Raw genomic sequence first — 111,105 nt, 5'->3', positions numbered from 1 at the left:
AACCAATCAACCGAATAAAACATCCGGTATCAACAAACATGGCACACTATTGAGTTCTCAAACAACAGACCAGCAACCAGGCACCACACCCGGAAACCGTGTTGGAATTTTCGGTGCCCTCCGCGTCGGAACTTCGTTCCCGCCTCAGGCAGCTCGACCATCCTACGCAGTCCGTTCTCGGCGTGTCAACTTGCGTTGTTCCGGGTTCGGACCGACCTGAACGGTCGCTCCCGCATGAACTAGGCAGCACCTCTCGGTCCTGCTGCTCTTTGCGGTGTCGTCGCCCGCCGGCCTCTCGGCCCTGCCTGACGACTCGATGAACACTACACCCCCGCCCAGGGGCCTGCAAGCTCGGCTCCCGGACGGGGGTGGTGGGCGGATCGGGCCCGGATCAGGCCTCCACGGTGACGGCGGCGAGATGCTTCTTGCCGCGGCGCAGCAGCGCCCACCGGCCGTGCAGGAGCTGGTCGGGCCCGAGCTCGGCGTCCTCGCCGACGACCTTCTCGTTGTTGACGTACGCCCCGCCCTCCTTGAGGGTCCGGCGCGCGGCGGACTTCGACTCGGACAGCCCGGTGGCCACGAGGAGGTCGGCGACCTGCAGCGCTCCGGAGGACACGCTCGCACCGGGCAGCTCCCGGGCGACCGAGTCCAGGGTCTCGGCGTCGAGCTCCGTGAGCTCGCCCCGCCCGAAGACGGCGGCCGAGGCCGCGATCGCCTTCTCGGTCGCCTCCTCCCCGTGCACCAGCGAGTTGACCTCCCAGGCGAGGACCTTCTGGGCCTGCCGCTTGTAGGGCTCCTCCTCCACGGAACGTGCCAGCTCCTCGATCTCGGCCCGGGTTTTGAAGGTGAAGACCTTGAGCCGGTCGACCACGTCCGCGTCGGCCGTGTTGAGCCAGAACTGGTAGAAGGCGTAGGGCGAGGTGAGCTCAGGGTCCAGCCACACCGCGTTGCCCTCGGACTTGCCGAACTTCGTGCCGTCCGAGTTGGTGATCAGCGGGGTGCCGACGGCGTGCACGGACACGCCCTCGACCTTGCGGATCAGGTCGGTTCCGGAGGTCAGGTTCCCCCACTGGTCGGAGCCCCCGGTCTGCAGGGTGCACCCGTGGTCGCGGTAGAGGTTCAGGTAGTCCAGTCCCTGCAGGATCTGGTAGCTGAACTCGGTGTAGGAGATCCCCTCCTCCGAGTGCAGCCGCTTGGCCACGATGTCCTTCTTGATCATCGTGCCGACACGGAAGTGCTTGCCGATGTCGCGGAGGAAGTCGATGGCGGAGAGCTGGGAGGTCCAGTCCAGGTTGTTGACCATCACGGCCCGGTTCTCGCCCTCGAAGGAGAGGAAGCGCTCGACCTGGGCGCGCAGCAGGTCCACCCACTGCGCGACGGTCTCCCGGGAGTTCAGGACCCGCTCGGAGCTCTGCCGCGGGTCCCCGATCAGACCGGTGGACCCGCCCACGAGCCCGATCGGGTGGTGGCCGGCGAGCTGGAGCCGGCGCATCAGCAGCAGCTGCACCAGGTGCCCGAGGTGCAGGGACGCCGCGGTGGGGTCGAAGCCGCAGTAGTAGGTGACCTTCTCCTCCGCGAGCGACCGCTCGAGGGCCGCCTCGTCGGTCGACACGTGCACGAGGCCGCGCCACTGCAGCTCCTGCCACACGTTGGCGAAGGACGGATCGTTGTGCTGGAGGTCCAGGTCTATTGCGTTCGACACGGCTTCCAAGGTACCAGGACGCGGAGGGGGTTCCCCTCCGCGTCCCGGTGCCTCCGGCGGCCCGGGGTCAGAACCGGTCGAGGCCGGCCGGCAGCGGCCGGGCGGCGACGACGCGCAGCCGCTGGGTGGGCCGGGTCATGGCCACGTACAGGTTGCCGACCCCGCCGCCGACCTCCTCGACGAGCGCCTGCGGCTCGACGACCACCACCGAGTCGAACTCCAGTCCCTTGGCGTCCCACGCGGAGAGCACCACGACCTGCCGGTCCAGCCGGCGGACCCCGGCACCCACGAGCCCCGGCAGGGCCCCGGCGAGCGCCGTGCCGATCTCCTGCACGCGGTCCTCGGGCACGACCACGGCCACGAGCCCGCCGCTGACCAGGTCGAGCTCGGTGCGCACCTGCTCGAGGACGCCCTCGACCACGTCCGCGGCGCCGACCCGCTGCACGATCGGCGGCTCGCCCTCGCGGACGGCCCGCGGGGCGGAGATGTCCAGGCCGGCGGCCCGGGCGACGTCGACCGCGGCCTCGGCGATCTCGGCGGGGGTGCGGTAGTTGACCGTGAGCTCGTCGAGGACGAACCGCTCCCCCACGAAGGGCTCGAGGGCGTCCTGCCAGCTGCGGGCGGCGGTGGCCGAGCCCGCCTGGGCGATGTCGCCGACCACGGTGAACGACTTCATGGGGCACCGGCGCATGAGCACGCGCCACTGCATCGGCGAGAGCTCCTGGGCCTCGTCGACCACGACGTGCCCGTAGGCCCACGTGCGGTCCGCGGTCGCGGCCTCGGCGGCGGTCATCCGGTGCTGGGTGACCGCGTTGAAGTCCGTGAGCTGGGCCGCGGTCACGATGCCGTCCGCGCCGACGTCCTCGAGGCTCTGGTGCATGTTCGCCAGCGCGTGCTCGGCGTTGTCCGTGGCCTTGCGGTGCTCCCGGTCCGCCTCGGCCCGCCGGCGCACCCCGGCCTCGTCGAGGTCGCCCAGCAGCTCGGCGGCCTCGTCCAGCAGCGGCACGTCGGCCACGGTGAAGGGGGCGTCGGCCGGGCGCAGCAGGGCCTCGACCTGGGCGGCGCTCAGGTGCGGGGCTGCGGACTCGAGGTAGTGCCGCTTGCTGAACAGCTGCGCGACGAGGGTCTGGGGCGACAGCGGCATCCACGCGAGGTTGAGCGCGATCCGCACGTCCCGGGACTGCCGGATGTCCTCCGCGAGGTAGGAGCGGTCCATGACATTGCCGCTGGTGGTGTTGAGGTGCTCGCCGAGCTGCTCGGTGAGCTCGCGCAGGGCGATCTTCACGAACGTGTTGCGCGCCTCATTGTGCGGCTTCCCCGTGGCACGGGCCTTGTCCCGGGCACGCTTGACGATGCGCGGGGTCAGCGTCACGCGGTGGGAGTCGACGCGCAGGACCTGGTCCGCCGCCGGGACCTTCTGCCGGTCCCGCACGGCGCGGGCCACGACCTCGGCCATGTCGAGGCCGGACTTGAGCCGGGCGGTCTGGGGGTCGCGCTCGGGAACGGCCGCCACGCCGGGGAACAGCTCGGACAGGGAGGACATCACGACGCCGGTCTCCCCGAGCGCCGGCAGCACCCGTTCGATGTACCACATGAACGACGACGACGGGCCGACGATCAGCACTCCCGCCTTGCGCAGCCGCTCCCGGTGCTCGTAGAGCAGGTACGCCGCCCGGTGCAGCGCCACGGCGGTCTTGCCGGTGCCGGGCCCGCCCTGCACCACGCGGACGCCGGGCAGCGGGGCGCGGATGATCTTGTCCTGCTCGGCCTGGATGGTCGCGACGATGTCCGACATCCGTCCGGTGCGCTTCTGGTTCAGCGCCGCGAGCAGGGCGCCCTCGCCGTGGAGCACGCCCTCGTCCTCGAGCATGTCCGGGTCGAGGACGTCGTCCTCGAGGGCGGCGACGTCGCGGCCCTCCAGGATGAGGTGGCGGCGGCGCCGGATGCCCATGGGGTTCTGCGCGGTGGCCTGGTAGAAGGCGGCAGCCTCGCGGGCGCGCCAGTCCACCATGAGCCGCTGGTGGTCCGCAGTGGCCAGGCCGATGCGCCCGACGTAGCGGCGGTCGCCGTCCTGGCCGTCCAGGCGGCCGAAGACGAGCCGGTGGTCCACGGCCTCGAGCTGGGCGAGCCGGTCCTCGTAGTGGGAGGCGAACGCGTCACGCTCCGCGCGGTTCTGGTGGTTGCCGAAGGACTCGCTGCGGCGCACGGCCGCGAGCTCGGCGGTCTTCTCGGCCCGCAGCTCGTCGAGCCGGTCGTAGAGCATCGCGACGTACGCGCGTTCGACAGCAAGTTGCTCGGCCGCCATCGTGGCGACGGTCTCTGCCATGGGTGGACACCTCGTTCCGGATCGAACAGACCATCGATTCTACCGGTCCGCGGGCGTTCCGACGGCGATCCGGCGGCGCGGTGCGTCACAGTGCTTCGCCGGGGTGCTCCGCCCCTGGTCAGACCCGGTACAGTGCCCGCACCCGGTGGCCGCCGAGCTGGCTGCGGCCCCGCAGGTCGGTCAGCTCCATGATCAGCCCGAACCCGGCGACGTGCAGCCCGGCCCGGTGCAGCAGCTGCGCCGTGGCCCCGAGGGTGCCGCCGGTCGCGAGGATGTCGTCGAGCACGAGCACGCGGGCCCCGCGCGGGACGTCGTCGGTATGGATCTCCAGCACCGCCGAGCCGTACTCCAGCACGTACTCCTCGCGGAAGGTCTCCCGGGGCAGCTTCCCGGCCTTGCGCACCGGGATGAGGCCCACGCCCGTCGCGTAGGCCACGGCCCCCGCCATGAGGAAGCCCCGGGCCTCGACGCCGGCCACGTGGTCGAACTGGCCGCGGAAGGCGTCGGCCAGGGCGTCGACGGTACGCCGGAAGCCGGGACCGTCCGCGAACAGGGGCGTCAGGTCGCGGAAGAGGACCCCCGGCTCCGGGTAGTCGGGGATCTTCACGCACAGGCGCTCGATCATCTGCTCAACGGATTCAGTCACACCGCTCATGCTATCCGCCCGGGTCCCGCGGACTCAGCGGCGCCGGCGCGGGACCGCGGCGCGGTACGGGGAGACGGAAGCCTCGCCGGGCAACCACCAGCGCCAGGGGAACTCGGGGGTGCCGCCGGGCCCGGACACCCCCGTGCGCGGCCCGCGGCCGGCGGCGGGGGCGTCCCCCGGGCCGGGCAGCCGCAGGAAGAAGCCCGGCGCCGCGGCGTCCCCCGCGGTGAGCGGGGCGCCGTCGTGGGCCAGGTCGATGCCCAGGGCCTTGGCGAGGTTGCCCGGGCCGCGGGCCAGCGCGGCGTCGGGCACCGGGCCGGAGCGTCCGGCGGCCCGGCGGGCGCGGGCCAGCGGCACGCCCTCCACGACCTCGCCCGCGCGGAGCAGGCATCCGCCTGCGGTGCCCTCGGGACGGCAGACCAGGTTCACGGCGTGGTGCATGCCGTAGGTGAAGTACACGTAGACGTGGCCCGGCGGACCGAACATCGAGGCGTTGCGCGCCGTCCGCCCGCGCCACGTGTGCGCCCCCGGGTCCGGCAGGTCGGAGCCGTCCGGCCCGCCGTAGGCCTCGACCTCCGTGATCCGCAGGACCACGGAGCCCTCGGCGGTCCGGTGGCCGAACAGGCTCCCGAGCAGCCGGGGGGCCACCTCGGGAGCCGGCCGGGACAGCAGCTCGAGCAGCGCCGGCCCGGCGGCGGGCCCGTTCACGCTCATCCCGCGACGATCGGCGCCCGCCGCGAGAACTCCGCGGCCTCGGCCACCTGGCGCTCGAGCTCGCCGATCTGCGCGGCCACGGCCGACGGCGCCGTGCCGCCCTGGGCGCTGCGCGAGGCCAGCGAACCCGCCACGGTGAGCACCTCGCGCACGCCGGGGGTGAGCCGGTCGGAGATCGCGGCGAAGTCCTCGTCGGAGAGGTCCCACAGCTCGATCCCGCGCTGCTCGCAGACGCGCACCGCGTCCCCGGCGACCTCGTGCGCGTCCCGGAAGGGCACGCCCTGGCGCACGAGCCACTCGGCCACGTCCGTGGCGAGGGCGAAGCCCTGCGGGGCGAGCTCGGCCATCCGCCCGGTGTTGAAGTCGAGGGTGGCGATCATCCCCGCGACCGCGGGCAGCAGCACCTCGAGCTGGTCGATCGCGTCGAAGACGGGCTCCTTGTCCTCCTGGAGGTCCCGGTTGTAGGCCAGCGGCAGGCCCTTGAGCGTGGCCAGCAGCCCGGTGAGGTCGCCGATCAGCCGGCCGGCCTTGCCGCGGGCGAGCTCGGCGATGTCCGGGTTCTTCTTCTGCGGCATGATCGAGGACCCGGTGGAGAAGGCGTCGTCGAGGGTGACGAAGGAGAACTCCTTGGTGGCCCACGTGGTGATCTCCTCGGAGATCCGGGACATGTCCACGGCGATCATCGCGGTGATCCAGGAGAACTCGGCGTAGACGTCCCGGGCCGCGGTGCCGTCGATGGAGTTGTGCACGGCGGAGTCGAAGCCCAGCTCGGCGGCGACGGCCCCCGGGTCCAGTCCGAGCGAGGACCCGGCGAGCGCCCCCGAGCCGTACGGGGAGACCGCGGCGCGGGCGTCCCAGTCCACGAGGCGCTGCACGTCCCGCAGCATCGCCCACGCGTGGGCGAGCAGGTGGTGGGACAGCAGCACCGGCTGGGCGTGCTGGAGGTGGGTGCGCCCGGGCATCGGGGCCTCCGGGTGGGCCTTCGCCTGGTCCAGGAGAGCCTGCACGACGTCGAGCACGTTGCGGGCGATGATCGCGGCGTGGTCGCGCAGGTACATCCGCCCGAGGGTCGCGATCTGGTCGTTGCGGGACCGGCCGGCGCGCAGCTTGCCGCCGAGCTCGGGCCCGGCCCGCTCGATGAGGCCCCTCTCGAGGGAGCCGTGGACGTCCTCGTCGGAGGGGGCCGGCGCGTAGGCCCCGGAGCGGACGTCGGCCTCGAGCCGGTCGAGGGCGTCGAGCATGCCCCCGAGCTCGTCGTCGGTCAGCAGCCCCGCGGTGCGCAGGACCCGGGCGTGGGCCCGGGAGCCCGCGATGTCGTAGGGGGCCAGGCGCCAGTCGAAGTGCGTCGACCGGCTCAGCGCCGCGAGGGCGTCGGCCGGTCCCCCGGCGAAGCGCCCGCCCCAGAGCGCGCCCTCGTTGGTGCCGTGCTTGTCCTGCTGCGCCATGTCTCTCCTCGTGGGTTCCGCCGGGGCCGGGGCCGCCGGGGTCGGGTCGGCCGGGCGTGGGCGGAGGGCCCCACCGCCGGGATGGGGCCCTCCGTCGTCGTGCCCGTTCCTGCTGGGGACGAGCCTACGTGCTCGGGGGCTACTTGCCCTCGGCCGCGATCCGCTGCTCGCGGGACGCCGCGACCTTCGAGGACATGCCGAACAGCTCGATGAACCCGCGGGCCTGGGACTGGTCGAACGCGTCGCCCTCGTCGTAGGTGGCGAGGTTGAAGTCGTACAGGGAGGTGTTCGAGCGGCGGCCGGTGACCGTGGCCTGGCCGGCGTGCAGGGTCATCCGGATGTCGCCGTCCACGTACTTCTGGGTGTCCTGGATGAACGCGTCGAGGGACTGCTTGAGCGGGGAGAACCACTGGCCGTCGTAGACGAGCTCGGTCCAGCGCTGGGTGGCCATCCGCTTGAAGCGGGCCTGCTCGCGCTCGACCGTCACGTTCTCCAGCTCCCGGTGCGCGGCGATCAGGGCCATGGCGCCGGGGGCCTCGTAGACCTCGCGGGACTTGATGCCCACGAGCCGGTCCTCGACGATGTCGATCCGGCCCACGCCCTGGGCGCCGGCGCGGCGGTTCATCTCCTGGATCGCCTGCAGCGGGCTGACGGGCTGGCCGTCGAGGGCCACGGGGATGCCGCCCTTGAAGCTGATCACGACCTCGTCGGCCGGCGGCGGGAACGTGGGGTCGTCCGTGTAGTCGTAGACGTCCTTGGTGGGGGCGTTCCAGATGTCCTCGAGGAACCCGGTCTCCACGGCCCGGCCCCAGACGTTCTGGTCGATCGAGAAGGGGTTCTTCTTGGTCGTGGCGATCGGCAGGTGGTGCTTCTCGGCGTAGTTGATGGCCTTGTCGCGGGTGAGGGCCAGGTCGCGGACCGGGGCGATGCACTTGAGCTCGGGGCCCAGCGTCTGGATGCCCACCTCGAAGCGGACCTGGTCGTTGCCCTTGCCCGTGCAGCCGTGGGCCACGGTGGAGGCGCCGAAGCGCTTGGCGGCGGCCACGAGGTGCTTGACGATGACCGGGCGGGACAGCGCGGAGACCACGGGGTAGGCGTCCATGTAGAGGGCGTTCGCCTGCAGCGCCGGCATGCAGTACTCCGCGGCGAACTCGTCGCGGGCGTCGGCCACGTAGGCCTCGACGGCCCCGCAGTCGAGGGCGCGCCGGCGGATGGTCTCGAGGTCCTCGCCGCCCTGCCCCACGTCGACGGCGACGGCGATGACCTCGGCCCCCGTCGCCTCGCCGATCCAGCCGATGGCCACGGAGGTGTCGAGACCCCCGGAGTAGGCCAGCACAACACGCTCGGTCACGGTGTTCTCCTTCGTCGGTGGTCCGGGCGCCACGGCGTGGCCCCGCCTTCTGTGCATGACTATACACGTCGGCTTGTATTTATGCATACTCTGCGGACCGCCCCGCGCGCTCTCCCGCCGGGCCGCGCCCGCCCTCCGACCTGCAGAGGTGCCGTGCGCCACTCCGCAATTATGAATAGCTAGCAATAGCCCGGCCCTTCCGACATACTGGGGACCGGGTGTGATCCAGACCGACCGACCGCACCCCACCACGGCGGGGGCCACGCGCCCCGGCCGTCCCGCACACCCGGTCCCTACCCCGAGAGGAACCCCATGACGAACGTTCCCGAGCAGACCCTCACCACGCGTCAGGGCCACCCGGTCCACGACAACCAGAACACCCGCACCATCGGCTCGCGCGGGCCCGCGACCCTCGAGAACTACGCGTTCCTCGAGAAGATGAGCCACTTCGACCGCGAGCGCATCCCCGAGCGCGTGGTGCACGCCCGCGGCACCACGGCCTTCGGCTACTTCGAGGCCTACGGCGCCTACGGCGACGAGCCCATCGCGAAGTTCACCCGCGCCAAGGTCTTCGCCGAGGCCGGCAAGCGCACCGACGTGGCCGTGCGGTTCTCGACCGTGGCCGGCGGCCGGGACTCCTCCGAGGTGGCCCGCGACCCGCGCGGCTTCGCCGTGAAGATGTACACGGAGGAGGGCAACTGGGACCTCGTCGGCAACAACCTGGGCGTGTTCTTCATCCGGGACGCCATCAAGTTCCCCGACTTCATCCACTCCCAGAAGCCGGACCCCGTGAACTTCGAGGCCGGCGTGGCCAACCGCGCCTTCGACTTCTTCAGCCAGTCGCCCGAGGCGATGCACATGATCACGATCCTGTTCTCCCCGCGCGGGATCCCGGCGGACTACCGCCACCAGCAGGGCTTCGGCGTGAACACCTACAAGTGGGTCAACGCCGCCGGCGAGTCCCTCCTGGTGAAGTACCACTGGATCCCGAAGCAGGGCGTGAAGTCCCTCACCTCGGCCGACGCCGCGAACATCCAGGCCCAGACCCTCGGCTCGCACACCAAGGACCTCTACGACGCGATCGAGGCCGGCGACTACCCCGAGTGGGAGCTGCAGGTCCAGGTCATGGAGGACCACGACCACCCCGAGCTGGACTTCGACCCGCTGGACGACACCAAGGTGTGGCCGGAGGAGCTGTTCCCGCCGAAGCCGGTCGGCCGCATGGTCCTGAACCGCAACCCGCAGAACTTCTTCGCGGAGAACGAGCAGATCGCCTTCGGCACCGGCGTGCTGGTGGACGGCCTGGAGTTCTCCGACGACAAGATGCTCGTGGGCCGCACCTTCTCCTACTCGGACACCCAGCGCTACCGCGTGGGCCCGAACTACCTGCAGCTGCCGGTCAACGCGCCGAAGGCGCCGGTGGCCACCAACCAGCGCGACGGCCAGATGGCCTACGCCGTGGACCACGCCCCGGGCCAGAACCCGCACGTGAACTACGAGCCGTCCATCATCGGAGGCGTGCAGGAGACTCCGAAGCCCGAGGGGTACCAGCCCGAGGTCGGCCCGGAGATCAGCGCGCGCCTGACCCGCGCCCGGATCGAGCGGACCAACGACTACAAGCAGGCCGGCGAGCGCTTCCAGCTCCAGGAGGAGTGGGAGAAGGAGGAGCTCATCGACAACCTGGTCGGCGCGCTCTCCCAGTGCGACCGCCCGATCCAGGAGCGCATGGTCTGGCACTTCTACATGGTCGAGGACGAGATGGGCCGCCGCGTGGGCGACGGCATCGGCGTCTCCCTCGAGGACGTCAAGGACCTGGGCCCCCTGGCCACCCAGCGTCTCTCCGAGGAGGAGCTGCAGCGCGTGGCCAACCTCGGCAACAACGGCCCGCGCAGCGTGGCGGGTCTCACCATGACCCACTGCGTGCCCAACGAGCACGTCACCGTGGAGCGCGAGCCCCAGCAGGCGAGCCCCGCGATGATGTCCAGCTGACCCGTCCGGGAGGCGCCCCGCCCGGGGCGCCTCCCCCGGTGTCCCGTCGGACCCACCGTGCAGGAGGGGCCGGCCGCGTCCAGCGGCCGGCCCCTTCCGTGTGCGGGCTCAGCCGCGGTGCCCGGCGCCCGCGAGGTCGAGGGAGCGCTTGAGGATCTTGCCTGTCGGGCCCTTCGGCAGCTCGTCGACCACCTTGTAGTAGCGCGGGTGCTTGTACTTGGCCACGCGCTCGCGGACGAAGGCGTCCAGCTCGTCGACCTTCGCGTCCCGCTCCGCCTCGGGCACGTCGCGGAAGGCGACGACGGCGGCGACCTCCTCGCCCATCGCCTCGTCCGGCACCCCGACCACCGCGGCCTCGGCGATGCCGGGGAACTGGTAGATCACTTCCTCGACCTCGCGGGGGTAGACGTTGTAGCCGCCGCGCAGGACCATGTCCTTCTTGCGGTCCACGATGTAGTAGAAGCCGTCCTCGTCCACCCGGGCGAGGTCCCCCGTGGCGAACCAGCCGTCACGGATCGCGGCCTCGGTCGCCTCGGGGTTGCGCCAGTAGCCGGCCATCACGTACTCCCCGGCCACCACGAGCTCGCCGATCTCCCCGACGGGGACCTCCGCGCCGAGGTCGTCCACGACCTTCAGCTGCGCGCCCTGCACCACCGTGCCGATCGAGCCCGGGCGGCGTCCCCGGTCCTTCTGGTTGAAGCACACCACCGGGGAGGTCTCGGACAGGCCGTAGCCCTCGTAGATGGGGGCGCCGAAGACCTTCTCGAAGCGCTCCAAAACCTCGACCGGCAGCGGGGACCCGCCCGAGACCCCGGCCCGCAGGTGCGGCAGCTCGACCGTCCCGCCGTCCGCGGCGGCGAGCAGCGCCACGTACATGCTCGGCACCCCGGCGAAGACCGTGACCTCGTCCCGGGCCAGGATCTCCAGCGCCTTGGCCGGGTCGAAGCGCGGCAGCAGCGTGACGGTCGCCCCCGCGTGGACGACGCCGTTGAGCGCCACGGTCTGGCCGAAGACGTGGAAGAACGGCAGGGCCCCGAACATGACGTCCCCGGGCGCCAGGTCGAAGAGGCCCGCGGACAGCGCCGCGTTGGCCCGGAGGTTGTGGTGCGTCAGGACGGCGCCCTTGGGCCGGCCCGTGGTCCCGGAGGTGTAGAGCAGGACGGCGGGCTCGTCGTCGTCGCGCTCGGCGACCCCGGGCCGCGGCGGGACGTCCGCGAGCGCCTGCAGCGTGCCGGCGGCCGAGACCTCGACCACTCGGACGTCCCGGTCCAGGTCCGCGACCGCGGCGCGGGTCGCCTCGGCCATCGCCTCCCAGACGAGCACCAGGGACACCTCGGCGTTGTCGAAGTGGTACGCCAGCTCCCGGGGGCTGAGGAGGGGGTTGAGGGGCACGACCACTCCGCCCGCGCGCAGGATCCCGTAGTAGGCGATCGGCATGTGGGGGACGTTGGGCAGGATCAGGGCCACCCGGTCGCCCTGTCCGACGCCGGCCGCGACGAGCATCGACGCGACCCGCGCGGACAGGTCGTCGAGGGCCCCGTAGGTCAGGACCTTGTCGTCGAGGACCACCGCCCGGGACTCCGGGGAGGCCGCGGCCGTGTCGGTGAGCAGGGTGGCGAGATTCGTCATGGGGGAACTCCGGATCCCCGGTGCACGGGCACCGGCGCGAGGAACGGGCACGAGGTGAGCTGTGTCACACGAGCGTGCCAGTCGGTTACTGCAACGTCAAGACCCGGGTACTTGGGGGTGGTGCGTGTCGCGGTCCCCGCCCCCGATAAACTGGCCGGCAGGAGCAGCATCCGACCGACCGCGAAGGACCACCCGTGACCGAGAACCCCCAGCCGACCGACCAGCCGCAGGACCCCGCGGCCCCCCAGCTGACCGAGGAGGAGATGGCCTACGTGCTCTCCCTGTTCGAGATGGCCCGGACGGGGGACACGGAGAACCTCCTGCCGGCCGTGCGCGCCGGCGTCCCCGTGAACCTCACCAACGGCAAGGGCGACACCCTGCTGGTCCTCGCGGCCTACCACCAGCGCGAGGAGACCGTCGCGGCGCTGCTCGAGGCCGGGGCGGACCCGGACCGGGTCAACGACAACGGTCAGACGGCGCTGATGAGCGCGGTCTTCCGGGGCAACGAGACGATCGTGCGGACCCTGCTCGAGGCCGGGGCCTCGCAGACGGCCGGCGCCCACTCCGCCCTGGACTTCGCCCGGGTCTTCGAGCGCACGGAGCTCGTCCCCGTCCTGGAGGAGTACGCGGCCCGCTGAGCGCGCGGCGCACGGCCGGCACGGGGCGGCGCCGGGACCTCTACTCGGCGAGCTCCAGGAAGCGGCGGGCCACGGCGTGGCCGCCGTCGGCCGCCCGGCACACCACCATGATGGTGTCGTCGCCGGCGATGGTGCCGAGGACGGCGGGGAGCACGGACGTGTCGATGGCGGAGGCGAAGTACTGGGCGGCCCCCGGCGGGGTCCGCAGGACCACGAGGTTCGCGCTCGCCTCGGCGGTGACCAGCAGCTCGCGGCACAGGCTGGCCAGGCGCGCGTCGAGCACCTCCTGGGTGATCCCGGAGGCGGGCGAGCGGTCGGCCCCGGCCTGCGGGACGGCGTAGACGAGGGCGCCGGAGCCCTCGCGCACCCGGACGGCCCCGAGCTCCACGAGGTCGCGGGAGAGCGTGGCCTGGGTGACCTGCACGCCGTCCTCGGCCAGCCGGGCGGCCAGCTCGGCCTGCGAGTGGATCGCCCCTCCGGTCACGAGGGCCACGATCCGGGCCTGCCGGGCGGTCTTGGTGGCGGGGATGCTCATGCGGGGACGGCGGAGGCGTCGGCAGCGCCCAGGTCGTAGCGCCCGGAGCGCGCCATGAGCCAGACGAGCAGGGCCTTCTGGGCGTGCAGCCGGTTCTCCGCCTCGTCCCACACCACGGACTGCGGGCCGTCGATGACCTCGGCCGCGACCTCGGAGCCGCGGAAGGCGGGCAGGCAGTGCAGGAACAGCGCCCCGGGCGCGGCCTGGGCCATCGCCGCGGCGTCCACGGAGTACGCCCGGAAGACCTCCGTCCGCGCCTCGGTCTCCGCCTCCTGGCCCATGGACACCCAGGTGTCGGTGCAGACCACGTCCGCCCCGGCGAGCGCCTCGGCCGGGTCGGTGGTCACGCGCACGGATCCTCCGGTCTGCTCCGCGCGCTCCTCGGCGGCCCGCACCACCGCCGGGTCGGGGAGGTGGCTCGCCGGGCCGGCGACGCGCACGTGCATGCCGGCGGTGGCCCCGCCCAGCAGGTAGGAGTGGGCCATGTTGTTGGCGGCATCCCCCAGGTAGGCGAAGCTGAGCCCGGCGAGACCGCCCCGGTGCTCCCGGACGGTCAGCAGGTCCGCGAGGATCTGGCAGGGGTGGTAGTCGTCGGAGAGCCCGTTGACGACGGGCACGGTGGCGGCCGCGGCCATCTCCTCCAGCCCGGACTGGGCGTAGGTGCGCCACACGATGGTCGAGGCCATGCGGGAGAAGACGCGCGCGGTGTCCGCCACGCTCTCCTTGCCCAGCTGCGACTCGCCCGGGTTGATCATCAGCGGGTTGCCGCCGAGATCGGCGATCCCGGCGGAGAAGGAGACCCGGGTGCGGGTCGACGTCTTGTCGAAGATCACGGCCACGGTCTGGGGCCCCGCGTAGGGCCGGTGGGCCCAGCGGTCGGCCTTGAGGCGGGCGGCGAGCTCGAGCACCTCGGTCTGCTCCTGCTGGGAGAGGTCGGTGTCGACGAGGAAGTGGCGGGGGGTCATGGACGGGTTCATGCTTCTTTCGGCGGGGAGTCGGGCGAGGTCGCGGCGGGGGCCGTGACCGCGGCGGCGGCGGTGCGCAGGATCTCGGGGAGCGCGTCGAGGAAGGTGCGCGCCTGCTCGGGGGTCAGGATCAGGGGCGGGGCCAGGCGCAGGGTCCCGGGTCCGGTCGCGTTGACGATGAACCCGGCGTCCCGGGCGGCCTCGACCACGGCGGGGCCGAACGGGGCGGTGGCCCCCTCGGGGACCTCGAGGTCGGCGCCGATCAGCAGTCCGTGCTGGCGCACGTCGCCGATCCCGGGGACCGCGCGCAGCCCCTCGCCGAGCACGGCGCCCACGGTGCGCGCGTGCGCGAGCAGGCCGTCCTCCTCGATGACGGTGACGGTGGCGAGGCCCGCGGCGGTGGCCGGCGGGTTGCCGCCGAACGTGGTGCCGTGCTGGCCGGCCCCGAGCAGCGCGGAGACCTCAGGGCCGACGGTCAGCATCGCGCCGATCGGGAAGCCGCCGCCGAGGCCCTTGGCCAGGGTGATCGCGTCCGGCAGGTCGTCGCCGGTGAGCTCGGCGGAGGAGGCGAACCAGCGGCCGGTGCGGCCCATCCCGGTCTGCACCTCGTCCACGACGAGCAGCGCGCCGTGCCGGCGGGTCAGCTCCCGGGCGGCCCGGAGGTAGCCCTCGGGCAGCTCGCGCACGCCGGCCTCGCCCTGGACGGGTTCCACGATGAGCGCCGCGACCGTCCCGTCGAGGTGCTCCTCGAGGGCCTCGACGGTCGCGGGGATGTGCCGGACCCCGCCCGGGAGGGGCTCGAAGGGCGCCCGGTAGGCCTCCTTGGCGGTCAGGGCGAGCGCGCCCATGGTGCGGCCGTGGAAGGCGGACTCGAGGGCGAGGACGGTGCCGCGGGGCCGGCCGTCCGGGCCGGGGTGCTCGTGGCCGTGGCGGCGGGCGAGCTTGAAGGCGGCTTCGTTGGCCTCGGTGCCGGAGTTCGCGAAGAAGACGTGGGAGCCCGCGGGCGCGCCGGCCAGGGACAGCAGCTTCCCGGCGAGGGCGATCTGCTGGGGGGAGGTGAAGAAGTTGGAGACGTGCCCGAGGGTGGCGAGCTGGCGGGAGACGATCTCCACCCAGCGCGGGTGGGCGTGGCCGAGGGCGTTGACGGCGATGCCCGCGAGCAGGTCGAGGTAGTCCCGGCCGTCGGCGTCGGTGACCACGGCGCCCTTGCCGTGGGTGAGCACGAGGGACGGGCTGCCGAAGACGCCGAGCAGCGAGTCGGCGTACTCGCCGAGCAGGGCGGTCTGGGCCGAGTAGCGGGAGGCGGTGTGCTGGGCGGTCATGACGATGCTCCGTGGTCGGGGACGAGCTGGGTACCGATGCCGGTGTCGGTGAAGATCTCGAGCAGGCACGTGTGCGGGCTTCGCCCGTCGACGATGGACGCCCGGCGCGCCCCGCCCTCCACGGCCCGCAGGGCCGCCTCCATCTTGGGGATCATCCCGGCCTGCAGGCTCGGGAGCATCGCGCGCAGCTCCGAGGCGGACAGGGACGCGATGAGGGAGTCCTTGTCCGGCCAGTTCGCGTAGAGCCCCTCGACGTCGGTGAGGGCCACGAACTTCTCGGCGCGCAGGGCCACCGCCACGGCGGCGGCGGCGGTGTCCGCGTTGACGTTGAGGATCTCCCCCGTGGGGCGGCCGTGCGCGTCGACCTCCGGCGCCACGGAGGAGATGACGGGGATCCGCCCGGCCTCGAGGAGCTGGGTGACGGGCTCGGGGTTGACGCCGACGACCTCGCCCACGTGGCCGAGGTCCACCTCCTCGCCGTCCACGACGGTGCCCCGGCGGACCGCGCGGAACAGCTCGGCGTCCTCCCCCGAGAGCCCGACGGCGTACGGGCCGGTGGCGTTGAGCAGGGAGACGAGCTCCCGCTGGACCTGCCCGGTCAGCACCATGCGGATGGCGTCCACGGCCTCCTTGGAGGTGACGCGCAGCCCGCCGCGGAACTCGGACTCGATGCCCAGCCGCTCCAGCATGCGATTGATCTGGGGGCCGCCGCCGTGCACCACGACCGGCTTGATCCCGACGTGGCGCAGGAACACCATGTCCTCCGCGAAGGCCTGCCGCAGCGGCTCGGAGACCATGGCGTTGCCGCCGTACTTGAAGACCATCACGGACCCGGCGTAGCGCTGGATCCAGGGCAGGGCCTCCATCAGGGTGCCCGCCTTCAGCTGGGCGGTCTCGTAGCGGGTCGGGTCGCTCGGGTCGGTCATGGTTCTCCTGCGCCGTGGGTCGGTGCTGTGCTGGTGGGCGGGCGGGTCAGCTGGAGTAGGCGCTGTTCTCCTCGACGTAGTCGTGGGTCAGGTCGTTGGTCCAGACGGTGGCGTCGGCGTCCCCGGCCTTGAGGTCGACCAGGACGGTGACCCTGCGGTCGGCGGCCAGGTCCACGCCCTCGCGCGGGTCCCCGATCATGCCGTTGCGGCAGACCACGACGCCGTTGATGGCGACGTCGAGCCGGTCGGGATCGAACACGGCGCCGGTGGTGCCGACCGCGGACAGGACGCGGCCCCAGTTGGGGTCGTTGCCGTAGATCGCGGCCTTGAAGAGGTTGGAGCGGGCCACGGAGCGGCTCACGTCCTCCGCCTGCCGCTCGGTCGCGGCGTTGACGGTGGTGATCTCGATGTCGTGGGACGCGCCCTCGGCGTCCGTGATGAGCTGCTGGGCCAGCGAGTGGCACACCGCGGTCACGGCCTGGCTGAACTCGAACTCGTCCGGCGTGATCCCGGAGGCGCCCGAGCCGAGCAGCACCACGGTGTCGTTGGTCGACATGCAGCCGTCGGAGTCGGTGCGGTTGAACGTGACCTTCACCGCGTCCTCGAGCGCCCACTGCAGGGCGTCGGAGGAGAGCTCCGCGTCGGTCGTGAGGACCACGAGCATCGTGGCCAGCCCCGGGGCGAGCATGCCCGCACCCTTGGCCATGCCGCCGACCGTCCACCCGTCGCGGACGTAGGCGGCCTGCTTGGAGACGGAGTCGGTGGTCATGATGGCCCGGGCCGCGGCGGCCCCGGCGGCGTCGTCGTCCCCGAGGGCCTCGACGACCCCGGGGAGGCCGCGCTCCATGACGTCCATGGGCAGCTGGATGCCGATCAGCCCGGTGGAGCACACCACCACGTCCCCGGCCCCGACCCCGAGCGCCTCGCCGACGAGCTCGGCGGTCCGGTGGGAGGCCTGGAAGCCCTGCGGTCCGGTGCAGGCGTTGGCGCCGCCGGAGTTGAGGACCACGGCGGCGGCCCGGCCGTCCGCGGTCGCGGCCTTGGACCACTGGACGGGCGCGGCGGTGATCCGGTTGGTCGTGTACACGGCCCCCACGTGGTGCTGGGGCCCGTCGTTGACGACGAGGGCGAGGTCCGGTCCGCCGGAGTCCTTGAAGCCGGCCTCGGTGCCGGCGGCACGGAAGCCCTGAGCGGCGGCCACGCCGCGGGCGGTGTCGACCTGCAGGGTGCCGGCGGGCTGCTGGGAGGGGTACGTTCTCACGGTGCGACTCCTTGGAGTGTCAGGCCGGTGTCCTCCGGCAGGCCGAGGGCGAGGTTCATGGACTGGACGGCACCGCCGGCGGTGCCCTTGACGAGGTTGTCGATCACGCACGTGACGATGACCCGCCCCGCCCGGGCGTCGTGGGCGAGCTGGAGCTGGGCGTGGTTGGAGCCGGCCACCGACTTCGTCGAGGGCCACCGTCCCTCGGGCAGGACGGTGACGAACGGCTCGGCCGCGTAGGCGGTCTGCCAGGCCTCCCGCAGCTGCCCGGCGGTCACGCCCTCGGGGACCCGCGCGGTGGCGGTGGTGAGGATGCCCCGCGGCATGGGGGCGAGCGTCGGGGTGAAGGAGATCCGCACGCGGCGCCCGGCGGCCTTCGAGAGGCCCTGCTCGATCTCGGGGGTGTGCCGGTGGGCGCCGCCCACCCCGTACGGGCTCATCGAGCCCATGACCTCCGAGCCGAGCAGGTGCGCCTTGACGGCCTTGCCGGCCCCGGAGGTGCCCGAGGCCGCGACGATCACGACGTCCTCCGGCTCCAGGAGACCGGCCGCGAAGCCGGGGCCCAGGGCGAGCAGGGCACTGGTCGGGTAGCAGCCCGGCACCGCGATGCGGGTGGCGCCGCGGAGCTGCTCGCGCTGGCGGGTGCCCTCGGCGTCCACGACGAGCTCCGGCAGCCCGTACGGCCAGGTCCCGGCGTGCGGGGATCCGTAGAACTGGTCCCACTCCTCGGCGGAGTCGAGCCGGTGGTCGGCGCCGGCGTCGATCACCACGGTCTCCGCCGGCAGCTGCGCGGCGATCGCGGCCGAGGCGCCGTGCGGCAGGGCGAGGAAGACGACGTCGTGGCCGGCGAGGTTCTCCACCGTGGTGTCGACGAGCACCCGGTCGGCGAGGGAGTGCAGGTGCGGCTGCAGCTCCCCCAGCCGCTGGCCCGCGTTGGAATGGGCCCCCACGGCCCCGATCTCGATCTGCGGGTGACCGGCGAGGATCCTCAGGACCTCGCCACCGGCGTAGCCGGATGCCCCCGACACTGCTGCGCTGAACGTCATAGAACCCACTCTAGCTCAAAGTTATGCATGGTCTTCAATATTTATGCACGCTACGGGGGAAGGGCCGGCGGAGCGGGGCGCGGAGCGCCTCGTCGGAGCACGTCAGGATCCCCCCGCTCGAATCGACCACGGCCGCTCTCGCGCTCCCCCCGGAACGGCTCTGCCCCCGAATCTACGCTTCCCGTCTGCAAATCTCGATGATTACGGGGGCTTTCCCGTGCCCCCTCTTGTGCACACGCTACCCCTGGGCGGCCACTGCGGGGAGGGCGCGGCGGGACTCCGTGCCTACCATGGCAGGGTTCCCGTCCGCGATGTCCAGGAGGTACCCGTCATGGTCCGTTGCGTCATGGTCGAGCGAGCCGGAGGCCCCGAGGTCCTGACCCTCGGCGAGCGTCCGGACCTCGAACCCGGTCCGCGCCAGCTGCTCGTCGAGACCCGCGCGGCGGGGGTGAACTTCATCGAGGTGTACCAGCGCGAGGGCGTCTACCCCGTGGAGCACCCCTTCACCCCGGGCTCCGAGGGCATGGGCGTGGTGACGGGCGTGGGCTCCGAGGTGCGCCACTTCGCCCTGGGCGACCGGATCACCACCTCGCAGGCGTCCCGGACCTACGCCGACGCCTTCCTCGTGGACGCCGACAAGGCCCTGCGCGTGCCCTCCGGCGTGTCCGACGAGGTCGCCGCGGCCGTCCCGCTGCAGGGTCTCACCGCGCACTACCTGGTCCGCTCGACGTACCCGGTCCAGGAGGGCGACGTCGCCGTCGTCACCGCGGGCGCGGGCGGGGTCGGAGGTCTCGCCGTGCAGCTGCTGAAGTCGCTCGGGGCCACGGTGGTCGCCCTGGTGGGCACGCAGGCCAAGGCGGAGACCGCGCGATCCCTGGGGGCCGACTTCGCCCTGGTGGGCTACGAGGGCTTCGCCGAGCACGTCCGGGAGGTCACCGGCGGCCGCGGCGCCGACGTCGTCTACGACTCGGTGGGCAAGGACACCTTCGACGAGTCGCTCCGGGCGCTGCGCCGGCGCGGGATGCTGGTGCTCTTCGGCGGCTCCTCCGGCCAGGTGCCCCCGCTCGACCCGCAGCGGCTCGCCCAGCACGGCTCCCTGTTCCTCACCCGCCCCACGCTCAACGACTACCTGCTCGACGAGAAGGAGCGGAACTGGCGCGCGGGCGAGCTGTTCGACGCGGTGCTCGACGGGTCGCTGACCCTCCGCGTCGCCGAGACGTTCCCGCTCGACCGGGCACGGCAGGCCCACGAGCTGCTCCAGTCCCGCGCCGCCCAGGGCAAGCTGCTGCTGGTCCCGTGAGCGCCGCACCGATGATGCACCGCTTCCTCGGCGCCGACGGCGCACGGGACCCCTACACCCCGTTCGTGGGGTGCTGCGCGGCCACCGTGGAGCACTACGACCTGGACCTCGACTACGACGTCGAGGACAACGGCCTCGAGGCGCGCGCCACCCTGTCCTGCCGCGCGCTGCACGACACGGACCGGATCGAGCTGGACCTCACCGAGCTCGCCGTGACCGACGTCAGGTTCGGCACCGGCGGACTCGGCGGTCTGCTCGGCGGCCGCCGCGTCCGCGCCGACCACCGCGGGAGCCGCCTCGTGCTGACCCTGCCGCGCGTCGTCGCCGCCGGGGAGGCGTTCACGCTCACCGTGGCCTACGAGGGGTACCCCGAGTCCCTGGACGGGCCCTGGGGCGAGATCGGCTGGGCCGAGCTCGACGACGGCGTGCTCGTCGCCGGGCAGCCCACCGGTTCGTCCACCTGGTTCCCGTGCGTGGACCACCCCTCCCACAAGGCCACCTACCGGGTCGCCGTACACGCGGACGCCGACTACGAGGTGGTGGTCCACGGCGAGCTGGAGTCCGTGGTGGAGCGCGACGGCGAGCGCCACTGGGTGTACACGTCCCGGGTGCCGCTGCCGCCCTACCTGGCCACCGTGCAGATCGGCCCGTACGAGCGGCACGAGCTCTCGGGCTCGCGCGTCCCCCAGTACCTGGTGTGCTCCAGGAAGCGGCGCAAGAAGGCGGAGAAGACCTTCGCGGAGCAGGGCCGGATGATCGAGGTGTTCAACGACTGGTTCGGCCCCTACCCCTTCCCGAGCTACACCGTGGTGGTCGTCGACGAGTCGCTGGAGGACCCGTTCGAGTGCTACGCGTGCTCCGTGTTCGGCAAGAACCAGCTGGGCACGGACTGGGAGGAGCAGCGGCTCGTGGCGCACGAGCTGGCCCACCAGTGGTTCGGCAACAGCCTGGTCCTCTCCGCGTGGCAGGACATCTGGCTCAACGAGGGGTTCGCGTCCTACGCGGAGTGGATTTGGTCCGAGGCCTCCGGCGACAGGTCTGCCCGCTGGCACGCGGAGAAGGCGCACCGGACCCTGTCCAAGATGCGCCAGGACCTCGTCATCGGCGACCCCGGACAGGTGCGGCTCTTCGACGACGTGGTGTACGTCCGGGGCGCCCTCACCGTCCACGCGATCCGGGAGACCGTGGGCGAGGACGCCTTCCGCACGCTGCTGCGCGGCTGGGCCACCGCCAACCGGGACGGGTGGGTGAGCACGGAGGGCTTCCGGGAGCACCTGCGGGGCTTCGTGCCCCGGGACCGGTGGGCGGAGGTCGACGGTCTGCTCGACGCGTGGCTGCTCCGCCGGGAGCTGCCCGCCCTGCCCTGACCCGCCCCGGGCACCGACGGGAACGGGCCCCCGCCGGACGCTGTGCGTCCGGCGGGGGCCCGTTGCGCCGCACGAGCGGCCGGCCGGCCGGTCAGTGCTCCCGGCGGTAGAGCCGGCGGGCGAACCAGACCCCGCCCCCGGCCGCGGCGAGACCGGCGAGCAGCAGCAGGGCCGCCTGGATGCGCTGCCACGCGATGGTGCCCGCGGTGACGCCGTCCCCGAACTCGCCCGCCTCGGCGGTCTCGACCACCTGGAGGGTGCCGTCCTCGACGGCGAGCAGCGCGTCGGCCTCCTGGTGGAAGTCGTCCTCGCCGGAGCCCGTCTGCGTGCCGCGGAAGACGATCTCCTCCCCCGCCTCCGGGACGCGCGGGTCGGCGAGGCCCGAGTCGAAGGGCTGCTCGGTGACCGTCTCGTCCGCGGGCAGCACCCCGCGGTAGATGGGGTTCCAGGTCTTGGTCTGCAGGTCGTTGGTGAGGTCCTGGTACTGCCCGGAGATCACCCACGACCGGTCCGCGTAGCCGGCCAGCCTGCGGGAGTCGTCCCAGGCGAGGGCCGCGCTCACCGCGAGGACCAGGCCCAGGAGCAGCCCCAGCAGGCCCACGGCCGTCGGCTTCCAGGCGATCGACCGGCGGGCGCGCCCGTCCTGCTCGTCCTGCTCGTCGTCGAAGGCGAAGAACGGCTCCTGGCGGTCGGTGGTCTCCTCGGTCATGCTGCGCTCCTGGAACGGGGTCGGGGAAGGGGGGTCGGTCGCGAACGCCGGGGTCGCGGCCGGGGACCCGGTGCCACAGTACCGAAGTCGACGGCGCACTCCCCGGCGTTCGCGAGTGTTACCGCCCGGGCGGGGCGGGGACGACGGACGGCCCGCCCCCGGAGGGGCGGGCCGTCCGGGCGGGACCGCTCAGCCGCGGAGCACGGCGCCGTGGCGCTCGGCGGCGACGGAGACGGCCGCCTCGCGGGCGGCGGAGGCCTCGTCCGCGGTCAGCGTGCGGTCGGGGGCCCGGAAGCGCAGCGCGAAGGCGACCGACTTCCGGCCGTCCTCGATGCCGGGGCCCTGGTAGACGTCGAAGACGCGGACGTCCTCGAGCAGCTCCCCGGCGCCCTCCTCGAGCGCGGCCCGCAGCTCGGCGGCCGGCACGGAGGCGTCCACCACGAGCGCGACGTCCTGCGTGGCCGCCGGGTAGCCGGAGATCGGGCGCGCCTGGACGACCCCGGACTCGGCCGCGGTGAGCGAGCTGAGGTTCAGCTCCATCGCCACGGTCCGCTCGGGGAGGTCCTGCGCGGCGACGAGCTGCGGGTGCAGCTCGCCCGCGTAGCCCAGCGGGGTGCCGTCGGCGGTGGCGAGCACCGCGGTGCGGCCCGGGTGGAACGCCTGGTGGGTGCCCTGGCGGACGGTCAGCTCGACCCCCAGCACCTCGGCGGCCAGCCGGGCGATGTCGAGGGCGTCCTGCCAGTCGAACGCGCGCGGCGCGGTCCACGGCCCCTCGGCCGCGTCCTTGCCGGCGAGGACCGCGGCGAGGTGGCGCGGCTGGGCGGGCAGGCCGGCCTCGAGCTCCTCGAGCACCGCCGGGTCCGGGCGCGCCCCCAGCGGCGGGATGCTCGCGCTGCCGAGCTGCTCGCCGGGGCGGAAGACGCGCCCGACCTCGTAGAGCGCCAGGTCGCGGAAGCCGCGGGAGGTGTTGCGCCGCAGCACCTCGAGCAGGCCCGGGAGCAGGGACACGCGCAGCATCCCCTGGGCCTCGCTGATCGGGTTGGCCAGCTTCACCGACGGCACGGGGACCCCGGGCTCGGGGGCGCCCCACAGCTCGTTGTCCGCCTGCGCGACGAACGGGTAGGCGAGCACCTCGGTCAGCCCGGCGGCCGCGAGCGCGTCGGCCACCCGCTTGCGGGCCTGCTGCTCGGCGGTCAGGCCGCGCCCGGGGGGCGCCACGGGCAGCCGCGAGGGGATCGCGTCGTAGCCCACGAGGCGGGCGATCTCCTCGACCAGGTCCTCCTTCTCGACCAGGTCGGGCCGCCACGACGGGGGCACGACGCGCCAGCCGTCGTCGGTGGCCTCCACCTGCGCGCCGAGCTCGGTGAGGGTCGCGACGACCTGCTCCGCCGTGTACTCCACGCCCGTGCGGCGGCTCGGGTGGTCCCAGGGCAGCTCGATGGGCGCGGGGGCGGTGGTGGCGTCCACGTCGGTGACCCCGGGCCCGGCCGTGCCGCCGGCCAGCTCCACCAGCAGCTCCACGGCGCGCTGGGCGGCCACCGGGGCGATCTGCGGGTCCACGCCGCGCTCGAAGCGCTTGGACGCCTCGGAGGGCAGCCGGTGCCGGCGGGTGGTGCGGGCGATCGAGACCTCGTCGAAGCGGGCCGCCTCCACGAGGACGTCGACGGTGGCGTCCGAGACCTCGGTGGCCGCCCCGCCCATGACCCCGGCCAGGCCGATGGGCCCGGACCCGTCGGTGATCAGCAGGTCCTCGGGGTCCAGGGTGCGCCGCTTGCCGTCCAGGGTGGTCAGGGTCTCGCCCGGCGCCGCCCGGCGGACCCCGATGCCGCCGGTCAGCGCCCCGAGGTCGTAGAAGTGCAGCGGCTGGCCGAGCTCGAGCATCACGTAGTTGGAGACGTCCACCGGCAGGGAGATCGAGCGGATCCCCGCCAGGCGCAGCCGCGCCGACATCCACGGGGGTGTGGGGGCGCTCGCGTCGATGCCGGTCACCGTGCGGGCGACGAAGCGGGTGCACCCGGGGTTGCCGTGGATCGGGGCGTCGTCCTCGACGGCCACGGGGAAGCCGTCCGCGGTGGGGGCGGGCACCCGGGGCGCCACGGTCCCGGCCGGGTCGGTGAAGGGCTCGTGCACGGCGTGGCAGTACTCGCGGGCCACGCCGCGGATCGAGAACGCGTAGCCGCGGTCCGGGGTCACGTTGATCTCGGCGGCCTCGTCGTGGAGGCCGAGCAGCTCGAGGGCGTCCGTGCCGAGCTCCGGGTCCAGGCCGAGGGTCGAGAGCACCAGGATGCCGTCGTGGTCCTCGCCGATGCCGAGCTCCCGGACGGAGGCGATCATCCCGGCGGAGGTGTGGCCGTAGGTCCTGCGCGCCGAGATCCTGAAGTCCCCGGGCAGGACGGCGCCGGGGAGGGTCACGACGACCTTGTCCCCGACCTCGAAGTTGTGGGCCCCGCAGATCACGCCCTGCACGCCGGAGGGGTCGATGCCCTCGCCGGTCAGGGTCTGCTCCTGGCCCTCGGGGACCACGCGGACGGTGCACCAGTTGACGGTCTTGCCGTTGGAGTGGGTCTCCGGCTCCTTGGACAGCACCTGGCCGACCACGACCGGGCCCTTCAGGTGGTCCGCGGGACGGTGCACGTCCTCCTCCTCGAGGCCCACCGTCACCAGGGCGGCCAGGACGTCCTCGGCGGTCGCGTCCGCCGGGACGGGGGCGTGCTCGCGCAGCCATGACAAAGGAACTCGCATGTCTTAGATCTCCATCCCGAAGTGCTCGCTGAAGCGGACGTCGCCCTCGACCATGTCGCGCATGTCGGGGACGTTGTTGCGGAACATCAGGGTCCGCTCGATGCCCATGCCGAACGCGAAGCCCGAGTACACCTCGGGGTCGATGCCGGCCGCGCGCAGCACGTTCGGGTGGACCATGCCGCAGCCGCCCCACTCGATCCACTGCGGCCCGCCCTTGGCGTTCGGGTGCCACACGTCCAGCTCGGCGGACGGCTCGGTGAAGGGGAAGTAGTTGGGCCGCAGCCGGATCTTCGCCTCCGGGCCGAACATCTGCCGGGCGAAGTGCTCGAGCGTGCCCTTGAGGTCGGCCATGGACAGCCCCTTGTCCACGGCCAGACCCTCGACCTGGTGGAAGACCGGGGTGTGCGTGGCGTCGAGCTCGTCGGTGCGGTAGGTGCGCCCCGGGACGACGACGTAGACCGGCAGCTCGCGGCTGAGCAGCGTGCGCATCTGCACCGGCGAGGTGTGCGTGCGCAGCACGAGGTGCGCCCCGGGCGGGTCCACGAAGAACGTGTCCTGCAGCTCCCGGGCGGGGTGGTCCGGCTTGAAGTTGAGGGAGTCGAAGTTGTACCACTCGGACTCGACCTCGGGGCCGTCGGCGACCTCCCAGCCCATGGCCACGAACGTCTCGCCGACGCGCTCCATGAGGTTGGTCAGCGGGTGCCGCCCGCCCAGGCGCCGACGCCGGCCGGCGGCGGTGACGTCCACGGCCTCCTCGACGAGGATCCGGGCGTCCCGCTCCTCCTCCAGCACCGTGGTGCGGGCGGCGACCGCCTGGTTGACGCGGCCGCGGGCCTGGCCGACCAGCTTGCCGGCCGCGGACTTCTGCGACTTGTCCAGGGAGCCGATCTGCCGGTTGGCCAGCGCCAGCGGGGACCGGTCCCCCGCGTGGGCGAGCCGGACCTCCTTGAGCTCGTCGAGGTCCTGGGCGTTTCCGACGGCGGCCAGGGCCGCCTCCACGGCCGCGGCGACCGCGGCCTCGTCGGTCGGGTCGACCGCGCCGCTCGGGGCGGTCTCGGGTGGCAGTTCAGACATCAGCTGGCGACTTCTTCGGCTCGGGGACGGGGTCGTCCGCGCACGCCGTCCCACGGTCCGTGGGACATGGAGCACGGGAAAGCCCGGATCGGCACGGATCGCGGGCGTGTTCCAGTCTATGGCACGGTCCGCAGGGTCCGCCCACCGCTTCTCCGGCACGTCGACGACCCGGTGGTACCGGAGCGCGGCGCGGTCCGGCACGGAGGAGTGCCGGCGCTGCCCCGCTGCTTCCGTGCCCGGGTGATCGCAGGCGTGGCGATCGTCGGCCCGGACGGGGTGCGCCGAGCGGATCTAGGCTGGTGCCATGACACCCGAACCGAGCCGGGCGGCGCGCCTGCGGCAGGTGTGGAACATGGCGAACCTGTCCACCCCGCTGGGGCTGCTGGTCGCCGCGGCCTCCCGGACCAAGGTGGTCCACGGCCCGGAGGGGCTGATCCTGGGCTTCGGCTACCGGCCCCGGCTGCCCCGGGCCGGGGCGTTCACCGTGGGCAACGTGGTCCTGTTCCGCGCCGGGATCGACGACGTCGCGGCCCGCCCCCGGCTCGTGGCCCACGAGTCCCGCCACGCGACCCAGTGGGCGCAGTGGCTGGGCCTGCCCTTCCTGCCGGCCTACCTCCTGGCCGCGGGGTGGTCGGTGCTGCGCTGCGGGCACCCGGCGCACCGCAACCCCTTCGAGATCGGGGCCGGTCTCGCCGACGGCGGCTACGCCCCCGCCCCCCCGGCACCACGGCTGACCCGCGCGCCGCCACCTGACCCACCCCGGCCGGCACGGACCGGGTCAGCCCCGCAGGTGGTCCAGCAGGCCGTGCACGATCGGCAGGTCGGCCGGGATCCAGGCGAGCTCGAGCGCGGCGGCGGGGTCGTCGAGCGGGAGCCACCGCACGGCCAGGTGGTCCTCCCCCACCACGGGCCGGGGGTCGCCGCCGGCGGCCACGGCCGTCCAGACTCGCATCGCCGCGGTGTCCTTGAGCGGCCAGCCCTGGGCGTGCGGTCCGCGCACCTCCGCGAGCAGCCGGACGTCCACGCCGAGCTCCTCGGCGCACTCCCGCACCAGGGCCTGCTCGCAGCTCTCGTCCGCCTCCTGCTTGCCGCCGGGGAACTCCCACAGGCCCCGCAGGGCCTCGGGGTAGGCCCGCTGCGCGGCGAGGAAGGCCGTGGGGCGGTCCGCGTCGTCGAGGAGGGCGGCGCCGACCACCTGGGTGCGGTAGGCGGCGGGCAGCGGTGCGGTCACGGGCTCAGTGCCCGTCCCCGGCGCCGGGGCGCCGCTGGGCCCGGGCCGAGGCGTAGAGGCACACGGTGGCGGCGGTGCCCACGTTGAGGGACTCCGCCCGGCCGTGCACCGGCACGGCGACGCGGTGGTCGGCCAGCGCCTTCTCCTCCTCGGACAGTCCCCGGGCCTCGTTGCCGAAGAGCCACACGGTGGGGCGGGCCAGGTCGTAGGGGGTGTCGACCCCGTCCGCGCCGGCGGCCCGGGCGGCGGAGGCGTCCTGGAGGCGGTCGAGGTCGACGTCCCCGTGGCCGTCGGCGGCCAGCACGCCGCACCCGGCGGCGCGGGCGGCCCCGAGCAGCGCGGGCAGGTCGGCGCCCACGACGACGGGCAGGTGGAAGAGGGAACCGGCGGTCGAGCGCACGGTCTTGGGGTTGTAGACGTCCACGCTGCCGGCGGTGAGCACCACCGCGTCCGCGCCGGCGGCGTCCGCCGCGCGCAGCACGGTGCCGGCGTTGCCGGGGTCCTGGACCCGGGCCAGCACGGCCACGAGCCGCGGCCGGGCGGCGAGCACGGCCCCGAGGTCCGCGTCGAGGGGGCGGCACACGACGACGACGCCCTGCGGCGTCACCGCGTCGCTCATCGCGGCGAGGACCTCCCGCGTCACGAGGCGCACGAACACGGAGCGGTCCTCGGCCACGTGCTCGAGGAGCGCGGCGATGTCCGGGTGGCGGCCCAGGGCGTCCTCGGTGACGTAGACGGCGTCCACGCACGGGGACTCCGGGTGCCGGGCGAGGGCCTCGCGGGCGTTCTGCGGGCCCTCGGCGAGGAACAGCCCGCGCTTGGAACGCGCGGAGCGCCCGGCCAGTCCCGCGACGTCCCTGACCCGATCGGCTCGGGGGTTGGACATCGGCTGGGCGGCCAGGCGCTCCGTGAGGTTCACTGCTCCGACTGTGCTCAGGCGGCGGCTTCGCGCGGCGCGGAGGTGTCCTCCGGCAGGGCGTTCTTCGCGATCTCGACCAGACCGGCGAACGCCTGCTGGTCGTTCACGGCCAGCTCGGCGAGCATCCGGCGGTCGACCTCCACCTCGGCGGCCTTGAGGCCCTGGATGAAGCGGTTGTAGGTCAGGCCGTTGGCGCGGGCCGCGGCGTTGATGCGCTGGATCCACAGCCGGCGGAAGTCGCCCTTGCGCTTCCGGCGGTCGTTGTAGCTGTAGACGAACGAGTGGGTGACCTGCTCCTTCGCCTTGCGGTACAGGCGCGAGCGCTGGCCGCGGTAGCCGGAGGCCTGCTCGAGGATTTCCCGGCGCTTCTTGTGGGCGTTGACCGCCCGCTTCACACGTGCCACGTGTGTACTCCTTCACTTCGGTCCCGGCCGCTCGGCCGGGAGGTCAAATCTGTGCGGGGCGGGGAGTCGGACTCCCCGGGGGATGCGGTGGGGACTACTTGCCCAGCATCTTCTTGATGACCTTGGCGTCGCCGGGGGCCACGATCTGGTCGGAGGCCAGGCGGCGGGTCAGCCGCGAGGACTTGTGCTCCAGGTAGTGGCGGCGGTTGGCCTGCTGGCGCTTCACCTTGCCGGTACCGGTGAGCTTGAAGCGCTTCTTCGCCCCGCTGTGGGTCTTCATCTTCGGCATGTGGCCGCTCTCCTTGCGTTTCTTCCGGTGGTGGCCACCGGAGGGCACGGCGACGTCCGCCGCACCTCCACGGTGCCCCTGGGCGCAACCGGGACCGGCTGCGCGCCGCGGGGCGCTGTCAGTTCTGCTCCGCTCGCGCGGAAGGTCGTGCGCCGCTCAGGCCTGGGGCCCGGGCTTGGCGCCCGGCTTGGGGCCGGGCCGGGGGGCTTTCGGCGCCGCGGCCGGGGCCTTGGGCGCCGGGGCCGGCGGCTTCGGGGCGGCCTTCGGCGCCGGGGCCTCGACGACCTCGGGCGCCTCCGCGACCTCGGGCTCCGGGGTCTCGACGGCCTCGGGCTCGGGGGCGGCGGCCTGCGCCGTCTCCGGGACCTCGGGGGCCGGTGTCGGCTCCTGGACCTCGGGCTCCGGGGCCGGCTGCTGCACCGGCTCCTCGGCCTGCCCGGCCCGTTCGCGCAGCTCGGCCGGGAACGCGTCCCCGATCGACTGGGTCACGGGCGCCGCGGAGGACGTGTCGATCTTGTCCTTCGCCTTGCGCTCGTTCTCGGCCTTCGCCTCGTCGCGCTGCTTCTGGCGGCGCGCCTCGGCCTTGGCCTCGGCCTTGTTCTTCAGCGGGCCCACGACCATCACCATGTTGCGGCCGTCGACCCGGGGGCTCGACTCGACCGCGCCGACCTCCGCGACGTCGTTCGCGAAGCGCTCGAGCAGGCGGACGCCCATCTCGGGGCGCTGCTGCTCGCGGCCGCGGAACTGGATCATGGCCTTGACCTTGTCGCCGGCCCCGAGGAACCGCTTGGCGTGGCCGACCTTGGTCTCGTAGTCGTGGGTGTCGATCTTGAGCCGGAACCGGACCTCCTTGAGGACCGTGTTCGTCTGGTTCTTGCGCGACTCCCGGGCCTTGACCGCGGCCTCGTACTTGTACTTGCCGAAGTCCATGAGCTTGGCCACCGGCGGCTTGGCGTTGGGCGCCACCTCGACCAGATCGAGATCCGATTCGCGGGCCAGCCTCAGTGCGTCCTCGACGCGGACGATGCCGACCTGCTCGCCTGCGGGTCCGACGAGACGGACTTCGGGGACTCGGATTCTGTCATTGATACGTGGATCGCTAATGCCGTGCTCCTGATGTTCTGCGTGGTCGCCCGGAGGTTTCCGGGGACCTCATGGTTCGGTCCGGTCCGCAACGACAAAAGCCCCCGCTGCGGTCGGCAAGCGGAGGCTCATCGGTGCGCCACCCGGGGGTGGCGCGCTGCGTGACGGAGCGGACGCGGGAACTCCCGGCCGTGCCGTCGTGCGGACGATGTCGTCGCGGACCCGGCGGCCATGATCAGGTCGTCCGAGCGGATCGGGGACCGTGGCCGGCGCGGGTGGGAGTCTCCTCCACTTGCACACTGCCGATGAGTCTAGCCCATGGGCCGACGGTTCGGGAAACGGCGGGCGTGCGCGCTGTCACTCGTCCTCAGTGCTGTGCAGGGCCCGGCGGGCCGAGAGCAGCTCCGTCTCCGGCCGGGCGGCGACGAAGCGCTCGACGTCGTCGAGGACCTCGACGAGGCGGGCGGCGTCGGCCGCGACCACGGCGGTGCCCACCAGGGCCCGGCGGTGGAGCTCCAGGTGGCCGACCTCGGCCGCGGTCACGGGGAACCTGCGGCGCAGCTCCGCGACGAGGGGCCGCACCACGGAGCGCTTGCCCTTCAGGGAGTGCACGTCCCCCAGGAGCACGTCGAACTCGATCCACCCGATCCACACGGCGTCCCCGCCTCCTCCCGGCCGTCCCCCGGCCTCCCCAGCAGGATAGTGCCGGCGGGGCCGAGACGGTCCGGGCGGCGGACAGCGGTGTGGCAGAGTTGGGACATGACTTCCGAGAACACCTTCCGCTTCGACGACGACGCCGCACGGTCCGGCCAGGAGATCCCGCAGGAGACGGTCAGCGCCGTCGACGAGCAGATGCGCGACATCGCGGAGGTCCCCGCCATCGAGGTCATCACGACCGCGGCCGTGCACCTCATGAGCGCCGCCGCCGTGAAGTGCGGTCTCGCCGCCGGCGAGGACGCGGAGGAGCTCAAGGACCTCGACGAGGCGCGCAAGCTCATCACCGCGCTGGCCGGCTTCGTCACCGCCGCGGCCCCGGAGATCGGATCGCAGCACGCCGCTCCGCTGCGCGACGGCCTGCGCACCCTGCAGCTCGCGTTCCGGGAGGCCTCGCGCTACCCGGACGCCCCCGGCCAGGGACCCGGCGAGCGGTTCACGGGTCCCGTCAACTGAGGACCATCACCACGAGTGCCGCGGGCTGATCCGGGTTCCCCGGGTCAGCCCGCCGTCGTGAGACGCAGCTGCATCGAGTCCACGTCCTCCGCGAGGGCCGGCTCGACGCTCAGCCGGGCCTGGAAGCGGGCGACGACGTCGTCCAGCTGCGCCCGGTCGAGCCCGGCGCGCAGGGACAGCACCACGGCCAGCTCGGGGCCCGCCCCACCGCCCCGGACGACCGCCCCGTCCGCGGCGCGCACGGCCACCCCGTCGCCGGGGGCCGTCCCCACGCCGAGCACCCCGGGCAGGTCCTCGGCGCAGCGCCGCACGGCCGCCCCGACCGCCGGGCTGCGGTAGGAGGGCGTCCAGGTCCTGCCCTGAGCCAGCGCCCAGAGGGCCGGGCGGCGCACGACGAACGGGAGCTCCGTGCCCGGGTCGAGCACGAGCAGCTGGGTGCCGTCCTTGACCGCGGCCACGGCCGCCCGGCGCACGTCCGTGGCCACCGGACGCGCCCGGGCGTGCCAGTGCGCGAGCGCCGCGGTGGACGTGAAGACCGGCAGCACCTGCCGGCCGTCCGCGGCCCGCAGGGACACGAGCGCCATGTCCGCCTCCTTGTCGGCCACCAGACCGGCCTCGGTCACGGTCGAGGCCGAGACCTCGGCCACGACGGGCACGAACACTCGGGTCCCGGCCAGCGCGGCGACCACCGCGGACTCGTCCCCCCTCCCCGCGCGCAGGTCCTCGAGGGCCTGCAGCACGGCCGGGGCGGCGGCGCCGTCGTCGTCGGGGAAGCGGTGGGTGTGGCTGGTGCCCTCTCCCAGGTCGCGCCCGGCCCAGGCCTGGCCGCCGGTGTCCTCCGTGCCGCCCGCGCCCGCGAGCTGGGCGGCGATGTGCGCCGGCAGGGGCCGCTCGGTCACCGCGCTCCCGGCCGGCCCGCCACGTCGAGGGCCTCCTCGAGGGTGAAGCGGCCCGCGTAGAGGGCCTTGCCCACGATCGCGCCCTCGACGCCGGAGGGCACCAGGGTGCGCAGGGCGGCGAGGTCCTCGAGGCAGGAGATCCCCCCGGAGGCGACCACGGGCTTGTCGGTGCGGGTCGCGACCTCCTGCAGCAGCTCCAGGTTGGGGCCCTTGAGGGTGCCGTCCTTGGTGACGTCGGTGACCACGTAGCGGGCGCAGCCGTGCTCCTCGAGGCGGTCCAGGACCTCCCAGAGGTCCCCGCCCTCCTCGGTCCAGCCGCGGGCGGCGAGCACGGTGCCCCGCACGTCGAGGCCCACCGCGATGACGTCGCCGTGCTCGGCGATGACCTTCTGCGTCCACTCGGGGTTCTCCAGGGCCGCGGTGCCCAGGTTGATCCGCGCGGGGTCCAGGGACAGCGCCCGCTCCAGCGAGTCGTCGTCGCGGATGCCGCCGGACATCTCGACCTTCAGCTCCAGCTCGGCGGCCACGCGGCGGAGGACGTCGATGTTGTCGCCGCGGCCGAAGGCGGCGTCGAGGTCCACGAGGTGGATCCACTCGGCGCCGGCCTCCTGCCACGCGAGGGCGGCCTCGAGCGGGTCGCCGTAGCCGGTCTCGGAGCCGGCCTCGCCCTGGACCAGGCGCACGGCCTGGCCGTCCGCGACGTCGACGGCGGGCAGCAGCTGGAGGCGGGGGGTCACGCTCAGGGACATGGGTTCTCTTCTCTCTCGGTGCTCGGGTGCGGGTGTGCGGGCGTTCGGGGCGGTCCCGGGGCTCAGCGGCCCTGGAACCAGGCGTACCAGCCGTAGCCGACGAGGGCCGCCGCGACGGCGGCCAGGAGGACCACCGTCCACAGCGGCTTGCGCTGCTGGTGGAACGAGATGGCGCCGCCGGCGACGAACGCCCCGAGCACCATGACGACGACGGCCGCGCTCACGCGGCGCCGTCCTGGCTCTCCAGGGTCGGCCGGCCGGCCAGGGTGTCCCCGCCGAGGGGGTCGCCGGCCTTGAGGTGGTCGAGGCGTCCCGTGCGCGGCAGGGTGCCGAGCCAGTTGCGCAGCAGCTGGATGCCGGCCTCGGAGGACTTCTCGGGGTGGAACTGCGTGGCGCACAGGGCCCCGTTCTCCACGGCGGCGATGAAGCGCCCGCCGTGGTCGGACCAGGTGACCTGCGGCGGCCGCATCTTCTGGATGCTCTGCGGGAAGTCCCACTCCTGCACCCCGTAGGAGTGCACGAAGTAGAAGCGCTGGTCCTCGATGCCCCGGAACAGGACGCTGCCCTCGGGCGGGTCGACCGTATTCCAGCCCATGTGCGGGACGACGTCGGCCTTCAGCCGTTCGACGACGCCGGGCCACTCGCCCATGCCCTCGGTCTCCTGGCCGTGCTCCACCCCGGAGTCGAAGAGGACCTGCAGGCCCACGCAGATGCCCAGCACGGGCCGTCCTCCGGCGAGGCGGCGGCCGATCAGGCGCAGCCCGTCCACGGAGCGCAGACCGTCCATGACGGCGGCGAACGCGCCGACGCCGGGGACCACGAGGCCGTCGGCGTCGAGCACCGCCTCGGGGTCGGCGCTGAGCACCACGTCCGCGCCGGCGGCCTCGAGGGCGCGCACGGCCGAGCGCACGTTGCCGGCGCCGTAGTCGAGGACCGTGACGGTGGGCCGGGCGGCGCCGTCGGTCGCGGTGGTGCCGTCGGTGCTCACAGGGCCCCCTTCGTGGACGGGATGCCGCGGACCCGGGGATCGGGCTCCACGGCCTGGCGCAGCGCGCGGGCCAGGGCCTTGAACTGGGCCTCGGCGATGTGGTGCGGGTCCCGGCCGGCCAGCAGCGTGACGTGCAGGCAGATCCCGGCGTGGTGGGCCAGGGACTCGAAGACGTGCTGGACCATGGAGCCGGTGAAGTGCCCGCCGATGAGGTGGTACTGCTGGCCCTCCGGCTCGCCGGTGTGCACCGCGTAGGGCCGGCCGGAGATGTCGACCACGGCGTTGGCCAGGGCCTCGTCCAGCGGGACGGTGGCCTCGCCGAAGCGGCGGATCCCGGCCTTCTCGCCCAGCGCCTGGCGCAGGGCGTCCCCGAGGACGATCGCGGTGTCCTCGACGGTGTGGTGGACGTCGATGTGGGTGTCCCCGGTCGCCCGGATCCGCATGTCGATCAGGGAGTGCTTCGACAGCGCGGTGAGCATGTGGTCGTAGAAGGGCACCGAGGTGTCGATGTCGTTCTCGCCGGTGCCGTCGAGGTCGATCTCGACGGACACCGTGGACTCGCTCGTGCGCCGCTCCAGGGCGGCGCGGCGGGGCGCACGGGTGCCGGTGGTGGTCTGGTCGCTCATTCGGTGGGAACTCCTCGCGGGCGCGGCACGGCCGTCGGTGGGCCGCGGGTGGTCCGGGCCGGGACGCGCGGCGGCGCCCCGGGCCCGGTGGTGGTGGTCTGCCTCCATGCTATCCGGGTCGGGAGGACCCGGCCCCGGGGCCCCTCAGCCGCCGGAGACGATCCGCTCCATGCTGGTCAGGAACGCGGTGGTCTCCTCCTCGGTGCCGGCGGTGACGCGCAGGTGGCCGGGGATCCCGACGTCCCGCACGAGCACCCCGTCCTCGAGCAGCTCCCCCCACACGGCCCGGGAGTCCTCCATGCCGCCGAAGAACACGAAGTTGGAGTCCGACTCGGCCGGCTCCAGCCCGATCCGCTTGAGCTCGTCGACGATCCGGTCGCGCTGGACCTTGATGTCCTCCACGTTGGCCAGCAGCGACTCCGAGTGGCGCAGGGCCGCCAGGGCCGTGGCCTGGGTGACGGCGGAGAGGTGGTACGGCAGCCGGACCAGGCGCACGGCGTCGGCGACCTCCGGCGCCGCCGCGAAGTAGCCGAGGCGGGCGCCGGCGAGCGCGAACGCCTTGCTCATGGTGCGGGAGACGATCAGCCGGGGCCGGCCCTCGAGCAGCGTGAGCGCGGTGGGGGTGCCGCCGTGGGAGAACTCCGCGTACGCCTCGTCGACCACCACGACGGTGCGGAGCTCCTCCCCCGCCTCGTACACGGCGGTGACCACGTCCGAGCCCAGCGCGGTGCCGGTCGGGTTGTTGGGCGAGCAGAGGAAGACCACGTCGGGGCGGTGCCGGCGCACCTGCTCGGCCGCGGACTCCGCGGACAGGCCGAAGTCCGCCGCCCGCTCCCCGGCGACGAAGCCGGTGTGGGTGCCGGAGGCCAGCAGCGGGTACATCGAGTAGGTGGGGACGAAGCTGAGCAGGGTGCGGCCCGGGCCGCCGAAGGCCTGCAGGATCTGCTGCAGGATCTCGTTGGACCCGTTGGCCGCCCACAGGTTCCCGGGCCCGAGCCCGTGGCCGAGGTACGCGGCGAGCTCCTCGCGCAGGGCGGTGAACTCGCGGTCCGGGTACCGGTTGAGGGTCCAGGCCGCCTCGGTGACCTCCCGGACGATCGCCGCGTGCACGTCCGCCGGGACCGGATGGGTGTTCTCGTTGGTGTTGAGCGCCACGGCGACGTCGAGCTGCGGGGCGCCGTACGGCGTCTTGCCGCGCAGGTCGTCGCGGAGCGGGAGGGCGTTGAGTCGGTCCAGGTTCTGCGTCACCCGGACAGTTTAGTGCTCCGCCCGAGGCGTGCAGATCGGGGCGTGCTGATCGGGCGGGCGGCTCAGGCGGCCGGGACCTCGAGGAGCTGGCCGGCCACGAGCACGGAGCTGTCCAGGTCGTTGAGCTCCACGATCTCGTCCATGACTTCCCGCGGATCCCGGTCCGGGCCGGCCGCCACGGCGAGCTCCCACAGGCTCTGCCCGGGGAACACGGTGGTCCGCTCGGTCCCGGGGCCCGGGACGGGTGCGCTCGTGGCCGTGGCCGTCGAGGGGACGAGGAAGATCACGGCGAGCACCACCAGGGCGGCGGAGCCGGCCAGGACGGGCAGCCCCAGGAACACCAGGCGGCCGCGGCGGGTCAGGGTCAGCGGGGTGCGGGACGCGGAGCGGGCGGGACGGGCCCGCCGGAGCGCACGGCCGAGCCCCCGGGCGGATCCTGCGGACTCGCGGCGGCGGGCGACGACGGCGGTGAGGGTGGCACTGGCACTCATGACATGAACTCCTTGACGTTCCCGCACGGAGCGGGCGATCTCGAACACCGGTCCGGTCGACGACCCTCGCGGGCCTCCATTCGATCGAACATACTTTCGAATACCGATGACCCATGTCTAGCACGTGTCTGCGAATGCTGTCGACAGCGAGTCGTACATATGTTTGAACACACACGGCGTGTCGCCTAGGCTGAGGACAGGTTCGGGCCCCCGGCCGGCGCGCGCTGCGGACCCCCTGCGCCTGCCGACCGGGACCCATCGAACCACCCGGGTCCGACATCGGAACCGGGACCGCGCAGACCGGCTGCGGCACCTGCAGCCGGACGGGAAAGGACGACGCTCCCATGGCCCAGCCCCCCACCCCCGAGGAGCCCCGCGCCCGGGGCGCCCGCCCCGGGGCACGCTCGCGCAGCCGCGGGCTCACCGTGCGCCAGCGCACCATCCTCGAGGCCATCCAGCGCTCCATCGCCGAGCACGGCTATCCGCCGTCCATGCGGGAGATCGGGGACCTCGTGGGCCTGGCCTCGCTCTCCAGCGTCACCCACCAGCTCGCCCAGCTCGAGAAGCTGGGCTATCTGCGCCGCGACCCCAAGCGCCCGCGGGCCATGGAGGTGCTCACTCCCCTGCAGCTGCGCGGGACCGCCGGGGCGGAGTCCGCCGAGCCGTCGGAGGAGGCCCCGGCGGCACCGACGGGTCGGACCGCTCGTCCCGCCGCCCAGAATGCCGTGGCCGAGCTGTCCACCTCGGCGGACGTGACGATGGTCCCCCTGGTGGGCCACATCGCCGCCGGCGGGCCGATCACGGCCGAGCAGTCCGTGGAGGACGTCCTCGCGCTGCCCCGCCAGCTGGTCGGGCACGGCGAGCTGTTCATGCTACGCGTCAAGGGCGACTCGATGATCGACGCCGCGATCTGCGACGGCGACTGGGTGGTGGTGCGCCGGCAGAGCGCCGCCGACAATGGTGACATCGTGGCCGCCCTGCTCGACGACGAGGCCACGGTCAAGACCTTCCGCCAGCGGGACGGCCACACCTGGCTGCTGCCGCAGAACACGCGCTACGAGCCGATCCTCGGCGACCACGCCACCGTGATGGGCAAGGTCGTCTCGGTGCTGCGCAGCCTCTGAGCCGCCGCACGCCCGGGACCCGGGCCCTCCGCCGCCGGCGGGGGGCCCGTTGCCGTCCGGGCCGGCCGCCGTCCGGACACCCTGCTGTCCGCACCCCGTGCGGGCCCGGCGCGGTCCGGGCAGACCCCGGGCGGCAGCGGGACGTGCTCAGTCCACGGAGAGCCGCTGCAGGGCGCCGAGCACCACCTGGCGGTCCGTGGTGGTCCACAGCGGCGGCAGGGACCCGCGGAGGAAGCCGCCGTAGCGGGCGGTCGCGATCCGGGAGTCCAGGATCGCCACGACGCCCCGGTCACCGCCCGCGCGGATGAGCCGCCCGGCCCCCTGGGCGAGCCGCACGGCCGCGTGCGTCGCGGACACGGACATGAACCCGTTGCCGCCGGCCCGTTCCGCGGCGCGGCTGCGGGCGCTCGCCAGCGGGTCGTCCGGGCGCGGGAAGGGGATCCGGTCGATCATCACGAGCCGGCACGAGGCCCCCGGGACGTCGACGCCCTGCCACAGGCTCATCGTGCCGAACAGGCTCGTGGACGGGTCGTCGGTGAACTCCTGGACGAGTCCCGCGAGCGAGGACTCCCCCTGGCACAGGATCGGCAGGTCGGTGCGCCCGCGCAGCGCCTCGGCCGCCTCCTCCGCCGCCCGGCGGGAGGAGAAGAGCCCGAGGGCCCCGCCCCTGGAGGCCTCCAGCAGGGCCAGCATCTCGTCCAGCTGGGCCTCCGTGAGCCGGCGGCCGGGCTTCTCCAGGTGTTTGGCGAGGTAGAGGATGCCCTGCTTCGGGTAGTCGAACGGGCTGCCGACGTCCACGCCCTCCCAGCGCGGGGCGCCCTCGCCCCGCAGGCCGAGGGCGCCGGCGGCGGAGTCGAAGGACGAGCCGACGGACAGGGTGGCGGAGGTGAGGACCACGGTGCGCCCGTCGAAGAGCCCCTCCCGCAGGGTGCCGGCCACGCTGAGCGGGGCCACGTGCAGGGTCGCCGGGTCGGTGTCCTCCGCGGGCACGTAGCCGCGGCCCGGCTCCCAGCCGCCCTGCCGCGAGATCCACAGCACCTCGCGGTGCTCCTCGGCGGCGAGGATCCGCTCGGCCAGGTCGAGGACGTCGCTCACCCGGGAGCGGGCCATCTGCCGGCCGGCGTCCCCGTCCTTCTCCCCGGGACCGGCCTTGGACTCGGTCATCACGGTGCGGGCGGCGTCCCGGATCTGGGCCACGGCCGCCGCCTGGGCGTCCCCGAGGCCGCGGTGCAGCAGCTCGGCGGGAGCGCCCATCAGGGCGACCTCGAGGTTGGCGGCCCCGGCGGTGAGCGAGTCGGGGCTCGCGGAGGTGTGCTTGCGCGCGGACGCGGCGGCCGAGCGGACCATGGCCGCGGAGAGCTGTCCGGTGACGGCGCCCGTCACCCGGTCCTGGAGCTCGTGGGCCTCGTCGATGACCACGACGTCGTGCTCGGGCAGCACCGTGATGCCCTCGAACGCGTTGATCGCGAGCAGGGCGTGGTTGGTGATGACGATGTCGGCCTCACCGGCCCGCTGCTTGGCGAGCTCCGCGAAGCAGTCCTCGACCAGGGGACAGCTGCGGCCCAGGCACTCCTTCGCCGTGACCGACACCTGGCGCCAGGCGCGGTCGCTGACCCCGGGGAGCACCTCGTCCCGGTCGCCGGTCCCGGTCTCGCGGGCCCACTCGCGCAGGCGCTGGACCTCCTGGCCGAGCCGCCCGGGGTTCTCGGCGGCCTCGGGCTGCGGCGGGCCGGGGTGCGGGGCGGCGTCGGGCAGCGCGAAGAGCGCGCCGGGCTCGTCGTCGGACGGGTAGCCGCCCTCGATTTTGTGCAGGCACGCGTAGTTGCTGCGGCCCTTGAGCAGGGCCACGTCCACGTCCCGCTCGAGCTCGCCCTCGAGGGCGGCCAGCAGGCGCGGCACGTCCCGGCCGACGATCTGCGACTGCAGCGCCAGCGTCGCGGTGGCCACGACCACCGGCTTGTCCGCGCGCTGGGCGTGCTCCACGAGCGGGGCCAGGTACGCGAGGGACTTGCCGGTGCCGGTCCCCGCCTGGACCAGCAGGTGCCGGCCCCGGTCCAGGGCCTCGGCCACCTTGGCGGTCATCAGCCGCTGCCCGTCCCGGACCTGCCCGCCCATCGCGGTCACGGCGGTGTCCAGCAGGGCCAGGGAGTCCTTGGCCCCGGGCAGGGTCTCCGGGCGCACGCCCGAGACGTCATGCCCGGACTCGTCCACGAATGCGGCGGCCACGCGCTCAGGCGCTCTCGGCGCCGAAGCCGGGAGCGCGCTCGGGGGCGAACTCCGCGAGCTCGGCCGCGAGGTCCTCGCGGACCTTCACGAGCAGGTGGGTGCCCTCGGGCAGGTGCTCGGTGCGCAGGATCTCCGCGTCCCAGTCGTGCAGCCGGCTGACCACGTCGCCGCGCTGGTAGGGCACGAGCAGGTCCAGCACCGTCTCGGGCCGCGGGATGGACTCGCTGATCCGCTGCCGGAGCTCCTCGATGCCCTCCCCGGTGCGGGCCGAGACCACGACCACGTTGCGCTCGCGCTGCTTGATCCGCTCGACCACGAACGGGTCGGCGGCGTCCACCTTGTTCAGGGCGATGATCTCGGGGATGTTCTGCGCGTCGATGTCCGTGAAGACCTGGCGCACCGCGCGGATCTGGCCCTCCGGGTCCGGGTGGGAGGCATCCACCACGTGCAGGATGAGGTCGGAGTCGGCGACCTCCTCCAGGGTGGAGCGGAACGCCTCGACGAGCTGCGTGGGCAGCGAGCGGACGAAGCCGACCGTGTCCGAGAGCGTGTAGCCGATGCCGTCCGGTGTCTGCGCGCGGCGGACCGTGGGGTCCAGCGTGGCGAACAGGGCGTTCTCCACGAGCACGCCCGCGTCCGTGAGCCGGTTCAGCAGCGAGGACTTGCCCGCGTTGGTGTAGCCGGCGATCGCCACCGAGGGCACGGAGTGGCGGCGGCGGTTGAGCCGCTTGGTCTCGCGCGCCGGCTTCATCGCGGCGATCTCGCGCCGCAGCTTGGCCATGCGGGTGCGGATGCGCCGGCGGTCCAGCTCGATCTTGGTCTCACCGGGGCCGCGGGAGCCGATGCCCTCACCGGCGGCGGCGCGACCGCCGGCCTGGCGGGACAGGGACTCGCCCCAGCCGCGCAGGCGCGGGAGCAGGTACTCGAGCTGGGCGAGCTCGACCTGGGCCTTGCCCTCCTTGGACTTGGCGTGCTGGGCGAAGATGTCGAGGATCAGACCCGTGCGGTCGATGACCTTGACCTTCACGACGTCCTCCAGCCCGCGCCGCTGGGAGGGGGCGAGCTCGGAGTCGACGACGACGGTGTCCGCGCCGGTCGCGGCGACGATGTCCCGCAGCTCCTTGGCCTTGCCCGAGCCCAGGTACGTGGCCGGGTCCGGCTTGAGCCGGCGCTGGACGATGCCGTCCAGCACCTCGGAGCCCGCGGTCTCGGCGAGCGCGGCCAGTTCGCGCAGGGAGTTCTCGGCCTCCGCGAGCGTGCCCTCCGTCCACAGCCCGGCCAGCACCACGCGCTCCAGGCGCAGCTGGCGGTACTCGAGCTCGGTGACGTCCTCGAGCTCGGTGGACAGGCCCGCGACGCGGCGCAGGGCGCGGCGCTCCTCGAGGTCCTGCTGGTCGCCGTCGTGGACGGTGTGCCCGTCCTCGGCGTCGGCCAGCTCTCGGGCCCGGCCGGAGAACCGGCCCGGCGCGGTGGAGTCGTCCTCGGGGGCGGTGTCCTGCCCGGCGGCCTGCTCCCGGGCCCGGGCCCGGGACAGCACGCGCTCGACGACGTCCTCCAGGTCCTGCCGGCTCAGGCCGTTCTCGGGCTCCGCGGCGTCGCGGGGCTCGGCAGGGGTTTCACGGGGGTGGGTCATGGTTCCTTTCGGACGGGATGCTGATCAGTACATTCTAGTGGCGGAGCCGGACATCCCGGCGTCGGAGCCGGGCGTTCCGCCGGGCTCCGCGCCGGTTCCCGGTACGTGCGGGGCGGGCGCTGTCGGTAGCATGGGGCGCTATGGCACCGCCTCCCGACTCCCCCGATCCCGTGGCCGGCCCGGCAACCCCCAACCCGGGGACCGAGCACTACTTCTCCGAGGACCCCTCGGTCCCCGAGGTGCGGCGGTCCGTGGCCGTGCGGCTGCGGGGGCGGGAGGTCTCGCTGCAGACCTCCAACGGGGTGTTCAGCCCGCGGGGTCTCGACAAGGGAACGTCCGTGCTGCTGGAAAATGTTCCCGACCCCGCCGGGGCGGAGCTGCTGGACATCGGCTGCGGGTGGGGCCCGATCGCGCTGAGCCTGGCCGGGGCCGCCCCGGGGGCCCGGGTCACGGCCGTGGACGTCAACGAGCGCTCGCTCGGGCTCACCCGGGACAACGCGGCGGCCCTGGGCCTGACCGGCGTGGAGGCGCTGCTGCCGGAGCAGGTGCCCGCGGAGCGGCGCTTCGACACCATCTGGTCCAATCCGCCCATCCGGATCGGCAAGCAGCAGCTGCACGAGCTGCTCCTCCAGTGGCTGCCGCGGCTGGCCGAGGGCGGCACGGCGTGGCTGGTGGTGCAGAAGAACCTCGGAGCGGACTCGCTGCAGAAGTGGCTCGGCACCGCGCTGGGCGGCGGCTTCCGGGTCTCCCGGCACACGACCGACAAGGGGTTCCGGGTCCTGCTCGTCGAACGGCGGGACTGAGCGACCGGCACCGGGCCGGGTCCCACCCCACGAACCTCAGGCCTCAGGCCTCAGGCCTCAGGCCTCAGACGAAGGTGCCGTCGGCCACCAGCACGGCCGGTCCGGCCAGCACCACGTGCTCGGCGCCGTCGGGCGCCGGGACGAACGTCACGGAGACGATCCCGCCGGGCACCTGCACGAGCCACTGGTCGGGGGCCGTGGCGCCGCCCCAGAAGCGGGTCGCCGCCGCCGCGGCGCACGCGCCCGTCCCGCAGGACTGCGTCTCGCCCACCCCGCGCTCGTGCACGCGCATCCGCACCCGGCCCACGCCGTCGTCGTCGCCGTCGGCGGGGACCACGAACTCGACGTTGGTCCCGTCCACGGGCTCCGGGCGCACGACGGGAGCGGTGTGCAGCCCCAGCTGATCGAGCTTCTCCCCCTCCGCGAGCGCCACGACGGTGTGCGGGTTGCCCATGCCGATCGACAGCGCGGGGCGGGGCACCTTCAGCCCCTCGGCGGTCACGACGGCGTCCGAGCCGCGGGACCGGGCCGCGTCACCGTCGAGGAAGGTCCACGGCCCCATGTCCACGGCGTAGCCGGAGTCGGTGCGGGCCACGGTCTTCACCCCGGCGCGGGTGCCGATGCGCAGCACGTCCCCCTCGGGGACCGCGGCGAGGCCCCGCTGGAGCAGGTAGTGGACGAAGACCCGGACCCCGTTGCCGCACATCTCGGCGACGGAGCCGTCGTTGTTGCGGTAGTCCATGAACCACTCGGCGTCCGGCGCCGCCTCGAGGACGGCCCGCCCCTCGGGGATCGCCTCGGAGCGCACGGCGCGGATCAGCCCGTCCCCCCCGATGCCGCGGTGGCGGTCGCACACCAGGGTCACCAGCTCGGCGTCCAGGGCCAGCTCCGCGTGCGGGTCGGTCAGCAGCACGAAGTCGTTGCCCGTGCCGTGGCCCTTGGCGAAGTCGCGGCCCCGGAGCTCCCCCCAGGGGCCGGCGTCGGCGCCGGGGGCGGTGTCCGGGGCGGGGCGGGTGTCCTCGTGCTGGGCGGTGGGGCTCTGGGCGGAAGTCACCCGGCCATGATACGCGGACCCGGCCGCCGGTCCGCGGCCGGGTCCGCGGTTCAGCCCCCGGCCGCGACCCGTTCGACAACGTCCACGGCGCGCCCCGCGAGGCCGGGCGCGGACGGGTCCAGCCAGTGCACCCGGGGGTCCGCACGGAACCAGGTCCGCTGGCGGCGGGCGAAGCGGCGGGTGGCCACCACGGTGGCCTCGGCCGCCTCCGCCACGGTGGCGCGGCCATCCACCACGTCCAGGAACTGGCCGTAGCCCAGGGCCCGGGAGGCCGTGCGCCCCTCGCGCAGCCCGCGGGCCGCCAGGGCGCGCACCTCGGTCTCCAGGCCGGCCTCGACCATGGCCCCGACCCGGCGGGCGAGCCGGTCGTGCAGCGCGGCACGCTCGAGGTCCAGGCCGATCTGCACCGTGGGCTCCACGTGCTCGCGGCGGGGCATGAAGGACGTGAACGGGCGGCCGGTGAGCTCCCACACCTCCAGGGCGCGCACCAGCCGCCGCTCGTCCTGCAGCCGGGCGGCGGACGCCGGATCCACCTGGCGCAGCCGCTCCCGCAGGGCGCCGGGGCCCCGCGCCGCGAGCTCGTCCTCGATCCGGGCCCGCACCGCGGGGTCGGTGCCGGGCAGCTCGAGCACGTCCAGGGCCGCGCGCACGTAGAGTCCCGAGCCGCCCACCAGGACGGGGACCCGGCCGCGGGCGCGGATCTGCGCGAATCGGGTCCGGGCGGCGCCTTGGAAGTCCGCGACCGAGGCCTCCTCCGTGACGTCGAGGACGTCGAGGAGGTGGTGGGGCACCCCGCGCCGCTCCTCCGCGGTCGCCTTGGCGGTGCCGATGTCCATCCCGCGGTAGAACTGCATGGAGTCGGCGTTGACGACCTCCCCGCCCAGCCGCAGGGCGAGCTCGACGCCCAGGGCGGTCTTGCCGGTGCCCGTGGGCCCGACGACGGCGAGAACCGGCAGCTCCGAGCGGGTCACCGGACGGGGAGGCCCGGCATGCCCAGGCTCACGGGCCCGGGACCGGCGGCGCCCGGGGCGGCGAGGACCCCGCAGGACTCGGCCTGGCGGCGGTCCCAGGCGTCCCCGGCCCGCGAGCGCCGCAGCGCGTAGTCCTGCGGGGACCGGGGGTCGGCGACGAGGTGGTAGGCGGCGGCGCCGGTGACGACGACCGTCACGAAGTCGCCGGGCCGCGGCACCTCGGCGCCCTCCGGGACGGAGAAGTGGACGAGCCGCTGGTCCCGCGCGCGGCCCGAGAGCCGGTGGGTCTGCTCGGACTTCTTGCCGGCCTCCGCGGTGACGAGCAGCTCGACCTGCCGGCCGACCACCGCCCGGTTCTCCTCCGCGGCGATCCGGTCCTGCAGCGCCACGAGCCGCTCGAAGCGCTCCTGCACCACGGCCTTCGGCACCTGGTCCGCCATCTCCCCCGCGGGGGTGCCGGGCCGGACGGAGTACTGGAACGTGTACGCCGAGGAGAAGCGGGAGGCCGCCACGACGTCGAGGGTGGCCTGGAAGTCCTCCTCGGTCTCCCCCGGGAAGCCCACGATGATGTCCGTGGTGATCGCGGCCTCTGGGATGCGCTCGCGGACCGTGTCCAGGATCCCGAGGAACCGCTTCGAGCGGTAGGAGCGGCGCATCTCCTTGAGGATCCGGTCGGAGCCGGACTGCAGGGGCATGTGCAGCTGCGGCATGACGTTGGGGGTCTCCGCCATGGCGTCGATGACGTCGTCGGTGAACGCGGCCGGGTGCGGGCTGGTGAAGCGCACGCGCTCCAGGCCCTCGATCTGCCCGCACGCCCGCAGCAGCTTGGCGAACGCCCCGCGGTCCCCGAACTCCACGCCGTAGGAGTTCACGTTCTGCCCCAGGAGCGTGACCTCGACCGCCCCGTCGTCCACGAGGGCCTGCACCTCGGCGAGGACCTCCCCGGGCCGCCGGTCCTTCTCCTTGCCGCGCAGGGACGGGACGATGCAGAACGTGCAGGTGTTGTTGCAGCCCACGGAGATCGAGACCCACCCCGAGTAGGCGCTGTCCCGCTTGGTGGGCAGCGTCGAGGGGAACACCTCGAGGGCGTCGAGGATCTCCAGCTGCGCCTCGGCGTTGTGCCGCGAGCGCTCCAGCAGGGCGGGCAGGGAGCCGATGTTGTGGGTGCCGAAGACGACGTCCACCCACGGCGCCCGCTCGAGGATGGTGTCCTGGTCCTTCTGCGCGAGGCAGCCGCCGACGGCGATCTGCAGGTCCTTGTTGCGCTTCTTGGCGGGCACGAGCTGGCCGAGGTTGCCGTAGAGCTTGTTGTCGGCGTTCTCGCGCACGGCGCACGTGTTGAACACCACGAGGTCCGGCTCGCCGCCGGCGGCGGGGACGTAGCCGGCGGCTTCGAGCAGACCCGTGATCCGCTCGGAGTCGTGGACGTTCATCTGGCACCCGAACGTGCGCACCTCGTAGGAGCGCGGGGCGGGTGCGCCGGAGGACGCGGTCGGGTCCGGGGAAAGGGCTGCGGGGGTCGACATCACCGGACAATTGTACGGGGCGGTCCCGGTCACGGGGTCTCCTGGTGTTCCTCGCCCATCTCGTCGTCCTGGACCGCAGCACCGGAGCGCGCCTCGAGCTCCTCCTTCACCACGGCGAAGGCCAGCCCGGGCGGGTAGCCCTTGCGCCCGAGCATCCCGACCAGCCGCCGGACGGCCCTGTCCCGCTCGGCGCGGTCGGTGAGCTCGGCCCCGGCGGGGAGCTTGCGGCGCACCAGCTCGGCGGCGTCCGCCCGCTCGTCCTCGTCGGTGCGCTGCTCGAGTGCCGACTCGGCGATCTCCCCCGTGACGCCGCGGGTGGCCAGCTCCCGCCGGATCGCGGACCGGGAGAGCTTGCGTGAGCCGGCCCGGGAGCGGACGTAGAGCTCCGCGAACTGGGCGTCGTCGACGAGGTCGACCTCCTCGAACCGGTCCAGCACCTCCCGGGCGACGTCCTCGGGGACGTTGCGGTCGGCGAGCTTGTCCTCGAGCTGCCTGCGGCTCTTCGCCGAGGCGGTGAGCTGGCGCAGGACGATCGCCCGGGCCACCTCCCGGGCGTCCGGCTCGGGGTCCTGGGCCGAGGACGACGACGCCGCCGGGCCCTCCGGCCCGCGGTGGCGGGCGGAGGACCGGCGGCGCCGGCGGTCGTACGGGCTCTCGGTCACGGACCCGCTCAGAAGGCCGGGCCGGCGACCTCGGTGGGCAACCCGGTCACGGGCTGCTCCTCCGCGGTCTCCTCGGCGGTCTCCGGCTCCTCGACGACCCCGAGCTTCACCAGGATCCGGCGCTCGATCTCCTCGGCCAGCTCCGGGTTGTCCTTGAGGAACCGGCGCGAGTTCTCCTTGCCCTGCCCCAGCTGGTCCCCCTCGTAGGTGAACCACGCCCCGGACTTCTTGACGATGCCGTGCTCCACGCCCATGTCGATGAGCCCGCCCTCGGTGGAGATGCCCTCCCCGTAGAGGATGTCGAACTCGGCCTGCTTGAAGGGCGGCGCCATCTTGTTCTTGACGATCTTGGCGCGGGTCCGGTTGCCCACCGGGTTGGCCCCGTCCTTGAGGGTCTCGATGCGGCGCACGTCCACGCGGACCGAGGCGTAGAACTTCAGCGCCTTGCCACCGGTGGTGGTCTCGGGGCTGCCGAAGAACACCCCGATCTTCTCGCGCAGCTGGTTGATGAAGATCGCGGTGGTGTTCGAGTGGGAGAGCCGGCCGGTGATCTTGCGCAGCGCCTGGCTCATGAGGCGGGCCTGCAGACCCACGTGGCTGTCGCCCATCTCGCCCTCGATCTCGGCCTTGGGCACCAGGGCCGCCACCGAGTCGATGACGATGATGTCGATGGATCCGGAGCCGACGAGCATGTCCATGATTTCCAGGGCCTGCTCACCGGTGTCCGGCTGCGAGACCAGCAGGCTGTCGGTGTCCACGCCGAGCTTCTCGGCGTAGGAGGGGTCGAGGGCGTGCTCGGCGTCGATGAAGGCGGCGATCCCGCCGGCCTTCTGGACATTGGCGACCGCGTGCAGGGCCACGGTCGTCTTGCCGGAGGACTCCGGGCCGTAGATCTCCACGACGCGCCCGCGCGGGAACCCGCCGATGCCCAGCGCGACGTCCATCGCGATGGACCCGGTGGGGATGGTCTCGATCTTGGTCGCCGGGCGGTCGCCCAGACGCATGACCGAGCCCTTGCCGTAGTTCTTGTCGATCTGCGCGAGAACGGTCTCGAGAGCCTTCTCGCGGTCGCTGCCGAACTGCTGGTCGGCGCTCTGCTTGTTGCTGCCCTTGGCTGCCATGGTCCACCTCGTGTTCGGGGGGTTCCGCCGGTGCGGCCGGAACCGTTGCTGCTGGTCTTTTCGTGTTCCACGGTATCGCCGTGGTCGGACACCGTAAGGCTTCGCGCGGGACCTGGGGAGGAGCGGGAACCACTGTCCCGGGACGGACCGGGCTGTGCAGTCCGCGACCCGCTGCTTCGAATATACCTTCGAAGCGGTCGCGGGTCCACGGGCGCGCCGGGAGCCCGGCGGGTGTCAGTCCCGGGGCGGGCGGTCCACGCCCCACCAGCGGGACTCGGGGACGTCCTGGGCCCGGCAGAGGGCGAACCACACGGTCCGCGGGTCGACGCCGGCCTCGATGGCCTCGGCGGCCGTGCGGTGCTCGAGCTCACCGAGCACCAGGTCCCGGGCCAGGACCCTGCTGTAGCCCGCGCCGAACTCGTCGGCCATGAGCTGCCAGAAGCTGCTCAGCCTCATCCGCGTCCTCCTTCGTCGTGCTGCCGGCCGGGGGTCGTGCCCGTCCATCCTGCCATCCGGGCGGCGGGGCCGGCACAGGCCGGAGGGCCCGGCGGTCCTGGGACCGACGAGCCCTCCGGGACGTCGTGGGCGGGCGGCGGGCCGCCCGGGCGGATCAGCGGGCGCCGGCCGCGGCGGCCTCGCCGCCGTTGACCCGGCCGAACTCCCGCGAGTACTGCTCGGTGAGGTCGCTGGGCACGGTGTCCGGGACCAGGAGGCCCTCGGCGTAGGCCAGGCGGTCGGCGACCTCGCGCAGCATCTGGGACATCGGGATGTCGAGCGCGGCGCAGATCGACGCGAGCAGCTCGGAGGAGGCCTCCTTCTGTCCGCGCTCCACCTCGCTGAGGTAGCCGAGGGAGACGCGGGCGCTGTGCGAGACCTCTCGGAGGGTGCGTCCCTGGCGCTGGCGGACGCTGCGCAGGACCTCACCGATCTCCTGGCGGAGTACACCCATCTTCATGTCCTTCGTCTCGGTGCTGTCGTCCTCGTCGAGGCCCACGTCCTTCCAACGGACGACGCCATTGACGGACACGGGTTGCTTGGTCATGTGAATCGCTCGTCTCCTCGTGTGTGCGGCAGCTTCACCGCCTGCTGCGGGCGGTGCCTCGGCGCCGGCCGGTCGACATCTTGACTTCGATCGGCTCAACTCGAGCCTGCGATCATTGCTAACCCCGCTGACGGTTCCATTCTTCCCCGCAGGAGGCGGTTTTTCACTGTGAGTTGGCTGGGAGCACCAGGGCCGCCGTGAGCCGCTCGAGGGCGGCGCGCACGGCGGCCGCCCGGATCTCCGCCCGGCCCCCCGCCGCGGCCAGCTCGTGGACGGTGGTCCCGTCCGGTCCGGCGACGCCCACGTAGACCGTGCCCACCGGCTTCCCGTCGTGCGGCTCGGGGCCGGCGGCGCCCGTGGTGGAGACGGCCCAGTCCGTGCCGAGGCGGCGGCGGGCGCCCTCCGCCATGGCGACCGCGACGTCGGGGTCGACGGCGCCCCGCTCGGCGAGCAGCCGGGCCGGCACGCCGAGGACCTCGGTCTTGACCCGGTTGGAGTAGGAGACGACCGCGCCCTCGAAGCAGGCCGAGGCCCCGGGGACGTCGACGACGGCGGCGGCCAGCGCTCCCCCGGTGAGGGACTCCGCGGTCGCGACCGTCAGCGCCCGGCGGACGGCCTCCTCGACGAGCGCCCGGGCGGCCGGCTGCGGCTCCGTCACGCCGCGTTCCGCCCGGCCAGCGCCCGGCGGCGGAGCTGGACCGCCTTCACCACGTAGTCCACGCCGGTCACGACCGTGACCACGAGGGCCGCCCCCATCGCGATCCAGCCCAGCCACGGCCACCACGCGCCCACCAGGGGCACCAGCGGGAGCAGCAGGAGCAGGAGCGCCACGGTCTGCAGGACGGTCTTGAGCTTGCCGCCCTTCGAGGCGGCCATGACGCCGTAGCGGATGACGACGAAGCGCAGGAGCGTGATCCCCCACTCGCGGACGAGGATCACCACGGTCACCCACCACCACAGCTCGCCGAGCATCGAGAGCACCACGAACGCGGCGCCGGTCAGCAGCTTGTCGGCGATGGGGTCGGCGATCTTGCCGAAGCTGGTGATCAGCCCGCGGGCCCGGGCGATGTCGCCGTCGAGCTTGTCCGTGTACATGGCGACCGCGAAGACCGCCAGGGCGGCCCACCGCATGCCCAGGGAGTCCTCTCCCTGGGTGCCTCCCACCCACAGGAACCACACGAAGAAGGGCACCAGCACGATGCGCAGGGCAGTCAGCGCGTTCGGCAGGTTGAGGTTGGACGCCGGGTCCGCGGGGCTCATCTGGTGCTCGCTTCCTGGTGGGTGGGACGGGGTCGGCTCAGCGGCCGGTCAGCTGCCAGGCGTCCTCGGACTCCTCGGGGTCCTCGGCGCCGTCGCCGTGGTCGGTCGCGGTCCGGGCCAGCGAGGCCTCGACCGGGTCCTCGCCGTAGTCGACCGACCCGCCGGCGCCGGCCTGCGGCGCGGGCGGCTCCTCGCCCCGGAGCACGGCGAGGGTCGCGGCGAGGTCGTCGGGCTTGACGAGCACGTCCCGCGCCTTGGACCCCTCGGAGGGCCCGACGACGCCGCGGGACTCCAGCAGGTCCATGAGCCGGCCGGCCTTGGCGAAGCCGACGCGCAGCTTGCGCTGGAGCATGGAGGTGGACCCGAACTGGGTGGTCACCACGAGCTCGGTGGCCTGCAGGAGGACGTCGAGGTCGTCCCCGATGTCCTCGTCGATGGTCTTCTTGGGGGCCTCCTGCACCACGTCCTGGCGGTAGTGGGCCTTCATCTGGCCCTTGACGTGGTCGACGACCTCGTGGATCTCCGACTCGGTGACCCACGCGCCCTGCACGCGCATCGGCTTGGAGGCGCCCATGGGCAGGAACAGGGCGTCGCCCTGGCCGATGAGCTTCTCGGCGCCCGGCTGGTCCAGGACCACGCGGGAGTCGGTGACCGAGGACGTCGCGAACGCCATCCGGGAGGGCACGTTGGCCTTGATCAGACCGGTGACCACGTCCACGGAGGGCCGCTGGGTGGCGAGCACCAGGTGGATGCCGGCGGCACGGGCGAGCTGGGTGATCCGCACGATCGCGTCCTCGACGTCGCGCGGGGCGACCATCATCAGGTCCGCGAGCTCGTCGACGATCACGAGCAGGTACGGGTACGGCCGGATCACGCGCTTCGAGCCGGGCTCGGGCTGGACCTTGCCGTTGCGCACGGCCTTGTTGAAGTCGTCGACGTGCTTGTACCCGTAGTGCGAGAGGTCGTCGTAGCGGGCGTCCATCTCCCGCACGACCCACTGCAGCGCCTCGGCGGCCTTCTTGGGGTTCGTGATGATGGGGGTGATCAGGTGGGGCACGCCCTCGTAGGCGGTCAGCTCGACCCGCTTCGGGTCGACCATGACCATCCGCACCTCGTCCGGGGTGGCGCGCATCAGGAGCGAGACGATCATCGAGTTCACGAAGCTCGACTTGCCCGCGCCGGTGGCGCCGGCGACGAGCAGGTGGGGCATCTTCGCGAGGTTGGCCACCACGTAGCCGCCCTCGACGTCCTTGCCCACGCCCATGACCATGGGGTGCTCCGTCTTGCGGGCGTTGTGCGAGCGCAGGACGTCGCCCAGGGACACGGTCTCGCGGTCGGTGTTCGGGATCTCGATGCCGATCGCGGAGCGGCCGGGGATCGGCGAGAGGATGCGCACGTCCGCCGAGGCCACGGCGTAGGCGATGTTCTTGGACAGCGCCGTGACGCGCTCGACCTTGGTGCCGGAGCCCAGCTCGATCTCGTACCGGGTGACGGTGGGCCCGCGGGAGAAGCCGGTGACCACGGCGTCCACGTTGAACTGCTCCAGCACGCTCGTCAGGGAGGCGACCACGGCGTCGTTGGCCTCGGAGCGCTCCTTGGGCGGCGGTCCCTGCACGAGCGCGCCGGCCGCGGGCAGGGAGTAGGCGATGTCGCCCTCGAGCTTGAGCTGCTCCGCGCGGGCGGGGATGGGCGACCCGGGGGTGTGGGTGCGGGCGGTGACGGACGTGGAGCCGGTGGGCTCGGCGGCCACGTCCTCCAGCGCCGGGGAGCCGGAGCCCGCAGCGGTGTCCGCGGCCGGCTCGAGGCCCTGCTCCCGGCGCAGCCGGCGGGCGGCGAGCTGCTCCTGGGTGGGTCGCTTCTGCCCCGGCCGGGGGACGTCGCCGCCCTGCTCCGCGGCGGCGGCCGGCTCGGCGGGCGGCTCGGCGGATCCCGCCGCCCCCGCCGTTTCCGCCGCGGCGGCCCGCTGCCGGGCGGCGCGCGCGGAGTCGACGTCGAAGACGCGGGTGGGCGCCTGGCCGTCGGCGGCCTCCTCGGCGACGACGGCGCGCTCGAAGGCCTCGTCCCCGCGGTAGCCGTCGAGGGCGCGGCGCTCGGCCTCGGCCGCCTTGCGCTCGCGGCGCTTCTCGCGGCGGGTCTTGGCCGCCTCGGCGCGCGCGGCGTGCTCGTCCAGGTAGGAGCGGTCGTGCCGGGCGGCGGACACGTCGGTCGCGGAGACGGGCCCGTCCTGGCCCATGAGCCGCCAGTAGCCCTGCCGCAGTCGCGGCAGGATGAGGTTGACGGGCGTCGCGGTGACCACGAGCACGGACAGGAACAGGGCCGCGACGAAGATCGCGCCGGCGCCGACCGGGGTGATGAGGGCGCTCAGCGGGTCGGCGGCGAGGAATCCCACGTAGCCGCCGGCGCTCCGGAGCGCCTCCTGGCCCTGGCTCGGGGACGGCTGCCCCAGGAGCACGTGCGCGAGGCCGGAGCCGGCGACGACGGCGGCGCCCAGCCCGATCGCGATGCGGTTGTTGGCCGAGGTGTCCTCGGGGTGGCGGAAGCGGCGCAGGGCGAAGCCCACGAGGGGCAGCGGCAGCACCAGGGCCGTCCAGCCGAAGGTCCCCGCGAGGACCTCGTGCACCGCCACGGCGGGGACCGCCAGCCACGGCGCGGACGCGCCGGGCAGGTTCCACCACTCGACGGCCGCGGCGAGCAGGCCGAGCAGCAGCAGGAAGAGGGCGCCGCCGTCGCGCAGCGACTCCGCGGGCACATCCGTGCGCAGGGTGCCCATGCGGCGCACGGCGCCGCCGACCACGTGGGCGAGGGCCGTCCAGACCCCTCCGACGGCGCGGGCGCACCAGGCCAGGGCGGCGCCCGCGCCGTGCAGCACCCGCGGGGAGCTCGCGGCGGGCGCCGCGGAGCCCCGTCCGGCGGTCGACGGACGGCGGGTGGAGGTGGACCGGCTGGATCCCGACGACCGCGCAGAAGACGTGCTGTTCTTGCCACGCGACGTCGAGGCGCCCTTGCGGGCGGGGGAAGTACGAGTCGCCATGCTCCCAGGGTAGACCACGGCCTCCCCCCGTCAGCGGTGCCGCACGGGGGAGGGACCGGGGGCTCAGGCCTCGATGACGACCGGGACGATCATGGGCTTGCGGCGCAGCCGGCGGCTGACCCAGGAGCCGATGGTGCGGCGCACCACCTGCTGGAGCTGCTGGGTGGTGTGGTTCTTGCCCGAGTGGTTGATGGCGTCCTCGAGCGCGGCGGTGATCCTCGGTTTGATCTCGTCGAACACGCTGTCGTCCTCGGCCACGCCGCGGGCGTGCACGTCCGGGCCGGTGACGACCTTGCCGGTGTCCCGGTTCACCACGGTGATGACGGAGATGAAGCCCTCCTCGGCCAGCACGAGCCGGTCCTTGAGGTCGGCGTCGGTGATCGTGCCCACGGAGGAGCCGTCCACGTAGACGTAGCCGCACTCGACCTGGCCGGTGATCCGCGCCTCGCCGTCGGCCATGTCCACCACGGTGCCGCCCTCGGCCAGGAGCACGTGGTCGGTGGGCACGCCGGTCTCCTCGGCGAGCTTGCCGTTGGCGATGAGGTGGCGGACCTCGCCGTGCACCGGCATGACGTAGCCGGGCTCCACGATGTTGTAGCAGTACAGCAGCTCTCCCGCGGCGGCGTGCCCGGAGACGTGCACCTTGGCGGTGCCCTTGTGGACCACGGTGGCGCCCAGCCGCATGAGCCCGTTGATGATCCGGAAGACGGAGTTCTCGTTGCCGGGGATGAGCGAGGACGCGAGGATCACGGTGTCGCCCTCGGTGAGCTGGACCTTGTGGTCGCCGTTGGCCATCCGGGACAGCGCGGCCATCGGCTCCCCCTGCGACCCGGTGCACATGATGACCAGCTCCGAGTCCGCGTGCTCGTCGATCCGCTTCTGGTCGATCAGGGTGTTCGGCGGGACCTCCAGGTAGCCCAGCTTCTCGGCGATGGTCATGTTGCGCACCATGGACCGGCCCATGAACGCGACCTTGCGCCCGTGCTCGGCGGCGGCGTCCAGCACCTGCTGCACGCGGTGGACGTGCGAGGAGAAGGACGCCACGACCACGCGCTTCGGGGCGCGCCCGATCACGTCCGCGAGGACGGGGCCGATGTGCTTCTCCGTGGGGGTGAACCCGGGGACCTCGGCGTTGGTGGAGTCGGTGAGGAACAGGTCCACGCCCTCCTCCCCCAGCCGGGCGAAGTGGCGCAGGTCGGTGATCCGGCCGTCGAGCGGCAGCTGGTCCATCTTGAAGTCGCCCGTGTGCAGGACGGTGCCGGCCTTCGTGCGCAGGAACACCGCGAGGGCGTCCGGGATCGAGTGGTTGACGGCCACGAACTCGCACTCGAACTCGCCGAGCCGCTCGACCTGCCCCTCCCGCACCGCCATGGTGTAGGGCTTGATCCGGTGCTCCTGGAGCTTCGCCTCGATGAGCGCGAGCGTCAGCCGGGAGCCGATCACGGGGATGTCGGGGCGGCGCTTGAGCAGGTACGGGACGGCGCCGATGTGGTCCTCGTGGCCGTGGGTCAGCACCACGGCCACGACGTCGTCTAGCCGGTCGACGATGTGGTTGAGGTCCGGGAGGATGAGGTCCACGCCCGGCTGGGTCTCCTCGGGGAAGAGCACGCCGCAGTCGACCACGAGCAGCTGCCCGTTGATCTCGAACACCGTCATGTTCCGTCCGACCTCGCCCAGCCCGCCCAGCGGGACGACGCGCAGGACGTCCTTGCCGAGGGCGGGGGGAGCCGCCAGGTCGGTGTGCCACTGGGTCATGGGACCCCTTTCGTCAGTCGATGGTCTCGAGGAGGGTGTCGGCGACGACCGAGCCCCGCAGGTCCGCGCGGATCAGGGCGGCCTCGGCCTCCGTGGGCGGGACGTGCGGGAGCCGCACGGTGTTGTGCGGCAGCCGGCCCTGCCACATGAGGATCGTCTTCGCCGCGACGGCGCCGGGGGCGCGGGTCATCGTGGCGCGGACGACGGGCTCGAGCTCGGCGTTGATCCGCCGGGCCGTGGCGAGGTCCTGGGCACGGACCGCGTCGATGAGCTCGCGGTACCGGGCGGTGGCCACGTGGGTGGTGACGCCGATGAGCCCGGCGGCGCCGATGGCCATCCAGGGCAGGGTCAGGCCGTCGTCGCCCGAGTAGTAGAGCAGGTCGGTCTCGGCCAGCACCCGGGTCGCGGCGACCAGGTCCGCCTTGGCGTCCTTGACGGCCACGATGTTGGGGTGCCCGGCCAGGGAGACGAGGGTCTCGGTGGCGATCGGGATGCCGGCGCGGCCGGGGATGTCGTAGAGCATGATCGGCAGGTCCACGGAGTCCGCGAGGCTGCGGAAGTGGGCCTCGACGCCGGCCTGTGAGGGCTTGTTGTAGTACGGGGTGACGATGAGCAGCCCGTCCATGCCGAGCTTCTCGGCCGCGCGGGAGAGGTAGCGGGAGTGCTCGGTGTCGTTGGAGCCGGTGCCCGCGAGCAGCGGCACGCGGGAGCCGACGGCCTCCTTGACCGCGCGGAACACGGAGAGGTTCTCCTCGTCGGTCATGGTGGAGTACTCCCCCGTGGTGCCGCACACCACGAGGCCGTCGCAGCCGTCGTCGACGAGCTGGACGGCCATGGCCGCGGTGGCGTCCAGGTCCACGGACCCGTCCGCGGCGAAGACGGTGATCATCGCGGTGAGCAGCGTCCCGAACCGGGGCTCGGACCGGGTCGCGGGGAGGTCGGCGGAGGAGGGCGAGGCGTTGGCAGTCATGGGTGCCAGGTTACCGCCTCCGCGGCGGGGGCACCGGCGGGCGGGCGGCGGGGGCTCGCCACCACGGTCAGGCCCGGCCCTCGCCCGGAGGGTCGGCGGGCTCCACGTTGCGGGGGGTGCGCCCGCGGGAGAGGGCCACGGCGTCGCGCATCGCGGAGCGGGCGCGGGTCCGGTCCCCGGCGGCCGCGTAGGCCAGGGAGAGCCGGTACCAGTTGCGCCAGTCGCCCGGGTCCGCCTCGGTCTGCGCCCGGACGGCCCCGAAGCGCTCGTCGGCGGCCTCGCGCACGATGCGCCCGCCGGGGGTGCGCGGGAGGTCGTCGGGCGGCAGCCCGCCCTCCTCGTGCAGCGTCCGGCCGAGCTGCTCGGTCCGGACCCCGAACAGGATCTCGCGCACCAGCGCCCACACGCCCACGGCCGGGAGCACCAGCATGGCGACGCCGAAGGCCTTGGCGATCCAGCCGTCCGTGCCCAGCAGCAGCACCGCGCGGTGCAGGCTCAGGCCCAGGTAGACGACGAGCAGCGTCACCATGGCCGCGGCGAGCAGCTTCGCCTTGCTCGTGGACTCCAGGAGCGTGAAGACGCCCGCGAAGACGAGCACGGCGAGGATCCACAGCTTCGAGCCGCCGGGGACGGGCAGCAGCCACAGGGTCAGCAGGGCCGCCGCGAGCAGGCCCCAGATCCAGGCCCGGATGGAGTCCATCGGCGCTACAGCCCCAGGTCGAGGTAGCCCTCGAGCCCGTGCGTGAGCCCCTGGTGGGAGCCCACCTCCCGGACGCCGAGCACCACGCCGGTCATGAAGGAGATCCGGTCGAAGGAGTCGTGCCGGATGGTGAGCTGCTCGCCGACGCCGCCCAGCAGCGTCTCCTGGTGGGCGACGAGCCCGCGCAGGCGCACGGAGTGCACCCGGACGTCCTCCACGAGCGCGCCGCGGGCCCCGCCCGGGTCCTGCTCCGTGGCGTCCGGCGACGGCGCGACCCCCGCGGCCCGCCGTGCCTGCCCGACGAGGGCGGCGGTGCGGGCGGCGGTGCCCGAGGGGGCGTCCACCTTGTCCGGGTGGTGCAGCTCGACGATCTCGACGGACTCGAAGAACCGGGCGGCCTGCGCGGAGAAGCGCATGGCCAGCACCGCGCCGACCGAGAAGTTGGGGGCGACGAGCACCCCCACCCCGGGGTGCTCGGCCAGCAGCGCCTCGAGCCGGTCCAGCCGCTCGGCGTCCCAGCCGGTGGTGCCCACGACGCAGTGCATGCCGTGCTGCACGGCGAAGCGGACGTTGGCCTCCGTGGCGGAGGGGACCGTGAGGTCGACCACGACCTCCGCGCCGGCGGCGACCAGGGCCTGGAGGGAGTCCTCCCGGCCGAGCTCGGCGACGAGCTGGAGGCCCTCGGTGCGGCGCACCGCCTGCACGGCCTCGCTGCCCATCCGGCCGCGCGCGCCGAGCACGGCGACGCGCAGCTCGGCGGGGGCGGACGGCGGGGCGTCGGTGGTCACGGGGGCGGTGCGCTCGGTCATGGCTCCAACTCTAGGTCACGGGAGGGGTGGCGCCGCCGCCGGCTCCCGGCGGCGGCGTGCGGTCAGCGGCGGGTGGGCGCCACGATGGTGGTCACGACCGGGCCCTCGGCGAGCCACCCCGCGAGCTCCCGGACCTGCTCCGGGGTCACGGAGCGGACCCGGTCCAGGGACTCGTCGATGTCGAGGAACTCCCCGGACTTCAGCTCCGCGGAGCCCAGCCGGGACATCCGGGACCCGGTGTCCTCGAGGGCGAGCACCGTGCCCCCGCCCAGCTGGCCCACGACCTTGCGCAGCTCGTCCGCCCCGATGCCGTCCCGGGCGAGCGTCTCCAGCTCGCCGGCCATGAGCGCCAGTACCTCGTCGGTGCGCGCGGGCAGGCACCCGGCGTACATCCCGAAGTAGCCGGCGTCCGAGTAGGCGCCCGAGAAGGAGAACGTGCTGTAGGCCAGGCCGCGCTTCTCGCGGATCTCCTGGAACAGGCGGGAGGACATCCCGCCGCCCAGGGCCGCGTTGAGCACGGTCATCGCGAAGCGGCGGTCGTCCCCGGCCACGAGCCCGGGCCGGCCGACGACCACGTTGGTCTGCTCCACGGGCCGCTCCAGGAAGTGCTCGCCCCAGTCCGGCTCCAGGGGGGCGGGGGTCCGCTCGCGCCGCGGGAGGGGGGCCGCCGGGGCGGCCGGGTCCCAGCCCGCGCGCTCGAGGGCCTCGGCGACGAGGGCGACGACGACGTCGTGCTCGAGGCCGCCGGCGGCCGTGACCACGAGGCCCTCGGGCCGGTAGTGGCGGCGGTAGTGCTCGACCACCGCGTCACGGGGCACCGCGAGGATCTCCTCGGGGGTCCCGCCGATGGGCCGGCCGAGGGGGTGGGCCCCGAGCACCCGCTGGGTGAACTCCTCGAAGGCGACGTCCTCGGGGTCGTCCTTGTCCATCGCGAGCTCCTCGAGGATGACCCCCCGCTCCCGCTCGAGCTCGTCCGGGTCCAGGACGGCCGACGTCACCATGTCGGTGATGACGTCGATCGACATCGGCAGGTCCTCGGCCAGGACCCGCGCGTAGTAGCACGTGTGCTCCTTGGCCGTGGCGGCGTTGGACTCCCCGCCCACCTCGTCGAACGCCTCCGCGATCTGCAGCGCCGAGCGCCGCTCGGTGCCCTTGAACAGCAGGTGCTCGAGAAAGTGCGTGGAGCCCAGGCGGCCGGGCTGCTCGTCGCGGGAGCCGACGCCGACCCAGAAGCCGACCGTCACGGCCCGCTGGGCGGGCATCCGCTCGGTGACCACCCGGGTGCCGCACGGCAGGACCGTGCGACGGACCACGTTGCCGCCGGCGCCCTCGTGGAGGGTGTGGCTGAACCCCGCGGCGGCCGTGGTCAGGGCCGCGGCCGCGGCGGAGGGGGAACTGCGGGGAACCGCCGAGAGGCGGGCGTCCGGGCCGGGGGTGCTCCCCGGGCCGCGGTCGCCCGCCTCCAGCGGCAGATCGACTGCCGTCATCCAGCTGTGCTGCTTTCTGTGCTCGTGCGGTGCTGTGCGCGGGACGGGCCCGGCTCAGGCCTCGGTGGCGTCGTCGTCCTCGGGGAAGACGTTGGGCTCCTCGGCGACCACGGGGGCCAGGGACAGCTTGCCGCGGTCGTCGACCTTCGTGATCTCCACCTGGACCTTCTGGCCCACGCCGAGGACGTCCTCGACGTCGGTGACGCGCTTGCCCTCGTTGAGCTTGCGCAGCTCCGAGATGTGCAGCAGGCCGTCCTTGCCCGGGGTGAGGGAGACGAAGGCGCCGAAGGTCGTGGTCTTGACCACGGTGCCCAGGTAGCGCTCGCCGACCTCCGGGACCTGCGGGTTGGCGATCGCGTTGATCGCCGCGCGGGCCGCCTCGGCCGAGGGGCCGTCGGTGGCGCCGATGTAGACGGTGCCGTCGTCCTCGATCGAGATGTCGGTGCCGGTGTCCTCCTGGATCTGGTTGATCATCTTGCCCTTGGGGCCGATGACCTCGCCGATCTTGGAGACGGGGACGGTCACGGAGATCACGCGCGGGGCGAACTCGCTCATCTCGTCCGGCTGGTCGATGGCCGCGTTCAGCACCCCGAGGATGTGCAGCCGGGCCTCGCGGGCCTGGGTCAGCGCGGCGTCCAGCACCGAGGAGGGGATCCCGTCGAGCTTGGTGTCGAGCTGGATCGCGGTCACGAACTCGGAGGTGCCGGCCACCTTGAAGTCCATGTCGCCCAGCGCGTCCTCGGCGCCCAGGATGTCGGTCAGCGCGGCGTAGCGGGTCTCCCCGTCCACCTCGTCCGAGACCAGGCCCATGGCGATGCCGGCCACCGGCGCGCGCAGGGGCACGCCGGCGTTGAGCAGCGACAGGGTCGAGGCGCAGACGGAGCCCATCGACGTGGAGCCGTTGGAGCCCAGCGCCTCGGAGACCTGCCGGATCGCGTAGGGGAACTCCTCGCGGGAGGGCAGCACCGGGGTGATGGCCCGCTCGGCCAGTGCGCCGTGGCCGATCTCGCGGCGCTTCGGGGAGCCCACGCGGCCGGTCTCGCCGGTGGAGTACGGCGGGAAGTTGTAGTGGTGCACGTAGCGCTTGTGCTTGACGGGGGACAGCGAGTCGATCTGCTGCTCCATCTTGAGCATGTTCAGCGTGGTCACGCCCATGATCTGGGTCTCGCCGCGCTCGAAGATCGCGGAGCCGTGCACGCGGGGCAGGACCTCGACCTCGGCGGTGAGCTGACGGATGTCCGTCAGGCCGCGGCCGTCGATGCGGACCTGCTCGGTGAGGATGCGCTGGCGCACGGTCTGCTTGGTCAGCGCCTGATAGGCGCCGTTGACCTCGTCCGTGCGGTCGGCGAAGGGCCCGTCCTCACCGGCGAGCTCGGCCAGGGTCGCCTGGTGCAGCGCGTCGGTCGCGGTCTCGCGCTCCTGCTTGTCGGCGATCGAGTACACCTCGGCGAGCCGGGTGCCGACGGAGGCCGCGACGGCCTCCTTGACGTCGTCGCCGAAGCCGCCGAAGCGGGGCAGGTCCATGTCGGGCTTGCCCGCGCGGGCCTTGAGGTCGGCCTGGGCGTCGCACAGGGCCTTGATGGCGGGCTTGGCGGCCTCGAGGCCCTGGGCCACGAGCTCCTCGGTGGGGGCCACGGCGCCGTTGTTCTTGATCAGGTTCCAGGAGTTGTCGGTGGCCTCGGCCTCGACCATCATGATCGCGACGTCCTCGGAGCCGTCCTTGCCGGTGACGACGCGGCCGGCCACGGCCATGTCGAACACGGCGTTCTCGAGCTGCGAGTGCTTCGGGAAGGCCACCCACTGGTGCTGGCCGTTCTCGCCGGCCATGAGCGCCACGCGCACGCCGCCCACGGGGCCCTGGAAGGGCATCCCGGACAGGGTCGTGGCCATCGACGCGGCGTTGATCGCCACGGTGTTGTAGATCTCGTCCGGGTTCATGGACAGGATCGTGACGACGACCTGCACCTCGTTGCGGATGCCCTTGCCGAAGGCGGGGCGCAGCGGGCGGTCGATGAGCCGGCAGGTGAGGATCGCGTCCGTGGAGGGGCGGCCCTCGCGGCGGAAGAACGAGCCCGGGATGCGCCCGGCCGCGTACATCCGCTCCTCGACGTCGACCGTCAGGGGGAAGAAGTCGAAGCCCTGGCGGGGGGACTTGCCCACCGTGGTGGCGGCGAGCATGGTGGTGTCCTCGTCGATGGAGACGAGGGTGGAGCCGGCGGCCTGCTTGGCGAGGCGGCCGGTCTCGAAGCGCACGACGCGCTTTCCGTAGGAGCCGTTGTCGATGACGGCTTCGGCGTACTGGATCTCGGGACCCTCCAAGGGTCACCTCCGTTTCGTGTCGGCGGGACCGTCCGCGCGTCACCCGGTCTTCGATCGAGATCCACGGAAGGTCCGGGGCCGCGGGGGCCGTCCGGTGTCCGGAGATCACTACCGAGGACCGCGAATGATCGGCGCGGTGGCCCCGTCTGGTGTTCGATGGTGCTGTCTCTGGTGGTGCGGGGGTCCGCCCGGCTGCTGTGCCGTGCGGGCCCGGTGCTCGGCGGCGTCCTCCTGTTGCCGGGCGGACGCCGCCGGGTGCCGACTAGCGGCGCAGGCCGAGCCGCTCGATGAGCGTGCGGTAGCGCGTGATGTCGGTGTCGCGCAGGTAGGTCAGCATGCGGCGACGGCGACCGACTAGGGCCATCAGGCCGCGGCGGGTGTGGTGGTCGTGCTTGTGCTGCTTCAGGTGCTCCGTCAGATCGGCGATCCGGCGGGTCAGGACCGCGATCTGCACCTCGGGCGAACCGGTGTCGCCTTCGTGGGTGGCGAAGTCCTTGATGATCTCCTGCTTGATGGCGGCGTCGAGTGCCACGTGTAACTCCGTTCGAGTCAGTACCGTGCGGCCCGGACGACGGGCTCGTCGCCGGGTCCCGGGACTCCCCGGGGGCCCGACAACCACGGACTGCAGTCGGACCGCCGTCCAGTCTAGCGGACCCGGGCGCGCCGCCCCACCCCCGGACGGCGCGGCGCGCTGCGCTGGGCCTCCCCCGGCCGGTGGGCCAAGATGGGAGGGACACGACGGCGGGGTCCCGGCGCACGGCCGTCCGGGCCGGGCAGGACCGGGCCGGCAGCACGTGGACGAGCAGGACGAGACGAGCAGGAGCAGCGCGTGAGCAAGGACGAGAAGGACGGGCGGGGCCCGGCGGTCGCCGACCGCACGCACACGATGCGGGACGGCCGGCGCATTCCCGCGATCGGGCTGGGCACCTATCCGATGGACGACGCCGGGGCCGAGGCCGACGTCGCCGAGGCCCTCATGCTGGGCTACCGGATGGTCGACACCGCGGTGAACTACGGCAACGAGACGGGCGTGGGGCGCGCGATCGCGGCGGCCGGCGTGCCGCGCGACGAGCTGTTCCTCACCACCAAGCTGCCGGGCCGGGACCACGGCACGGACTCCGTGCGCCGCTCGCTCGAGGGCTCCCTGCGGCGGCTGGGCACCGACCACGTGGACCTGTACCTCATCCACTGGCCGAACCCGTCGGTCGGCCGGTACGTCGAGACGTGGCGGACGATGCTGGAGCTGCGGCAGGAGGGGCTCGTCCGCTCGGTGGGGGTGTCCAACTTCACGCCCGCCCACATCCGGCGCCTGGTCGAGGAGACCGGCGAGACGCCGGCCGTCAACCAGGTGGAGCTGCACCCGCAGTACCAGCAGGAGCGGCTGCGGGAGTTCCACGCGGAGCACCGCATCATCACCCAGGCCTGGTCCCCGCTGGGCCGCAAGACCGATCTGCTCCAGCACGAGTGGATCGCGCGGATCGCCCGGCGGACCGGCCGCACCCCGGCCCAGGTCGTCCTCCGCTGGCACCTGCAGTCGCACACCGTGCCGATCCCGAAGAGCTCCGACCCCCGGCGCATGGCCGAGAACCTCGACGTCTTCGACTGGGAGCTGGACGAGGAGCAGATGCACCGGCTGCAGATGCTGCACACGGGGATCAGCGGGTCGGGGTTCGACCCGAACGAGCACGAGGAGATGTAGGGGCCCGGCCGGCCGCCGGGGCTCAGGCCTCGGCGGCCAGGATGCCGCGGGTGCGCTCGACGTCGTCGTCCATCTGGGCCACGAGCTTGTCGACGCCCTCGTAGGCGACCATCCCGCGCAGCCGGGCGACGAACTCCACGACCACCTCCTGGCCGTAGAGGTCGAAGTCCTCGACCCGCTCCTCGGGGCGGTCGATGACGTGCGCCTCGACCTGCCGGGGCACGTTCTCGAACGTCGGGTTGGACCCCACGGAGATCGCGGTGGGCCAGCGGGTGCCGTGGGCGTCGAGCAGCCACCCGGCGTACACCCCGTCCGCGGGGACGAACCCGGCCGCGTCCGGGGACAGGTTGGCCGTGGGATAGCCGAGCTCCCGCCCGCGGGCGGCCCCGTGCACCACCTCCCCGCGCATCCGGTGGTGGCGCCCGAGCAGCCGGGCGGCCGCGCGCACGTCCCCCGCCTGCAGGCAGGCGCGGATCCACGTGGAGGAGCAGCGCCGCTCCCCGGCCGCGGTCACGGCCGGGGCGTGCTCCGGGTGCTGCTCGTGCAGCGGGTCGAGCAGGTCGTCGACCACGCGGACCTCGAACCCGTGGCGCTGCCCCAGCTCCCGGAGCGTGTCGATGTTGCCGGTGTTGTCCTTGCCCAGGCGGGTGTCCTCGCCCACCACGAGGCAGCGCGCGCCGAGCGGGCCCACCAGGGTGCCCAGCACGAACTGCTCGGTGGACTGGGCCGCGAACCCCAGGGTGTACTCCAGCACGAGGGCGGCGTCCGCGCCGGTGCGCTCGAGGGCGTCCAGCTTGTCCTCGGTGCCCATGATCAGTCCCGGGTGGCTGCCGGGTCGGTGCACCTGCGCGGGGTGCGGGTCGAACGTCACGACCACCGAGGCCCAGCCCAGCTCGTGGGCGGAGTCGACGAGCTGGGACAGCACCCGCTGGTGGCCCCGGTGGACACCGTCGAAATTGCCGATGGTGACGACCGACGGGCCGAAGCCCGGGGGGACGTCAGAGAGATCTCGCCAGCGGAACACGCTTCTCCTCGCAGGAACGGAACAGGCAGGTCAGGGTCGGGGCGGCACGGGCCGGTGCGGGCCGCCGGGCTCCTCCGCGGGGGCGGCGGCCGGGGACGGCGGGCCGTCCCACGGGGCCTGCGGGGAGCGGGGGTCCTCCGCGCCGAGGGTCAGGATCCAGGCGTCCACCGAGGCGCCGCGCTGCTCCATGAACCCGTCGATCCGCACCGGGGAGCGGAAGCCGAGCCTCCAGGCGAGCTTGCGGCTGGCCCAGTTGGGGACCTTCGCCATCCAGTAAGCATAGGTGAGGCCCAGGGTCCCGAAGGCGTGCTCGAGCAGCAGCCGGCAGGCGGCCTCGGCGGCGCCGGTGCCGCGGGCGTGAGGGCCGAAGTTGAGCCCGATGTCCGCCGTGGTCCCGCGCAGGGCGTTGAGCCCCACGGTCCCGTGCAGCCGGTCGGTCCGGGCGTCGGCGACCGCCCAGTTGTACTCGCGGCCGGCGCGCCAGGCGGCGGGGACGAACTCCTCGACGTACCAGCGCGCATCGGCCTCCGTGTAGCCCAGGGGCACAGTGGTGAACTCCGCGGCCGCGGGGTCCGCGCAGTTGCGGGCCAGCTGCGGGACGTCGCGCTCCTCGAGCCGGCGCAGCACCACGGTGCCGTCGGTGAGGACGGGGACGTCGTAGTCCTCGGCGCCGTCGGGGCGTACGGGCATCGGCGGGGGTCCTTTCGGGAGGCGTGCGGCACGGGGCGCTCCGGCCCGCGACCGAGCCTACCCGGTGCGTGCCGGTGCGCCGCGCGGGACGGACGGGCGCTCAGGCGGGTGCCCGCCCGCCCCGGGGCCGGGACCGGCGGAGCCAGGCGAGGCCGACCACCGGCAGCACGAGCGGGACGTAGCCGTAGTCCTGCCCGAAGTGGGACCACACGCTCGCCTCGGGGAACAGTTCCGGGACGAGCACCGAGAGCAGGCCCACGCCGAGCACCCCCAGCAGCTCCACGGCCACGGCGGCCGTGGCGAGCCGGTGCCAGCGGGGGCCGGGCCGGGCGAGGGCCACGGTGGCCACCACGTAGACGGCCGCGGCGAACGCGGAGAGCAGGTACGGCAGCGGCGCGGCCTGGAAGTCCGTCGCGATCTGGTAGAGCGAGCGGACACCGGCGGAGAGGGAGAAGACCGCGTAGACCACGACGACCAGCCGGCCGAAGCCCGAGGACTTGCGGTCGCCGCGCGCCGGGGCGGCGCGGGGCCCGAAGCGCCGCTGCAGCCGGGTGGGGCCGTCCTGCGGGCGGTCGTGCGTCATCGGGGCCTCTCCTGCGGGGTCGTGGCGGGCCGGGAGCCGGTCCGGGGTCCGGGGCTCACTGGTAGTACCAGATGTAGTTCATGCGATAGACCATGATGGCGACCACCGGCCCCGCGGCTGCGAGCACCCAGTTGGACCAGCTCGAGCGCTCCACGAGGGACCACACGAAGGTTCCGGCCGGGATGAGCAGGGCGGTCAGCAGGTAGCCCCAGTACTCGAGGGCCGATCCGGTGGGCCCGGGCCCCCGCACGTGCATGACGACCGTGCCCACGGCGTAGACGAGCAGGAACGCCTCGAGCAGCAGCACGGAGCCCTGGGTCCAGTCGTCGGGCCGCCGCCCGCGTGCGGCCTGCACGGCGCACACCAGGAAGGAGAGGGCGCCCAGCAGGACCGCGGCCCAGAACCAGCCGTCGTAGCCCCACAGCATCAGCGCTCCTCCCGCGAGGTTCCGGGCGGCCCGGGGAACCGCTCCCCGGGCAGGAAGACGAGCACGGGCTTGGCGGTGCGCTCGCCGCGGTGGCCGCGGTCGGACAGCAGGGCCACGAGACGCCCGTCGGGGGCGAAGCCGGCGGTCACGGCGTCCTGGTCCGGCGGGGTCCCGCCGTGGTCCCCGCCGTGGCCCGGGCCGCTGTCGGCGGCGCTGGGACCGATCCGGCGGCCGTGGGCGATGTCCTGGGCCTCGGCCGCGGTCAGCCGGCGGACGGGGAACAGACCGACGGCGGCCTCCTCCAGGCTCGTCACGGGCAGCGGGCGGCCGGCGGCCACCTCCGCGGCGAGCTCCTCCAGGGTGGACGCGTCCTCGAGGGTCCACGCGCCCACCCGGGTGCGGCGCAGCGCGGTCAGGTGGCCGCCCACCCCGAGGTCGGCGCCGAGGTCCCGGGCCAGGGCCCGGACGTAGGTGCCCGAGCTGCAGGTCACGGTGACGTCGACGTCGAGGACCTCCCGCCCGGCGTCGTCGGCGGTGCGCACGAGCCGGTGCACGGCGAACTCGGAGACGGTGATGGGGCGCGCGGCGAGCTCCACGTCCTGCCCGGCGCGGACCTGGGCGTAGGCGCGGCGGCCCTCGACCTTGATGGCGCTGACCTTCGCGGGGACCTGCTGGAGGTCCCCAGTGAGCCGGGCGACGCCGGCCGCCACCGCGTCCTCGTCCACCGCGGCCACGGCCCCGGGGGCGGCGACGTCGACGACCTCCCCCTCGGCGTCGTCGGTCACGGTGGTCAGGCCGAGCCGGATCGTCGCGGCGTACGTCTTGTCCCGGCCCACCACCCAGGTCAGGAGGCGGGTGGCCCGGTCGACCCCGAGCACCAGCACGCCCGTGGCCATGGGGTCCAGGGTGCCGGCGTGGCCCACCTTGCGGGTGCCCGCGAGGCGGCGGGCGCGGGCGACGATGTCGTGGCTGGTCCAGCCGGCGGGCTTGTCCACGACCACGAGCCCGGACGGCGTCGGCAAGGACGGGTCCGGGCTCGGGACGTCAGGCTTCGTGCGGGTCACTTCCCCGGTGCCCCCGCCTGCTCAGCGGTCCCGGGAGGACTCGTCGTCCTCCTCGGCCGGCTTCCGGTAGGGGTCCTCGCCGGCGGCCCAGCTGGCCCCGGCGGCCTGGGCGGCGACCTCGGCGTCCTTCTCCTTGGCCGCGCGCAGCACCTCCTCGAGGTGGGAGGCGTTGACCGGGATCTCGTCCGGGACGAAGGTCAGGGTGGGCGTCAGGCGGGCCGTGATGTTCCGTCCCACCTCGCTGCGCAGGACGCCCTTGGCGGACTCGAGGGCCGCCCGGGTGTTCTGCTGCTCCTCCGCGGTGCCGAACACCGTGTAGTACAGGGTGGCGTGCTGGAGGTCGTTGGTGACGCGGGCGTCCGTGATGGTCACGAAGCCCAGCCGGGGGTCCTTGACCCGGCGCTCGAGCGCCTGGGCCACGACGACCTTGATCCGGTCGGCGAGTCGGGCGGCGCGTGCTGCGTCAGCCATGGTGGATGCTCCTCGGGTCGGGGCGGTGCGGTGCTCGGCGCGGTGCTGGCGACGAGGCGGGGAACGGTGCTGGAACGGGGGCGGCGGCACGGGCGGGCGCTGGGCCCGCCCGTGCCGCCGCGGGTGTCCCGCGCGCGGGGCGCGGGACTCGGGACGGGTCAGGCGCGCGGCTTCTCGCGCATCTCCCACGTCTCGATGAGGTCGCCCTCGTGGATGTCGTTGAAGGAGCCGAGCCCGATACCGCACTCGTAGCCCTCGCGGACCTCGGTCGCGTCGTCCTTGAACCGGCGCAGCGAGTCGATGGTGAGGTTGTCCGCCACGACGCTGCCGTCCCGGACGAGCCGGGCCTTGGAGTTGCGGCGGATGGTGCCCTTGGTGATGTAGGCACCGGCGATGTTGCCCCACTTGGAGGAGCGGTACACCTCGCGGATCTCGGCGGTGCCGAGCTCCACCTCCTCGTACTCCGGCTTGAGCATGCCCTTGAGCGCGCTCTCGACCTCGTCGATGGCGTTGTAGATCACCGAGTAGAACTTCATCTCGACGCCCTCGCGGTCGGCCAGCTCCGTCACGCGCTCGGCGGGACGGACGTTGAAGCCGATGATGATCGCGTTGTCCACGGTCGCCAGGTTGACGTCGTTCTGGGTGATCGCGCCGACGCCGCGGTGGATGACCCGCAGCTGGACCTCCTCGCCCACGTCGATCTTGAGCAGCGAGTCCTCGAGCGCCTCCACGGCACCGGACACGTCGCCCTTGATGATGAGGTTGAGCGTGTCGATCTTGCCGGCGGCCACGGCCTCGTCGAAGGACTCGAGCGTGATCCGCTTGCGGCGCTTGGCGAGCAGGGCGTTGCGGTCCGCCGCCTGGCGCTTCTCGGCGATCTGGCGTGCGGTGCGCTCCTCCGGGGTGGAGAGGAACGTGTCGCCCGCCCGGGGCACCGAGTCGAGGCCCAGCACCTGCACGGGACGCGAGGGACCCGCCTCCTCGACGGACTGCCCGTTCTCGTCGAACATGGCGCGCACCCGGCCGTACGCGGCACCGGCGACGATCGCGTCGCCGACGTGCAGCGTGCCGGACTGGACGAGCACGGTCGAGACCGCACCGCGGCCCTTGTCCAGGTTCGCCTCGATGGCCACGCCGCGGGCGTCCTTGTTCGGGTTCGCCGAGAGCTCGAGCGCGCCGTCCGCGGTCAGCACGATCGCGTCCAGCAGGTCGTCGATGTTGAGGTTCTGGCGCGCGGAGACGTCGACGAACATGGTGTCGCCGCCGTACTCCTCGGGGACCAGGCCGTACTCGGTGAGCTGGCCGCGGATCTTCTCCGGGTTCGCGTCGGGCTTGTCGATCTTGTTCACCGCGACCACGATCGGCACGCCGGCGGCCTGGGCGTGGTTGAGCGCCTCGACCGTCTGCGGCATGACGCCGTCGTCCGCGGCGACCACGAGCACGGCGATGTCCGTCACCTGGGCACCACGGGCACGCATGGCGGTGAACGCCTCGTGGCCCGGGGTGTCGATGAACGTGATCTGCCGCTCCTGGCCGTCGACCTCGGTGTCGATCTGGTAGGCGCCGATGTGCTGGGTGATCCCACCGGCCTCCCCCTCGATCACCTTCGTGTTGCGGATCGCGTCGAGCAGGCGGGTCTTGCCGTGGTCGACGTGGCCCATGACGGTGACGACCGGCGGGCGCGCCTCCAGGACGTCCTCGCCCTCGGCCGCGGCCTCGGCCTCCAGGTCGATGTCGAAGGACTCGAAGAGCTCGCGCTCCTCGTCCTCCGGGGAGACGACCTGGATCCGGTACCCGAGCTCCGCGCCCAGCAGCTGGAAGGTCTCCTCGTCGAGGGACTGCGTCTGCGTGGCCATCTCGCCGAGGTGGATGAGCACCGTGACGAGGGAGGCCGGGTTCGCGTTGATCTTCTCGGCGAAGTCCGTGAGGGACGCGCCGCGCCGCAGGCGGACGACCGTGGTGCCGTCGCCGTGGGGCACGGAGACGCCGCCGACGGACGGGGCCTTCATCTGCTCGAGCTCCTGGCGCTTCGCCCGCTTCGACTTGCGCTGCTTGCCGCGGGCACCGCCGCGCCCGAAGGCGCCCTGGGTGCCGCCGCGGCCGCCGCGGCCGGGGCCGCCGCCGGGACGGGAGAACCCGCCCCCGCCGCCGCCGGGACCGCCGCGGCGGGGACCTGCGCCGCCGCCGGCCGGCCGGGAGCCGATCGGGGCCACGCCCGTGGTGTGCCCGGGCATCATGTTCGGGCTGGGGCGTGCGCCGCCGGGGCGGGGACCGCCCTGGGGACGCGGGCCGCCCTGGCCCTGCGGACGGGGACCGCCCTGACCCTGGCCCTGGCCCTGCGGGCGGGGACCGCCCTGGCCCTGGCCCTGGGGACGCGGTCCGCCCTGGCGCTCGGGACGGCCCGAGCGCATGCCCTGCTGGGCGGCGAACGGGTTGTTGCCCGGACGCGGACCCGCCGGGCGGGGAGCACCGGGGCGCGGCGCGGCCGAGCCCGGACGGGGCGCGGTGCCACCGGGGCGCGGCGCGGCGGAGCCCGGACGGGGCGCTCCGCTGCGGCCCATGCCCTGCTGGCTGGCGAACGGGTTGTTGCCCGGGCGCGGGCCCGGGGCGGGGGTCCTGGCGCCCGGGGCCGCCGGGCGCTGCGGCGCGGACCGCTCCGGGGTCGAGGACGGCTCGGCGGAGCGCTGCTCGGGCGCCTTCTCGGCCGGCCGCTGCTCGGCCGCCTTCTCGGGCGTGCGCTCCGGCGCCTTCTCGGCGGGCTTGGCGGCCGCCGGGCCCGGGGCGGGCGCGGAGGTGCCGGGCCGGGCCGAGGCGCCGGGCTTGGACGCGGGCTTGCCGGCGGGCGCCGGGGCCGCCGGGGCGGCCTTCTCCGCCCGGCCGGCGAGGGCGGAGCGCAGCTTCTTGGCGACGGGCGGCTCGACGGTCGAGGACGCGCCTCGGACGAACTCACCCAGGGTCTGAAGCGTGGAAATCGCTTCCTTGGACGTTATTCCGAGCTCTTTCGCGAGCTCGTGAACGCGGGGCTTGGCCACTTCTCTCCTGTCTCGGTCCGCACCGAAACAGGCACGAACCACTTATTTTCCGTTGAGGCTCCCGGAGCATCGGCCGTCGAGGACGGCGCGGGGTCGCGGGAGGCCGTTGGCAGAGCACAACGAAGCACTCATCGCTGGGCACTCATCGGTTTTCCATCGGTTCTCTGACTCGCTTTCCAGTTCTTCACCCGCGTACGGACGTGGTCACCGGTCCGGTCGGACCGCGCGGGCTGCCGTCCGGGGACGGCTGTGGTCGGCACTCGTGCGTCCGGTCGCCGGGGCTGCCCCCGTGGACAGCAGGGCGTCCAGTGCGGGGGCGACCGCCTCCGTGTCCACGACCGCCCGGAACGCGCGCCGGAAGGCGCGCCGGCGCAGGGCCGAGTCCAGGCACTCGTGGGAGGGGTGGAGCCAGGCTCCGCGACCGCCGAGGCGGCCGTCCCGGTCGACCACGGCCCGGAGGCCGCTGTCGGTCGGTTCGGTCACCACACGTACGAGCTGGTCAGGGTGTTCGGTGGTCCGGCATCCGATGCACGTGCGACGGGAGTCTGCACTCACTCGCTCGGTACTCCTCGTCTCGCGCCGGGACGTCGGGGACGTCCCGTGCGGGCCGGGAGCGGGCGCCGGACAGGGACCACCAACGATCTGACCGCTGTCCAGTCTATCCCGGGGACCGCCCTGGGCCGAAACCGGGGGCGCGCGGGATCCCGGGACCGCCCCGGGGCGGGGGCGCCGGTCCCGACGCGGCGGGACTCAGCGGCGCTCGGCGGCCTTCGACTCGGGCACGATGTCGATCTTCCAGCCCGTGAGCTTGGCGGCCAGACGGGCGTTCTGGCCCTCCTTGCCGATGGCCAGGGACAGCTGGGTGTCGGGGACCACGGCGCGGGACGAGCGGGCCCGCTCGTCGAGCACGCTCACCCGGGTCACCTTGGCCGGGGACAGGGCGTTGGCGATGCAGCGGGCGGGGTCGTCCGACCAGTCGACGATGTCGATCTTCTCGTCGTGCAGCTCGTTCATCACGGCGCGCACGCGGGAGCCCATCTCCCCGATGCAGGCGCCCTTGGCGTTGATCCCGGACTGGGTGGCGCGCACGGCGATCTTGGTGCGGTGGCCGGCCTCGCGGGCGATCGCCATGATCTCCACGGAGCCGTCGGCGATCTCCGGCACCTCCATCTCGAACAGGCGGCGCACCAGGTCCGGGTGGGACCGGGACAGCGTGATGGACGGGCCCTTCATGCCGCGCTTGACCTCCACGACGAAGGCGCGGATGCGCGCGCCGTGCGGGTACTTCTCGCCGGGGGCCTGCTCGTGCGGGGGCAGCACGCCCTCCACGGTGCCGAGGTCGACCTGAACCATGTGGGGGTTGTGCCCCTGCTGGATCTGCCCGGAGACGATCTCTCCCTCCCGGCCCTTGAAGTGGCCCAGGACGGCGTCGTCCTCGACGTCGCGCAGCCGCTGGAGGATGACCTGGCGGGCCGTGGAGGCGGCGATCCGCCCGAAGCCGGCCGGGGTGTCGTCGAACTCCCCGACCGCCTCGCCGTCCTCGTCCAGCTCGGGGGCCCAGATGGTGACGTGGCCGGTCCGGCGCTCGATCTCGGCGCGCGCTCCCGGCAGCGCGCCGGCGGTCTTGTGGTACGCCAGCAGGAGGGCCTGCTCGATGGTGGGGATGAGCAGGTCCACGGGGATGTCGCGCTCACGCTCCAGCAGTCGGAGGGTGCTCATATCGATGTCCATGTCCGGCCTTCCTCACCTGACGGCCCCGGGGACGGCGCAGCGCACCGTCGGGGATGACGGGGCGCCGCCACGGGTCGTGCTCGCGCACTCGTCGTCGCACTCGGTTGTCGTCGCACTGCGGACCGCGGCGCCGGTGGGCGCCGCGGCGTCAACGGCACATCTTACACTCGTGCCGGGCGGGGCCGGGTCCGTCAGTCCGTGAACTCGACCTCCACCCTGGCCCGGCGCACGGCCTCGAAGGCCCAGCGCTCCGGGTCGAGCAGCCGGGCCGGCATCCCCTTCTTCACCTGGTGGCTGCGCTGCAGGACCACGCCGTCCTGGCCGACCTCCAGCAGGCGGGCCGTGAACTTCTCGCCCTCCACCGGGGTGACCCGCACCAGCCGGCCGATCGAGCGGCGCCAGTGCCGCGGGGCCGCGAGCTCCCTCGTGGCCCCCGGGGAGGACACCTCCAGCTCGTAGGCCGGGCCCGGCACGGGGTCCGTGCGGTCGAGGAGTTCGGACACGGCCCGGGAGACCGCGGCGATCCGGTCGATGTCCACGCTGTCGGTGCTGTCCTCCGGCAGGTCCACGAGCACCTGCAGCACGAGCCCGGTGCCGGCAGGCTTCAGGGCGACGTGCTCCAGGACGAGCCCCGACTCCTCCACCGCGGGGCCGATCAGCTCGGCCAGCCGCTGGTCGTCGGGTCCGGGGGTGCTCTGCTCGCTCACGGGGTCTCCTCGTGCTGTCGGGACGTCGGGGTCGGTCTTGGAGATCCTATGATGAACGCGGCCCTCCGCCGTCCCCCGCCGCGTCCCCCAGGAGCCCCCGGTGACCGATCCCCGCACGCCCGCCCCCCGGGTGCTCCCGCTGGTGCTGGGGGTCCTGCTCGCCACCGGCGCCGCCGGGGCGTGGTGGCTGGACTCCGCCCGGCCGGTGCCCCCGGACGAGGTCGCGCGCGCCGAGGCGTGGCGGGGCACCGAGGCGCTGCTCGCGGCGCCCGCCCCGGCGCCCGCCGCCGCGTGGGCGGACGTGCGCGCCGACCTGGCCCGGCAGCTCGAGGCCCTCGGTCCCGCGCCCGACGGCCGCACGAGCGCCGCCGCCCGGGCCGGGCGCCTCTCCTCCGCCGGCGGCACCGGCGGCGTCAGCCCCGGAGACGCCGGGGACGCCGCGGAACCGGGCGCCACGGCGTCGTCCGCGCTGCGGACGACGGCGACGGCCCTCGCCGGGGACGCCCTGGCCGCCGAGGACCCCGCCCTGGCGCGGGTGCTCGCCGCGGCGGCGGTCTCGCGGGCCACGGCGGCCCGGCAGCTCGCGGCCCCGCAGGTCCCGGCCCCGCAAGTCCCGGGGCCGGCCGGCGCCGACCTGTGCGACGCCGCCGGGGACCCGGCCCCCGGCGGGACGACCGCTCCCAGGGCCGTCCTGTGGTCGGCGCTGGACCGCGCCGGCTACGCCTTCGAGGCGCTGGCCGCCCGCACCGGGACGGCCCCGGACGCCGCCGCCCCTGACGGTGCCGCCCCGGCCGGTGCCGTCCCCGCCGAGCTGGCGCACCGGGCGCGGGCGGACGTCGAGGAGCTCCTGGGGTCCCCGTCCGCCCGGCGGGTCCTCGCGGCGGAGCCCGGGCTGCCGGCGGGCGCCTACGTCCTGTCCGAGGACGTGCGGGAGCACCCCGGCCGGGTCGCGGACACGGCGGCGCGGGACGTGCAGGAGGCCGCCGCGCACGTGCTGGCCCGCGGGGACGCCGGCGACCGGTGCTGGGCGCTCGTGGCGCTCGAGCGCGCGACCGGGCTGCGCGCCGGGCTCACGGGGGAGGTCGACGCCCTGCCCGGCGTGGTCCGGGACGACCCGCCGCGGTGACCCACGCTCCGGCGGGGTTGCTCAGGCTCCCCGCAGCACGTCGACACCCAGCTTGAGGATGAGCAGCGAGACCACGGTGAGGAACACGACCCGGATGAAGCGGCTTCCGCGGGCCACCGCGGTGCGCGCCCCGAGGTAGCCGCCCAGCATGTTGGACAGCCCCAGGACGAGCCCCAGGCCCCACAGCACCGACCCGTGGCCGAAGAAGAACACGAGCGCGCCCACGTTGGTCGCGAGGTTGACGATCTTCGCCTTGGCGCTGGCGGCCAGGAAGCTGTAGCCCAGCAGCGTGATCATGGCGATGACCAGGAACGAGCCGGTGCCCGGGCCCATCACGCCGTCGTAGAAGCCGATGACGGTGCCGATCACCATCGCGGTGCCGTAGTGCCGCGCGCCGCTGTGGCGCAGCTCGGTCAGCTGCCCCACGGTGGGCCGGGCCACGGTGAACAGGAGCACGGCCACCAGCGCGGCGAGGATGATCGGGCGGAACACCGCCTCGGGCAGGGACGCGGCCAGCGCCGCCCCGCCGAAGCTGCCGAGAAGCGCGACGCCGGCCATGGGCAGGGCGGTGCGCAGGTCGGGGGACGTGCGCCGGTAGAAGGTCAGCGCGCTCGTCGCGGTGCCGAACACGGAGCCCATCTTGTTGGTGGCCAGGGCCTGGACGGGGCTGATCCCCGGGACCATCAGCACCACGGGCAGCTGCAGCAGGCCGCCGCCGCCGACCACGGCGTCGACGAAGCCCGCGGCGAGCCCGGCCGCCACCAGCAGGGCGACGACGCCGGGGTCCATCTGCTCCAGGCCCGAGGCCCCGAGCCAGGCGCCGAGCCCCTGCACGGGATCAGCCGCGCACGGCGGCGGCGACCACGGCGGCGACGCCGTCCCGGGGCACGTCCTCGCTGCTGCCGCTCGCGCGGTCCTTGAGCTCGAGGACGCCGTCCTTGAGGCCGCGGCCGACCACCAGCACGGTGGGCACGCCGAGCAGCTCGGCGTCGCCGAACTTCACGCCCGGGGAGACCTTGGGCCGGTCGTCGAAGAGGACCTCGAGCCCCTCCGCCTCGAGCTCGGCCACGACCTTCTCGGCCTCCTCCAGCACCTCGGGGCCCTTGCCGGTGGCGACCACGTGGACGTCCGCGGGGGCGACCTGGCGCGGCCAGAGCAGCCCCTTGTCGTCGTGGTAGGCCTCGGCGAGGGCGGCCACCGCCCGGGTGACCCCGATCCCGTAGGAGCCCATGGTCACGGTGACGAGCTTGCCGTTGCGGTCGAGCACCTTCAGCCCCAGTGCCTCCGCGTACTTGCGGCCCAGCTGGAAGATGTGCCCCATCTCGATGCCGCGGGCCGCCTCGAGCGGACCGGAGCCGTCCGGCGCGGGATCGCCGGCCCGCACCTCGGCGCACTCCAGGACGCCGTCCCAGGCGAAGTCGCGCCCGGCCGTGAGGTCGTAGACGTGCTGGCCGGCCACGTTCGCCCCGGTCACCCACCGGGTGCCGCGGACCACGCGCGGGTCCACGAAGAAGGGGATGCCGGTCGAGGACTTCTCGCCGAGCACGGCCTGGTCCGGGGACAGCCCCGGCCCGATGTAGCCCTTGACCAGCAGCGGGCAGGCGCGCAGGTCCTCGTCGCCGGCCTGCTCGACCAGCACCTCCCCGGAGACGTCCAGGGCGGCGCCGATGCCGGCCTCGATGCGCTTGAGGTCCACGGCGCGGTCGCCGGGCAGGCCGACCGCCACGAGCCGCCTGGCGCCGTCGGGCAGGACGACGGCGAGCACCACGTTCTTGAGGGTGTCGCCGGCGGTCCAGGGCCCCTCGGCGCGCGGGTGCAGCTCGTTCGAGCGCTGCACGAGCGTGTCGATCGTGGGGCTGTCCGGGGTCTCGAGCACCCGTGCCTCGGGGGCCCCGGCGGGATCGGTCTCCGCGGGCACCACGGTGGTCACCGCCTCGACGTTGGCCGCGTAGCCGCCGGGCGAGCGCACGAACGTGTCCTCGCCGATGACCGTGGGGTGCAGGAACTCCTCGGAGCGGGAGCCGCCCATGGCCCCGGACTGGGCCGAGACGGCGACCACGGGCAGGCCGAGGCGCTCGAAGATCCGGACGTAGGCCTCGCGGTGCCTGGCGTAGGACTCGTCGAGACCGGCGTCGTCGACGTCGAAGGAGTAGGAGTCCTTCATGACGAACTCGCGCCCGCGCAGGAGACCGGCGCGGGGGCGGGCCTCGTCCCGGTACTTCGCCTGGATCTGGTAGAGGGTGACGGGGAGGTCCTTGTAGGAGGAGTACAGGTCCTTGACGAGCAGCGTGAACATCTCCTCGTGCGTGGGCGCGAGCAGGTAGTCGGCGTCCTTGCGGTCCTTCAGGCGGAACAGGTTCTCCCCGTACTCCGTCCAGCGGTTCGTGACCTCGTAGGGCTCGCGCGGCAGCAGCGCCGGGAAGTGCACCTCCTGGGCGCCGATCGCGCCCATCTCCTCGCGCACCACCTGCTCGACCTTCCCGAGCACCCGCAGACCCATCGGCAGCCAGGTGTAGATGCCCGGGGCGGCCCGGCGGATGTAGCCGGCGCGGACGAGCAGCTTGTGGCTGTCCACCTCGGCGTCGACCGGGTCTTCGCGGAGGGTTCGCAGGAACAGGGAGGAGAGTCGCAGCGCCACGAGGGCTCCGTTTCTCCCGGGGAGCGCGGCGTGGTGCGGCCGGGCCCGGGCGTCGAGAGGGTGGGCGGCGCCGACGGCGCCGCTGATTCCGGTCAAATCTACACCCCCCGCCGATCCCGGCCGCACCGGGATCGGCGGTCCCGGGCGCTCAGAGCAGGACGGTGGCGAAGGTCCCGACCCGCTCGAAGCCGACCCGCCGGTAGGTGGCGAGGGCCCGGACGTTGTAGTCGTTGACGTAGAGGCTGACCACCGGGGTGCGCCGGCGGGCGAGGCGCACGGCGGCCGCCATGCAGGGCGCCGCCAGCCCCCGGCCGCGGTGCGCCGGGTCCACCCACACGCCCTGCACCTGGGCCACGCCGCGGGCCACCGAGCCGAGGTCGGCCTTGAACACCACGCGGCCCCCGTCGTCGGTCAGCACGAGGCAGCGCCCCGCCTCGACGAGCGCGGAGACGCGGTCCCGGTACCCGCGGTCGCCGCCCGTGTACGGGGAGTACCCGACCTCCTCCTCGAACATGGCGGCGCTCGCCGGGAGCACGGCGGGCAGGTCCTCGGGGCGTGCCACGCGCACGCCGGGGTGCGGGGCGGGCGCCGGGTCCCGGTCGATGGCCAGCAGGGGCTGGACGGGGCGCAGGTCGAAGGGCCGGGGCCACGAGCGCTCCACCCGGGACCACAGCCCGAGGACCAGCTCGGCGGGCCCGAACAGCGAGGCGTGCCGGGACCCGCCCCGCCGCAGGTGCCCGCCGACGAGGTCCAGGCCCGGGCCGTCCAGGGACACGGGCACCACGTTCGTGCCCACCCAGCACGCGCCGGTCAGCTCACCGTCCGACCCGGCGGTGCCGACCACGGGCGGGATCCGCGAGCCCCTGCTCCCTCGGTACGACTCGACGTGGGCGGCCACGAAGGCGTGGGCGACGGGGTCCGCCTCGAGCAGCCGGTCCAGCTGGGCCGGATCGACCTCCCCCGCCGGCACCAGCCGCGGCGCCGTCCTCCGCTGCGTCCTCACCCGCCCGTCACCGGCCCGTCAGCTGACGCTCACGACGGGGCTGCCCGCCGTGGTCTCCCCGTTCTCGTCCGTCTCCATCTCGGCGGCGATGCGGTTGGCCTCCTCGATCAGCGTCTCCACGATGAGGTCCTCGGGGACGGTCTTCACGACCTCGCCCTTGACGAAGATCTGGCCCTTGCCGTTGCCGGAGGCCACGCCGAGGTCGGCCTCGCGGGCCTCGCCGGGGCCGTTGACGACGCAGCCCATCACGGCCACCCGCAGGGGGACGGTGAGCCCCTCGAGGCCCGCCGTCACCTCGTCCGCGAGCGTGTAGACGTCGACCTGCGCGCGGCCGCAGGAGGGGCAGGAGACGATCTCGAGCTTGCGCGGGCGCAGGCCCAGGGACTGCAGGATCTGGTTGCCGACCTTGACCTCCTCGACCGGCGGCGCCGAGAGGGAGACCCGGATGGTGTCCCCGATGCCCTGGGACAGCAGGGCGCCGAAGGCCGTGGCGGACTTGATGGTGCCCTGGAAGGCGGGGCCCGCCTCGGTCACGCCGAGGTGCAGGGGCCAGTCGCCGCGCTCGGCGAGCAGCTGGTAGGCCCGGACCATGGTAACGGGGTCGTTGTGCTTGACGGAGATCTTGAAGTCGTGGAAGTCGTGCTCCTCGAACAGGGACGCCTCCCACACGGCGGACTCGACGAGCGCCTCGGGCGTGGCCTTGCCGTACCTGTCCATGATCCGCTGGTCGAGGGAGCCGGCGTTCACGCCGATCCGGATGGACACCCCGGCGGCCTTGGCCTCGCGGGCGATCTGGCCGACCTGGTCGTCGAACTTGCGGATGTTGCCCGGGTTGACGCGCACGGCCGCGCACCCGGCCTCGATGGCCGCGTAGACGTACTTCGGCTGGAAGTGGATGTCGGCGATCACTGGGATCGGGGACTTCATGGCGATGATCGGCAGGGCGTCGGCGTCGTCCTGGGACGGGCACGCCACCCGGACGATGTCGCACCCGGTGGCGTTGAGCTCGGCGATCTGCTGCAGGGTGGCGTTGATGTCCGTGGTGGGGGTGGTCGTCATGGACTGCACGCTCACCGGCGAGTCGGAGCCGACGCCCACGGACCCGACCCGGATCTGCCGGGTCTTCCGGCGCGGGGAGAGGACGGGCTGGGGCGCGGCGGGCATGCCGAGGCTGACCGGGGTCAAGGAGTTCCTCCGAGGAATCGAGGGCAGGAGCTGGAGCGGTGGCGCCGGGACCCGCTGGCCGGGCCCGTCGCCGGTTCCCATTGTGCCCCATGCTCCGGGGCGGCCCCCGGTGCCGGGGGTGCGATTCCTCCCACGCCGAACGCCCGCCGGCCCCCGGGGGCGCGCCGGCCGTCCCGGGCTCAGAACAGCCGGACCGGTTTGACGATGTCCGCGTAGATCAGCAGCACGGACATCCCGATCATCAGCACGGCCACCGCGTAGGTCACCGGCAGCAGCCGGGCGGGGTCGAACGGGCCGGGGTCGCGGCGGCCGAGCAGCCGGGCGCTCCCCCGGCGCAGCGCCTCCCACAGCGCCCCGGCGACGTGCCCGCCGTCGAGCGGCAGCAGCGGCAGCAGGTTGAAGACGAACAGGGCCAGGTTGACGGAGCCGACCAGGCCCACGAGGGAGGCGGCCTTGTCCCGCAGCGCGATCTCCTCGTGCGCGGCGATCTCCCCCGAGATCCGGCCGACCCCCACCACGGAGATCGGCCCGTCCGGGTCCCGGGGCGCGTCCGAGAACGCCGCCTCCCCCACCTCGTAGATCCGCTGCGGCAGGTGCAGGACCACCCCGGCGATCTGCTGCAGCCCGTCCAGCACCGCCCCGGGCACCGCGGTCAGCGGCTGCCGGACGGGCTCGCTCGTGGGGCTGATGCCGATGAACCCGACCTCCTCGTAGCGGGGGGCGCCGTCCTCGCCGGTCACGGCGGCGCCGGAGTCGTCCAGCACGGGCCGCGAGGAGAGGATGGGGGTCAGCGCCGCGGACACGGTCCGGCCGTCCCGCTCGACCACCACCGGGATCCGTTCGCCGGCCCGGTCCCGGATCCGGGCGGTGAGCTCGTCCCAGGAGCCGACCGGGGCGCCGTCGACGGCCGTGACGACGTCCCCGGGGCGCAGCCCGGCGGCGTTCGCGGGGGCCTGGGGGTCCTCCGGCCGGCACTCGGTCTGCCCGGCGGCCTGGCGCTCCGCGGCCACCACGCACTCGGACACCCAAGCGACCGTCGTGGTGGGCGTCGCCGTCCCGAAGCCGGAGAGCAGGACGGCCAGGCACAGGGTCCCGAGCAGGAGGTTCATCACCGGGCCGCCGAGCATGATCACGATCCGCTTCCACACGGGCAGCCGGTAGAACACGCGGTCCTCGTCCCCGGGGAGGAACTGGTCCGCGGCGCCGCCGCGGGCCTCGGCCGCCATCTGCTGGAACACGCCGGTGCTCGAGGCGCGGGCCGTCGAGCCCGCGCGCGCCGGCGGGTACATCCCCACCATGGAGATGTAGCCGCCCAGCGGGACCGCCTTGAGCCCGTACTCCGTCTCGCCGCGCCGGCGGGAGAGCACGGTGCGCCCGAAGCCGACCATGTACTGCGTGACGCGCACGCCGAAGAGCTTGGCCGGCACGAGGTGGCCGATCTCGTGGAGGGCGATGGAGACCGCGATGGCCGCGGCGGCCAGCAGCACGCCCACGAGGAACAGCACGACACCCATCCGTCGGACCTCCCGGGATCGTCGAGGGACCCCGGCGTGCGCCGGGGACGTCGGGGCCGTGCGCTCGGCACGGCGAGGACCAGTCTGCACCACGATCCTGGACGTCGGGCACCGGGCGCACCACAGGGCACGACGACGGCCGGCGCCCTCCCGGGAGGGAGGCGCACCGGCCGTCGGAGGGCTGCGGGGCGGGGCGCCTCAGCGGCGCAGGATCCGGCGGGCCAGCCGGTTGCCCACCACCTGCACGAGCTGGACCAGGACCACGATGACGGCGACCGCCGCCCACGTGACCTCGTCGTTGAACCGCTGGTAGCCCAGGCGCAGGGCGAAGTCGCCCAGGCCGCCGGCGCCGATGGCCCCGGCCATCGCCGACATGTCCGTGATGCCGATGACCAGGAAGGTGTAGCCGAGCACCAGGGGGCCCAGCGCCTCGGGCAGGATCACCGTGCTGATGATCCGGCCGCGGGAGACGCCCATGGAGCGGGCCGCCTCCACGACCCCGGGGTCCACGCTCATGAGGTTCTGCTCGACGATGCGCGCCACCGCGAACATGGCGCCGATGGTCATCGCGAAGATCGCGGCGTTGGGCCCCAGCCGGGTCCCGACGACCCCCTGGGTCACCGGTCCCAGCGCGGCCAGCAGGATGATGAACGGGATCGGCCGGACGAAGTTCACCACGAGGTTGAGGCCCTCGTGCACCGCCCGGTTCTCCAGGATGTTGCCCCGGCGGGTGACGTAGAGGCCGACGCCCACGAGCAGACCGAGCAGGCCGGCGAGCAGCAGCGTGACGGCCACCATGTAGAGGGTCTCCCCGAGCGCGGACAGCAGCTCGGGTCCCAGGACGGACCAGTCGTTCACGCGGCCACCTCTCTCAGGGTCGTGATGCGGGACATCTCGTCGACCACGGCCTGCACGGCCGCGTCCGCACCGGTCAGCTCGAAGGTCAGGGACCCGAACGACTGCTCCTGGAGCACGCTGATCCCGCCGTAGGCGATGGTGAAGCGGACCCCGCGGGCGGCGCCGTCCGAGAGCACCCCGCCGATGTCCACGCCGTCGCCGACGTCCACGATCACCAGGCGCCCCCGGTGGGCGCGGCGCAGCCGTTCGACCTCGCGGGCGTCGGGCACCGAGTGCAGGACGGAGGAGACGAAGCGGCGGGCGGTCTCGGTGCGGGGCCGGGCGAAGATGTCCACGGTGGAGCCGTGCTCCACGACCTTCCCGTCCTGCATGACGGCCACCCGGTCGGCGATCGCGCGGACCACGTCCATCTCGTGGGTGATGATCACGATCGTGATCCCGAGCTCCCGGTTGACCCGCTGCAGCACCTGCAGCACCTCCTGGGTGGTCTCCGGGTCGAGGGCGCTCGTCGACTCGTCGGCCAGGAGCAGCTTCGGGCTGGTCGCCAGCGCGCGGGCGATGCCCACGCGCTGCTTCTGCCCGCCGGAGAGCTGCTCCGGGTAGTTGCCGGCGCGGGCGGCGAGGCCCACGAACTCGAGCAGCTCGGCCACCCGCGCCCGGCGCTTCTCCTTCGGCCAGCCGGCCCGCTTGAGCGGGTACTCGACGTTGCCGGCGACGGTGCGGGAGGTGAAGAGGTTGAACTGCTGGAAGATCATCCCGATCTCCTGCCGCACGGGCGCCAGCTCGGTCTCGCGCCGGCCGGCCACCTCGAAGCCCTCCACGGTCAGGGAGCCCGAGGACACGGGCTCGAGCCCGTTGATCAGGCGCACGAGGGTGGACTTGCCCGCCCCGGAGTAGCCGATCACGCCGAAGATCTCTCCGCGGCGGACGTCGAGGGTGACGTCGTCGACCGCGAGCACCTCGCGCGCCGCCCGCCCCGAGCCGGTGCGAAAGGTCTTGGAGACGTTGCGGAAGGAGACGAGCACCTCGTCCGGGCGCCCGGGTGCGGGCGGCCCGGCGGGGACCGCCGCGCTCACTGCTCCTGGTCCTTCAGCTCCTGCTGGTAGCGCGCGGTCAGCTCCTGGAGCTCCTCCGGCTCCAGCTGCAGCGGCACGGCGGTGTCCTTGGTCTCCTCCATCTCGGCGTCGAGCACGGCCTGCTCGTGGTAGAGGTCCGCGACCTGCCGGAGGGTCTCGTCGTCGGCGAGCTCCTCCGTGGTGGTGAAGAGGTTGACGTAGGCGCGGGAGCCCTCGGACTCGGGGTCGTCCTGGGCGAGCGCGGACTGCGGGTCGATGTCGGCCCGCGAGAGGAAGTCGTTGTTGATGACCGAGCCGGCCACCGAGTCGAGCGAGAGCACCGTCTGCTCCGCGGAGACCGGCGTGACCCGCACCGTGGAGGCCTCGGTGTCGACGTCGAGCTCGGTGGGGATGAGGGTGTCGCTGCTCAGCTCCACGAGACCTGCGGCCTCGAGCACGAGCAGGGCCCGGGAGAGGTTCACGGCGTCGTTGGGCACCGCGATCTCGTCGCCCTCCTGGAACTGCTCCACGGAGTCGTACTGGTTGGAGTACAGGCCCAGCGGGTAGATCGAGGTCGAGCCGATCGGGGTGATGGAGCCGCCGGCCGCGTTGTTGTAGTCGGCGAGGAACGGGACGTGCTGGAACCAGGTCATCTCCACGTCACCGGACTCGGTGGCGGGGTTGGGCTGGTTGTAGTCGGAGAAGTCGACGTACTCGACGGTGATGCCCTGCTCCTCGGCCACCCGCTGGAGGGCGTCGTGGGTCGGGTCGGTGCCCACCACGCCGATGGTGACCTTGTCGTCGGCGAGCACGCCCTCGCCGGAGGACTCCCCGGCGGAGCCGCCGCAGGCGGTGAGGGCGAGGCCGAGGGTCGTGGCCAGGGCGAGGAAGGGGAGGCGCTGCGATCGCATGTGGTGCCTTTCCGTGGGTCCGGGGTGTCGGAGGTCTCCACCGGGGCCAACGGGTCCGGCGGCCACGGTCGAGGGCGCGCCGGAGGGCGCGTGCGCGGTCGGACCGTACTTGCCGCCGGCCGTCGTCGGCCGGTGCCGGATGGTTCACCTGGGGCACCCCACTACGGGAGAGGGTTGCCGCCCAGCAAGCCAGGGCTGCACGCTGGGACTCGTCATCCGCCCGACAGACTAGCACGTGCGGCGGGGCCGGGCCCGGCCCGGTCAGCGGGCGAGGACCTCGCGGGCCCGCCCGCGGGCCCAGCGCTCGGCCGCCAGCACGGCCTCGAGCTCCAGCGGGCCGTCGTCGTCGTGCTCGCCCAGCACCGCCTCGACCGTGTCCACGATGGCGGGGAACCGGATCCGGCCGTCGTGGAAGGCGTGCACCGCCTCCTCGTTGGCCGCGTTGAATACGGCGGGGAAGGTCCCGCCCCGCTCCCCCGCCGCCTTGAGGAGCTCGACGGCGGGGAACGCCACCGGGTCGAGGGGCTCGAAGGTCCACTCCGTGGCGCGCGTCCAGTCGCACGGCAGGGCGGCCCCGGGCACCCGGTGCGGCCAGGCCAGACCGAGGGCGATGGGCAGGCGCATGTCCGGGGGCGAGGCCTGGGCGAGGGTGGAGCCGTCCACGAACTGGACCATGGAGTGCACGACCGACTGGGGGTGGAGCACCACGTCGATGCGCTCGAGGGGGACGTCGAAGAGCAGGTGGGCCTCGAGCACCTCGAGGGCCTTGTTCACCATGGTCGCCGAGTTGGTCGTCACCATCAGGCCCATGTCCCACGTCGGGTGGCGCAGCGCGTCCCGGGGCGTGACCGTCTCGAGCTCAGCCCGGGACCGGCCGCGGAAGGGCCCGCCGGAGGCCGTCAGCACGAGCCGGTCCACCTCCGCGGCGGTGCCGCCGCGCAGCGCCTGCGCCAGCGCGGAGTGCTCGGAGTCCACGGGGATCAGGGCGTCCGGGTCCCCGGTGGCCGCGGCGGCGGCCTTGACCAGGGCGCCGCCGGCGATCAGGGACTCCTTGTTCGCCAGGGCGAGCCGGTGCCCGGCCCGCAGCGCCGCCAGCGTGGGGGCGAGCCCGATGGAGCCGGTGATCCCGTTGAGCACGAGGTCGGCGTCGGGGTGGGCGGCGGCCGCGGACGCGGCGTCGGGCCCGTGCACGACGTCCGGGCGGTATCCCCCGGCCCCGGCGGACGCGGCCCGGTCCGCGATGAGGCCGGCCAGCCGGGCGGCGTCCTGGGCGGTGCCGCTGGTCGCCACGAGCGCGGCGCGGGTCTCGAGGGCCTGCTCGGCGAGGAGCTCGAGGTGCCGTGGTCCGGCGGCGAGGGCGACCACGGTGAACGGGTCCGCGCCCTCGAGCTCGCGGGCGGCCCGCACGACGTCGAGCGCCTGGGTGCCGATCGAGCCCGTCGAGCCGAGGACGCTGATCCGGCGGGGGCCGGCGGCGGCCAGGGCGCGCAGCTCGGGTGTCGGGCGGGTGCGGGGCGAGGTGGCGGGGGGCGTCATGGCCCCAGTATCCCCCAGCGACCCTCCTCGGTGCGGTGCCCGCAGGGGCCCCTGCGGACGACCCGGAACGGGCCGAGGCCCCGTCCACCGGGAGCGGTGGACGGGGCCTCGGCGACCGACGGGGGTGGGATCAGCGCGTGGCGCGACCCTTGCGGCCGGTGACCGCGCCCCAGATGAAGAGCACGATGAGGGCTCCCACGACGGCGGTGATGATGGTGCCGATGTCGAACGCGGACTCCAGGTCCCCGATGCCGATCAGCGAGCCCAGGAAGCCTCCGAGGAGGGCCCCCACGATGCCGAGGACGATCGTGACGATGATGCCGCCACCCTGGCTGCCCGGCATGATGAGCTTGGCGAGGGCGCCGGCGATGAGGCCGAGGATGATCCAGCTGATGATTCCCATGATGGCTCCTTATCCGTCCCGGGAGGGACTTTTATTGTACGCAACCGGCGAGTATCCCTGGAATACCCTGAGGTTGCTTCTGCGCTTCACCCTAGTCGACGGTCAGCCGCCTGTCTGTTCCCGTTAGCCAATCGACGCGTTCCCCCGGACGCGGACCGGCCCGCCGGAAGCCGGGGCTTCGGGCGGGCCGGTGGATCCTCCCAGGTGGGAGCGGAAAAGCCGTCAGTGGGCGACGGGCTTCTCGGCGCCGATGCCTGTGAGGGAGCGCACCTCCATCTCGGACTGCTTGATCGGGTCCTCGAGACGGCGCTCCGTCATGGAACCGATGAAGCCGAGCAGGAAGGAGGCCGGGATCGAGACGATGCCCGGGTTCTGCAGCGGGAACCACGCGAAGTCGGCCGTCGGGATCATCGACGTCTCGGTGCCGGACATGACCGGGGAGAAGACGATGAGGCCCACCGAGAGGATCAGGCCGCCGTACATGGACCAGACCGCGCCCCGGGTGGTGAAGCGCCGCCAGTACAGGGAGTACAGGATGGTCGGCAGGTTCGCCGAGGCCGCGACCGCGAAGGCGAGCGCCACGAGGAACGCGACGTTCTGGCCCTGGGCGCCGATGCCGCCCGCGATGGAGACGAGACCGATGACCACCACCGTGGTCTTCGCGACCTTCAGCTCCTTGCGGGGATCGGAGTTCCCCTTCTTGATCACGCTGGTGTAGATGTCGTGGGCGAACGAGGCCGAGGCGGTGATGGCCAGGCCGGCGACGACCGCGAGGATCGTGGCGAAGGCCACCGCCGCGATGATGCCCATCAGCAGGGACCCGCCGAGCTCGAAGGCCAGCAGCGGGGCCGCGGAGTTCACGCCGCCGGGAGCCGCCTGGATCCGCTCGGCGCCGATGAGGGCCGCCGCGCCGAAGCCCAGGATGAGGGTGAAGAGGTAGAACAGGCCGATCAGGGCGATCGCCCAGACCACCGAGGTGCGGGCCTCCTTGGCCGTGGGCACCGTGTAGAAGCGCATCAGCACGTGGGGCAGGCCCGCCGCGCCGAAGACGAGGGCCAGGCCCAGGGAGATGAAGTCCAGCTTGCTGGTCTCGGAGGCGCCGTAGCGCAGGCCCGGCTCGAGGATGGCCGGGTTGCCGGAGACGGCGACCGCGTCACCGAGCAGCGAGGAGAAGTTGAAGCCGTAGAGCGCCAGGATCCAGACGGTCATGACCGCCACGCCGGAGACCAGGAGCACCGCCTTGATGATCTGCACGTAGGTGGTGCCCTTCATCCCGCCCACGAGGACGTAGACGATCATGAGCACGCCCACGACCACGATCACGAGCGACTGCCCGGTGCGCGAGCTGATGCCCAGCAGCAGCGACACCAGCGCACCGGCGCCCGCCATCTGGGCCAGCAGGTAGAACGCGGACACCGCGAGGGTGGAGATCGACGCCGCGACGCGCACGGGGCGCTGGCGCAGCCGGAAGGACAGGACGTCCGCCATCGTGAACTTGCCGGTGTTGCGCAGCAGCTCGGCGATCAGCAGCAGGGCCACGAGCCAGGCCACGAGGAAGCCGATGGAGTAGAGGAAACCGTCGTAGCCCTGGAGGGCGATCGCGCCCACGATGCCCAGGAAGGACGCCGCCGAGAGGTAGTCGCCCGCGATGGCCAGGCCGTTCTGGGTGCCGCTGAAGCCGCGGCCGCCGGCGTAGTAGTCGGCCGCCGTGGACGTGGACTTCGAGGCGCGGAGGACGACCACCATCGTGACGACGACGAACGCGCCGAAGATGGAGATGTTGATCCAGGGCGTGCCGACCGTCTCCGTGGCGGCGGCCGTCATGGGCGCGAGCGCGGTGTGCAGCTGGTGCATCGGTCAGTTCTCCTGTCCGTGGACGCCGCCGGTGGTGCCGAGGCTGGGCTCGAGACGCTCCCGGATGGCCGTGGCCTTCGGGTCCAGCTTGCGGTTGGCGAAGGACACGTAGGCCCCCGTGATGGCAAAGGTCGTGACGAACTGGAGCAGGCCCAGGACGACGCCGAGGTTGACGTTGCCGATGACCTGGATGGCGAACAGCTGCGGCGCGTACATGGCGAGCACCACGTACAGCAGGTACCAGACCAGGAAGGCGACGGCGAGCGGGAAGACGAAGCCGCGGTGGGTCTTCCGCAGCTCCTGGAACTCTGGCGACCGCTGGGCCGCGGGGAAGTCGACGTCGGCGACGAGGTCGTCGGCGTCGATGGGTGGCTGGGTGGACATGGGCTACCTCCTCATGTGATGTGGCCCACACTAGGCCGTTGTATGCACAGGAGCAAGGCGTGACACCCAAAAGTTGCTTTTCGGGGGTCAAGATGAACACGGAACGGTGTTTCTGGACGAGGCCCGGTCCAGCATGTATACACAGAGGCTTCGGGGAGCCTGTTTCAGCGAGAGGCCAGGAGCAGCTGGACGGCGCGGTCCAGGAAGGCGTCCACCTGCTGCTCCTCGTAGCTGCGCTCCCCCTGCGCGGGCGGGAACACGGCCCGGCGCAGCTCCGCCGGCGCGAGGTCCGCGGTGCCCTCCAGCCGGGCACCCAGGCGCTCGCAGAGGACGTCCACGTGGGCGGCGGAGTAGCCCTGGGCCCGCGGCCGGGAGGGGCGCCGGAAGCGCTGCGTGCGCGGCCGGTCGAGACGGTTCCGGAGCAGCCGGGTCAGGGCGTCGACGTGCTCCTGCCAGGCCTCGGGGCCCCGGTCGCGCAGGCACTGCTCGCGCTCGGCCGCGGCCAGCGCGTCCTCGGCCGCGTCCAGCAGCCCGTCGACGGCCTCCGGCCGGTAGCCGCCCCGCGCGTCGGCGAAGACGGCGGCGCGCACCTGCGTGCTCAGCACGGCCTCGGACCGGTGCGCCGGTCCGGGACCGGGCGGCGCGTCCTGCAGGGCCGCGCGAACGGCGGCCAGGAGCTCGTCCACCTGGACGACGTCGTAGCCGCGCTCGGCCTCGGCGCACCGCGGGATGCGGGCGGTGGCCGGCCGGGCTCCGGGGCGGTCGGGAGGCATGGGCTGCGGGTCCTGGACGCCGGGCTCAGGCGCTCGCGGCGAAGAGCTCGAAGAGCAGGTACCCGGCGGGGACGGCGAAGAGGATGGAGTCGATCCGGTCCATCACGCCCCCGTGGCCGGGCAGGAGGGTGCCCATGTCCTTGATCCCCAGCTCGCGCTTGACCATGGACTCGGAGAAGTCGCCGAGGGTGGCGGCGAGCACGAGCACCGCGGCGAGCACGGCGCCCTCCCACCAGGCGTGGTCGAGCAGCAGCACGGCGCACAGGACGCCGATCAGCACCGAGCCGCCCAGCGACCCGGCGAAGCCCTCCCAGGACTTCTTGGGGCTGATCCGCGGCGCCATGGGGTGGCGGCCCCAGACCACGCCCACGGCGTAGCCGCACGTGTCCGAGCCGACGGCCAGCAGGATGACCGTGAGCACCTTCAGGGGGCCCGCCTCGGTGTGGTAGAGCAGCAGGGCGATGCTCAGGAGGAAGCCCACCCAGACCAGGGCGAACACGGAGCCCATGATGGACAGGATCATGCCGTCCCGGCCCCCCAGGGCCCGCCAGACGATCACGAGCGTCAGCCCCACGATCACGGCCATCATCAGCGCCTCGCCGCCACCGGCGAACGCGGCGACCGGCATCAGCACGCCGGCGGTCACCGCCGGGACGCGCGGGATGACGATGCCGCGGTAGCGCAGGGACCGGCCGACCTCCCAGACGCCGATCCCCGCCGCCGTCCCGGCGAAGAGCGCCAGGACGAGGGGCTGGACGAACAGCCCGACGAGCAGGGTCCCGATGAGCACCACGGCGACGCCCACGGCGGCCGGCAGGTTCCGGCCGGCGCGGGAGGGGGCGGTGTGCCGGCGCCCCGGCGTGCCCGGGGTCGTCGCGGCGCCGGCCCGGACGGGCGCCGGCCGGGCACGCGGGGAGAAGGCCCCCCCGGCGGTTCCCGGGGAAGCCTTCGTCTCCTGGTGCGGTCGCGGCTGGTCCGGCATCAGACCTGCAGCAGCTCCGCTTCCTTGTTCTTGAGCATCTCGTCGATCTGGTCGATGTGCTTCTTGGTCGCGGCGTCGAGGTCCTTCTCGGCGCGCTTGCCCTCGTCCTCGCCGATGTCGCCGTCCTTGACGGCCTTCTCGATCTGGTCCTTGGCGTGCCGGCGGATGTTGCGCACGGAGACGCGCGCCTCCTCGGCCTTGTGCCCGACGACCTTGACGTACTCCTTGCGCCGCTCCTGCGTCAGCTCCGGCATGACCACGCGGATGACGTTGCCGTCGTTGGCGGGGTTCGCGCCGATGTCCGAGTTGCGCAGCGCCTTCTCGATGTCGTTGAGGGCGGAGCGGTCGTACGGCGTGATGAGCAGCGTGCGGGCCTCGGGGTTCTGGAAGGAGGCGAGCTGCTGGAGCGGGGTGGGAGTGCCGTAGTACTCGACCAGCACGCTCGAGAAGAGGGAGGGGTTGGCCCGGCCCGTGCGGATCGCGGCGAAGTCCTCCTTGGCGCCCTCCACGGCTTTGCCCATCTTGGTCTTCGCTTCGGACATGGTCTCTGAGATCACGTAGGGGCTCCTTCGTCGTGTCGCACGGAGTCCTCCGCGCGGGGTCGGTTCGGCCGGTCGCCGCGCGGGAACCACGCCGCCCGGCCGTGCTCGCCCCAGTCTAACCGGGGGCCGCCCGGCACCGGCTCACGCGGTGACGAGGGTGCCGATCTGCTCCCCGAGGATCGCGCGGGTGACGTTGCCCTCGCCCTCCATGCCGAACACGCGCATCGTCACGTCGTTGTCGCGGCACAGGCTGAAGGCCGTCTGGTCCATGACCCGGATGTCGCGGGCGAGGGCCTCGCCGTAGGTGAGGGTGGACAGCCGCTGGGCGTCCGGGTTCGTGCGGGGGTCCGCGGTGTAGACGCCGTCCACACCGTTCTTCGCCATGAGAACCTCGTCCGCGTGGACCTCCAGGGCCCGCTGAGCCGCGACGGTGTCGGTGGAGAAGTAGGGCAGCCCGGCGCCGGCGCCGAAGATCACGACGCGGTCCTTCTCCATGTGCCGGATGGCCCGGCGCGGGATGTAGACCTCGGCCACCTGCTCCATCTTGATCGCGGACTGCACCCGGGTGTCGACCCCGCACTGCTCGAGGAAGTCCTGCAGGGCCAGACAGTTCATGACGGTGCCCAGCATCCCCATGTAGTCCGCACGGGAGCGGTCCATGCCGGCCTGGGAGAGCTCCGCGCCGCGGAAGAAGTTGCCGCCGCCCACCACGATGGCGGTCTCGACCTGGCCCACCGTGGCCGCAATCTGCTCGGCGATGTCGCGGACCACGCGCGTGTCCACCCCGATGGAGCCGCCGCCGAAGACCTCGCCCGAGAGCTTCAGCAGCACCCGGCGGCGGGCGGGGGCGACCCGGGGGTCCCTGCTCAGGCGCAGGGCCTCGTCCTTGATCTCGGAGGCAGAAGTGGTGGGCATGGTTCCTCCCGGCGACGACGGAGCTGCGTGGACCGGCTCGGCCCCGCGAGGGTGCAGCTGGCGCGGGGGGCGGGCCTCCCTCAGCATACAGAACGCGTCCGCCCCCCGGGGGCCGGCCCGCGGGGCCTCGAGGGCGTCGTCGCAGGCGGGGCCGGGAACGACGACGGAGGCGTCCCTGCCGTGCAGGAACGCCTCCGTCGCGAGCGGGCGCCGGGCGCCCGGGAGAGGACCGGTCAGGCGCCGACGCGGAAGCGGGCGAAGGCCGTGGCGGTCGCACCGGCCTCCTCGAGCACCTTGCCGACGGTCTTCTTGGAGTCCTTGGCGAAGTCCTGGTCCAGCAGGACGACGTCCTTGAAGTAGCCCTTGAGGCGGCCGTTGATGATGTTCGGCAGGATCTTCTCCGGCTTGCCCTCGGCGCGGGCCGTCTCCTCGGCGACGCGCTTCTCCGACTCGACGGTCTCGGCGGGCACGTCCTCCTGGGAGAGGAACGTCGGGGACATCGCGGCGATGTGCACGGCGACGTCGTGGGCGACCTGCCCGGCGTCAGCACCGGCCACGGCCAGCAGCACGCCGACCTGCGCCGGGAGGTCCTTGGAGGTCTTGTGCAGGTAGACGGCCACGTTGTCGCCCTCGACGCGGGCGATGCGCCGGACGACGACCTTCTCGCCGAGCAGGGCGCCGGTCTCGGTGACGAGCTCGGAGACGGCCTTGCCGTCGACCTGGGCGTCCATGAGGGACTCGAGCGTGGTGGCGTCGGCCGCCACGGCGGCGTCGAGCACCTTGTTGCCGAACTCGACGAACGGGGCGGACTTCGCCACGAAGTCGGTCTCGGAGTTGACCTCGACCATGTACCCGACGGTGCCCTCGACGCGCGCGGCGACGAGACCCTCGGCCGTGGCCCGGCCCTCGCGCTTGGTGACGCCCTTGAGGCCCTTGACGCGGATGATCTCCTGCGCCTTCTGGAGGTCGCCGTCGGCCTCGTCGAGCGCCTTCTTGACGTCCAGCATGCCGGCGCCGGTGCGCTCACGCAGGGCCTTGATCTCGGTGGCGGTGTAGTTCGCCATGGAAACTCCTCACTCGGTCGGTGGTGCCGGCCGGGGCGGGCACGGGCCCGCCCCGGCCGGCCTCGGGCGGGGACGGTGCCCCGCCGGGGGAAACGGACGGTGGACGGAGACTACTCGGCGGCGGTCTCGGTCTCGGCCGGGGCCTCGGCGGGAGCCTCGGACTCGGCCGTGGCCTCGGTCGCGGCGGCGGTCTCGGCCTCGGCCGGGGCAGCGGTCTCGGCCGGGGCCTCGGTCGCGGCGGTCTGCTCGGCGGCGTGCTGCTCGAGCAGCTCGCGCTCCCACTCGGCCATCGGCTCGGCGGCCTGGTCGGCGCCGCCGGACTTCTTGTTGTGGCGCTCCATGAGACCCTCGGCCACGGCGTCGGCGATCACGCGGGTCAGGAGGTTGACGGAGCGGATGGCGTCGTCGTTGCCCGGGATCGGGAAGGCGACCTCGTCGGGGTCGCAGTTGGTGTCGAGGATCGCGACGACCGGGATGCCCAGCTTCTGGGCCTCGTCCACCGCGAGGTGCTCCTTCTTGGTGTCCACGATCCAGATCAGGGAGGGGGCCTTGGTCAGGTTGCGGATGCCGCCGAGGGTGCGCTCCAGCTTCTCCTTCTCGCGGCGCAGGAGCAGGAGCTCCTTCTTCGTGTACTGCGAGCCGGCGACGTCGTCGAAGTCGATCTCCTCGAGCTCCTTCATGCGCTCGATGCGCTTGGAGACCGTGGCGAAGTTCGTGAGCATGCCGCCGAGCCAGCGGTGGTTCACGTAGGGCATGCCCACGCGGGTGGCCTGCTCGGCGATGGCCTCCTGGGCCTGCTTCTTGGTGCCGACGAAGAGGATGGTGCCGCCGTGGGCCACGGTGGTCTTGACGGCCTCGTAGGCGCGGTCGATGAAGGACAGCGACTGCTGGAGGTCGATGATGTAGATGCCGTTGCGCTCGGTGAAGATGAAGCGCTTCATCTTCGGGTTCCACCGGCGGGTCTGGTGGCCGAAGTGCACGCCGCTGTCGAGGAGCTGGCGCATGGTAACGACGGACATGTCGTCTCCTGGTCTCTCGTGCGGGAGGGCGTGCGACGACGCCCGGCCCGCGGGTTCGGTTCTCGGCTGCGTCCGGCGGACGAGCCCCTGGTGCAGCGGTGGGCGGACCCTGCGGGTCCGTCTCCCGGCCGCCGTGCCGCACCCCGCCGGGACGGGGAACGCGGACCGGGGCGGCCGGACCGGGACGGGAGGTCCCGGCGGCGCTGCGCGCGAAGTCAGCTGCTCGCCACCGCGCCGTCGGCTCCGGCGTCGGGGCCGGGTCCGGGTGGGCGCGAGGGCGCGCCACGAGGGGCGCCTCAGAGCACACTGCGGGATCGAGTGTACTACAAGGGCCTCGTCCGCCCTGCACGCGGCCGGGGGCTGCCGGAGGGGCCCCGGGACCGTCCACAGCACGGGGCCGGGCGGCCCTCCGCTCGGCCCCCGTGACGGACAGTCGGGACATGCCCACCGGACCCTCCCCGCTCCTCCGTCTCCTGCGCCGGCCCCGTGCCCGGACCGGGCCGGCCGGGGCGGCGCGGACCGGGACGCCGAGGGCGGGCAGGGAGCCGGCCGGCGTGGTCGGGCTCGCGATCGTGCTCGTGCTCGTGCTGGGGGTGCTGCTCCCCTCCCCCGGCTCGGCGGCCCAGGGGTGGGCGTGGCCCCTGTCGCCGCGTCCGGCCGTGGTGGGCGAGTGGGCCCCGCCCGCCCAGCGGTGGGCGCGGGGCCACCGGGGCGTGGACCTGGACGCGGGCCCGGGCGCCGCCGTGCGCGCCCCGGCCGCGGGAACGGTGGCCTTCGTGGGGTTCGTGGTGGACCGCCCGGTGCTCACGCTCGACCACGGCGGGGGTCTGCGCTCCAGCTTCGAGCCCGTCGAGTCGTCCCTGGTCCCCGGGGACCGGGTGCACCGCGGCCAGGTCGTGGGCGTGCTGCGCGGCCGGGACCACTGCGGGCCGGGGACCTGTCTGCACTGGGGCGTGCGCCGGGACGGCGACTACGTCAACCCGCTGCAGTTCGTCGGCGCGCTCGAGCCGTCGGTGCTGCTCCCCGTGCCCGAGCGGCTGCGCGCGGCCGCTCAGCCCTCGTCGTCCTGAGCGTCGTCGACGCCCTCCTCGACCTCCTGCTGGACCTGCTCGGCGCCCTCCTCGACCTCCTGCTGGACCTGGTCGGCGCCCTCCTCCACGTCCTCGGTGGTGGTGTCGCAGCCGGTCAGTGCGGCGAGCGCCAGGGCGGCGACGGACAGGAGGCTCCACGGCGTGCGTCGGATCATCTCGGCGTCCTCTCGGTGGGTGGTGCGCGGATCGGACCACCAGTGCACCACATCTGCGGGGGACGCGCACCCGGTGGACGGGACGTGCGGACGGAAGCACCCCTCCCACCGGAGGACGCACGGTGAAAGGGGTGTCGGGTAGGGCCGGTGGGGCTTGAACCCACGACCGAAGGATTATGAGTCCTCTGCTCTGACCAGCTGAGCTACGGCCCCGCGCCGGGACGGGCCCGGCGGCGCAGCACCACGTTACCGCACGAGCGAGGCCAGCCTGGTCCGGATCCGTCGCGGGCCCACTGCGGGGGCGCGCGCCGGCTCCTGGTGCTCGCGCGCTCCCGGAGCAGGAGTGCGCACGGACTCCGGGTGCTCGCCGTGGTAGAGCCGCAGGAACGTCTCCAGGGTCCGCGGGAAGCTGTGCTGCGCGACCTTGCGGCGGCTCTCCCGGCCCATCCGGGCGCGCTCCTCGGGCGGGGCGCCCAGGACGAGGGCGAGCTTGCGCGCCAGGTCCTGGGCGTCGCCGGGGGTGAAGAGCCAGCCGTTGACGCCGTCCTCGGCCAGGTGCGGCAGGGCCCGCGCGTCGGCCAGGACCACGGGACGGGACGCCGCCATCGCCTCGAGGGTGACCAGCGACTGGAGCTCGGCCGTGCCCGGCTGGCAGAACACGTCGGCCCGCAGGTAGGCCGCGCGCAGGTCCTCGTCCGGGAGGTAGCCCAGGAAGCGGATCCGCTGGGCGACCCCGAGGGCCCTCGCCAGCTTCTCGAGCGCGGGCCGCTGCTCGCCGTCACCCACGATTTCCAGGTGGGCGTCGAGCTCGGCGGGCAGCACGGAGAGTGCCTCGATGAGCACGTCCACGTTCTTCTCGACCGCGAGCCGGCCGGTGAACAGGATGGTCGGGTGCGCGGCCGGCTGCCGCCGCTCGCCGCCGTGGGCCTCGTAGTCGGCGATCCGGATCCCGTTGGACACGGCGAGCACGGTGTCGGGGAAGCCGTTGCGGCGCATGGCCTCCACCGCGAGCGGGGTGGGCGCGGTCACCACGTCGCAGGCGCCGAACACCCGCATCATGTCCCGCCACGAGACCGCCCGGTAGCGGTGCAGCACCCATGCCGGGAACGGCAGGAACGGCTCCAGGTTCTCGGGGACGAAGTGGTTGGTGGCCACGGTGCGGATGCCCCGCCGCCTGGCCTCCCGCACCAGCATCCGGCCGAGGATGTAGTGGCACTGGACGTGCACGACGTCGGGGCGCACCTCGTCCAGCACGCGGCGGATCTCCCCGGCGACCTGCCACGGGAAGCACAGCCGGAAGTACGGGTGGGTGAATGCCCGGTGGGAGCGGAGGCGGTGCTCGACCACGCCGTCGTCCTCGGCCCGGTGCGACGGCCCGGGCCCCGGCCGGGCGCACAGGACGTGCACCCGGTGGCCCTGCTCGTGCAGACCCCGGGCCAGGCGGTGCGCGAACTGCGCGGCCCCGTTGACGTCCGGGGGGTAGGTCTCGGCGCCCAGGAGGACGGTCAGGGGGTGGGCTGCGGTGGCGGTGTGGGCGCTCAAGCGTGTCTTCCCGGTTGGTCGTGTGCTGGGCGGTCGGAGGCGGGGCGGTCGGAGACCGCGGGGTGCCGTGCCGCGGGTCCCGCGGGGGGCTGCGCCCGCTCCTGCCGTGCGAGCTCGGCGCGGCGCTCGAGTACCTCCGGGTGGTGCTGCGACAGCACGGCGACCCCGACTATAGCAACGCCGCCTGCCGCGGCCATGAGCATCCCGACCGGGACGGAGAAGCCCGGCACCGCCTCGCCCAGGACCAGCAGCCCCAGGAGCACGCCCACCATGGGGTCGATCACGGTCAGTCCCGCGATCACGAGGTCCGGCGGACCCGACGCGAAGGCCGTCTGCACGAACCACCCGCCCAGCGCGGCGGCGACGACGGCGGTGCCCACCGCCAGCCAGTTGACGTCGTCCAGGGGCGTGCCGGCGCTGCCCTGGATGCGGATGAGGGTCAGCCGCACGAGCACCGCCACGAAGCCGTAGAGGATGCCGGCGCCCACCACGTAGAACGTCCCGCCCAGGCTGCGGCCGAACATCGCCGCGGAGACCCCGAGGACGCAGATCAGCACCACGAGCATGACCACCACGGTGTGCTCGGCCCACCGCGAGATGCCCCGTGCGGGGTCGGTCGCCGCCACGGCGCATGTCACGAAGACCGCCCCGCCCGCGGTGCACAGCCCGATCGCCGTCCAGGTGCGCCGGTTGATCCGCAGCCGGCGGTGCCGGGCGTGCAGCAGCGTGGTGATCACCAGGGCCACCACGCCGATCGGCTGGACCACCGTCACGGTGGCGAGCCCCAGGGCGGTGACGTTGAGGCCGGTGCCGAGACCCAGCAGGGTGAGACCCAGCAGCCAGCGGGGACGGCGCAGCAGGACCGCGATGCTGCGCAGGCGCAGCCGTCCCCGCGCGACGTCCGCCACGGCACTGCCCTGCTGCTGCGTCCCGACGGCCAGGCACACGGCCGAGAGCAGCGCCAGGGCGACCGCCAACCACTGGCTCATGGCACCCACCGATCTGTCGTCACGCCCGGGAGTCTATCGAGCCGGCCCGCCCGTCCGGCCCGGGGCACGTGGACACCCGGTGAACGCACGGGGAAGGCCCGGAAGCCTGTGGCTTCCGGGCCTTCGGCCGGTGCGCTCGTCCACGGGCGGCCCATGGACGGCGACGTCACCGGAAGAGCTTGCGGAGGAAGACGACGAACGCGCTACCCGCCACGGCCAGCACCGTGAGCGGCTGCCACCGCTCGCCGAGGCCGGACCCGGCGGACGAGCCGGAGGCCGGGCGGGACTTCGCGCCGCCCTGGGCGAGCAGGCCCTTCACGTCCTTCGGGGTGGTCTTCACGGTGCGGCTGGTGCGGTCCACGAAGCCCTTGGTGGTGGACTGGATGGTCTCCGCGCGGCCCTGGACGTCGTCGCGCAGCGTCTTGAGGTGCTCGCGGCGCAGCTTGAGCCGGTGCCGCAGCTGCTCCTCGGTGGGCGCCGGGGGCTTCTGCTGGGCCGGGTCCTGGGCGGCCTCCCGCTTCTCCTGCTCCTTGCGCTCGCGGGCAAGCTGCTCCTCGCGCTGGACGCGGCTCTCGGTGTAGGCGGAGCCCTCCTTGACCACACCGAGGTCGTACTTGACCCCGAAGACGGCCTTGCGCGGCACGAGCGGAAGGGCCTTCTTGATGGTGGACACCCCGATGAGCGCCGCGACGGCCAGGATGACCAGGAACAGCACGGCGAGCAGCAGGGCCGCCAGCCAGGCCGGCATGATCTGCGACAGACCCGCGATCGCCGCACCGACCAGGGCGATCGTGGCGAGCAGCAGGAACACGAGGCCGACGACGACGAAGGCCGCGCCCTTGCCCAGCGTCTTCGCCTTCTCCGTGAGCTCGAGCTTGGCGAGCTGCGCCTCGTCCTTGAGCTGCTTGGGCAGCAGCCTGGCGAAGACCTTGACGACATCGAGGATCGACGCCGATCCGGGGTCGGAGTGCTCCGCCCCCGCTCCCGACGTGCCGCCCGTGCTGGGGCCTACCGAATGACTCATGCCCGCCTCCGTTGATGATGAGAAAAGTATGTGGACTGAGCACCAAGCTACCATCGGGGACGCCGCCGGCGGGCGCGCACGGGGTCGCGGCTCAGCCTGCCGGGACGTGCGGGAGGGTCCGTCCGGTTCCCCGGACGGGCCCTCCCGTCGGTGCGTCGGAGTCGGGTCCGGTGCTACTTCTTCCCGTCCCGGCCCTTACCCTTGTCGCCCTTGTCCTTGTCCCAGTGCCGGTCCTCGTCCTGCTCGAAGTACACCCTCACGTACTTCTTCTGGCAGACCTTGTCCGACTTGCCGGTGCGGTCAACCTGGCGGGCGTCCCTGTAGTACTCGCGCCAGTCGCCCCCGTGGCACTTCTCCTTGGCGATGGACGCGGCCTTCTCGAGGCTCTTGTCCTCGTAGCGCTTCGTCTTCCAGTCGCCGCGGTGCTTCTACTTGACGACGACGTCGACCTCGCCGTTCTTGCGCTCGTCCTTCTTGCTGTGCCCCTTGCCGTCGCCCTTGCGATCGTCCTTGCCGTCAGCGAGCGCCGGACCTGCTCCCCCGATCAGCAGTCCCGCCACGGCGACACTCGCTACCAGCTTTTCCAGAGTTTTCACTGTGTTCCCCCTTGGTGAATAAGGTGAGATCAGCTCAATTCGCTTCTGACAAGGCACTCAATAGCAAACGGTGACGTTCCGGACGCGGTATGGTCACGGATCGGAACTACTGTCCGGTTCGTCCGGCGGTCGGCTCCCGCCGGTGCCAGGCTCCTCGACGCCCCGGGGGCCGGAGGATGCGGCGAGGGACCAGCGCCGCGCACCCTTCGTGACGGCGCCGATCGCCCGCTCCAGCGGCCCCTGCCCCATGGTCCGCTGCCACGTCACGGCGAACAGGACCGCTGACACGAGCTGGACGGTGAGCCACAGATGGGGCCGGTCCTCGTGGACCTCGAACGACAGGACGACCAGGTGCGCGGTGTACAGGGTCAGGGTCATCGAGCCCATCGCCGACAGCGGCAGCAGCCAGGCCCCGACCACACGGGAGATCAGCAGGAAGGCGCCCAGGACGGCCATGCCCGTGCCCAGGCTGACCGCGATGGCCAGGGGGGTGTTGGTGTGCGGCGCGTCGACGGCGAGCGACCACCAGGTGTCGGTGGGCAGCCAGTCCGCGCCCCAGACCAGGATCTCGTCCAGTTCCTCCGCGTCCCCCGACGAGGAGGCCAGCAGCCGTTCGTAGCCGCCGAGGCCGTGGAGCAGGACGTACGAGGCCGCCTGCGCGCAGAGCAACAGACCCACGCCGACCGCCAGGAGGCGCAGCTGGGTCGCCCTCCTCCGCAGATCGAGCCGGCCGAGCCCCATGCCGGCCAGCAGATAGGTCAGGTAGGCGAGCGCCGGATAGGTGCCGGTCAGCAGCAGCTGGGCCGCCGTCGCCCCAGGCTCCGTCAGCAGCTCCCCGAAGGCGGGGTTGTCGGCGACGGGCTCGGGCAGTGCGTCGCGCAGCGACTGCATGAGCACCGGAGCCACGAGCAGGAAGACCGCCGCCGAGCCGAACAGCGGCTTCGGGCCCGCGCGCAGGAAGGGCACGGCCAGGAGGAAGAACACGCCGTAGTAGATGAGGATGTTGTCCGCCGGCAGGTCGTCGGCCAGCAGGGATCCGATGGCCAGTCCCAGCACCGCGATCAGCACCGCCCGCACCACGAGCGCCGCACGGTCCGCGCCCAGCTCCCGCCCCCCGTGCGGGCGGGTTCCACCGGTGGACAGGGCGAGCCCCACGCCCGCCAGCAGCGCGAACAGCGCCGCCGAGTCCCCGGAGAACAGGAGGTGCGACCAGGTCGGCTCGCCGGTCTCGTCGTCGGAGGACGGCAGGACGTGGACGGACACGAGACCGATGAGCGCCAGACCGCGGGCCGCGTCGACGCCGGTCAGACGCCTCGACGGCTTGCCAGCGGCCCTCGGGTCCCGGGACGGGGCGGGTCCGGCTGTCCTGGCCGACCAACGCATGGTTCCCCCTGAGATGCCGAGCCTCGTCCGGAAGCCCGCCGAGGATGCGGTCCGGTGCGTCCAGGATCTCGGCTCGTCAGGGACCGCCCTGGATTCATGATGCGCCCCGGACTTCCATGCCCGCTAGGAGGAACATAAGGATTCCATAAGACCTGCGCGCGCCTCGGGCCGGGGCGAGCAGCCAGTTCCCCGCCGCTTCCGCCCTGTCGGGCAAAGAGCGGGCATTACTTTTGCCACTGGATGCGAGTCAATGGAAGGGAGCTTGATCCGAGCTCCCGCCGGAAGGACGACCACCATGACCGCCATCCCCCGGGCCCATCCCGCCGAGTCCCTCGTCCGGGCCGGCGTCGTCGGCGCGCTCGCCGCCCGCGGCGTCACCGTCACCTCCGTCGAGATGCTGTTCGACGGCCAGGAGTGGGCCGTGACCGTGTCCCACCACCCGCCCGGCATGTCGGAGAGCGACGTGCGGGTGGCGGTCTGGACCGCCGTCCTCAACTACACGGCCGTCTTCGACGTGCCGGCCCCCGCGGAGGGGGTCCGGATCAGCGTCACGGGCTGACGCGCGACGCGCCGGCGCGACGAGCACCGGGGCAAGAGACCCTCGGTGATCCAGGTGCCGAGCACCGTCCTCCGGAGCCCCGGCACCAACCGCCAGCCCACCTTCGACGAGATGTTCGAGCCCACCCGAGCCCACCGCGCGTTGAACCAGCTACTCAGCCAGGCCGAGGCCACCCAGGCGGCCGCGGCCATCCCTGTGGGGGCCACCGTGCTCGGGAATCCGCTCAGCCCGGCCTACCAGCTCCGGCTCGCCGGTAACTATGCCGGGCATGCCATACCGCTGGGCGCCCCGGCGCTGCGCCTGACCGTCCCCCGCACCGACGGCCCGCTCAACGGATCCACGTTCGAGGCTATGTCGGAAACGACCGGCGCGGGCTCCTCGCCCCGGACCAGCGATTTCTAACTGGAGATCGCCGAGGGGAGATGGCGGTCAGCGACCGGCGAGCCGGCGTCGAGCGTGGCACCGTCCAGTCCGCGCTGGAGGGTCTGGCGAAGCAAGCGTTCAGCACCCATGGGCTGGTCGCGGTTGCAGCCAGAAGCTGAAAGCCCAGCGGAGGCGGCTGATCGAGTCGTGCGGGCACCGGCCCACCGTGAGGCAGACCGGTGCCTGGATGAGGCCAACCGCCGGTGAGCGATCAGGCCAGCTCGGCGCAGACGTCGACCTCCTGCCCGGTCGTGGCTTGCTCGTCGAGGATGAAGACCCCGTCCTCGGTGACGGTGTAGACGAAGCGCCCGATGTACTGGGTGGTCGAAGGGCCCTCCGGTTCGTCTCCCGGGAAGAGAATCAGGCCGTTGTGCCCGGTGGAGGTGACCGTCGTGGATCCATCGGGATTCAGCACGGTGGAGGTGACGGACCCGGCGGTGTTGAAGGTGACCGACTCACCGGTTCTCACATTGGTGTAGGTGTTGACCGTGCCCTTGCCAGCGGCAAGGATCTTGACCTTCGTGCCGTCCTCGTCGAAGTAGTCGTTCTCCACTAGGTTGCCGCCGGTCGAGGTGAATTGCACCGCGAAGTCCTCACACGCCAGCCCCTTTCTCAGCTTGATGCTGAAGTCCGCCGTCGCAGGGGCAGCGCTGATGACCGCGAAAGCACCAATCAGGGCTGTGGCGAGGGCAGCACGCATCGTCGCGTTGTTCATCGGAGTCTCATTTCCTCGAAGGAGCAGAACCATGACCTAGACCGCGAGCTGACCCCGCTCACCCCGGGATTCGGGCCCCCGCGTGCGTCATGTCGCCAGGCTCAGCGTATTTGCCCTTGCCACAGCCGGGATGAGCATTTCAGTAACGGGCAGAGGACGATTCGGTCACGGCGATCTGCCCGGCATGGGGTCAGTCTCCCTGCTCGCTGCAGCGCAGTGTCCGTACACAGGGGAGGGGAAGAGCGCGGGGTAACCCAGCCTGGAGCCTTGATGCCCCAGGAGCGCCTGCCATGACCGTCCCAACCGCCAACACCGAGACCCCCCCCGTTCTCGATCGCCGCCGCCACCCGCGTGCGTCAGCACGTCACCGCCGTGCACGAGGAGGCCTCCGCCAAGATGGACGAGCTGGTGCCTTACCGGGACGACCCGACCATCCACCGCGTCGCCCTGCAGTTCCTCGCCGCCCGGACGACACCGGGCTCACGCTCCTCTCCATGACCGCCGAGCAGGAGTCGCTCACCGCTCCCGAAGCAGTCAGGGCGGCATTGGCCCGGGCCGGGCGACAGCTGGACCACTTCGCCTACGTCGTGATGGAACGGACCCCCCAATGGCCGTCCCGGCGCTGATCCCGGTCGCATTGTCGGACTAGCTAGGCCTCCGATCGGCCATCACTCTGAGTGCCTCCCGGTTCGGGGTAGCGTCTCGGACCTCCTCCGGCCACTGGCGGGTCTCCTCAGCGGCCCACTGTGCCCACCGCCCCGTCATGTCGGCGAAGTCCGATAGGAACCGTCCCACCAGGACCAACTGGGCTGCGCGCTCGGGAAACTGGCCACCGTTGTCGAGGTAGCGCTGAGCTGTCTCGGAGTCCTCGGCGAGTTGTTCCGCGGCCCAGTTCTGCACGGCGACCAGAGTCGCCTGGAGATCTTCCTTGGTGCCGTACTCGGCGAAAAAGACCTTCAGCAGCGCCTCGAACTCCAAGACCGGTTGCCCGCCGGGTTCGGTCAACCACCGCGCCAGCCCTTCCCTGCCTGCCGGCGTTACAGAGTACGTGGTCCGCTTTCGCTTGCCGACGAGGCCAGCCTCGGGCGCGGCTAGACCTCGAGCTGCGAGCTTCTTCGGCTCCTCGTACAGCTTGCTTTCGGCCCGGGGCCAGAACCGACGCATACGCACATGCACCTGCTGAGCGAGCTCGTAGGTGCTCCACGGCTTGATCGCAAGCAACCCGAGGATCGCGTAGGACGTCGTCGTCAACTTTGACTGATCCATTGACATGTACCTCCTAGTGAGAGGAACATGAACATTCTCCTCCCAAGGGGAGTATTGCATACGCTAAAGCTCGACGGTGCGCTGCCTCAGGACCACAGCAGCCAGTGCCACCGTCGCGGCATCGATCGCCACCACCAACGGTGCAGCGCTGGCATCACGGAACACCGCGGCACCGCACACGGGCCTGTACACCATGGCCCCGGGGCGACACCCATCTCGGCCGGCGCTGCGATCAGCACGCACCCGGAAGGTCCAGCTCATGCCTGCAACTACTGCCGTCGCGTCGGTCCTGCTCGGCTTCGGGGCCAACCTGGCCCTGCTGACCTCACTGGGGGCGCAGAACGCCTTCCTCATCCGGCAGGGACTCGCTCGCCGCCATGTCGGTCTGGTCGTCGTCATCTGCATTGCCTCCGACGCGGTACTAATCAGTTCCGGGATCACCGGGATGGCCCAAATCGTGGACTCCCACCCGTGGATCACCTCCATACTGGCGGTCGGCGGGGCAGGCTTCCTCTACGGGTACGCGGTCCTGTCGGCCCGACGAGCCTGGCGCACCTCCACGGGCCTGTCGAGCACACCGATGAGTGGCCTCGGAAGCGCGGGCAGAACCGCACTGGCTATCACCGCGATCACCTGGCTCAACCCGCACGTGCTGCTGGAAACTGTGGTGGTACTCGGCACCGCCGCGACCTCCTGCGGCGTATCGGGGCAGTGGTGGTTCTGCATCGGGGCTGTCACCGCGAGCACGGTGTGGTTCCTCGCGGTGGGCTACGGCATCGGGGCACTGCGACCGGCCTTTACCCGCCCTCGCACCTGGCAGGTCCTGGAGGCCCTCACCGCTGTGATGATGCTGGTGCTGGCCACCATCGTGCTCCATTCCGCTTTCTGACCGCACCGTCTCGAACCGAGTGGCGCCCCTTGGCAGCGCAACGGAACGTTTCACCCATGTGGAGAGGGAGCCCACCCAACCCACAGGCGGTTTCGGTGGTAATTCTGGCGACGGGCGGGGCTAGCACCGAAGCGCGATCCAAGGGCGCCATCACGGCGACCATCAATCAGTTCGACAACACTGGGATCAAGTGCCCGTCGCCCGACCAGCCGTCAAAGCCCATCACGTCCATCGCCCCGGAGCTTCTCAACGCGCATCCCGGAGCTAATCACCTCTTCAGCCTCGTCTCCCTGCCGCGGTGGGCGACATCTGAGTGCCCACGCCGTTGCGAGGTCGAGGGCTTCCTGAGGCGACACCATGGGACGCCAGGATGGACATTCCTGGTTCTGCCATCGCGAAAGCCGACGATAGGTGGCTCGAAAGAAATTGTCCCCGAAGTGTCCCCACTGGGCCGCTTGAGACGGCACGGAAAAGGCCCCCACCGGCGTTTCCGCTGGTGAGGGCCTCCTGTACTGCTCCCCCGACTGGACTCGAACCAGTAACCCTTCGATTAACAGTCGAATGCTCTGCCAATTGAGCTACGGGGGACCGTGCACGCGGACGTGCAACGAGCCATCACTTTACCGTTCCCGCCGGGCTTCGACAAATCCGGTTCCGCCCGGTGGCGTCAGTCCTGGCGGAGGCCGCGCCGCTGCATCTCCAGCTCCAGCAGCTCCCGCTGGAGCTCCTGGTAGCGCTCGCGCTGCCCGGTGGGATCCGTGCGCTGGAGCTCCGCCAGCCGGTCCGACTTCCGCCGGTTGATCTGCAGCTCGAAGAGGCGGTTGAGGATGTCCGCGGTGTAGCGCTCCAGCTGCTGCTGCGTGGTGGCCGGCAGCGGGGTCACGGCGAGCTCGGCGAGGTAGCCGTGCAGCGGCTCGGGCAGGTGGCCGCGCACCCCGTCCACCCAGGCCTGCCCGCTCGGCACGGCGGAGCCGTCGCCGAGGAGCTCGGCGCGCGCGGCGAGCACGGCGTCGTGCACGGCCCCGTGCACGGGGTAGCGGAAGGCGCTGAGCCCGAACTCCTCCCAGTGCCGCGCGAGCATCAGGTCCGGGCACTGGATGACGGCCTCGAGGGCCTCGCGCTCCATCCGGGCCACGGGCTCGCGCGGGTCGGGCAGCTCGACCGGGGCGGGTCCGGACGCCTCCGGCTCCGCCGGCCGCTGCGGCGCGGGGGCCTCCTCCCGCTGGGCGCGGCCCGCGGCGTCGACGGCCCGCTGGACCTCCGCCGGCTCGAGCCCGAGCCAGCCCGCGAGCTGCCGCGCGTAGGCGGGGCGCAGGGAGCGGTCGCGGATCCGCGCCACGATGGGCGCGCAGGCGCGCATCGCCCGGATGCGGCCCTCGATGGTGTCCAGGTCGAAGTTCTTCAGCGTCGCCCGGATCGCGAACTCGAACAGCGGGCGGCGGTTCTCCACGAGCTCGGCCACGGCGGCGTCCCCGCGGGCGAGCCGGAGGTCGCACGGGTCCATGCCGTGGGGCTCGACCGCCACGTAGGTCTGCGCCACGAACTTCTGGTCCTCCTCGAACGCGCGCAGGGCGGCCTTCTGCCCGGCGGCGTCGCCGTCGAAGGTGAAGACCACCTCTCCCCCGCCGCCGTCGTCGGAGAGGAACCGCCGGACGATCTTGATGTGCTCGGCCCCGAAGGCGGTGCCGCACGTGGCCACCGCAGTGGTCACGCCCGCGAGGTGGCAGGCCATGACGTCGGTGTACCCCTCGACGACGACGAGGCGCCGCTGCCTGGCGATCTCCCGCTTCGCGAGGTCGATGCCGTAGAGCACCTGGGACTTCTTGTACAGGGCGGTCTCGGGGGTGTTGAGGTACTTCGGGCCCTGGTCGTCGTCGTGGAGCTTGCGGGCGCCGAAGCCGATGACCTCGCCGGCGACCGCGCGGATGGGCCAGACGAGCCGGCCGCGGAACCGGTCGTAGAGCCCGCGGTTGCCCTCGGAGAACATCCCGGTGAGCTTGAGCTCCTGGTCCGTGAAGCCGCGCTCCCGCAGGTGCTTGAGGAGGTGGTCCCAGCCGCGGGGCGCGTAGCCCACGCCGTAGCGCCGGGCCGCCTCGCCGTCGAAGCCCCGCTCGCCCAGGAACTGCTGGGCGGGGGCGGCCTGGCGGGTGTAGAGGTTGCGCTGGAAGAACTCCGCGGCGACCTTGTGCGCGTCCAGCAGGCGCTGGCGGCGGCCGACCTCCTCCTTGTTCGGCCCGGAGCCCTGCTCGTAGTGCAGCTCGTAGCCCACCCGGGCCGCGAGCTTCTCCACGGTCTCGGAGAAGGTGGTGTGGTCCATCGTCATGAGGAACGAGATGACGTCCCCGGACTCGTCGCAGCCGAAGCAGTGGTAGGTGCCCATCTGCGGGCGCACGTGGAAGGACGGGGTGCGCTCGTCGTGGAACGGGCAGAGCCCCTTCCAGGAGCCGATGCCGGCGCTCTTGAGGGTGACGTAGCCGTCGACGATCTCCTTGATGTCGGTGCGCGCCCGCACCTCGTCGATGTCCTCGCGTCTGATCAGTCCTGCCACACCGCCAGTCTAGGCGCGCGGCCGGACGGCGGAGGGCCGCCCCGGGCCGCGCGGTGGATCACCGTGCGGCCCGGGGCGGCCCGTGGAGCGGGATCCGTCGGCGGCTCAGCGGGAGCGTTCCCGCAGGTCCTGCCGGGTCCGGGTGCCGGTCAGGGCGAGCCCGCCCAGGGCGCCCACCGCGGCGAAGGCGAAGAAGCCCCACGGGTAGGCCAGGCCCGCGGTCAGCAGGGTGCCCCCGATGATCGGGCCCGAGATCGCCCCGAGCCGGCCGACACCGGCGGACATGCCCAGCGCCGTGGCGCGCACGCGCGGCGGGTGGTTGGCGGCGGTGAACGCGTAGACGAGCACCTGGGAGGAGAACACGAAGCAGCCGGTGACGAAGACCATGGCGTAGATCCCGAGTAGCGGCAGCTTGATCGCCAGGGCCGCGAGCAGCGCGGCCGAGCCGAGGAACCAGATGATGCCGGCTGCGCGCGGGGTGATCCGGTCGGCCACCCGGCCGGCGACCGCCAGCCCCGCGATGGCGCCCACGTTGAGGATCAGCAGGAAGCCGAGGGAGTTGCCGAGGTCGTAGTCGGCCGCCCGCATGATCTGCGGCAGCCAGGTGTTGAGCCCGTAGACGAGCAGCAGGCCCATGAAGGAGGCGACCCAGATGGCGATCGAGTTCCGGCGCCAGCCGGTGGAGAGCAGCATGGTGGCCCCGACCTTCTCGGCCTGCTCCTCGGCGGTGTGGTGCTCCAGGTGCACGCCGTAGTGCTCGGCCACGGCGCGGGCCTCGGCCATCCGCCCCTTGGACGCGAGGAACGAGGGGGACTCGGGGAGGAACACGAGCATGAGGGGCACGAGGACGAGCGCCGGCAGGGAGCCCAGGACGAACATCTCCTGCCAGCCGAACTGGACGACGACGACGATGGCGAGCGCCGCGGTGAGCACCGCGCCCACGTGGTAACCGGTCATCACCAGGGTCGTGGCGTTGGAGCCCCGGCCGAGGCGGGCGAACTCGGTGACCATCGCGATGGCGGTGGGCAGACAGCCGCCGAGGCCCAGGCCGGCGAGGAAGCGAAGGAGGCCGAAGACGAACACGCTCGGGGAGAACGCCGCGGCGAAGGTCAGCAGGGAGAACATGATCACGGCGCCGATGAGCATCTTGCGGCGGCCGAGCCGGTCGGTGAGGTAGCCCATGGTCAGCGCGCCGATCATCATGCCCACGAGGCCGACGGTGGCCACGGCGGTGCCCTGCGCGGTGGTCATCCCGAGTTCGTTGTTCTCGAGCATGGACGGCAGCACCGCGCCCAGGACCACGGCGTCGAAGCCGTCCAGCAGCACCGCGATCCAGCACAGCGGCGCCACCCACGCCCGGGAGCGGAGGACGGGCCGGGCGCCCGGGGAGGAGGGGGACGCGGCCTGCGGGGCGGGTCCGGTGGAGTTTTCCATGACGATCAGACCTTTGTGAGGAGGAGCACAAACGCGCCGAGTCTAGGGAGCGGCACCGCGTGCGACCCAGCGCACAGTCATTGAACGGGATCGGCCGCCGCCCCGGTGGGACGGCTCACCAGAGCGGCTTGTCCCCCACCCGCCAGTGGGTGCCGCGGATCCGGTCGTGCAGGGACACGGCGGACAGGTCGGTGAGGGACGCGATCTGGTCCACCACGAGGCGCAGGCGGGCGGCCTCCGTGCCCGGCCCGTCGCCGAGGTCGTGCCAGTCGGCGGTGAAGGCGGGCGAGAGGAAGCGGCCGTCGGAGTCCATCAGCGCCCCCACCAGGATCGAGAGCACCTCCTGCTGGTTGTCGTAGATCGGCTGGGCGTCGCGCACCGTGATGACGTAGGTCGTGGCGATGCCCTTGAGCACGCCGATCTCCTCCGTGGTCCCCTCCGGCACCACGAGCTGGGCGTCGTAGCGGGTCAGCGGGTCCTCGCCGTAGATGTCCCGGGTGGCGCCGACCGCGGACATCGCGAAGCGGCCGATGAGCTGGCTCGTCATGTTCTTCAGCCGGGCGAGGTCCTTGCGGGACCCGTCCATCTCCCGGACCCACAGGGACGAGTCCTCGAGGCGGATCAGGGCGGCGTCGAGGGACTCCGGCGCGGCCTCGGGCAGGTACCAGCGCCGGGTGAGCTCGAGCACCCGGTCCCGCTGGGTGGTGTCGGCGAGCCAGCCCAGCTGCACGAGCCCGGAGGCGATCGCGTCCTCGACGTCGTGCACGGAGTAGGAGATGTCGTCCGAGAGATCCATGACCTGGGCCTCGAGGCACTTGGTGCGCGCCGGGGCGCCGTCGCGCAACCACGCGAACACCGGCAGGTCGTCCGTGTAGACCCCGAACTTCGGGGACCTGGTCCCGTCCGGGCGCAGCGGCGCCTCGTGGGCCTCCCAGGGGTACTTGCACACGGCGTCCAGCACGGCGCGGGTGAGGTTCAGGCCCGCGGGCCGCCCGTCGTCGTCGAGCACCTTGGGCTCGAGCCGGGTCAGCAGGCGCAGGGTCTGCGCGTTGCCCTCGAAGCCGCCGATGTGCTGGGTCAGCCGGTGCAGGGCCGCCTCCCCGTTGTGCCCGAACGGCGGGTGCCCGAGGTCGTGGGAGAGGCAGGCGGCGTCGACGACGTCGGGGTCGCAGCCGAGCATCCGGCCCAGCTCCCGGCCGATCTGGGCGACCTCGAGGGAGTGGGTCAGGCGGTTGCGCACGAAGTCGTCGGTGTCCGGGGAGACGACCTGGGTCTTGGCCGCCAGCCGCCGCAGCCCCGAGGAGTGCAGGATCCGGGCGCGGTCCCGCTCGAAGTCGGAGCGGTACTTGTTGTGGTGGTCCTCCGCCACCCAGCGCGCGACGTCGCGGGCCTCGTAGCCCGGGGCGGGCGCGCCGGTGCGGTCGATCTCGATGGACGTGTGGGGCATGCCCGGTCCTTTCCGTGTGGTGGGGACGGCTCAGCCGCCGGAGACGTCGAGCTCCGCCGCGACCAGCCCCAGCCGCTCGGCGTCCCCCAGCTCGCGGGAGCCCAGCCAGCCGTCCGGCAGGTGCGGCTTCTTCGGGGAGCCGGCGCGGCCGCGCGGGCCCTCGACCGCCTCGCCCGGGTAGCCGAGGGACAGGTCGAGCTCGTCCAGCAGCTCGCGCAGGGTCGCGAGGTCCGGCACCTGGGCCATCCTGGCGCGCAGCTCACCGCCCACCGGGTAGCCCTTGAAGTACCAGGCGACGTGCTTGCGGATGTCGCGCAGCCCCTTGGCCTCGTCGCCGAACATCTCCACGAGCAGCTCGGCGTGGCGGTAGATCGTGCGGGCGACCTGGTCCACCCCGGGGCGGAAGCGGTCGGGGCGGCCCTCGAAGGCGGCCTGCAGGTCCCCGAAGAGCCAGGGCCGGCCCTGGCAGCCGCGGCCGACGACCACGCCGTCCACGCCGGTCTGCTCGACCATGCGCACGGCGTCCTCGGCGCTCCAGATGTCCCCGTTGCCGAGCACGGGCACGTCCGGCAGGGCCTCGCGCAGCTGCGCGATGGCGTCCCAGTCCGCGGTCCCCGAGTAGTGCTGCTCGAGGGTGCGCCCGTGCAGGGCCACGGCCGCGACGCCGCTGTCGCGGGCGATCCGGCCGGCCTCGAGGAAGGTGAGGTGGCCGTCGTCGATGCCCTTGCGCATCTTGACCGTCACGGGGACGTTCCCGCGGGAGGCCTCCTGGACGGCGGTGCGCACGATCGCGGTGAACAGGTCGGTCTTCCAGGGCAGGGCGGAGCCGCCGCCGCGCTTGGTGACCTTGGGGACGGGACAGCCGAAGTTCAGGTCGATGTGGTCGGCCCGGTCCTCCTCGACGATCATCCGCACGGCCTGCCCGACGTGCACGGCGTCCACGCCGTAGATCTGGATGGAGCGGGGCGTCTCGTCCGGGTCGTGGTCGATGATCCGCATCGACTCGGGCCGGCGTTCCACGAGGGCGCGGGCCGTGACCATCTCGGTGACGTACAGGCCGCCGCCGTACTCGCGGCACAGCCGGCGGAACGCCTTGTTGGTGACCCCGGCCATCGGCGCCAGCACCACGGGGACGTCGATCGTGAGCTCGCCCAGGTGCAGCGGCGGCAGGTCGAGCCGGGCGGGGTGGTTCTCGGTACGGGTGTCCATCACCGGGGAATTCTCTCACGGACGGCAGCGGCGCAGGGCCCCGGGGTGCTCCCCGGGGCCCTGCGCCGGCCGGCGCGGGTCAGATCCAGCGCGGGTTCGCCACGTCGGCGCCGACCTCGAGGCGGGCCCCGCCCCGCCCGGAGGCCCACTGCGCGACCGCGGCCAGGTCCCCGCGCACCAGGATCCCCGCGTCCTGGCCGGCGCCGGCCCCGAGCTCACCGAGCTCCGGGGCGTCGGAGACCTGGATCCGCAGCCCGGGGTCCTTGTCCTGTCCCGCCCAGTTGCCGGTCACGTCCTTCAGCAGCCGGGTCAGGACCTCGGCCGGGACGTCCGAGAAGCGGGCCCCGTTGTCGAGGTCGACCGCGTGGACCCAGACCTCGCGGTTGCGCATCCAGACGGTCTCCGCGGCCGGCACGGTCCTGCCCTGGGCGGTCCGCACCTCGTGGCCCCACGCCTCGTTCGGGGTGTCCCGCCACTCGACGTTCAGGGACACCGAGGCGTGGTCGTTCAGGTGGCGCAGCGCCCGGGCCGGCAGGGTCGCCCCGTAGGCGATCTCCTGGTTGCGGGCCTGAGGGGAGGAGTACATCGGGGTCTCCACCCCGGTGTTGGCCCACTGCACGAGCCGGGTCAGGGCGCGGGCGTTGTAGCCGACGTGGGCGATGACGTGCCGGCGGGACCAGCCGGGCAGCAGCGAGGGTCCGTCGAGCTCGTCGTCCGTGAGCTCGTTGACCTTGCGGGACCAGAACGCCGTGCCGCGGCGGACCAGCAGCAGCTGGGCCTTGAGGTCCTCGTCGGTGGTGAGGTCCTGACGGGCGACCATGGCTGACTCCTCTCGTGCCCGCGCTCAGGCGGGGTCGACGATCTTGTTGGTGAGCACGCCCAGACCGTCGATCTCGACCTCCACCACGTCGCCGGACTTCAGGAAGACCTGCGGGTTGCGGGCCCGGCCCACCCCGCCGGGGGTGCCGGTGAGGATGATGTCCCCGGGGTTCAGCGGCAGCATCGTGGAGAAGTAGGCCACGAGGTGCTCCGGGGTGAACAGCAGGTCCCCGATCGAGTGCTCCTGCATGGTCTCGCCGTTGACGCGGGTGTGCAGGACGGCCTGCTTCGGGTCGAACTCGTCGGCGGTGACCATGACGGGACCGACCGGGGTGGACTTCGCCCAGATCTTGCCCTGCAGCCACTCCTTGGTGCGGAACTGCCACTCGCGCATGGAGATGTCGTTGGCGGCGGCGTACCCGGCGATGTACTGGCCGGCGTCGGCCTCGTCCACCTTGTAAGCGCGCTTGCCGACGACGACGACGAGCTCGCCCTCCCAGTCCAGCTGCGGGTCCTCGGCGACGGCCTCGATGTCGTCGTTCGGGCCGGTGAGGGTCTCGGTGAACTTGGCGAAGATCGTGGGGTAGGACGGCAGGTCGCGGCCCATCTCCTGGATGTGGCTCTTGTAGTTGAGCCCCACGCACAGGACCTTGCCGGGGTCGGCGACGATCGTCTCGAGCTCGGCGCCGGCGGCCGGGTGCGTCGGCCCGGAGGCGTCGGCGGCGATCTGCTGCCAGTTCTCCTCCGCGAGCAGGGCGCCGAGGTCGGGGCAGCCCTCGATCTCGGTGAACACCTCGCCGTCGAGGCGGGCGGCCGTGGTGGTCCCGTTGGTGCGCAGGGTTGCAAGCTTCATCGGTCAGTGTCTCCTGGGTCGGTGTGCGGCGGCGCCCGGCGGGGCGCCACGGACGTGGTCCGGCGCGCGGGGCGGTCCGCTTCGCGCGCCGGAGGTGCGGTGCTACTTCTCCTCGCCCTCCACGAAGGTGCGGTTGAAGTTCAGCTTCTCGACGATCGGCTGGTCGCCGAACTTGAACAGGTCGAACCCGGTCTCGGCCTGGATCTGCCAGGCCGTCCAGGACGGGACGACCACCAGGTCGCCCTTCTCCACGACCCGGACCTCGCCGTCGAGCACGAACCGCCCGCGGCCCTCGAAGACCTGGTAGACGCTGGAGCCGACCTCCCGGGTGGTGCGGGTCTCGGCGCCGGGGCGGAACCGGTGGAACTCGGCCCGGATGGTGGGCATGACGTCCCCGCCGGTGGTGGGGTTCACGAAGCGCACCGCGGCGTGGCCCTGCTCCACGGTGGCGGGGTAGCCCTCGTCCTCGATGGCCAGCTGCTCGGTGAGCGCCCGGTCGGTGTGCTCCCACCGGTAGGCCCCGATCGGGGACGACACGGTGTTGCCCAGACCAGACAGGGGCCGCAGGCCCGGGTGGCACCACAGCCGCTCGCCGCGGGAGAACTCCGGGGTGGACTCGTCCGTGACCCGGTCGATGCCGAACTCGAAGAACGCGGTGTCGGTGTAGTGCACGAACGGGATGTCGAGGCCGTCGAT

Annotated in this window: 105 protein-coding genes, 2 tRNA genes and 1 riboswitch; of the genes, 14 read left to right on the top strand and 93 right to left on the bottom strand. The window is 73.1% G+C overall.

All coding sequences use genetic code 11. The features are described 5' to 3' along the window. Positions 1 to 391 precede the first annotated feature (391 nt). The 6 genes from tyrS to RF644_RS15445 all read right to left on the bottom strand — a co-directional run bounded on the left by tyrS (position 392) and on the right by RF644_RS15445 (position 8,184). Positions 392 to 1,702, bottom strand: a complete 1,311-nt coding sequence (gene tyrS / locus RF644_RS15470) for a tyrosine--tRNA ligase (protein ID WP_368797147.1) — start codon at positions 1,700 to 1,702, stop codon at positions 392 to 394. 67 nt (positions 1,703 to 1,769) lie between these two features. Further along, positions 1,770 to 4,028, bottom strand: a complete 2,259-nt coding sequence (locus RF644_RS15465; protein ID WP_368797146.1) for a UvrD-helicase domain-containing protein — start codon at positions 4,026 to 4,028, stop codon at positions 1,770 to 1,772. A gap of 118 nt (positions 4,029 to 4,146) precedes the next feature. Further along, positions 4,147 to 4,683, bottom strand: a complete 537-nt coding sequence (locus tag RF644_RS15460; protein WP_031282693.1) for an adenine phosphoribosyltransferase — start codon at positions 4,681 to 4,683, stop codon at positions 4,147 to 4,149. Positions 4,684 to 4,707: 24 nt separating this feature from the next. Next, complete coding sequence (locus tag RF644_RS15455; RefSeq protein ID WP_368797145.1) at positions 4,708 to 5,388, bottom strand: DNA-3-methyladenine glycosylase; 681 nt, start codon at positions 5,386 to 5,388, stop codon at positions 4,708 to 4,710. Then, positions 5,385 to 6,833, bottom strand: coding sequence for an argininosuccinate lyase (gene argH, locus RF644_RS15450; protein ID WP_368797144.1), 1,449 nt, complete (start codon positions 6,831 to 6,833; stop codon positions 5,385 to 5,387). Before argH ends, RF644_RS15455 begins: the two co-directional genes overlap by 4 nt. Before the next feature lie 139 nt (positions 6,834 to 6,972). Next, entirely contained in the window at positions 6,973 to 8,184 is a 1,212-nt protein-coding gene (locus RF644_RS15445) for an argininosuccinate synthase (RefSeq protein ID WP_031282696.1), read from the bottom strand. A gap of 312 nt (positions 8,185 to 8,496) precedes the next feature. Here RF644_RS15445 and RF644_RS15440 point away from each other — a divergent pair, with 312 nt between their 5' ends. After that, complete coding sequence (locus RF644_RS15440; protein WP_368797143.1) at positions 8,497 to 10,173, top strand: catalase; 1,677 nt, start codon at positions 8,497 to 8,499, stop codon at positions 10,171 to 10,173. Between the two features lie 108 nt (positions 10,174 to 10,281). Here the strand turns inward: RF644_RS15440 and RF644_RS15435 are convergent, their stop codons facing one another. After that, entirely contained in the window at positions 10,282 to 11,802 is a 1,521-nt protein-coding gene (locus RF644_RS15435; protein WP_368797142.1) for a long-chain fatty acid--CoA ligase, read from the bottom strand. A 194-nt stretch (positions 11,803 to 11,996) separates the two neighbouring features. Between RF644_RS15435 and RF644_RS15430 the strand changes: the two genes are divergently transcribed. Then, entirely contained in the window at positions 11,997 to 12,440 is a 444-nt protein-coding gene (locus RF644_RS15430; RefSeq protein ID WP_368797141.1) for an ankyrin repeat domain-containing protein, read from the top strand. A gap of 40 nt (positions 12,441 to 12,480) precedes the next feature. Here the strand turns inward: RF644_RS15430 and RF644_RS15425 are convergent, their stop codons facing one another. Genes RF644_RS15425 through argC form a run of 6 tightly spaced genes read right to left on the bottom strand, consistent with a single transcriptional unit; the run spans position 12,481 to position 18,495 of the window. Next, complete coding sequence (locus RF644_RS15425; RefSeq protein ID WP_017832876.1) at positions 12,481 to 12,975, bottom strand: arginine repressor; 495 nt, start codon at positions 12,973 to 12,975, stop codon at positions 12,481 to 12,483. Beyond that, entirely contained in the window at positions 12,972 to 13,952 is a 981-nt protein-coding gene (gene argF / locus RF644_RS15420) for an ornithine carbamoyltransferase (RefSeq protein ID WP_368797140.1), read from the bottom strand. Before argF ends, RF644_RS15425 begins: the two co-directional genes overlap by 4 nt. Continuing rightward, positions 13,949 to 15,262, bottom strand: a complete 1,314-nt coding sequence (locus RF644_RS15415) for an acetylornithine transaminase (protein WP_368797139.1) — start codon at positions 15,260 to 15,262, stop codon at positions 13,949 to 13,951. The genes argF and RF644_RS15415 overlap by 4 nt, the downstream gene beginning before the upstream one ends. Then, positions 15,259 to 16,188: an acetylglutamate kinase gene (argB, locus tag RF644_RS15410; protein WP_368797138.1), complete on the bottom strand. Its 930-nt coding sequence runs from the start codon at positions 16,186 to 16,188 to the stop codon at positions 15,259 to 15,261. The genes RF644_RS15415 and argB overlap by 4 nt, the downstream gene beginning before the upstream one ends. A gap of 46 nt (positions 16,189 to 16,234) precedes the next feature. Further along, the gene (argJ, locus tag RF644_RS15405) at positions 16,235 to 17,449 is read right to left on the bottom strand and encodes a bifunctional glutamate N-acetyltransferase/amino-acid acetyltransferase ArgJ (protein WP_368797137.1); all 1,215 of its coding nucleotides are present in this window, start codon (positions 17,447 to 17,449) and stop codon (positions 16,235 to 16,237) included. Beyond that, a complete protein-coding gene (gene argC / locus RF644_RS15400) occupies positions 17,446 to 18,495 on the bottom strand; it encodes an N-acetyl-gamma-glutamyl-phosphate reductase (RefSeq protein WP_368797136.1) in 1,050 nt (349 codons plus the stop codon). Before argC ends, argJ begins: the two co-directional genes overlap by 4 nt. A gap of 331 nt (positions 18,496 to 18,826) precedes the next feature. Here argC and RF644_RS15395 point away from each other — a divergent pair, with 331 nt between their 5' ends. Beyond that, positions 18,827 to 19,795 (top strand): quinone oxidoreductase, encoded by a 969-nt coding sequence (locus RF644_RS15395; RefSeq protein ID WP_035929620.1) that lies wholly within the window; start codon positions 18,827 to 18,829, stop codon positions 19,793 to 19,795. Next, positions 19,792 to 21,162: a M1 family metallopeptidase gene (locus RF644_RS15390; RefSeq protein WP_368797135.1), complete on the top strand. Its 1,371-nt coding sequence runs from the start codon at positions 19,792 to 19,794 to the stop codon at positions 21,160 to 21,162. Before RF644_RS15395 ends, RF644_RS15390 begins: the two co-directional genes overlap by 4 nt. Positions 21,163 to 21,253: 91 nt before the next feature. On the opposite strand, the gene RF644_RS15385 is transcribed toward RF644_RS15390, so the two are convergent. From RF644_RS15385 to RF644_RS15345, 9 genes are all read right to left on the bottom strand, one after another. Beyond that, the gene (locus tag RF644_RS15385; protein ID WP_368797134.1) at positions 21,254 to 21,871 is read right to left on the bottom strand and encodes a hypothetical protein; all 618 of its coding nucleotides are present in this window, start codon (positions 21,869 to 21,871) and stop codon (positions 21,254 to 21,256) included. A gap of 189 nt (positions 21,872 to 22,060) precedes the next feature. Next, the gene (gene pheT / locus RF644_RS15380) at positions 22,061 to 24,613 is read right to left on the bottom strand and encodes a phenylalanine--tRNA ligase subunit beta (RefSeq protein WP_368797133.1); all 2,553 of its coding nucleotides are present in this window, start codon (positions 24,611 to 24,613) and stop codon (positions 22,061 to 22,063) included. Between the two features lie 3 nt (positions 24,614 to 24,616). Continuing rightward, entirely contained in the window at positions 24,617 to 25,687 is a 1,071-nt protein-coding gene (gene pheS, locus RF644_RS15375) for a phenylalanine--tRNA ligase subunit alpha (protein ID WP_115162550.1), read from the bottom strand. Positions 25,688 to 26,465: 778 nt separating this feature from the next. After that, complete coding sequence (locus RF644_RS15370; protein ID WP_368797132.1) at positions 26,466 to 26,918, bottom strand: (deoxy)nucleoside triphosphate pyrophosphohydrolase; 453 nt, start codon at positions 26,916 to 26,918, stop codon at positions 26,466 to 26,468. A 4-nt stretch (positions 26,919 to 26,922) separates the two neighbouring features. Further along, positions 26,923 to 27,837, bottom strand: coding sequence for a TrmH family RNA methyltransferase (locus tag RF644_RS15365; protein WP_368797131.1), 915 nt, complete (start codon positions 27,835 to 27,837; stop codon positions 26,923 to 26,925). A 14-nt stretch (positions 27,838 to 27,851) separates the two neighbouring features. Beyond that, the gene (rplT, locus tag RF644_RS15360; protein WP_031282709.1) at positions 27,852 to 28,241 is read right to left on the bottom strand and encodes a 50S ribosomal protein L20; all 390 of its coding nucleotides are present in this window, start codon (positions 28,239 to 28,241) and stop codon (positions 27,852 to 27,854) included. Positions 28,242 to 28,335: 94 nt separating this feature from the next. Next, complete coding sequence (gene rpmI / locus RF644_RS15355; protein ID WP_017832891.1) at positions 28,336 to 28,530, bottom strand: 50S ribosomal protein L35; 195 nt, start codon at positions 28,528 to 28,530, stop codon at positions 28,336 to 28,338. Between the two features lie 156 nt (positions 28,531 to 28,686). After that, the gene (gene infC, locus RF644_RS15350; protein ID WP_368797150.1) at positions 28,687 to 29,619 is read right to left on the bottom strand and encodes a translation initiation factor IF-3; all 933 of its coding nucleotides are present in this window, start codon (positions 29,617 to 29,619) and stop codon (positions 28,687 to 28,689) included. Between the two features lie 351 nt (positions 29,620 to 29,970). Beyond that, entirely contained in the window at positions 29,971 to 30,267 is a 297-nt protein-coding gene (locus RF644_RS15345) for a DUF503 domain-containing protein (RefSeq protein ID WP_017832893.1), read from the bottom strand. A gap of 105 nt (positions 30,268 to 30,372) precedes the next feature. Between RF644_RS15345 and RF644_RS15340 the strand changes: the two genes are divergently transcribed. Next, positions 30,373 to 30,783: a DUF1844 domain-containing protein gene (locus RF644_RS15340; protein WP_144836326.1), complete on the top strand. Its 411-nt coding sequence runs from the start codon at positions 30,373 to 30,375 to the stop codon at positions 30,781 to 30,783. A gap of 44 nt (positions 30,784 to 30,827) precedes the next feature. On the opposite strand, the gene RF644_RS15335 is transcribed toward RF644_RS15340, so the two are convergent. From RF644_RS15335 to RF644_RS15305, 7 genes are all read right to left on the bottom strand, one after another. Next, positions 30,828 to 31,682 carry an SseB family protein gene (locus tag RF644_RS15335; protein WP_368797130.1) on the bottom strand — a complete coding sequence of 285 codons (855 nt, stop codon included), beginning with the start codon at positions 31,680 to 31,682 and terminating at the stop codon, positions 30,828 to 30,830. After that, positions 31,679 to 32,431, bottom strand: a complete 753-nt coding sequence (priA, locus tag RF644_RS15330) for a bifunctional 1-(5-phosphoribosyl)-5-((5-phosphoribosylamino)methylideneamino)imidazole-4-carboxamide isomerase/phosphoribosylanthranilate isomerase PriA (protein ID WP_368797129.1) — start codon at positions 32,429 to 32,431, stop codon at positions 31,679 to 31,681. The genes RF644_RS15335 and priA overlap by 4 nt, the downstream gene beginning before the upstream one ends. A gap of 62 nt (positions 32,432 to 32,493) precedes the next feature. Continuing rightward, the gene (locus RF644_RS15325; protein WP_017832897.1) at positions 32,494 to 32,655 is read right to left on the bottom strand and encodes a hypothetical protein; all 162 of its coding nucleotides are present in this window, start codon (positions 32,653 to 32,655) and stop codon (positions 32,494 to 32,496) included. Continuing rightward, positions 32,652 to 33,419: an imidazole glycerol phosphate synthase subunit HisH gene (hisH, locus tag RF644_RS15320; protein WP_368797128.1), complete on the bottom strand. Its 768-nt coding sequence runs from the start codon at positions 33,417 to 33,419 to the stop codon at positions 32,652 to 32,654. Before hisH ends, RF644_RS15325 begins: the two co-directional genes overlap by 4 nt. After that, positions 33,416 to 34,045 carry an imidazoleglycerol-phosphate dehydratase HisB gene (gene hisB, locus RF644_RS15315; protein WP_017832899.1) on the bottom strand — a complete coding sequence of 210 codons (630 nt, stop codon included), beginning with the start codon at positions 34,043 to 34,045 and terminating at the stop codon, positions 33,416 to 33,418. Before hisB ends, hisH begins: the two co-directional genes overlap by 4 nt. A gap of 144 nt (positions 34,046 to 34,189) precedes the next feature. Continuing rightward, entirely contained in the window at positions 34,190 to 35,293 is a 1,104-nt protein-coding gene (locus RF644_RS15310; RefSeq protein WP_368797127.1) for a histidinol-phosphate transaminase, read from the bottom strand. Between the two features lie 62 nt (positions 35,294 to 35,355). Further along, positions 35,356 to 35,784 (bottom strand): LysM peptidoglycan-binding domain-containing protein, encoded by a 429-nt coding sequence (locus RF644_RS15305; RefSeq protein ID WP_368797126.1) that lies wholly within the window; start codon positions 35,782 to 35,784, stop codon positions 35,356 to 35,358. Between the two features lie 344 nt (positions 35,785 to 36,128). On the opposite strand from RF644_RS15305, the gene lexA reads away from it, so the two are divergent. Beyond that, the gene (gene lexA, locus RF644_RS15300) at positions 36,129 to 36,908 is read left to right on the top strand and encodes a transcriptional repressor LexA (protein WP_368797125.1); all 780 of its coding nucleotides are present in this window, start codon (positions 36,129 to 36,131) and stop codon (positions 36,906 to 36,908) included. A 147-nt stretch (positions 36,909 to 37,055) separates the two neighbouring features. Here the strand turns inward: lexA and RF644_RS15295 are convergent, their stop codons facing one another. After that, entirely contained in the window at positions 37,056 to 39,134 is a 2,079-nt protein-coding gene (locus tag RF644_RS15295; RefSeq protein WP_368797124.1) for an ATP-dependent DNA helicase, read from the bottom strand. Between the two features lie 4 nt (positions 39,135 to 39,138). After that, the gene (gene hflX / locus RF644_RS15290) at positions 39,139 to 40,767 is read right to left on the bottom strand and encodes a GTPase HflX (protein WP_017832904.1); all 1,629 of its coding nucleotides are present in this window, start codon (positions 40,765 to 40,767) and stop codon (positions 39,139 to 39,141) included. 140 nt (positions 40,768 to 40,907) lie between these two features. On the opposite strand from hflX, the gene RF644_RS15285 reads away from it, so the two are divergent. Next, positions 40,908 to 41,570: a class I SAM-dependent methyltransferase gene (locus tag RF644_RS15285; protein WP_368797123.1), complete on the top strand. Its 663-nt coding sequence runs from the start codon at positions 40,908 to 40,910 to the stop codon at positions 41,568 to 41,570. Positions 41,571 to 41,634: 64 nt separating this feature from the next. Here RF644_RS15285 and dapF read toward each other — a convergent pair whose 3' ends face one another. From dapF to rpsO, 17 genes are all read right to left on the bottom strand, one after another. Further along, on the bottom strand, positions 41,635 to 42,624 hold the full coding sequence (dapF, locus tag RF644_RS15280) for a diaminopimelate epimerase (protein WP_109243418.1): 990 nt from the start codon (positions 42,622 to 42,624) through the stop codon (positions 41,635 to 41,637). Positions 42,625 to 42,674: 50 nt separating this feature from the next. Further along, the gene (gene miaA, locus RF644_RS15275; protein ID WP_368797122.1) at positions 42,675 to 43,595 is read right to left on the bottom strand and encodes a tRNA (adenosine(37)-N6)-dimethylallyltransferase MiaA; all 921 of its coding nucleotides are present in this window, start codon (positions 43,593 to 43,595) and stop codon (positions 42,675 to 42,677) included. After that, positions 43,592 to 45,121: a tRNA (N6-isopentenyl adenosine(37)-C2)-methylthiotransferase MiaB gene (gene miaB, locus RF644_RS15270; protein ID WP_368797149.1), complete on the bottom strand. Its 1,530-nt coding sequence runs from the start codon at positions 45,119 to 45,121 to the stop codon at positions 43,592 to 43,594. Before miaB ends, miaA begins: the two co-directional genes overlap by 4 nt. A 29-nt stretch (positions 45,122 to 45,150) precedes the next feature. Next, positions 45,151 to 45,783: a regulatory protein RecX gene (locus RF644_RS15265; RefSeq protein ID WP_368797121.1), complete on the bottom strand. Its 633-nt coding sequence runs from the start codon at positions 45,781 to 45,783 to the stop codon at positions 45,151 to 45,153. Between the two features lie 8 nt (positions 45,784 to 45,791). Continuing rightward, positions 45,792 to 46,904 (bottom strand): recombinase RecA, encoded by a 1,113-nt coding sequence (gene recA, locus RF644_RS15260; RefSeq protein ID WP_017832910.1) that lies wholly within the window; start codon positions 46,902 to 46,904, stop codon positions 45,792 to 45,794. 234 nt (positions 46,905 to 47,138) lie between these two features. Next, complete coding sequence (locus tag RF644_RS15255) at positions 47,139 to 47,360, bottom strand: DUF3046 domain-containing protein (protein ID WP_017832911.1); 222 nt, start codon at positions 47,358 to 47,360, stop codon at positions 47,139 to 47,141. Between the two features lie 154 nt (positions 47,361 to 47,514). Then, on the bottom strand, positions 47,515 to 47,946 hold the full coding sequence (locus tag RF644_RS15250) for a helix-turn-helix domain-containing protein (protein WP_017832912.1): 432 nt from the start codon (positions 47,944 to 47,946) through the stop codon (positions 47,515 to 47,517). 163 nt (positions 47,947 to 48,109) lie between these two features. Beyond that, positions 48,110 to 48,604: a CinA family protein gene (locus tag RF644_RS15245; protein WP_368797120.1), complete on the bottom strand. Its 495-nt coding sequence runs from the start codon at positions 48,602 to 48,604 to the stop codon at positions 48,110 to 48,112. After that, the gene (pgsA, locus tag RF644_RS15240) at positions 48,601 to 49,206 is read right to left on the bottom strand and encodes a CDP-diacylglycerol--glycerol-3-phosphate 3-phosphatidyltransferase (protein WP_017832914.1); all 606 of its coding nucleotides are present in this window, start codon (positions 49,204 to 49,206) and stop codon (positions 48,601 to 48,603) included. Before pgsA ends, RF644_RS15245 begins: the two co-directional genes overlap by 4 nt. 37 nt (positions 49,207 to 49,243) lie before the next feature. Continuing rightward, entirely contained in the window at positions 49,244 to 52,237 is a 2,994-nt protein-coding gene (locus RF644_RS15235; protein ID WP_368797119.1) for a DNA translocase FtsK 4TM domain-containing protein, read from the bottom strand. 63 nt (positions 52,238 to 52,300) lie between these two features. Then, on the bottom strand, positions 52,301 to 53,992 hold the full coding sequence (locus RF644_RS15230; protein WP_368797118.1) for a ribonuclease J: 1,692 nt from the start codon (positions 53,990 to 53,992) through the stop codon (positions 52,301 to 52,303). Positions 53,993 to 54,005: 13 nt separating this feature from the next. Next, positions 54,006 to 54,962, bottom strand: coding sequence for a 4-hydroxy-tetrahydrodipicolinate synthase (gene dapA, locus RF644_RS15225; RefSeq protein ID WP_368797117.1), 957 nt, complete (start codon positions 54,960 to 54,962; stop codon positions 54,006 to 54,008). A 67-nt stretch (positions 54,963 to 55,029) separates the two neighbouring features. Next, positions 55,030 to 55,662 carry a hypothetical protein gene (locus RF644_RS15220; protein WP_017832919.1) on the bottom strand — a complete coding sequence of 211 codons (633 nt, stop codon included), beginning with the start codon at positions 55,660 to 55,662 and terminating at the stop codon, positions 55,030 to 55,032. Between the two features lie 5 nt (positions 55,663 to 55,667). Continuing rightward, positions 55,668 to 56,471 carry a 4-hydroxy-tetrahydrodipicolinate reductase gene (gene dapB, locus RF644_RS15215; protein WP_017832920.1) on the bottom strand — a complete coding sequence of 268 codons (804 nt, stop codon included), beginning with the start codon at positions 56,469 to 56,471 and terminating at the stop codon, positions 55,668 to 55,670. A gap of 62 nt (positions 56,472 to 56,533) precedes the next feature. Beyond that, entirely contained in the window at positions 56,534 to 57,958 is a 1,425-nt protein-coding gene (locus RF644_RS15210) for a M16 family metallopeptidase (protein WP_368797116.1), read from the bottom strand. A 54-nt stretch (positions 57,959 to 58,012) separates the two neighbouring features. Beyond that, positions 58,013 to 60,277 carry a polyribonucleotide nucleotidyltransferase gene (locus RF644_RS15205; RefSeq protein ID WP_284562432.1) on the bottom strand — a complete coding sequence of 755 codons (2,265 nt, stop codon included), beginning with the start codon at positions 60,275 to 60,277 and terminating at the stop codon, positions 58,013 to 58,015. A 262-nt stretch (positions 60,278 to 60,539) separates the two neighbouring features. Next, positions 60,540 to 60,809 carry a 30S ribosomal protein S15 gene (gene rpsO, locus RF644_RS15200; RefSeq protein ID WP_017832923.1) on the bottom strand — a complete coding sequence of 90 codons (270 nt, stop codon included), beginning with the start codon at positions 60,807 to 60,809 and terminating at the stop codon, positions 60,540 to 60,542. A gap of 297 nt (positions 60,810 to 61,106) precedes the next feature. Here rpsO and RF644_RS15195 point away from each other — a divergent pair, with 297 nt between their 5' ends. Then, complete coding sequence (locus RF644_RS15195) at positions 61,107 to 61,976, top strand: aldo/keto reductase (RefSeq protein ID WP_176338160.1); 870 nt, start codon at positions 61,107 to 61,109, stop codon at positions 61,974 to 61,976. A gap of 22 nt (positions 61,977 to 61,998) precedes the next feature. Here RF644_RS15195 and RF644_RS15190 read toward each other — a convergent pair whose 3' ends face one another. The 10 genes from RF644_RS15190 to rimP form a co-directional block, all read right to left on the bottom strand. Continuing rightward, positions 61,999 to 63,000, bottom strand: a complete 1,002-nt coding sequence (locus RF644_RS15190; RefSeq protein ID WP_368797115.1) for a bifunctional riboflavin kinase/FAD synthetase — start codon at positions 62,998 to 63,000, stop codon at positions 61,999 to 62,001. A gap of 30 nt (positions 63,001 to 63,030) precedes the next feature. Continuing rightward, positions 63,031 to 63,690, bottom strand: a complete 660-nt coding sequence (locus tag RF644_RS15185) for a GNAT family N-acetyltransferase (protein WP_368797114.1) — start codon at positions 63,688 to 63,690, stop codon at positions 63,031 to 63,033. A gap of 100 nt (positions 63,691 to 63,790) precedes the next feature. Continuing rightward, positions 63,791 to 64,273: a hypothetical protein gene (locus tag RF644_RS15180; RefSeq protein ID WP_081994572.1), complete on the bottom strand. Its 483-nt coding sequence runs from the start codon at positions 64,271 to 64,273 to the stop codon at positions 63,791 to 63,793. Between the two features lie 55 nt (positions 64,274 to 64,328). Next, positions 64,329 to 64,700 (bottom strand): hypothetical protein, encoded by a 372-nt coding sequence (locus RF644_RS15175; RefSeq protein ID WP_017832928.1) that lies wholly within the window; start codon positions 64,698 to 64,700, stop codon positions 64,329 to 64,331. Then, positions 64,700 to 65,722, bottom strand: coding sequence for a tRNA pseudouridine(55) synthase TruB (truB, locus tag RF644_RS15170; protein ID WP_368797113.1), 1,023 nt, complete (start codon positions 65,720 to 65,722; stop codon positions 64,700 to 64,702). Before truB ends, RF644_RS15175 begins: the two co-directional genes overlap by 1 nt. A gap of 63 nt (positions 65,723 to 65,785) precedes the next feature. Further along, complete coding sequence (gene rbfA / locus RF644_RS15165) at positions 65,786 to 66,235, bottom strand: 30S ribosome-binding factor RbfA (protein WP_017832930.1); 450 nt, start codon at positions 66,233 to 66,235, stop codon at positions 65,786 to 65,788. A gap of 158 nt (positions 66,236 to 66,393) precedes the next feature. Further along, entirely contained in the window at positions 66,394 to 69,267 is a 2,874-nt protein-coding gene (gene infB / locus RF644_RS15160; RefSeq protein ID WP_368797112.1) for a translation initiation factor IF-2, read from the bottom strand. A 204-nt stretch (positions 69,268 to 69,471) separates the two neighbouring features. Continuing rightward, positions 69,472 to 69,822 carry a YlxR family protein gene (locus RF644_RS15155; RefSeq protein WP_081615740.1) on the bottom strand — a complete coding sequence of 117 codons (351 nt, stop codon included), beginning with the start codon at positions 69,820 to 69,822 and terminating at the stop codon, positions 69,472 to 69,474. A 195-nt stretch (positions 69,823 to 70,017) separates the two neighbouring features. Beyond that, on the bottom strand, positions 70,018 to 70,998 hold the full coding sequence (nusA, locus tag RF644_RS15150; RefSeq protein ID WP_109222389.1) for a transcription termination factor NusA: 981 nt from the start codon (positions 70,996 to 70,998) through the stop codon (positions 70,018 to 70,020). Positions 70,999 to 71,189: 191 nt separating this feature from the next. Beyond that, complete coding sequence (rimP, locus tag RF644_RS15145) at positions 71,190 to 71,705, bottom strand: ribosome maturation factor RimP (protein WP_368797111.1); 516 nt, start codon at positions 71,703 to 71,705, stop codon at positions 71,190 to 71,192. A 100-nt stretch (positions 71,706 to 71,805) separates the two neighbouring features. On the opposite strand from rimP, the gene RF644_RS15140 reads away from it, so the two are divergent. After that, complete coding sequence (locus RF644_RS15140) at positions 71,806 to 72,831, top strand: hypothetical protein (protein ID WP_368797110.1); 1,026 nt, start codon at positions 71,806 to 71,808, stop codon at positions 72,829 to 72,831. 21 nt (positions 72,832 to 72,852) lie between these two features. Here RF644_RS15140 and RF644_RS15135 read toward each other — a convergent pair whose 3' ends face one another. The 18 genes from RF644_RS15135 to rpsB all read right to left on the bottom strand — a co-directional run bounded on the left by RF644_RS15135 (position 72,853) and on the right by rpsB (position 91,467). Continuing rightward, positions 72,853 to 73,620 carry a TSUP family transporter gene (locus RF644_RS15135; RefSeq protein WP_031282729.1) on the bottom strand — a complete coding sequence of 256 codons (768 nt, stop codon included), beginning with the start codon at positions 73,618 to 73,620 and terminating at the stop codon, positions 72,853 to 72,855. A 49-nt stretch (positions 73,621 to 73,669) separates the two neighbouring features. Next, entirely contained in the window at positions 73,670 to 75,469 is a 1,800-nt protein-coding gene (locus RF644_RS15130) for a proline--tRNA ligase (protein ID WP_368797109.1), read from the bottom strand. A 148-nt stretch (positions 75,470 to 75,617) separates the two neighbouring features. Then, a complete protein-coding gene (locus tag RF644_RS15125) occupies positions 75,618 to 76,472 on the bottom strand; it encodes a GNAT family N-acetyltransferase (RefSeq protein WP_368797108.1) in 855 nt (284 codons plus the stop codon). An 18-nt stretch (positions 76,473 to 76,490) separates the two neighbouring features. Next, positions 76,491 to 77,657: a flavodoxin-dependent (E)-4-hydroxy-3-methylbut-2-enyl-diphosphate synthase gene (gene ispG / locus RF644_RS15120; RefSeq protein WP_017832938.1), complete on the bottom strand. Its 1,167-nt coding sequence runs from the start codon at positions 77,655 to 77,657 to the stop codon at positions 76,491 to 76,493. A 179-nt stretch (positions 77,658 to 77,836) separates the two neighbouring features. Then, positions 77,837 to 79,171, bottom strand: a complete 1,335-nt coding sequence (locus tag RF644_RS15115; protein WP_368797107.1) for an RIP metalloprotease — start codon at positions 79,169 to 79,171, stop codon at positions 77,837 to 77,839. A gap of 198 nt (positions 79,172 to 79,369) precedes the next feature. Then, complete coding sequence (locus RF644_RS15110) at positions 79,370 to 80,029, bottom strand: methionine ABC transporter permease (protein ID WP_368797106.1); 660 nt, start codon at positions 80,027 to 80,029, stop codon at positions 79,370 to 79,372. After that, the gene (locus tag RF644_RS15105) at positions 80,026 to 81,105 is read right to left on the bottom strand and encodes a methionine ABC transporter ATP-binding protein (RefSeq protein WP_017834140.1); all 1,080 of its coding nucleotides are present in this window, start codon (positions 81,103 to 81,105) and stop codon (positions 80,026 to 80,028) included. The genes RF644_RS15110 and RF644_RS15105 overlap by 4 nt, the downstream gene beginning before the upstream one ends. Further along, positions 81,102 to 81,995 carry a MetQ/NlpA family ABC transporter substrate-binding protein gene (locus RF644_RS15100; RefSeq protein ID WP_035929727.1) on the bottom strand — a complete coding sequence of 298 codons (894 nt, stop codon included), beginning with the start codon at positions 81,993 to 81,995 and terminating at the stop codon, positions 81,102 to 81,104. Before RF644_RS15100 ends, RF644_RS15105 begins: the two co-directional genes overlap by 4 nt. Before the next feature lie 100 nt (positions 81,996 to 82,095). Beyond that, a riboswitch (SAM riboswitch) is annotated at positions 82,096 to 82,212 on the bottom strand. Between the two features lie 44 nt (positions 82,213 to 82,256). Beyond that, on the bottom strand, positions 82,257 to 83,531 hold the full coding sequence (gene dxr / locus RF644_RS15095) for a 1-deoxy-D-xylulose-5-phosphate reductoisomerase (RefSeq protein WP_368797105.1): 1,275 nt from the start codon (positions 83,529 to 83,531) through the stop codon (positions 82,257 to 82,259). Positions 83,532 to 83,661: 130 nt separating this feature from the next. Beyond that, positions 83,662 to 83,934, bottom strand: a complete 273-nt coding sequence (locus RF644_RS15090; RefSeq protein WP_368797104.1) for a GlsB/YeaQ/YmgE family stress response membrane protein — start codon at positions 83,932 to 83,934, stop codon at positions 83,662 to 83,664. Positions 83,935 to 84,156: 222 nt separating this feature from the next. Next, the gene (locus RF644_RS15085; RefSeq protein ID WP_368797103.1) at positions 84,157 to 85,788 is read right to left on the bottom strand and encodes a cation acetate symporter; all 1,632 of its coding nucleotides are present in this window, start codon (positions 85,786 to 85,788) and stop codon (positions 84,157 to 84,159) included. 3 nt (positions 85,789 to 85,791) lie between these two features. Further along, complete coding sequence (locus RF644_RS15080) at positions 85,792 to 86,172, bottom strand: DUF485 domain-containing protein (RefSeq protein WP_035926328.1); 381 nt, start codon at positions 86,170 to 86,172, stop codon at positions 85,792 to 85,794. 164 nt (positions 86,173 to 86,336) lie between these two features. Continuing rightward, positions 86,337 to 86,945, bottom strand: a complete 609-nt coding sequence (locus RF644_RS15075; RefSeq protein WP_368797102.1) for a DivIVA domain-containing protein — start codon at positions 86,943 to 86,945, stop codon at positions 86,337 to 86,339. A gap of 25 nt (positions 86,946 to 86,970) precedes the next feature. After that, positions 86,971 to 87,927, bottom strand: a complete 957-nt coding sequence (locus tag RF644_RS15070) for a phosphatidate cytidylyltransferase (protein WP_017834133.1) — start codon at positions 87,925 to 87,927, stop codon at positions 86,971 to 86,973. Then, positions 87,927 to 88,484, bottom strand: a complete 558-nt coding sequence (frr, locus tag RF644_RS15065) for a ribosome recycling factor (protein ID WP_309057665.1) — start codon at positions 88,482 to 88,484, stop codon at positions 87,927 to 87,929. The genes RF644_RS15070 and frr overlap by 1 nt, the downstream gene beginning before the upstream one ends. 126 nt (positions 88,485 to 88,610) lie before the next feature. Next, positions 88,611 to 89,384 (bottom strand): UMP kinase, encoded by a 774-nt coding sequence (pyrH, locus tag RF644_RS15060; RefSeq protein WP_017834131.1) that lies wholly within the window; start codon positions 89,382 to 89,384, stop codon positions 88,611 to 88,613. Positions 89,385 to 89,617: 233 nt separating this feature from the next. Continuing rightward, positions 89,618 to 90,448: a translation elongation factor Ts gene (gene tsf / locus RF644_RS15055; RefSeq protein ID WP_017834130.1), complete on the bottom strand. Its 831-nt coding sequence runs from the start codon at positions 90,446 to 90,448 to the stop codon at positions 89,618 to 89,620. A gap of 110 nt (positions 90,449 to 90,558) precedes the next feature. Beyond that, positions 90,559 to 91,467, bottom strand: a complete 909-nt coding sequence (gene rpsB / locus RF644_RS15050) for a 30S ribosomal protein S2 (protein ID WP_368797101.1) — start codon at positions 91,465 to 91,467, stop codon at positions 90,559 to 90,561. 569 nt (positions 91,468 to 92,036) lie between these two features. On the opposite strand from rpsB, the gene RF644_RS15045 reads away from it, so the two are divergent. After that, positions 92,037 to 92,537, top strand: a complete 501-nt coding sequence (locus RF644_RS15045) for a murein hydrolase activator EnvC (RefSeq protein WP_368797148.1) — start codon at positions 92,037 to 92,039, stop codon at positions 92,535 to 92,537. On the opposite strand, the gene RF644_RS15040 is transcribed toward RF644_RS15045, so the two are convergent. The 7 genes from RF644_RS15040 to RF644_RS15010 form a co-directional block, all read right to left on the bottom strand. Beyond that, positions 92,519 to 92,713: a hypothetical protein gene (locus RF644_RS15040; RefSeq protein ID WP_368797100.1), complete on the bottom strand. Its 195-nt coding sequence runs from the start codon at positions 92,711 to 92,713 to the stop codon at positions 92,519 to 92,521. The genes RF644_RS15045 and RF644_RS15040 overlap by 19 nt on opposite strands. A gap of 139 nt (positions 92,714 to 92,852) precedes the next feature. Further along, a tRNA-Ile gene (locus tag RF644_RS15035) sits at positions 92,853 to 92,926 on the bottom strand. A gap of 33 nt (positions 92,927 to 92,959) precedes the next feature. After that, complete coding sequence (locus RF644_RS15030) at positions 92,960 to 94,255, bottom strand: glycosyltransferase (RefSeq protein WP_368797099.1); 1,296 nt, start codon at positions 94,253 to 94,255, stop codon at positions 92,960 to 92,962. Then, positions 94,252 to 95,244, bottom strand: a complete 993-nt coding sequence (locus tag RF644_RS15025) for a DMT family transporter (protein ID WP_368797098.1) — start codon at positions 95,242 to 95,244, stop codon at positions 94,252 to 94,254. Before RF644_RS15025 ends, RF644_RS15030 begins: the two co-directional genes overlap by 4 nt. A 166-nt stretch (positions 95,245 to 95,410) precedes the next feature. After that, complete coding sequence (locus RF644_RS15020; RefSeq protein ID WP_368797097.1) at positions 95,411 to 96,268, bottom strand: phage holin family protein; 858 nt, start codon at positions 96,266 to 96,268, stop codon at positions 95,411 to 95,413. Positions 96,269 to 96,696: 428 nt separating this feature from the next. Continuing rightward, positions 96,697 to 96,864 (bottom strand): hypothetical protein, encoded by a 168-nt coding sequence (locus RF644_RS15015; RefSeq protein ID WP_368797096.1) that lies wholly within the window; start codon positions 96,862 to 96,864, stop codon positions 96,697 to 96,699. Positions 96,865 to 96,957: 93 nt separating this feature from the next. Continuing rightward, positions 96,958 to 98,247: a heparan-alpha-glucosaminide N-acetyltransferase domain-containing protein gene (locus tag RF644_RS15010; protein ID WP_368797095.1), complete on the bottom strand. Its 1,290-nt coding sequence runs from the start codon at positions 98,245 to 98,247 to the stop codon at positions 96,958 to 96,960. A 295-nt stretch (positions 98,248 to 98,542) separates the two neighbouring features. Between RF644_RS15010 and RF644_RS15005 the strand changes: the two genes are divergently transcribed. Beyond that, positions 98,543 to 98,806: a hypothetical protein gene (locus RF644_RS15005; protein ID WP_368797094.1), complete on the top strand. Its 264-nt coding sequence runs from the start codon at positions 98,543 to 98,545 to the stop codon at positions 98,804 to 98,806. Between the two features lie 45 nt (positions 98,807 to 98,851). Continuing rightward, entirely contained in the window at positions 98,852 to 99,208 is a 357-nt protein-coding gene (locus RF644_RS15000) for a hypothetical protein (RefSeq protein ID WP_368797093.1), read from the top strand. Positions 99,209 to 99,440: 232 nt separating this feature from the next. Here RF644_RS15000 and RF644_RS14995 read toward each other — a convergent pair whose 3' ends face one another. Further along, positions 99,441 to 99,944 carry a hypothetical protein gene (locus RF644_RS14995; protein WP_368797092.1) on the bottom strand — a complete coding sequence of 168 codons (504 nt, stop codon included), beginning with the start codon at positions 99,942 to 99,944 and terminating at the stop codon, positions 99,441 to 99,443. A 351-nt stretch (positions 99,945 to 100,295) separates the two neighbouring features. Here RF644_RS14995 and RF644_RS14990 point away from each other — a divergent pair, with 351 nt between their 5' ends. Further along, the gene (locus tag RF644_RS14990; RefSeq protein WP_368797091.1) at positions 100,296 to 100,442 is read left to right on the top strand and encodes a hypothetical protein; all 147 of its coding nucleotides are present in this window, start codon (positions 100,296 to 100,298) and stop codon (positions 100,440 to 100,442) included. A 147-nt stretch (positions 100,443 to 100,589) separates the two neighbouring features. Here the strand turns inward: RF644_RS14990 and RF644_RS14985 are convergent, their stop codons facing one another. Next, the gene (locus RF644_RS14985; RefSeq protein ID WP_368797090.1) at positions 100,590 to 101,216 is read right to left on the bottom strand and encodes a helix-turn-helix transcriptional regulator; all 627 of its coding nucleotides are present in this window, start codon (positions 101,214 to 101,216) and stop codon (positions 100,590 to 100,592) included. A 253-nt stretch (positions 101,217 to 101,469) separates the two neighbouring features. Here RF644_RS14985 and RF644_RS14980 point away from each other — a divergent pair, with 253 nt between their 5' ends. Beyond that, complete coding sequence (locus RF644_RS14980; protein ID WP_368797089.1) at positions 101,470 to 102,099, top strand: LysE/ArgO family amino acid transporter; 630 nt, start codon at positions 101,470 to 101,472, stop codon at positions 102,097 to 102,099. A gap of 515 nt (positions 102,100 to 102,614) precedes the next feature. On the opposite strand, the gene RF644_RS14975 is transcribed toward RF644_RS14980, so the two are convergent. The 8 genes from RF644_RS14975 to RF644_RS14940 form a co-directional block, all read right to left on the bottom strand. Continuing rightward, positions 102,615 to 102,687, bottom strand: a tRNA-Asn gene (locus RF644_RS14975). A gap of 79 nt (positions 102,688 to 102,766) precedes the next feature. Beyond that, entirely contained in the window at positions 102,767 to 104,647 is a 1,881-nt protein-coding gene (gene dnaG, locus RF644_RS14970; protein WP_368797088.1) for a DNA primase, read from the bottom strand. Positions 104,648 to 104,752: 105 nt separating this feature from the next. Beyond that, entirely contained in the window at positions 104,753 to 106,081 is a 1,329-nt protein-coding gene (locus tag RF644_RS14965; RefSeq protein ID WP_368797087.1) for an MFS transporter, read from the bottom strand. A 115-nt stretch (positions 106,082 to 106,196) separates the two neighbouring features. Further along, positions 106,197 to 107,528 (bottom strand): deoxyguanosinetriphosphate triphosphohydrolase, encoded by a 1,332-nt coding sequence (locus RF644_RS14960; protein ID WP_368797086.1) that lies wholly within the window; start codon positions 107,526 to 107,528, stop codon positions 106,197 to 106,199. Between the two features lie 30 nt (positions 107,529 to 107,558). After that, on the bottom strand, positions 107,559 to 108,737 hold the full coding sequence (gene dusB, locus RF644_RS14955) for a tRNA dihydrouridine synthase DusB (protein ID WP_368797085.1): 1,179 nt from the start codon (positions 108,735 to 108,737) through the stop codon (positions 107,559 to 107,561). A gap of 79 nt (positions 108,738 to 108,816) precedes the next feature. After that, on the bottom strand, positions 108,817 to 109,557 hold the full coding sequence (locus tag RF644_RS14950; protein ID WP_368797084.1) for a maleylpyruvate isomerase family mycothiol-dependent enzyme: 741 nt from the start codon (positions 109,555 to 109,557) through the stop codon (positions 108,817 to 108,819). Positions 109,558 to 109,581: 24 nt separating this feature from the next. Next, complete coding sequence (locus RF644_RS14945; protein ID WP_095651359.1) at positions 109,582 to 110,409, bottom strand: fumarylacetoacetate hydrolase family protein; 828 nt, start codon at positions 110,407 to 110,409, stop codon at positions 109,582 to 109,584. 102 nt (positions 110,410 to 110,511) lie between these two features. Beyond that, positions 110,512 to 111,105: cupin domain-containing protein (locus RF644_RS14940; protein WP_368797082.1), on the bottom strand; the 594-nt coding region annotated here is incomplete at its 5' end.

The sequence above is a fragment of the Kocuria sp. CPCC 205258 genome, assembly GCF_040981005.1.
Classification (GTDB): domain Bacteria; phylum Actinomycetota; class Actinomycetes; order Actinomycetales; family Micrococcaceae; genus Kocuria; species Kocuria rosea.
Note: the sequence above shows the minus strand (reverse complement) of the source record. Positions and strands in the feature narration are given on the sequence as shown.

Coding starts and splice junctions, on each gene's coding strand:
- RF644_RS15465 (WP_368797146.1), bottom strand. CDS start 4,028: ATGGCAGAGACCGTCGCCACGATGGCGGCCGAGCAACTTGCTGTCGAA.
- RF644_RS15460 (WP_031282693.1), bottom strand. CDS start 4,683: ATGAGCGGTGTGACTGAATCCGTTGAGCAGATGATCGAGCGCCTGTGC.
- RF644_RS15455 (WP_368797145.1), bottom strand. CDS start 5,388: ATGAGCGTGAACGGGCCCGCCGCCGGGCCGGCGCTGCTCGAGCTGCTG.
- argH (WP_368797144.1), bottom strand. CDS start 6,833: ATGGCGCAGCAGGACAAGCACGGCACCAACGAGGGCGCGCTCTGGGGC.
- RF644_RS15440 (WP_368797143.1), top strand. CDS start 8,497: ATGACGAACGTTCCCGAGCAGACCCTCACCACGCGTCAGGGCCACCCG.
- RF644_RS15435 (WP_368797142.1), bottom strand. CDS start 11,802: ATGACGAATCTCGCCACCCTGCTCACCGACACGGCCGCGGCCTCCCCG.
- RF644_RS15425 (WP_017832876.1), bottom strand. CDS start 12,975: ATGAGCATCCCCGCCACCAAGACCGCCCGGCAGGCCCGGATCGTGGCC.
- argF (WP_368797140.1), bottom strand. CDS start 13,952: ATGAACCCGTCCATGACCCCCCGCCACTTCCTCGTCGACACCGACCTC.
- RF644_RS15415 (WP_368797139.1), bottom strand. CDS start 15,262: ATGACCGCCCAGCACACCGCCTCCCGCTACTCGGCCCAGACCGCCCTG.
- argB (WP_368797138.1), bottom strand. CDS start 16,188: ATGACCGACCCGAGCGACCCGACCCGCTACGAGACCGCCCAGCTGAAG.
- argC (WP_368797136.1), bottom strand. CDS start 18,495: ATGACGTTCAGCGCAGCAGTGTCGGGGGCATCCGGCTACGCCGGTGGC.
- RF644_RS15395 (WP_035929620.1), top strand. CDS start 18,827: ATGGTCCGTTGCGTCATGGTCGAGCGAGCCGGAGGCCCCGAGGTCCTG.
- RF644_RS15385 (WP_368797134.1), bottom strand. CDS start 21,871: ATGACCGAGGAGACCACCGACCGCCAGGAGCCGTTCTTCGCCTTCGAC.
- pheT (WP_368797133.1), bottom strand. CDS start 24,613: ATGCGAGTTCCTTTGTCATGGCTGCGCGAGCACGCCCCCGTCCCGGCG.
- pheS (WP_115162550.1), bottom strand. CDS start 25,687: ATGTCTGAACTGCCACCCGAGACCGCCCCGAGCGGCGCGGTCGACCCG.
- rpmI (WP_017832891.1), bottom strand. CDS start 28,530: ATGCCGAAGATGAAGACCCACAGCGGGGCGAAGAAGCGCTTCAAGCTC.
- RF644_RS15340 (WP_144836326.1), top strand. CDS start 30,373: ATGACTTCCGAGAACACCTTCCGCTTCGACGACGACGCCGCACGGTCC.
- priA (WP_368797129.1), bottom strand. CDS start 32,431: ATGTCCCTGAGCGTGACCCCCCGCCTCCAGCTGCTGCCCGCCGTCGAC.
- hisB (WP_017832899.1), bottom strand. CDS start 34,045: ATGAGCGACCAGACCACCACCGGCACCCGTGCGCCCCGCCGCGCCGCC.
- RF644_RS15305 (WP_368797126.1), bottom strand. CDS start 35,784: ATGAGTGCCAGTGCCACCCTCACCGCCGTCGTCGCCCGCCGCCGCGAG.
- lexA (WP_368797125.1), top strand. CDS start 36,129: ATGGCCCAGCCCCCCACCCCCGAGGAGCCCCGCGCCCGGGGCGCCCGC.
- hflX (WP_017832904.1), bottom strand. CDS start 40,767: ATGACCCACCCCCGTGAAACCCCTGCCGAGCCCCGCGACGCCGCGGAG.
- RF644_RS15285 (WP_368797123.1), top strand. CDS start 40,908: ATGGCACCGCCTCCCGACTCCCCCGATCCCGTGGCCGGCCCGGCAACC.
- miaB (WP_368797149.1), bottom strand. CDS start 45,121: ATGTCGACCCCCGCAGCCCTTTCCCCGGACCCGACCGCGTCCTCCGGC.
- recA (WP_017832910.1), bottom strand. CDS start 46,904: ATGGCAGCCAAGGGCAGCAACAAGCAGAGCGCCGACCAGCAGTTCGGC.
- RF644_RS15255 (WP_017832911.1), bottom strand. CDS start 47,360: ATGAGGCTGAGCAGCTTCTGGCAGCTCATGGCCGACGAGTTCGGCGCG.
- RF644_RS15250 (WP_017832912.1), bottom strand. CDS start 47,946: ATGACCAAGCAACCCGTGTCCGTCAATGGCGTCGTCCGTTGGAAGGAC.
- pgsA (WP_017832914.1), bottom strand. CDS start 49,206: ATGAGCCCCGCGGACCCGGCGTCCAACCTCAACCTGCCGAACGCGCTG.
- RF644_RS15235 (WP_368797119.1), bottom strand. CDS start 52,237: ATGGCGACTCGTACTTCCCCCGCCCGCAAGGGCGCCTCGACGTCGCGT.
- RF644_RS15230 (WP_368797118.1), bottom strand. CDS start 53,992: ATGACCCAGTGGCACACCGACCTGGCGGCTCCCCCCGCCCTCGGCAAG.
- dapA (WP_368797117.1), bottom strand. CDS start 54,962: ATGACTGCCAACGCCTCGCCCTCCTCCGCCGACCTCCCCGCGACCCGG.
- RF644_RS15220 (WP_017832919.1), bottom strand. CDS start 55,662: ATGGACTCCATCCGGGCCTGGATCTGGGGCCTGCTCGCGGCGGCCCTG.
- dapB (WP_017832920.1), bottom strand. CDS start 56,471: ATGACCGAGCGCACCGCCCCCGTGACCACCGACGCCCCGCCGTCCGCC.
- RF644_RS15210 (WP_368797116.1), bottom strand. CDS start 57,958: ATGACGGCAGTCGATCTGCCGCTGGAGGCGGGCGACCGCGGCCCGGGG.
- RF644_RS15185 (WP_368797114.1), bottom strand. CDS start 63,690: ATGCCCGTACGCCCCGACGGCGCCGAGGACTACGACGTCCCCGTCCTC.
- RF644_RS15180 (WP_081994572.1), bottom strand. CDS start 64,273: ATGACGCACGACCGCCCGCAGGACGGCCCCACCCGGCTGCAGCGGCGC.
- RF644_RS15175 (WP_017832928.1), bottom strand. CDS start 64,700: ATGCTGTGGGGCTACGACGGCTGGTTCTGGGCCGCGGTCCTGCTGGGC.
- rbfA (WP_017832930.1), bottom strand. CDS start 66,235: ATGGCTGACGCAGCACGCGCCGCCCGACTCGCCGACCGGATCAAGGTC.
- nusA (WP_109222389.1), bottom strand. CDS start 70,998: ATGGACATCGATATGAGCACCCTCCGACTGCTGGAGCGTGAGCGCGAC.
- RF644_RS15135 (WP_031282729.1), bottom strand. CDS start 73,620: ATGGACCCCGGCGTCGTCGCCCTGCTGGTGGCGGCCGGGCTCGCCGCG.
- RF644_RS15115 (WP_368797107.1), bottom strand. CDS start 79,171: ATGGGTGTCGTGCTGTTCCTCGTGGGCGTGCTGCTGGCCGCCGCGGCC.
- RF644_RS15100 (WP_035929727.1), bottom strand. CDS start 81,995: ATGCGATCGCAGCGCCTCCCCTTCCTCGCCCTGGCCACGACCCTCGGC.
- dxr (WP_368797105.1), bottom strand. CDS start 83,531: ATGACGCCCCCCGCCACCTCGCCCCGCACCCGCCCGACACCCGAGCTG.
- RF644_RS15090 (WP_368797104.1), bottom strand. CDS start 83,934: ATGGGAATCATCAGCTGGATCATCCTCGGCCTCATCGCCGGCGCCCTC.
- RF644_RS15085 (WP_368797103.1), bottom strand. CDS start 85,788: ATGCACCAGCTGCACACCGCGCTCGCGCCCATGACGGCCGCCGCCACG.
- RF644_RS15080 (WP_035926328.1), bottom strand. CDS start 86,172: ATGTCCACCCAGCCACCCATCGACGCCGACGACCTCGTCGCCGACGTC.
- RF644_RS15075 (WP_368797102.1), bottom strand. CDS start 86,945: ATGCCTCCCGACCGCCCCGGAGCCCGGCCGGCCACCGCCCGCATCCCG.
- RF644_RS15070 (WP_017834133.1), bottom strand. CDS start 87,927: ATGCCGGACCAGCCGCGACCGCACCAGGAGACGAAGGCTTCCCCGGGA.
- pyrH (WP_017834131.1), bottom strand. CDS start 89,384: ATGCCCACCACTTCTGCCTCCGAGATCAAGGACGAGGCCCTGCGCCTG.
- tsf (WP_017834130.1), bottom strand. CDS start 90,448: ATGGCGAACTACACCGCCACCGAGATCAAGGCCCTGCGTGAGCGCACC.
- rpsB (WP_368797101.1), bottom strand. CDS start 91,467: ATGTCCGTCGTTACCATGCGCCAGCTCCTCGACAGCGGCGTGCACTTC.
- RF644_RS15040 (WP_368797100.1), bottom strand. CDS start 92,713: ATGATCCGACGCACGCCGTGGAGCCTCCTGTCCGTCGCCGCCCTGGCG.
- RF644_RS15025 (WP_368797098.1), bottom strand. CDS start 95,244: ATGAGCCAGTGGTTGGCGGTCGCCCTGGCGCTGCTCTCGGCCGTGTGC.
- RF644_RS15020 (WP_368797097.1), bottom strand. CDS start 96,268: ATGAGTCATTCGGTAGGCCCCAGCACGGGCGGCACGTCGGGAGCGGGG.
- RF644_RS15010 (WP_368797095.1), bottom strand. CDS start 98,247: ATGCGTTGGTCGGCCAGGACAGCCGGACCCGCCCCGTCCCGGGACCCG.
- RF644_RS15005 (WP_368797094.1), top strand. CDS start 98,543: ATGACCGCCATCCCCCGGGCCCATCCCGCCGAGTCCCTCGTCCGGGCC.
- RF644_RS14995 (WP_368797092.1), bottom strand. CDS start 99,944: ATGAACAACGCGACGATGCGTGCTGCCCTCGCCACAGCCCTGATTGGT.
- RF644_RS14985 (WP_368797090.1), bottom strand. CDS start 101,216: ATGTCAATGGATCAGTCAAAGTTGACGACGACGTCCTACGCGATCCTC.
- RF644_RS14980 (WP_368797089.1), top strand. CDS start 101,470: ATGCCTGCAACTACTGCCGTCGCGTCGGTCCTGCTCGGCTTCGGGGCC.
- RF644_RS14965 (WP_368797087.1), bottom strand. CDS start 106,081: ATGGAAAACTCCACCGGACCCGCCCCGCAGGCCGCGTCCCCCTCCTCC.
- RF644_RS14960 (WP_368797086.1), bottom strand. CDS start 107,528: ATGCCCCACACGTCCATCGAGATCGACCGCACCGGCGCGCCCGCCCCG.
- dusB (WP_368797085.1), bottom strand. CDS start 108,737: ATGGACACCCGTACCGAGAACCACCCCGCCCGGCTCGACCTGCCGCCG.
- RF644_RS14950 (WP_368797084.1), bottom strand. CDS start 109,557: ATGGTCGCCCGTCAGGACCTCACCACCGACGAGGACCTCAAGGCCCAG.
- RF644_RS14945 (WP_095651359.1), bottom strand. CDS start 110,409: ATGAAGCTTGCAACCCTGCGCACCAACGGGACCACCACGGCCGCCCGC.